The sequence below is a fragment of the Nonomuraea wenchangensis genome (assembly GCF_900111685.1).
Lineage (GTDB): Bacteria > Actinomycetota > Actinomycetes > Streptosporangiales > Streptosporangiaceae > Nonomuraea > Nonomuraea wenchangensis.
The window spans coordinates 170,090-252,516 of record NZ_FOHX01000014.1 but is presented as its reverse complement, the minus strand read 5'-3'; the positions used below and the strand labels follow the sequence as shown (position 1 = coordinate 252,516).

Genomic DNA, 82,427 nt, shown 5'->3' with positions numbered 1-82,427 from the left:
GACGTCGGGGATGCGCCACGGCTCCGAACCGTTGGCCAGGTAGCCGTCCGACAGCAGCATGACCGGGGTGCGGTACTTCAGCGCGATCCGCGCCGCCTCGATCGCCATGGTGAAGCAGTCCGACGGCGTGGCCGCCGCCAGCACCGGCACCGGCGACTCGCCGTTGCGGCCGTACATCGCCATCAGCAGGTCGGTCTGCTCGGTCTTGGTCGGCATGCCCGTGCTCGGGCCGGCCCGCTGCACGTCCACGATGATCAGCGGAAGCTCCGTGGTCACCGCCAGGCCCACGGTCTCGGCCTTGAGCGCGACGCCCGGGCCCGAGGTCGTGGTCACGCCGAGCGACCCGCCGAAGGCCGCCCCGAGCGCCGCGCCCACGCCGGCGATCTCGTCCTCGGCCTGGAACGTCCGGGTGCCGAACCGCTTGTGCTTCGACAGCTCGTGCAGGATGTCGGAGGCCGGCGTGATCGGGTACGAGCCCAGGAACAGCGGCAGCTTCGCCTGCACCGACGCCGCGATGAGCCCGTACGCCAGGGCCTGGTTGCCGGAGATGTTCCGGTAGGTGCCCGGGCGGAGCGTGGCCGGCTTGATCTCGTAGGAGACCGAGAACGACTCGGTCGTCTCGCCGTAGTTCCAGCCCGCCTGGAAAGCCACGATGTTCGCCTTGGCGATCTCCGGCTTCTTGGCGAACTTGGCCTCCAGGAACTGGATCGTCCCCTCGGTCGGCCGGTGATACAGCCACGACAGCAACCCGAGGGCGAACATGTTCTTGGCCCGCTCGGCGTCCTTCTTGGAGATGTCGTAGCCCTCAAGGGCCTTGACCGTCAGCGAGGTCAGCGGCACCGCGTGCAGCCGCCACCCGGCCAGTGAGTCGTCCTCCAGCGGGTTGCCCTCGTAGCCCACCTTGGCCAGGTTGCGCTTGGTGAACTCGTCGGTGTTCGCGATGATGTCGGCGCCCTTGGGCAGATCCCCGAGGTTCGCCTTCAACGCGGCGGGATTCATGGCGACGAGCACGTCCGGCGCGTCGCCCGGGGTCAGGATGTCGTGGTCGGCGAAGTGCAACTGGAAGCTCGACACCCCGGGAAGGGTCCCCTGCGGGGCGCGGATCTCCGCCGGGAAGTTGGGCAGCGTCGACAGGTCGTTGCCGAACTGGGCGGTCTCCGCCGTGAACCGATCACCGGTGAGCTGCATCCCATCGCCGGAGTCACCCGCGAACCGGATGATCACCCGGTCGAGTTGCTGAACCTGCTTGTTCACAGCTCCTCAAAACCTTCCGAAACACCCAGGCCCATCCGGGCCGGAGACGTCATCGCTGTCATGCCACATCCACCTCAGGAACTTCTCTAGTGACTACTTGTCCGAGCCGCGGGCCAGAGCCGCCACGACCCGCGAAGGGCTGGGCCGGCCGAGCCGCCCGGCCATCCAGTTGCTGGTGCTCACCAGCGTCTCCAGGTCGACACCGCTCTCGACGCCCAAGCCGTGCAGCATCCAGACCAGGTCTTCCGTGGCGAGGTTGCCCGTCGCGCTTTCTGCGTACGGGCAGCCGCCGAGTCCTCCGGCGGACGCGTCGAAGGTGGTGACCCCGGCGCGCAGAGCGGCGTACGCGTTGGCGAGCGCCTGACCGTAGGTGTCGTGGAAGTGCACCGCGAGACGGTCGACGGGCAGACCGGCGTCGGCGAACGCGCGCAGGAGCGCGGTGACGTGGCCGGGAGTGCCGACCCCGATCGTGTCGCCGAGGGAGAGCTGCGAGGCGCCGAGGTCGAACAGGCGCTTGCCGACGTCGACCACCCGGTCGATCGGCACGTCCCCCTCCCACGGATCGCCGAAGCACATCGACACGTAGGCGCGTACGTCCACGCCGGCCTCGCGGGCACGGGCCACGGTGGGCTCGAACATCGCGAACTGCTCGTCGAGGCCGCGGTTGAGGTTGCGCCGGGCGAACGTCTCCGTCGCGCTGCCGAAGATCGCGACGTGGCGGAGCCCTTTGTCCAGCGCCCGCTCCAGGCCGCGCTCGTTCGGGACCAGCACCGGCAGCGGCACGCGCCCGTCGTGGATCAGGTCGGCGATCTCGTCGGCCAGTTCGGCGGCGTCGGCGAGCTGGGGCACCCATCCGGGACGCACGAAGCTGGTCGCCTCCACGACGGGCAGACCGGCGGCCACCAGGCGGCGGACGAACTCGGCCTTGACCGCGACCGGCACCACCGTCTTCTCGTTCTGCAGGCCGTCCCGGGGACCCACCTCGTAGATCGTGACCCGACCCGGCAGTCCCGCCTCGGGCACCGTCTGGGGTGCGCGCATGTCAGCTCCCCTCCACCACGAACAACGGCGCACCGAGCGGCACCTGGTCGCCCGCCGCGGCGCCGACCCGGGTGACCGTGCCGGCCATCGGCGCCCTGAGGGTGAGCTCCATCTTCATGGCCTCCATCACACCCAGCACGGCGCCTTCCTCGACCGCCTGCCCTGCCTCGACCGCCACCACGAGCACGGTGCCCGGCATGGGGGCGAGGACGGTGCCGTCACCGGTGACCGCCGAGCCGCCCGTCCCGGACGCGTCCGGCCGCTCGAAGGTGAACGTGGAGCCGAGGTGGGCGACCTGTACGGCGTCCCGGTGGGTCCGGACGGTGCCCTCGCGGACCAGACCGTCGATCTCCAGGCGCAGCACCTCGCCGTCGGCCGCGACCGGGCGGACCGACCACTCCGCGCCGTCGCAGGTGACCCGGCCGGAGCGGTGCACCAGGAACAGCGTCCTGTCCCCGTCGACGCTCAGCTCCACCGGCGTCGGCGCCGCCGGTCCACCGAGCCGCCACCCGTCGGCGACGCCGAAGGGGTGGCCCGCCTGCCCGCCCGCCTGCCCGTCCGCCTGCCCGCCCGCCTGCCCGCCCCCCATGCCGGCCAGTGCCCAGGCCGCGAACACCCGGGCCGTCTCCAGCCCCGCGGGCCGGATCGCCTCCGGGTTGCGGTCCAGCCAGGCGGTGTCCACCTCGCAGTCGCGGAACGCGTCACAACCGGCAAGTCCGCGCAGGAAGCCGACGTTGGTGGTCAGGCCCAGGATCGCGGTGTCGTCCAGCGCGGCCACCAGCGCCCGGCGCGCCACCTCCCGGTCCGGTCCGTGCACGATCACCTTGCCGAGCATCGGATCGTAGAAGGTCGTCACCTCCTGACCGGACTCAAGGGCGGCGTCGACCCGCGAGCGCGCCGGCCAGCGCACCAGCTCGGCCACCCCGGCCTGCGGCAGGAAGCCGTGGAAGGCGTCCTCGGCGTACACGCGGGCCTCGAACGCGTGCCCGGTGACCGTGACGTCGTCCTGGGTGAACGGCAGCGGCTCACCGGCGGCGACGCGCAACTGCAGCTCCACCAGGTCGAGCCCGGTGACCAGCTCGGTGACCGGGTGCTCGACCTGCAGCCGGGTGTTCATCTCCAGGAAGAACACCTCCTCACCGCTGACCAGGAACTCCACGGTCCCGGCGTTGGCGTAGCCCACCTTCTTCGCCAGGGCGACGGCCGAGTCCGTCAGCACCCTGCGCACACCCGCCGAGACGGTGGGCGCGGGCGCCTCCTCGATGACCTTCTGGTGACGGCGTTGCGCCGAGCAGTCCCGCTCGAACAGGTGGACGACGTTGCCGTAGTGGTCGGCGAGTACCTGCACCTCGACGTGACGGCCGTGCTCGACGTACCGCTCGATCAGGATCGCGTCGTCGCCGAACGCGCTCGCCGCCTCCCGGCGCGCCGCCTCGACCGCGCCGGCCAGGTCGGCCGGCTCCCGCACGATCCGCATCCCCTTGCCGCCGCCACCCGCGGCCGCCTTGACCAGGACAGGGAAACGCACCTGCGACCCGGCGGCCTGGCCGGCCGTCAGCTCGACGGACGGGACGACGGGCACACCGGCGTCGATCGCGACCTGACGGGCGGCGTCCTTCCTGCCCATGAGCTCCATGACCTCGGCGGAGGGCCCGACGAAGGTCAGACCGGCCTCGGTCACGGCACGCGCGAACGCGGCCCGCTCCGAGAGGAAGCCGTACCCCGGGTGGATCGCGTCCGCGCCGGTGCGCCGCGCGGCCCCGATGACGGCGTCGATGTCGAGATAGGAGGCGGCGGCAGGCGCCGGGCCGATCCGGACGGCGGTGTCGGCGGCCCGCACATGTGGCGCCCGGCGGTCGGCGTCGGAGTACACCGCCACCGTGCGCAGGCCCATCCGGCGCGCCGCGCGGATCACGCGCAGCGCGATCTCGCCGCGGTTGGCGACGAGCAGCGTGCCGATGCTGGTCATGGTCACTTTCTCCCCTACATCCGGAAGACGCCGTACGCCGGCTCGGGGATCGGGGCGCTCGCCGCGGCGGCCAGCCCCATCCCCAGCACTCGGCGGGTGTCGACCGGGTCGATGACGCCGTCGTCCCAGAGCCTGGCGGTGGAGTGGTACGGCGACCCCTGGTGCTCGTACTGCGCCCGGATGGGGTTCTTGAACCGCTCCTCCTCCTCGGCCGGCCAGGTGCCGCCGCCGGCCTCGATCCCGTCCCGCCGGATGGTGGCCAGCACGGTGGCGGCCTGCTCCCCGCCCATCACCGAGATCCGCGCGTTCGGCCACATCCACAGGAAGCGGGGGTCGTAGGCACGGCCGCACATCGCGTAGTTGCCCGCGCCGTAGGAGCCGCCGATGACGACCGTGAACTTCGGCACCACCGCACACGCGACCGCGGTGACGAGCTTCGCGCCGTCCTTCGCGATGCCGCGGTTCTCGTACTCCTTGCCGACCATGAACCCGCTGATGTTCTGCAGGAACACCAACGGGATCCCCCGCTGGTCGGCCAGCTCGATGAAGTGCGCACCCTTCAGTGCCGATTCGGAGAACAAGATCCCGTTGTTGGCCACGATGGCCACCGGATAGCCCCAGACGCGCGCGAAACCGCACACCAGCGTGTCGCCGTACAGGGCCTTGAACTCCGTGAAACGGGAACCGTCGACGACCCGCCGGATCACCTCACGCACGTCGTACGGCTTGCGCGGATCGACCGGCACCACGTCGTACAGGCCCTCGGGATCCTCCGCCGGCTCCTCTGCCACCGTCCGCGCGAGCGACGGCGCTCCCCCGCGCTCGAAGGTGCCGACGATGCGCCGCACGATCGCCAGCGCGTGCGCGTCGTCCTCGGCCAGGTGGTCCACCACCCCGCTGGCCCGCGCGTGCACCTCGCCGCCGCCCAGGTCCTCGGCCGTCACGACCTCACCGGTGGCCGCCTTCACCAGCGGCGGGCCGCCCAGGAAGATCGTGCCCTGCTCCTTCACGATCACCGACTCGTCCGACATCGCGGGGACGTACGCGCCACCGGCCGTGCACGAGCCCATCACCGCGGCGACCTGAGGAATGCCCTCCGCCGACATGCGCGCCTGGTTGAAGAAGATCCGGCCGAAGTGCTCCCGGTCCGGGAACACCTCGTCCTGCATCGGCAGGAACGCGCCGCCGGAGTCGACCAGGTAGACGCAGGGCAGGCGGTTGGCGCGGCCGACCTCCTGCGCGCGCAGATGCTTCTTGACCGTGACCGGGTAGTAGGTGCCGCCCTTGACGGTGGCGTCGTTGGCGACGATCAGGCACTCGCGGCCGCTCACCCGCCCCACGCCGGTGACGATGCCCGCGGACGGCACCGCGTCGTCGTACATTCCCGTCGCGGCGAGCGGGCTCAGCTCAAGGAACGGGCTGCCGGGGTCGAGCAGCCGGTCGACCCGGTCGCGGGCCAACAGCTTGCCACGCGCCAGGTGCTTGCGCCTGGCCGCCTGCGACCCGCCTTCGCGGACGGCCGCCAGCCGCTCGCGCAGCTCGGCCGCCAGGCCCCTCATGCTCTCACTCACTGCTCTCGCTCCGGTCTCTGCACACGGTGGAAGGGCTCGCTATTCGACGGGAAGGCCGAGGCCGCGGGCGATGAGCATCCGCTGCACCTCGGAGGTGCCCTCACCGATCTCCAGCACCTTCGCGTCCCGGTAGAAGCGGGCCACCGGGGACTCCTCGACGAACCCGTAACCGCCGAAGACCTGGGTGGCGATCCGGGTCGCGGTGACCGCGGACTCGGTGGCGTACAGCTTCGCGACCGCGGCCGCCTGCTTGAACTCCCGCATCGGCCGGCCGGCGTCCTTGAGCGCCGCGGCACGGTAGGTCAGCACACGGGACGCCTGGAGCATGACCTCCAGGTCGGCGATCTGGAAGGCCAGCCCTTGCTTGGACCCGATCGGCACCCCGAACGTGGTGCGCTCGCCCGCGTACCGCACGGACATGTCCAGGCACGCCTGGATGCAGCCGACCGCCAGCGCGGCGATCGCGACCCGCCCGTCGTCCAGCGTGGCGAGGAACTGCGCGTAGCCGCGGCCCCGCTCGCCGAGCAGGTTCGCCTCCGGGACGCGTACGTCGTGGAAGGTGAGCGGATGGGTGTCCGAGGCGTGCCAGCCCATCTTGTTGTACGCCGGCTCCACGATGAACCCCGGGGTGCCCGACGGGATGATGATGGTGCTCAGCTCGGCCTTCCCGTTGTCACGGGTCCCGGTGCGCGCGGTCACCGTCACCAGCGAGGTGATCGACGAACCGGAGTTGGTGATGAACTGCTTCGAGCCGTTGACGACCCACTCCCCGTCGGCCGCCTCCGCCCTGGTCCGCGTCGCGCCCGCGTCCGACCCCGCACCGGGCTCGGTGAGGCCGAACCCGGCGAGCGTACGGCCCGCGACCAGGTCCGGCAGCCACGTCTTCCGCTGCTCCTCCGACCCGTAGGTGAGGATCGGGTTGATCCCCAGACCGACGGCCGCCTCGAGCGTGATCCCCATCGACTGGTCGACGCGGCCGATCTCCTCGATCGCCAGGCACAGGCCGGTGAAGTCGCCGGCCGAGTCGTCCATCCCGGCGCTGCCGCCGTACTCCTCAGGAGCGGTCAGACCGAACAACCCCAGGTCGCCCATCTTGCGCACCACGTCGACCGGGAAATGGTGCTCCTTGTCCCACCGATCCGCGTGCGGCGCGATCTCGGCCTCGGCGAACTCGCGCACACTACGCCGGAACTCCTCGTGCTCAGGGGACAGCTCGAACGACATTCATCACTCCTAGGAGGCTTCGATGGGGGGAACGCGATCGCGTCTAGGCGGGCGGCCGGGGCTGCCGGCCTCGGGAGAGCACGGCCTCGATCGCGCGCCGCGCCCGCGGTGAGGCGAAGAGCTCGGCGGAAAGATCGATCATGTCCTGACCGAGCTCGTCCAAGCGGCTCCGCAGCGGAGCGGTGAGCAGGGTCTTGGTCTCCCTGAGCCCTTGCGGATCGCCCTTGAGCACCTCGCTCACCACGGACTCGACGGCGGCGTCGAGCTCGGCCTCCGGCACCGCGCAGGTCAGCAGCCCCATGCGCGCGGCCTCGGCGCCGTCGAAGGCGCGGCCGGAAAGCAGGTGGTAGGACGCCGCCCGATCGGTCAGGCGGGGAAGCACGGTGAGGCTGATGGAGGCGGCCGCCAGCCCCAGCCGGACCTCGGTCAGCGCGTAGGAGCTCTCGGTCGACCCCACGGCGATGTCGGCCGCGGCCACCACTCCGAGACCTCCGGCGCGAACGCTGCCGTGCACCCTCGCGACGACCGGCTTGCTCATCGTGACGATCCGCCGTTGCACCTCGACGATGCCGCGGACGATCGGAGCCATCGAACCGGATCGCGCCGCCGCCAGATCCGCCCCGGAGCAGAACGACGGCCCGTTCGCCCGCAGCACGACGACCCGGATCGAGTCGTCGTCCTCGGCCTGCTCCAACAGCCTCAGCAACTCCTCCAGCAGGCCGGACGACAGGGCGTTCCGGTTGGCGACCGAGTTGAGCGTCAGAGTCGCCACCCCGCGATCGCGATCCGGGCTGGACAGCACAAGTTCAGACATTCGGGCACTCCTTGCCGTGGATCACGATCACCGCGGTGCCCTGGGCAGGCCGAGGCCCAGCGTGGCCACCGTCTCCCGCTGGATCTCGCTGACGCCCCCGCCCACGGGCAGTTTGAGCTCCATCTTGAGCGCGTAGTCGACCTCCCGCAGCACGGTGGCGGTCGCCTCGTCGGCGGGGTCGCCGTACCGCTGCACGATCTCCGCGACGCGCGCGCCGACCTCCACGAGCCGCTCGGAGTTGTACAGCTTGTTCGCCGAAGCGTCGGCGGGATTCAGCGACCCGGTTCCGGTGTCCGCCACGATCCGCCAGTTGAGCAGCTCGTTGGCGGTGACGATCGCGTCGATCTCGCTCAGCGCCCTGCGCACCTCCGGCAGGTCGATCATGTGACGCGAGCCGTCCAGCCGCGTCTCACGGGCCCAGCGCAGGAACCGGTCGAGATGGGCCTGGATCTTGCCCGCGGGTCCCACGATGAACCGCTCGGAGTTGAGCTGGTTCATGATGACCTTCCAGCCCTTGTCCTCCTCACCGATGAGGCAGCCGGCCGGCACCCGCACGTCGTCGAAGTAGGTCGCGTTCACCTGCCGGGACCGGGCCAGCACCCGGATGGGCGTCCAGCTGACGCCGGGAAGCCGGGTGTCGACCATGAGGATCGACAGGCCCCGCGTCCTCGACTGGCCGGGGTCGGTACGGCACGCCAGCCAGACGTAGTCCGCCGTGTGCACCCCGGAGGTGAACATCTTCTGGCCGTTGACCACGTACGCGTCGCCGTCCCGCCGGGCCACGGTGGCGAGGGACGCCAGGTCGGTGCCGGCGCCGGGTTCGCTGTACCCGATGGACACCTGCAGGTCGCCGGCGAGGATACGGGGGAGGAACTCCTTCTGCTGCTCGGGCGTGCCGAAGGTCTGCAGCGCCGGTCCGACCGAGTAGACGGTGACCAGCGGGTAGGGGACCTCGTGGCGGAACGCGGCGCTGACCACGATCTGGTCGGCCATGGGGCCGAGCGCCCGGCCGCCGTACTCGGTGGGCCAGCCCAGGCCGAGCCACCCGTCGCGCCCCAGCCGCCGGGACACCGCCTTGTACGCGGGACCGAACTCGTCCTCGCGCAGTTGCTCCCGCTCCCGGTCCGTCAGCACCGTCGCGAAGTAGGCGTCCGCTTCCCGCTGGAGCTCCAGCTCCTCCGCGGTCAGGTCGATGTGCACGATCGTTCCTCTCAGCTCGCCCAGGCGCGGCCGGCCGCGGCGTCGAGACAGGCCTCGGTGCCCCCGAGGATCTGGCCGATGGCGAGCCCGCCGGTGAAGTAACGGTGCAGGGGGTGGTCGAGGTCCAGCCCGGTGCCGCCGTGCAGGTGCTGACAGGTGAACAGCGCCGGCACGAGGTCGTGGCAGACGAGATAGGCCGCGGCCGACAGGCTCCGCCGCGCCTGGAGCGTCCGGCCCGTCGACAGCTGCCAGGCCGCGGCCAGGCAGCTGTTCTCCAGCGTGCGATGGGCCACGAAGACGTCCGCTATCTGCATGGTGACCGCCTGGAACTCCGCCAGCGCCCGTCCGAACTGCTTGCGGGTCCTGATGTGCCCGGCGGTCAGCGTCATGGCGCGTTCGAGCAGGCCCGAGGCGGTGGCGCAGAGCCCCAGCAGCGCGGTGAGCTCGAAATGCTCGGCCGCCTCCGCCACCCGCTCCCCTTCGCCCAGCAGGGCGTGCTCGGGCACGGTCACCGCGTCCAGGCCGACCCGCGCGGTGGGGACGTGGTCGGGCACCGGGTGCTCGGCCGGCGTCAACCCGTCGAGGCCGGCGGGCACCACGAAGATCCCGACCTCGCCGTCGCCGACGCGTGCGGGGACGAGGATCGCCTCGGCCTCCTCGCCGAACCGGACGAAATTCTTCACTCCGCTCAGGCGGAAGCCCCCGGGAATGCGCTCCGCCCGCGTCGCCGCGTCGGCCACCCGGCGCCCGCCGGGCTCGCACAGGGCCCCGGTCACCAGCGCCTGCCCCTTGGCCGCGCGGACCATCAGGTCCCGGTGCGGCTCGCCGCCGTACCTGGCCAGGCTCTGCAGGCCGAAGGCCAGCACCGGGAGAGCCGGCACCAGCCCGCCGTACACGGCCACCTGCCGCAGCACGGCGGCGAGCACAGTGTGATCGGCGTCGGCGCCGCCCAGCGTCGCGGTGAGGAACGCCTCCGGCACGCCGGCCTCCACGAGGCCCTGCCACGCGCTCCGCGAGTAGCCGTCGCTCTCGCACTCGCTGGAGGCGATGATCGTGTCCGGAAGCTCCCGGCCGAGGATCTGACCCGTCAGATCGCCGAGGGTCTCCGCCGTCTCGTCAAGCCGAAAGTCCACCGCGATCCTTCCCGAGGCGACCGGTTCGTTCTCTCATCACTCGCATGACCCGCGGCACGCTCTCAGCCCTCGAGCCGCACCGGGAAGCGGACGTAACCGAGGCCGTCCTCACCGGTGGCGGTGAAGAGGCCCCGATCCCGGGCCTGGGTGGACCCCGCCAGTTCCAGGGGGGCGGTGACCCGCATGACCGGCACGTCGGCGGCCTCCAGCAGGTCGATCACGTCCTTGGCGGCCAGGGCGCGCACCGCCTCGGCGATCCGGCCGTTGATCTCGCGCGTCCCGCGCAGCCGGTCGAGGCGGCTCTCCAGCCCGAGATCCGACACCTCCAGCCCGAGGGCGGCGACGAGGCGCTGCCAGAAGTGTTCCTCCAGGGCGGCGATGCTCACGTACTCGCCGTCGGAGGTCTCGAAGACGCCGTAGGCCGGCCTGGTGAAGACGGCCTCGCGGCACTCCCCCAGCGAGGCCCGCCGGTCGGCCTGGAGCTGGCCCAGCACCATGTTCATGCCGTGCATGAGGCAGTCGGTGATGGACACGTCCAGATGCCGGCCGAGGCCGGTCTCGTTGCGCTGGAGCAGGGCCGTGAGGGTGGCGCTGAGGGCGTACATCGAACCCAGGAGGTCGCCGATCGGCACCCCCACGCCCAGGGAGGGCGGGTCGTCGAGGCCGCCCATGAGGCTGAGCATCCCGGAGGCGGCCAGGTAGTTGAGGTCGTGGCCGGGCACCCGCGACAACGAACCGTCCTGCCCGAAACCGCTGATGGAGACGTAGACGAGGCCGGGGTGCCGGGCGGAGAGCTGGTCGAACCCCAGCCCGAGGCGCGTCATCACGCCTGGCCGGAAACCCTCCACCAGCACGTCGGCCTCCGCCACGAGAGCCTCGGCCGCCTCAAGGCCCGCCGGCCGCTTCAGGTCGAGCGCGTGGATCCGCTTGCCGTCGTTGAGTACCTGGTAGGTGCCGGGATGGGTGGTGAAGGCGCCGTCCCTGCCGGGCCGCTCGACCTTGTCCACCTCGGCGCCCAGGTCGCGCAGGCACCGGGTCAGGAAGGGGCCGGGCGCCAGCTCGGAGAAGTCGACGACCCTCAGCCCCGACAGCGGTCCCCCAGGACGGGTGCCCGCCCTCTCGTCACGTTCCATGCTCCACCTCTCCGGCATCGCCACACGGCGGATATTACGGTATTTCGCGAAAGACTTCACTATTTCGTTGATTGGCATCTGCCGGAGAGGTGTTCGGTCAGTACACCTGGGTGGTGGGCCGGATGACGACCTCGTTGAGCGCGACCTCCCGGGAACGGGTCACGACGTAGTCGATCGCGTCGGCCACGTCGTCCGCGGCCAGCCGTACGACGTCGCCCATGGCCTTCCTGCGTGCGGCCATGACCTCGGGGCGTACATGGCTGGACAGCTCGGTCTCGGTCGCGCCCGGCTCGATCACCGACACCCGTACGTAGCGGCCCGCCAGTTCCTGGCGCAGCGACTCGCTGAAGGCGCCCACGCCGGACTTGGTGAGGCCGTAGACCGCGTTGCCTGAGCGCACCGCCCGCCCCGCGATCGAGCTGACGTTGACGACGTCGGCGACGCCGCGCGGCGCGGTGCGCGCGGCCCGGACAAGATGCGGCAACGCCGCGTGGGTCAACCGCAGCAGGGCTCGGACGTTCAGATCGATCATCCGGTCCCACTCCTCGACCGGCGCGTCGGCGACCGCGCCGAGCAACATGACCCCGGCGTTGTTGACCAGGACGTCCAGCCGGCCGAGCGCGGCCACGGTGTCCTCCACCACCCGTACGGCCTGGTCGCCGTCGGTCACGTCCGCGGGCAGGACCACGCACCGGCCGCCCCGCCCGCCGATCTCGTCGCGCAGCTCGGCCAGCCGGTCGTGCCGGCGCGCCACCAGCACGGTGGTGGCTCCCGACGCGCTGAGCCGGAGCGCCGTGGCCCGTCCGATCCCGCTGCTGGCCCCCGTGACGACGGCGACCAGCCCCTCCAGTGACTCCGCCATGGCTCTCCTCGTCCGCCGATCCGTACGGGACACCCGCTACTCGAGCGACTCCCCGATGGCGGGCACACTGCGGTAGGCCACCCAGCGGCTGATCCGGCCCTCACCGTCGAACGTCCCCGCTCCCGCGAACGACGACCTGATCGGGCCGCCCTCGAACTCACGCACGATGCCCTCGATCAGGCAGCGGTCGTCGGCGACGAAGAGCGACTGGATCTCGTGGTGCCACTTGCGGGTGCCGCGCCTGCCCTTCAGCAGGGCACGCAGCGCTTCACGCCCCTTGACCTCGGCACGCTTGGGGCTGTCCGGGTCGAAGGGCGGGTGGGAGTAGAAGGCGTCGTCGGTGAAAAGGTCCGCGACGGCATCGAACTCCGAGTTCTCCAGGCCCTTGACGTAGCTGAGCACCGTCTGACGGACGGTCTCACGGTCGGGGTAGTCGGGCTCCGTCATGTCTCTCCTTCTGGTTACGGACGCGAGACACCCCGGGGGCGCCGGAGAAGCCCGCGTCGATGAAATGCGATCTCGTCCCAACCGGGCCGAGGATCAGTGCACGGCCACGTCCAGCGCCGTCAGCATCTCCACCGGGAGCGGCTGCCAGAGTTTGGAACGGTCCGGGCGGTCGACCGGAGAACCACCGGCGGAGAAGTGGCCCGACAGCCGCTCCGCGAGGTCCAGCACGGCGTCGACCATGGTGTCGCCCTGGCAGCTGATGTCGCCCACCCCCAGGCACCGGGCCGAATAGCGGCCCTCCTCCCAGGTGATGGCCACCACGACCTCCACGTACACGGACTTGTCGTCCTGCTCGCCCATGCTGATCCCCTCCTCACGCGCCGAAGGTGAGCACGGGCTTGATGACCTTGCCGCTCTCGGCGTCGGCCATGGCCTGTTCGATCCGGTCGAAGGGGTATGTCCGCACGAGCCGGTCGACGGGGAACCTCCCGTCCCGGTGCAGCCGCATCAGGGCCTGCAGGAACGGCGCGGTGCCGTCCCCCATCACGATGCCCTCGATGCGCATCGCGCCCATGATCAGCTGGACCACGGGCAGGGACACCTGCTCGCCGGCGGCCGGCGCGCCGATCAGGCCCATCGCACCGCCCCGGGCCAGCGCCGGCAGAGCGGACCGCAGCACCTTGGTGCTGGCGGTCGTCTCGACGATGACGTTCGCACCGCCACCGGTGGCGTCCTTGATGGCCGCCGTGAGGTCGTCGGTCTCCGCGCCGTTGATCGTGTCCGTCGCGCCGAGCTCCTCGGCCAGGGCCAGCCGTTCCGGCACCATGTCCACCGCGATCAGGCGTGCCGCAGGGGTCAGCGTGGCCGCCATGATCGCGGACATGCCCACCGCGCCCGCCCCCAGCACGACCACGCTCTGGTTCGGCTGCGGCTTCAGCACGTTGAGCACGGCCCCGGCCCCGGTCACCACGCCGCACCCGAAGGGGGCGAGGACGTCGTCGGCGAGGTCGCCGGGCGCCTTGAGAACGGTGCGCTCCTCGACGAGGGCGTAGGTGCTGAAAGAGGACTGCCCCAGGAACCTGGCCGCGACGGGCTCGCCGTCCATGGTCAGGACCGCCGTGCCGTCGAGCCGTCGGCCTCCCCAGCGCAGGGCGGGCACCGCGCAGAGTGCCGGATGCCCGGTCAGACAGGGCTGACACAGCCCGCAGGAGGGCGAGACGAGCAGGACCTTGTCTCCGGGGCGGACCGTGGTCACGCCGGAGCCGACCGACTCCACCACACCCGCGCCCTCATGGCCCACCACACCGGGCAGCCCGAAGGGGATCTTCCCCTGCATGATCGAGATGTCGGTGTGGCAGATGCCCGAGGCGGTGACGCGCACCAGCACCTCCGTCGCCCTCGGCTCGGCGACCTCCACCTCACGGAACCGGAGCGGCCGGCCCGCCGCCTCGCACACCGCCGCTGTTGCTTTCATCCCTGCTCCTCGTCAGTAAGCGGCAGGCGGACCGCGTCGTCGGTCACGGTCCCTGCCGGGGTCTTCGTCCGCGATGGCCGGCCGATCACCGCACGGCGGCGCCCTGGCCGGCGCTCGACGCGACGTGCGACTGCCGGGCGAGGACCGCCTCCATCCGCGAGAAGGCGATCAGGCGTACACGCGGGAACCCGGGGTGAAGGTGACGGGAACCGCCTTGGGGCCTCGGTTGATGGGGATGTTGCTGCCGATCTCGATCTCGCCGTCCAGCGCGAAGTCCGGCATGCGGGTCAGGACCTGCTCGATGGCGACGCGCATCTCGAGGCGGGCCAGGTGCTCGCCGATGCAGCGGTGGATGCCGTGCCCGAAGGCCACGTGCGGGTTGCCCGTCCGGTCGAGGTCGAACTTCTCGGGGCTCTCGAACTTCGCGGGATCCACGTTCGCCGCGCCGAAGGCGAGGCCCACGCGGTCGCCCTTGGAGATCGGCACGCCCTGCAGCTCGAAGTCCGAAGTGGCGGTCCGGCCCATCATCTGCACCGGCGACTCCAGGCGGAGGCTCTCCTCCACAGCCGCCGGGATCAGCGAGGGGTCCTCGATGAGCCGCTTCTTGACGTCCTGGTGGGCGCCCAGACGCCACAGGGAGCCGCCGATCCCGTTGACCGTCGTCTCCTGTCCGGCGATGACCAGGGTGACGGTCATCGCGACCGCGATGTCGTGCCCGATGGGCGCACCCTCGATCTCGGCCTTGGCGATGAAGGTCAGCAGGTCGGCGCGGTCCTCGCTCTGCTCCGCCGCGGTCACGATCTGGTCCACGTACCGGAACAGGGCGATGTTGGCGTTCTTCTTGCCTTCCGCGTCGTTCTCCGTCGCGGCGCGGTTGATGTCGTCGGTCAGCTTGACCATGAGCGGCCCGTCTTCGGGCACCCCGAGGATCGCGGCGATCACCGCCGGCGGCATGTAGCGGGCGATCGCGCAGAGGTCGCCCTTCCCGTTCTCGATGAAGGTGTCGATCGCCTCGTCGGCCTTGCGGCGGATGAGGTCCGTCCAGTCCGCGACCCGGTCGGGGCGCAGCTCGGGAACGAGGATCTTGCGGTAGTTGCGGTGGTGCGGCGGGTCCACCTCCACGGGGATGGGGCGGAACGTCATGCCCAGGGCGGGGATCGTCGAACCCAGCCCCGAGCACAGGCGCTCGGTGTCGTTCGCGCCCTCCCGCACCTCGGTGTATCCGAGAAGGGCCCAGTAGCCGCCCAGATCCTCACTGCGGGCGACCGGTCCTCCCTCGCGCACCGTGGCGTAGGCCTCCACGTGCCCGTGTGCGTTGTTCACCTTCGCGATGTCCAGAACAGGACACTTCTTCTCCGACATCAGAGCCCTCCGCCGCCGTCTTTGCGGTATTTCGCGTTAAGTTACGATTTATCGTGGTACGCGTCAATGGATAGAGAGGGAGCGCCCGCCGAGACGAACGCGCCTTCAGCGGTTGGCGCGCTGCGTGCTCGGCAGCGGCGAGACCACGCCGATGCCACCGTCGACCGGAATCCTGGCGCCGTTGACGTAGCCGGCCAGGTCGGACAGCAGGAAGAGCACCACCGACGCTATGTCGCCGGGCACTCCGCAACGCCCCTGCGGCACGGCCCGCTCGACCGCGCGCACCGCCTCGTCGTCGGGGTTCGGATCCCCGCCCGACTGAAGGACGCGGCCGACGACGATGGCGTTGGTCCGGACACCCTGCGGGCCGAACTCCTGGGCGCAGGCGGTCGCGAGGTGGTGGACCGCCGCCTTCGCGGTGCCGTACAGCCCGAGCCGCCTGGTGTTGGCCACCCCCGCCAACGATCCGACGAACACCACGCTGCCGCGGCCCCTGCGGGCCAGCCGCGGGATCGCCACCTGGGCGAGGAGCACGGGATGACGCAGGACTAGGTCGAACTGCCGTTGCATCGACTCCTCCGTGCCGTCGGCGAGGAGCTCGGGCATCGCGACGCCCACCACGTCCACGATGCCGTAGAGATCGTCGCCGAACAGCTCCTCCGCCCGGTCGAACACCGACCCGAGCCGAGTCCGGTCGGTGACGTCGGCGGCCATCGCCTCGCCGCCGCAGCGGGCGGCCGTGGCCTCGGCCTGGGCGCCGTCCCGGTCCACGCACAGGACCCTGCCCCCCGCCTGCGCCACGGCCTCACAGACGGCGCCTCCGATGCCCTGTCCGGTGCCGAGCACCACGACCCCGCGGCCGTCGAGCCGGAGCCGCCCGACGTAGTCGGCGACCTCGTCAGGCGAAGCCATCAGAATTCCTCGCAGTAGGGGCGGATGTCCATCTCCTGGGTCCACGCCGTGCGCGGCTGCACGAGCACCTGCCAGAACGTCTCCGCGATCTGCTCGATGTCCAGCATGCCGTCCTTCGGGCGGCGGTCCTTCGCCTGCGGAAAGGCGCTGTTGAGCCGATCTCCGTCGATGGGGCCGTGGACGATGATGTTCGCGACGTGGATGTTGCGCGGCCCGAACTCCCGCGCCAGCGCCTGGGCCACGGCCCGCTGGCCGAACTTCGCCGAGGCGTACGCGGCAAGCTTGGGCCGGGCGATCACGCCGGAGACGGAACCGGTGAACAGGATGGCTCCGCCTCCCCTGCCGACCATGCGGCGAGCCGACTCACGTCCGGTGAGGAAGGCGCCGAAGCAGTTGGTCCGCCAGACGCTCTCGAAGAACTCGGCGTCCATGTCCAGCATGCTGGAGCGCCACTGGGATCCGCCCGCGTTGTACGTGGCGACCACGAGAGGCCCGAGCTCGTCGACGGTCGCGAGCGATTCCTGGAGGCCGGCTTCCGTGCCGGCGTCACCGACCACGGCCGTCGCCCGCCCACCCCGGCTCCGGATGTCCTCGACGACCTCGGCGATCTTCTCCTTCGTACGTCCGGTGACGACGACGTGCAGACCGCCGGCGGCGAAACGCCGGGCCACGGCGGCACCCGTGCCTTGCTTCGCCCCGACTCCGACCACCCAGGCCACGCCGTCCGCGGGCGGGGCGCCACCGTTGACCGGCCATCCGCCGAAGTTCTGCGCCTCTTCTGTCGGCTGTGCCATCTGGCTGCCCCTCTCTCGTCGCGACCGTTGTGCATACGTATCGGGCCGCGCCGGCTCGGCCGTCGCGACCCGTCTCCACGTGGCCTGTTCATGATCCGCACCGGGTGAGCTCAGGCTTATGAAGGTCGGCGACCGACGAGACCGAGCCCTGCCTGCGCGCGGCGCGGACAGGAGGCGGCGGCCGTACGCGGATGCGAGCGGCTGGAGAACACGATCAGTGCTTGCACACGCATTTCCTCGAGCGTCACGTCACCCCGGCGAGGGATCCGTGTAACTTCGTGGAAATCTACGATATTTCGCAGAAGGGGCGCAAGGGGGACAGCCACGTTCACCTGCGACCCTCGGCCCCCACCGGGGCCGACGCCCGGCCGGACGCCGCCCTTGCCCCCTTCAACACTCAGCCGTAACATCGACCGAGATATCGTAATCCTGCGGACACCAGGTCGCACGCCGAGCGCGCTCGGCACCGACAGGAACCTTCGACGCGCGTCACACGGGATCACGAGACCGCGACTGACATACCGAAATACCGTAAGGTCCCCACCCGGCCATGGCGAAGGGATGTCGTGCATGGACCTGATCACGCAGAAGAGACTGCTCATGGAGGTCGGTCCTGGCACGCCGATGAACGCCTGCTTCAAGCGGTTCTGGTTGCCGATCGCGCTCTCGACCGATGTGGCCGACAACGACGGCGACCCGATGCGTGTACGCGCCCTGGGAGAGGACTTCGTGCTCTTCCGCGACAGCGAGGGGCGCCTCGGGCTGCTCGACGAACTGTGCACGCACCGCAGCGCTTCACTCTGTGGCCGGCGGCGTCGTCTGGGGGCACTTGGGCCCCCAGGACAAGGAGCCGCCCTTCCAGCGCTACCCGTTCTTCGACCTGCCCGGCGAGAACGTCGTGGTCGAACTCGTCGTCTGCTCCGCCAACTACACGCGTCTCGTCGAGGGCCTCATCGACACCACCCACACCGGTTCGCTGCACCAGGACGCCTTGCGTCAGCTGGCGGCAGGTGAGGGACCGGCGCCCAGCTTCGGCGGGACGCCGCGGGTCGCGTCCGCGGGCGTGCTGGCGCAGGACCTCGCGCCGGACATCGAGGTGCAGGAGACCGACTTCGGCTTCCGTTATGCCGCCGTGAGCCGGCACCGGCAGGTCGACGGCTCGGTGCGCCGCCGGGCGAGGGTGACGAGCTTCAAGCACCCGACGTCGATCCTCACCCAGTCCGGCCACCTTGCCCAGATGGTGTTGCCCGTGGATGACGACCGGTCGTACCTCTTCATGACCTTCTGGGATCCGACCCGGAACATCAGGGACGGAGAGGCCCGCCAGGAGATTCTCACCTACTACGGCATCGACGACATCGCCAAGAACGTCTACGGAGCCGGGCGCGAATTCCACGACCTGCCGGACCGGCCGAACAAGTCGAACAACTGGCTGCAGGACCGCGCGGCGATGAAGAACGGCAGCTTCACCGGCCTCTACCGCTTCATCCCTGAGGATTTCGCGGTGAGCGCTTCGATGGGTGGCGTCGAGCGCTTCCCCGTCGAGCATCTCGTCCCCGCCGACCTCGCCATCGCGCGCTTCCGCCGACAGATGATCGACAATGTCCAGCGGGTCCAGAAGGGCGAGGACCCCAGAGGTTTCGATCCCAAGGAACAACCGCGGCCGGCTCAATACGACGTTCCCGAGGGCGAGGACTGGCGCGATCACTACACCCGCGCCGCCGACTGACGAGAGGAGCGCGCCGCCGACGCGGCGCGCTTTCCCTAGTGGCGGAAGGCGCTTTTCTCGCTTAAGCCCTTACTGTCGGAAAAGCCCCAGTAAATCCGGTTTCAGCGGTACGATCCCGGCCGCCGAGCGAGCCTGTCAGGAGGCGCTGCCGAAGACGGTGTCCTTGACCTCGTGCAGGATCTTGAGCAGTTCGTCCTGGCTGGAGCGCACCCGATCCGTCGGTCCGATGATCCCCAGACCGACCATGTCGTCCCCGATCCGACTGGAGACCGCGAACGAACTGACGCCGACCGTGCCCTCGTCGACGGCTTGGTACCAGCCGAGTTCCCGGTGGCGGCGCACCTCGTCCTCGAGTTCCCGCGGCTCGGTCTTCGTCCGGTCCGTGAGCCTGGACAGCGCCTTCAGCCGCAGCGTCCGGCTCATGTCGTGGTCGTCGAGGCCGCCCAGCAACGCCTTTCCGATCGCGGTGCCGTGGATGGTGAAGGTGTCCCCCACCCCGAGCACATAGCGCAGGCGGTGCCGCCCCTCCGAGACCGCGAGCACCTTGATCCGGTCACCGGCGAGCACCGCGCAACAGGCCGTTTCGCCCGAGCGCTGCGCGAGCAACCCGCTCGCCTCGGTGCCGAACGCCGCGAGGGCGTCGTTCTCGGCGATCGCCTTGGCGACGGCGAGCAGGCGGCCGGTGGGGTAGAAACGCCGTGTCGTGACGGTACGGCTCACATAACCCAGTTCGTGCAGAGTGTTGAGCAGGTCGGAACTGCTGCTCTCGGGTATGTCCAGCAGCCTGGCCACTTCGGATTTGGTGAGCTCGCGCCGCTCTCGCGCGAAAATCTCGAAGAGCGCCATCGCCCGGGCAGCGGCGGGCACGGTCGTCCCGTTGGCCTCCGCGGGACCGCCGCGCGAACGCCGCCCGCGCCGCGCAGGTGGGGCGGCCTCGGCCGGCTGGACCGGTTCCACAGCCTTCGCCATCGGAATCCCTTTCCATTGGTCGCTCAAGATGCCTTGCCAGTCGGTAAAAGCCAATCGAACACCTGGCGCCACCCGGCCCGGGTGACTTGCCCGTGTCCGCGACACTCGCACGGCATCGCGCCGATCAGCCCTCGAAATGAGCGAGTCATCGGGTAGAGGTGCCGAGATCAACCGTCCACACACCCCGGATGGCCAAATCCGGATCAAGGATACCGTGGCATGGATGCCGATAACGAATTTTCGTCGAACATAGCGCCCCCGCGTTCGCTCTCGGGATGGCCGAAGCCGCCCGATTTATCCCCCGTATCACCGATACACATCCCCGTCCCCCTGCGCCGGCGCGCCTCGCACGGCAATCCACCCGCCGCGACCTGCCCGGCCGGAGCGAGACAGGGACAGCATCCTATAACGACATTTCGGCCAAACTAACGACCTGCCGGTCAGGCGTACATGGGCGAGACAGGCCATGAACCGGTGCAGATCATCCATCGCCTCCAGCTCGCGCCCGAACGCGAGGGCCCGCCCACTCCACCCCGGGCCATCCCGCCGCACATGCCGTACTTGGTCATCGGCTCTCTCCGACATATCGTCAGCAATTACGACTGGCCGCGCATGCTGGTCAGGCCGCCTCCGATGTGACCCGACTGCCGCCCAGGATGCCGGTCGGCCACGAGCAGCGGAGTCTGCACCTCACACCAGCAGGTGACCCTTGACCGGCATGCCGCGCGACGACGCCCGGCGACCGAGTCAGCGGCCTCATTCGGCCGCTGCAAGCATTGGCTAGAACAACGAAATACCGTACACTACTACAGTTATTCGCAATATGCGCCCAACTGCTGCTGCCGCTCTTCCCTCCTTCGCGTATGCGCCACACGCGCACACACAGGCGATGAGGGAGCGGTATCCGCTCCGCGCGGCCGCGCGGAGTACGCGGAGGAGGCTTGACCGCATGACAACCCGTCTCACATCGCACCCCCAAGGCCGGACCATCGCAGAAGAGGTAGTGCTGTACCTCAGCTCGGACCATCCGGACCGTGCGGACATCACCCGTGACCCCTACCCCTTCTTCGACCGTCTGCGTGCACACGCGCCGGTCTACCGGACCTCGCTGGGTCCGGTTCTCGTGACCTCCTACGCCGAGGCGCAGGCTCTGGTCCGGGACCGGCGCTGGAGCCGGGACGAGATGGACGGCAGGACCGGCATCACCCCGACCCAGCAGGTGTTCCTCGAGAGCATGGCCTTCCGGGACCCGCCCGACCATACGCGGCTGCGCGGGCTCGTCTCGCGGATCTTCACCCCCAGGTCCGTGGAGCAGAGCCGGGGTCACATCAACGAGATCGTCCAGGACCTGCTCTCCGGCCTGCGTGAGCGCGACGAGTTCGACTTCCTCGAGGATTTCGCGTACCGGGTGCCGCTGCGCCTGATCTGCCGCCTCGTAGGTGTCCCCACAGACATGGAGGAGGACTTCGCGGCCTGGGGTCAGGCGCTGTTCGGCGCTCTGGAACCCCTGCCCCAGGCTCCGGAGGTGGCCGCGGAGCGCGAGGCGATCGCGAAGGAGTGTTTCACCTTCTTCGGGGACCTCATCAAGGAACGACGGGCGAACCCGGGCGGATCCGACATCATCTCCCAGCTGATCGAGGCCAGCGACGCCGAGGACGTGGACGGCAGGCTCTCCGATCTGGAGATCATCGCCAACTGCATGCTGCTGCACAACGCGGGGTTCAGCACCACCAAGAACCTGATCGCCAACGGCATGCACCTGTTCCTCACCCATCCGGACGCCTACGACGACATGCGGGCCCATCCGGACGTGATCCCGTCCGCGGTCGAGGAGATCCTCCGCTACGAGGGGCCGCCGCGTAACAGCCTGCTGCGGATCGCGCCCGAGGACATGAAGCTCGGGGACGTGCTGATCCGCAAGGACGAGCACGTCTACGCCATCCTCTCGGCCGCGAACCGCGACCCCGAGGCGTTCACCGACCCGCACAGGTTCGACATCCGGCGGGAGGGCCCCCGCCACGTGGCCTTCGGCGGCGGCATCCACATGTGCCTGGGCGCCAGCCTCGCCCGTCTGGAGGCCCAGGTGGCGTTCGCCCATCTGGCTTCGGAGCGCAAGCTGGAGCTCGCGACCGACCAGGTCGAGTGGCTCGCGGGGTTCCTCACGCGCGGCCTCGTCTCGTTCCCGGTGCGTTGGGCATGACACAGACGGACGCGCGGGACGGCGCGACGCTGGTGACAGGAGCGGGCCGCGGCATCGGCAAGGGGATCGCGCTGGAGTTCGCCTCGCACGGTGAATCGCTCGTCGTGGCGGACGTCGATCTCGACAACGCCAAGGCGGTCGCCGCCCGGTGTCAGGACGAGTTCGGCGTACGGGCGTCCGCCGTGGCGGTGGACGTCACCCGAACGGATCAGGTCCGCGCGATGGTCCAGCTCGCGGTCTCCGAGTACGGGCGGATCCGCACGGTGGTGAACTGCGCCGGCGTGTTCCCCTTCGCACCGGCTCTGGACACCACCGACGAGACCTGGGACCTGGTCATCGGCGTCAACCTGACCGGGACGTTCCTGGTCTGCAGGGAGGCGGCCAGGAGCATGGTGGAGACCGGCGGCGGATCCATCGTCAACATCTCCTCCGGGGCCGGTTCGATGGCCAACCCGAATCTCGTCGCCTACTCGGCCAGCAAGGCCGGCGTCCTGGGCTTGAGCCGGTGCCTCGCGGCCGAGCTGGCTCCGGCGGTGCGGGTCAACGTCGTCTCTCCCGGCCCGACGCGGACGGAGGGCACCGCCAGGGCCGGGGCGCCGCTGGACACCTCCCGCATCCCGATGCGGCGAACGGGAGAGGTCGAGGAGATCGCTCAGGCGGTACGGTTCCTCGCCTCGGACGAAGCCGGCTTCATCACCGGGCAGACGCTGCACGTCAACGGCGGGAAGTTCATGCCGTGACCACTTGGGGTGGCCGAGCCGCACGTGCTCGGCCACCCCTGGGAGCGTGGTGGTCTTGTAGAGGGCAGGTCGCCGCCGGCCGCGGAACAGGAACCGGCGCGTCAGGCCCGGGACACGTAGCGGGTCTGCAGCTCGGTGAAGGTTTCGAGCCCCCAGCGGCCCTTCTCCACCCCGAGGCCGCTGTGCTTGACCCCCGTCAGCGGCTGGGAGAAGCCGAGCGTGGACTGGTGGGTGTTGACCCAGACCTGCCCGGCCTCCAACCGGTCGGCGACGGCGCCGGCGCGGTCGAGGTCGCCGCTCCACACGGAGGCGCCGAGGCCGAAGTAGCGGTGGTTGGCCTGGGCGACGGTGTCTTCGAGGTCGGTGTAGGGCACCAATGGAAGGACCGGCCCGAACTGCTCTTCGTCGACCACGCGCATCCCCGCGGCGGCGCCGGCGACGATGGTGGGCGCGTAGAAGTAGCCCGGCCGGTCCTCGGGCCGGCCGCCGGCGGCCACCGTGGCGCCCTTGGCCTTCGCGTCCTCGACGAGCGCGGCGACGAAGTCGAGTTGCGCGCGGTTCTGCAGCGGCCCCATGTTGGTGCTCTCGTCCAACCCTGACCCGAGCCGCACCGACGGTACGAGTCCGACGAGGGCATCGACGAGGGCGTCGTGCAGGTGCGCGGGGACGTAGACGCGCTTGATCGCGATGCAGACCTGACCGGAGTTGGTGAACGCGGCCCAGAAGAGCTTCGGCGCGATCGCCTCCACATCGACGTCGTCGAGCAGGATCGCCGGGTCGTTGCCGCCCAGTTCGAGGGTCACCCGCTTGAGGTCCTTGGCGGCGGACGCGGCGATCGCCTTCCCGGTGGGAATCGATCCGGTGAAGGTGACCTTCCGCGGGACCGGGTGGTCGACCAGCATGGGGCCGAGTTCGTCGGTGCCGGACACGACGTTCAGCACCCCTGCGGGGAACACCTCGCGCAGGATCTCCCCGACGCGGAGCGTGGCGAGCGGGGTGTAGGGCGACGGCTTGACCACCACGCAGTTGCCGGCCGCCAGCGCTGGACCGATCTTGAGGCCCATCATGTACGCGGGCACGTTCCACGGGGTGATCGCGACGACCGGTCCCACCGGACGTCGCAACACCTCCACCCGCTCGCTCTCGCTGTCGCTGAGGACCTCGCCGGCCACTTCGCTGCCGGCGAAGTAGCGCAGGGCGGAGATCACGCCCGTCACCAGCCCCTTGGAGAAGGCCAGCGGAGCGCCGAGCTCAAGGGTCGAGAGCCGGGCGATCTCGTCGATGGAGGCGGCGACCGCGTCGGCGCCCTGGTGCATCACCCGTGCCCGGCCGTCCGCCGTCTCGGCGGCCCACGCCGGCTGCGCCGCCGCCATCGCCGCCATGACGTCTTCGACGTGCTCCGCCTCGGCGGTGGGGGCATGCGCGGCCACCTCCCCCGTCGACGGGTCCACGATCGGGAACGAGCGCGGCGCCCGTACGGCCCGGCCCCCGATCGTCATCGTCAACTCTGCGTCCGACATCCGGCATCCTCTCTCTCGAGCCTGTCGTCATCGCGGGTGAGCAGCGCCGGAGCGGTCGCTCTCGGCGACCAGGGCCGGGATGCGCGCAGCGGCGCGCCCGGCCCCGCCCGCGTCAGTCCATCGTGATGACCGCGCGCCCCTTGACCTGGCCGTTCCTGAGCCGCTCGTAGACGGCGTCCACCTCGGCGAAGGGGTGCTTCTCCACCTCGGCTGCGATCGCTCCTGACGCCGCCAGCGCGACGACCTCGTGCAGGTCGGGAATGGACCCCATCCCGGAGCGGGTGACCGAGGTGTCGCGCTGCAGCGAGCGGTGATCGACGGTTATCGATCCGCCCGCGCCGCCGATGAGGGTGATCTCGGCCATGCTTCCGGCCGCGGCGGCACAAAAAGCACCACTGGCGTCGCTTCCGACGAAGTCCACGACGAGGTCGGCGCCACGGCCCGCGGTCAGCTCCTTCACCTCCGCCGCGGCCTGGGCCCCTGCCATGATCGCGTGGTGGGCGCCGAGCCCGCGCGCGAACTCGAGCTTGTCCTCGCTGATGTCGACGGCGACGACGGTGGCGGCCGAGGTCGCCCGCGCGATCTGGACCGCCAGGTGCCCGAGCCCCCCGACGCCGACGACCACGAGCGTCGACATCGGCGAGGCCAGCTTGTGGGCGGAGCGGCGGATCGCGTGGTACGGCGTCAGGCCGGCGTCCGCCAGCGGACCGGCCTCGAACACGTCAAGGCTCTCCGGCAGCGGAACGACGTAACGCGCGTCGGGGACGAGCTGGTAGTCGGCGAGCCCTCCGTCGCGGCCGATGCCGGCCAGGCTCGCCCCGTTGTGGCACCAGTGATCCAGTCCGCTCGCGCAGCGGACGCAACGTCCGCACCCCCACGAGATGTAGATCAGCACGGGCTGCCCGATGTCGAGCCCGGTCACGCCGTCGCCCAGCTCGGCGATCCACCCCGACACCTCGTGTCCCAGCGTGAAGGGCAGCGGGGGCGTGTAGCCGGCTTCGGCGTCCATCAGCGTGATGTCGGTGTGGCAGGCGCCGACCCCCGCGACCTTGACCAGCACCTCGCCCGGTCCGGGCCGGGGAGTGGGCACCTCGACGACCGCCGGCGGCTCGCCCGGCTCGGTCAGACGGAACGCTCTCATGCGCTCTCCCTGGTGCCCGCCGTGAAGGTCACGGGCAGGGCGGCCAGCTCCCGGCGGAACCCGGGAAGCCACTCGGCGTCGTCCGGATGCTTCAGCACGTAGTCAGGGAGCCGGCGCAGCACCTGCTCGATCACGATCTTCATTTCGAGCCGGGCGAGCGGCTCCCCGACGCAGCGGTGGATGCCGACGCCGAACGAGAGATGCGGGTTGGGCCTGCGGTCGAGGTCGACCTCGTCCGGCCGCTCGAAGACCTCCTCGTCGCGATTGCCGCAACCGAAGAGGATCCCGACCTTGTCGCCGGCTTCGAACTGGTGCCCGGCGAACTCGCAGTCCCGGGTGACTGTCCTGGCGAACATCTGCGACGGCGCTTCGAGCCGGAGAATCTCGTTGATCGCGGCGGGAATCAGCTCCGGGTCGTCGATGAGCCGCCGCCGCAGCTCCGTGTCGCGGCCCAGCATGAAGAACGTGCTCGTCAGCGACCTGATCGTGGTGGCGTGCCCGGCCTCCCCCACCAGGATCGCCATGCCCAGCACCTGGTCCGGGGCGAGCGGCGCGCCGTCCACCTCCGCCGTGACGAGCAGGCTGAGCAGGTCGTCCTGGGGGTCGGCCCGCTTGCGGTCGAGCACCTCCCGGAAGAACGACATCAGTTCACGAGCGACCGACTCGTTCTCGGCGAGCAGTTCCTCCCGGGAGGTCTGCAGCAGCTTCGGGCCGAAGCTGCGCAGCCTCTGCCACTCACCGTCCCCCAGGCCGAGGAAATGCTCGGTCATCCGCGAGGGGACGACCTCGCACAGCTCCGCCTTGAGGTCGGCCTCGCCCCGCTCGATGAAGGCGTCGACGAGCTCGGTGGTGACCTTCTCGACGTACTCCCCGAACTTCGCGACCTGCCTGGGCCGGAACAGCGGAAGCAGCAGGGCGCGCAGGGCCTTGTGCTCGGGCGGGTCCGCCTCCAGGGGGATGGCCGGGATCGGCAGTCCGAAGTGGGGGATCGTGACGCCCTGGCCGGAGGCGAACAGGTCGGGCTGCGTGAGCGCGGCCTTGATGTCCTCGTAGCGCGTCAGCATGTAGTAGCCACCGAAACGATCGCTGTGGGCCACTCTGTCCTTCGAGCGCAGGTCCGCGTAGCGCTCGTAGAGCTCGTCCTGCGTCCCCGGCTCGTTGAGGTCGAAGGTCGGCAGCCGTGTCGCGTCAGTCATCGCCGTCTCCTTGCTTTCGTGTCAGAACCCGTATCTGTGCGCCCGCTCGTCTCCGGGACGCTGGGCGGAATGACCATGTGTGATGCCTGATCGCGGGCGAGGCCGGCCGCTATCGGCGCGGAGCCCATGGGGAGACGCGCCGCCCGATCCAGGTCACCGCGGACTGCAGCGCGACCCCGATGATCGAGACGGTCACGATGCCGGCGTACATCCGGTCCGCGAGGAACACCTGCCACGAGTTCCAGATCAGGAAGCCGAGCCCTTCGCGCCCCTGCACGAACTCGATGCCGATGACGAGCAGCACCGCGGTGCCGATCGAGATGCGCAGCGAGGTGAACACCTCCGGCATCATCGCGGGCAGCGTGACATGGCGGAACGTCTGGATCCGGCTCGCGCCGAACGAGCGTGCCGGTTCCAGATAGCCCTCCGCGAGGCCGGCCACGGCGGACATCGTGGAGATCGCCACGATGAAGAAGACGCCGAACGCGACCAGGAGCACCTTCGGGGTCTCCCCCAACCCGAAGATCATCAGCAGCAGGGGCAGCACGGCGAGCTTGGGCACGGTGTAGAGCGCGCTGATGACGGGCTCAAGGGCGGTTCTCAGCTTGCGGAAGCTGCCCAGGAGGACGCCCAGGACGATCCCGACCAGCGCTCCGCCGAAGTATCCGAGCAGGAGCACCCTGAAGGTGCTGACCGCCGCCTCAAGCACCAGACCGGAGGAGACGAGGTCCACGAAGGAGACGACGATCTCACTCGGCGGAGGCCAGAAGCGCTGGTCCACCAGCCCGCTGGAGGAGATGGCCTGCCAGACGAGAAGAATGACGACAGGGGTTCCGAACCGCAGGAGATTGTCGATGAGCACGCGCCGGCGCTGGAAGCGGACCGGATCGCGCTCAGCGAGATCAGGCGTCCTGGTGACCAGCTCGGCAGGTCCGTGCTCGGCCTGCGCCGGCTGCTGCGATTGTGCCAATTCCGTCATGGTTTCCTTCTTCTGCCGTCCCGTTCAGGCGCTTGTCCGCGGATCCGTCTTCATCTCGGACCTGAGCAGGTCCCAGATCTCGCCTTCGAGCTCGGCGAACTCCGAGCTCCTGCGGATCTCCGGAGAACGCGGCCGGGCGAAGGGGACGTCGACCTCGGCGACCACACGCCCCGGCCGGGAACTCATCACGATCACCCGGTCGCCGAGCAGAATGGCCTCGTCCAGGTTGTGCGTGATGAAGATGACGGTCCTGCCGTCCTCTTGCCAGAGCTCGAGCAGCTCCGCCTGCATCACCTGGCGCAGCTGCGCGTCCAGCGCGGCGAACGGTTCGTCCATCAGCAGGATCTGCGGTTCCACCGCGAACGCGCGCGCGATGGAGACCCGCTGCTTCATCCCTCCGGACAAGGTGGCCGGGTAGGCGCCGCCGAAGTCCTTGAGTCCGAGGCGGGTCAGCCACCGGGAGACCCGCTCCTTCGAGACCGAGCCGGGCACCTTCGCGATGTCCAGGCCGAAGCGGACGTTGGCTTCCACCGTCTTCCAGGGGAAGATGCTGTAGTCCTGGAAGACCACGGAAGTGAGCGGCGCCTCTTTGCTGGTGGTGCGCAGCGACACCTCACCGTCGCTGGGGCTCAGGAGTCCCGCGATGATGCGCAGCAGGGTGGACTTGCCACAACCCGACGGGCCCACGATGCAGAGGAACTCTCCGTCACGCACATCGAGGTCGATGGGGCCCAGCGCCTTGACGGTCGCGTGGCCGGAGGCGAACACCCGCTCCACACCACGTACCGCGACTCTGTTGTCGTTCACTACTACTCCCGCTTCGCCGGTTGGACCGTGGGCAGGCCCGGAGGTCGGCGCCGGCCGTTTCACTGCAACGAACCTCTTGTGACGGTGCGGCGGGCGTCCCTTCCGACGGGGCGCCCGCCGCGTGTCCTCGTGATCAGCCGGAGCTGCGCAGGGACTCCGCGAACGAGGAGTCGTAGAGGTCCTTGTCGCTCAGATCGCTGTTGTACTGGAGCAACCCGCTGTCGATGGCCCGGTAGTAGTCCTGGTAGACGGGCGCGAGCTCGGTGTGCAGGTTGTAGTCCGCTTCGAAGGCCGACGGCTCCGCCTCACGAATGGTCTTCTCGGGGACCTTCTGGGCCTCCGCGAGCGCGGCGACGACCTCGTCGGTCTGCCGGTAGTCCTTCAGGAGGTACTTCTGCGTGCTTCTGGCCAGCGCCCGGACGAAGGCCGTTCCGGTGTCGCGGTCGTCCTTCAGCAGCCGCTGCCCGAACATGTAGAACACGCCGGCCACCGGGGAGATCGCTCCCTTGACGAACTCGCAGCAGGAGTCCTTCAGCAGGATCTCCTGGTAGGGGGCCGACGCGTAGGCGGCTCCCACCGCTCCGTTGCGCAGGGCGTTGACGGCGTCGGCGGAGCTCAGGTCCTGCCAGTTCACGTCCTTGGGCCCGATGTCGACCTTGTTGGTCTTCAGGTGTTCGAACAAGGTGGCCCACAGCCCGGGACGGTTGCCCCCGGGGCCGGCGAGGTCCGCTCCCTTGAGGTCCTGCAGGTCGAACTTGCCGTTGTCGCCGAAGATCTTCTTGTTCACCCACAGGCCCTGGTCGGTGTCCTCGGGCCGTCCACCGCCCGGGAAGACGACCCGGATGCCCTCGCCCGATCCGATGATGTTCAGCAGACCGGGGGAGATCTGCGAGGCCAGCACGTCGACGCGCTTCTGCGTCATCATGACGAGCGAGTCCTGCGCGGGGAGGAATTCGAACTCGACCTTGATGTTCTCCTTCTCGAACTCGCCGAGCCGTTCGGCGACCGCGAGCGCGGCATAGGAGCCGACCATGGCCGCGAGCGCGACCTTGACGGTCTTGCGCTCCTTGAGCGGGCTCGGCCGCAGAGCCTGCGGCAGCGTCTCGTCGCCCGCCGTGGAGAACGCGCTTACTTCCCGTTTTTCCGCGACCTCCGAATTGCCGCCGCAGCCGGTGGCGGCCATGACCAGGGCCAATCCCATTGCCAGTGACTTAAGGCCAGGGCGCATCGCTCAGCCTCCAGATTCTTTTCGCCAGGGCGTCCGTCGAGGACGACATCTGGATCTTTCGGTAATTGATCATTTGTGAACGGGGAGGACGGCTTCGCAGGGTGCCCTGTCCCGGTGAGCGGCGTCGTGGCGCGTGGCGGGCGGCATTGCGAGGTTATGGGATACTAACCTCTTTGCGGCATATCGTGTCAATAGACGAAACTTCGCCGTTATCCAAATCGGTGCCGACACGCGAGCGCACGGCAAAAACCATGGTGTCCTCGGGTGAAAGACTCCTTCATCCGCTCACTTATCACGAAGATTCGCGACAGGCAACGGTGTGGCGTGCAGTGGACGCGTCGGCGCATGACGAAAGAGCCTGCCGATACGTTCAGCATCGGCAGGCTCCCCGGGCCTCACTCCGTGATCTCGATGGCTCCCGTTGGACACTGCTCCGCGGCGTCGACCACGAGGTCGCGCAGTGTGTCGTCGACGGGCTCTGGATCCAGGACGACGAGTTCGCTGTGGTTCTCGATCGCGAACACCTCAGGAGCTATCAAGGCACAGGTGCCCGTGCAGGCGCACACGTCCTTGTCGACACTGACTCTCATGGACTGACTCTCATCTCGGGGCGCCGTTCAACGCTTGGTCTGCAGCCGGTGGTAGCCGACTTCCTCGCGCGCCGCGCGCAGGGGTCGCCCGCCGTGGACCGCCTCCCGGATCCGCTCCTCCGCGTCTCGGATCTCCTCCGCCGCCGCGATCACCTCGTCGATCCGCCCGGCCGGGACGCACAGGACGCCGTCGCCGTCACCCAGCAGCCAGTCGCCCGGCTCGACCCGGGCGCCGCCGATCGACACCGGCTCGCCGATCCCCTCGACCCGCACCCGGTCCTTTCCCGTACGCATCCAGTTGCCACGGGAGAAGACCGGGTAGGCCGTCGTGATCGAGCGGTCGACGTCGCGGCACACTCCGTCGATCACCGTGCCGGCCACCCCGTTCCGTACGGCGGTGTAGGTCAGCAGGTCACCCCAGACGGTCGCGTCGAGCCTGCCCTGGTTGTCGAGCACGACCACGTCTCCAGGACCGAGATCGTCGATGTAGTCCCCCACGGTGCCGGGGTCACGGCCGACCGGGCCGTAGCGCAGCGTCCATGCCCGCCCGACGAGGCGGAACGACCGGTCCAGTGGCATGATCCCCAGGCAGTGCCCGGCGATGCCCAGCCGATCGAGCGCGTCGCTGACGTCGGTGCAGCTCAGTGCCCGCAACGCCGTGGTGATCTGCTCGGTGGTGCTCGTCGTGGTCATCGGTTCTCCTGCAGCATCGTCTCGTAGCCCGCGCCCATCACCTCGGACACGGGCGCGCCCGCCTTCACCAGTTCGGCCATGGTCCGCTCGCGCGCCGCGATCCGCTCGGCCACGCCGACGATCTCCTCGGCCCGTTCCCCGGGGAGGAACACCACGCCGCTGCCGTCGGCGATGACGTGGTCGCCCGGCGCCACCGCGACTCCGCAGATCGTCACGGGGATGTTCCAGTCCTGCTCCACGACCCTGCCCCGCGCGGTGAGCGGGACGGCGGCCCGGGCGAAGACGGGCAGGCCCAGCTCACGGCTCTCGTCGACGTCCCGGCAGGCTCCGTCGACGACCACTCCTTCGACGCCGCGCTGCGCCGCCGCGAGAGAGAGGATGCCGCCCCAGCCCGACACGCCGGTGCGGCCTCCGTGCTCGACCACGATCACGTCACCGGGACCGGACGCCTCGACGGCGGCGGTGCCCAGGTGCCGCGGACTCGGCGGAGCCTCCCCCGCCTCGACGAGCCGCACGGTGGTGACCCGCCCCGCGATGCGATGGTTGCCCGTCAACGGCGCCAGCCCGAGAGCGACACCGGTCACGCCCAGACGGTCGAGCGCGTCGGACACCGCACACGCGTCGAGTGCCGCGAGCCTCCTTACAAGATCCTCAGCCATCGCTCTCCCTGTCCTCCATCACGAACGCCAGCGCTTCGAGCTGCACGAGCATCCCGCCCGGCAGCTCCTGGCGCAGCAGATGCCGGGCGGGCCTGGAGCCCGCGTCGGGAAACATCCGGACCCACTCCTCGTTCACGGGCGCGCGGACGTCGGCCGCGGCGAACACCGTCACGTGCACGACGTCCTCGACGGTGCCGCCACCGGCCTCGACCACCGCCCGCAGGTTCGCGAAGGCGTGGCGGACCTGCTCGCCGACGTCCGCAGGAAGCACGCCGCTCTCCCGGTCGACGCCGCGGACACCTCCGGTGGCCAGCAGCGGTCCGCGCCGCGAGGCCGCGGGGATGGGGTTCGACCCGTGTTCGAGGCCCGGCACGACGATGCTGCGTCGTCTCACGACGCGCTCCTCTCCCCCGGCAGCCGGTAGACGTCCAGCGTGGACTCCCCCGCCGCGAGCCGGGCGAAGATCTCCTGCTCCGCCGTCTCCCGCTCGTGGGCCGTCCGTACGACGCCGCCGGCCAGGCCCGCGGGCAGCACGACGACGCCGTCCCCGTCGCCCACCACCAGATCGCCGCGGCGCACGTCCACCTCGCCGATGCGGACCGGTTCGCCGACCGCGCCGGTCCCCTCGGGGTCCTTGGCCGTACCCCTGATGGAGACGGACGGCGCGAAGGTCGGGAAGCCGCGCGTCGCGAGCTGGTCGGCGTCCCGGACGCCGCCGTCGATGACCAGCCCCGCGATGCCGCGTTCCAGCGCGGCGACCGCCATGACCTCGCCCCAGTGGCCGAACTCCAGCGGGTCGCTCCCCTCGCCGAAGGCCACGACGAGGACGTCCCCGGGCTGTGCCGCGTAGATGGCGCGATGCAGCCAGAGGTTGTCACCCGGAGGGCTGAGGACGGGCAGCGCCGGGCCGGCCAGGCGCATGCCCGGCCGTACGGGCTTGACCGCCGAGGGCAGGGCGCCGATCTTCCCGGCCGCCTCGTGGAGCGTCGCGGTCGGCAGCGCGGCGGCCTCCCGCGGCAGATCGGCCGGCGGCGTCCCCGTCACAGCGACAACCTCGGGAAGACGCGCCGGGCGTTGTGCTCGTAGATCTGGCTCCGGTCCTCGTCCGTCAGGAACTCGATGCGGTCGATCGTGTACTTGAAGTCCTCGAAGGAGCGCCCCGTCTCGGGGTTGATGGCGCCGCCGCTGCCCGGCCGCTCGGTGCCGAACAGGCAGCGGTCCACACCGACGGTGCGGAAGAGCAGCTCCAGCGAGTGGCTGCTGTGCACGTCGGTGTCGAAGTACAGCTGACGCAGGGCGTCGTCGAAGGTGGTGAGGTCAGCCGGGGCCTCGGGCAGCTGCTCCCCGTTCATCCCCGCGTGTTCGAGGTCACGGAAGTACTGCGCGATGTGCTTCTTCTTGGTGGCGAGGTCCAGCCACCAGTGCGCCCGCCAGCGGCCGATCTGGTAGGGGATCGAGCCGCCACCGTGGCTGACGATGAGCTTCAGCTCGGGGAACCTCTCGAACACCTCGGAGTGCACGAGCGAGGTCACCGCCAGGCTCTCCTCGGTCGCGAAGTGCTCGTCGTAGGTCTCGCGGCCACGACAGCCGGCGCTGTGGATGAGCGCGGGCACCCGGAGCTCGACGAGCTTGGCCCACAGGGGATACCAGTACGGGTCGGACAGCCGCGGTGAGCGGCCGCCTCCCTCGTCGGGGTCGGGGTTGAGCAGCACGCCGATGAACCCGAGCTCGCCGATCGCGCGTTCGAGCTCGTCGAAGACGATCTCGATCGGCTCGCCGGACACCTGCGGCAGCCCGGCCACCCCGCGGTAGCGGGTCGGGTGCAGTGACACGGTGCGATGGATGAGGTCGTTCTGCAGCTCGATCCACAGCTTCACGTCCCTGGCGACCGGGTGCGAGTGCATGAGCACGAACGGGCGCGGGGAGATGAACTGGATGTCGGTGCCGACCTGGTCCATCAGGCGGACGCCCTTGTCCGCGGCCGCCACGAGGTCCGCGTCGTCGATGTAGCGGTCCAGGTACCACGACTTGGAATGCTGGCCGTTCGACGCCTGCAGGACCGTCCGTACGGCGAAGACCGCGGGCGGGGTGATGAGGTGCGCGTGCGCATCGATGATCATCAGGGGGACTCCTGGTTGCGGAAGCGGCGCCGCTAGGCGGGTTGCCAGACGAGGAAGGCGAGGCCGATGCCGGTGCCGGCGGGGGTGCGGTGCACCGGGATGTACTCGGAGTCGGTCACGGTCAGCCCCGTGAGCGCACCGGCGGCCATCACCCAGTTGAGGATCTCGGAGTTGCCGGAGCGCAGGCCCAGCGGCGGGAGGGCCCGCAGGGTGTCGGCGTCGCCGGCCTCCAGCGCGCGGATGACCCGCCGGTCGAGGTCCTCGTCCACGGCGAAGTGGGTCAGCCCGCCCGAGGCGACGATGCCGACCCGCTCGTCGCCCGGCAGCGCGGTCAGCACCCGGCCGATGACCTCGCCGATGTCGTAGCAGCGGCCCGGGCGGGGCACGTTCGGCGGGAAGTAGGTGTTGAGCATGATCGGCAGGATCGGGATCCGCCGGTCGCCGCACAGACGGTCGATCACGAAACCGTAGGCGTGCCCGAACCCGGCCTTGTGCGGGTCGAGCACCTCACCGGCGACGGAGACGTCCACTCCCGCCTCGATGAGCCCCTCGATCAGGCCGTCGGCCAGGCCGGCGGCGGCGGGGTGCCGATGGACGGTGTCCATCTTGTAGCCCTTGTTCGCCTCCTTGTACCAGCCCGGCAGGTTCGGGTTCAGCTCGTTCTTCGGGTGCGTCACCAGCTCGGGCCCGTTGAAGACCGCGAACGCGGGCAGATGCGCCTTGCTGAACAGCTCTTCCTGGTCGTCGCCGATGATGACGAGAGCGTCGAGTTCCGCCTCGGCGATGGCCCGGGCCACCCGGTCCAGCGCCTGCTGCGCCCGCAGTGCCTGCTTGTCGAAGTTCTCCGGCGTCGCGACGCGCGCGTGGCGTCCGCCGGTCTCCTCGGCCAGCCGGTCGTAGGAGACGACCCGGCCGTCGGCCAGGTAGAGCTCCTGCTTGCGGTAGTCGTCCTTGGCGCGCTCCGCCCACAACCCGGGCTCGATGGCCAGCAGCGGGCTGTGCGACGTGCCGATTCCGAGCACGATCTCAGCCACTTGTTCCTCCCTTGTTCGCCTGCGGCCGACGGCTCAGAGTTCCAGCACCAGCCGGGCGCTCTTGCTACCGGAGCAGCAGATCATCATGATCTCGTTGGATTCCTTCTCCTGATCGGTGAGGACCAGGTCCCGGTGATCGGGAACACCGCTGATCACGCGGGTCTCGCACGTGCCGCACACGCCTTCGGTGCACGAGTACGACACGTCCACACCGGCGCCGAGCAGCGTGTCGAGGATGGTGGCCCCTTGAGGGACCGCGAGCGTCTTCCCGCTCCGGGTCAGCTCGACCTGGAAGCCGCCCTCCGTGGCCGGCGCGTCCTTGGCGGCGAAGTACTCGACGTGGCGCCGTTCCGCCGGCACCCCGGCGGCGGCCTTCTCGAACGTGTCGAGCATCGGCAGCGGACCACAGCAGTAGACATGGGTGGCGTCGTCCACCTCGGCCAGCACGGCCTCTAGGTCGAGCAGCTCGCCGTCGTTCTCGTCGTCGACGTGGAGGCGCACCCGGTCCGGCCGGTCACCCGCCAGCCGCGTGAGCTCGTCGAGGAAGGCGGCCTGTCCACGGGTCCGCGCCGCCAGGTGCAGGGTCCAGTCCCGGCCGAGAGCGCTGAGCCGCCGCACCATGCTGAGGATCGGCGTGATGCCGACGCCGCCGGCGATGAGCAGACTGCGCTCGGCGTCCTCCGCCAGGGCGAAGTTGTTCAGCGGCGGGGATATCTCCAGCAGCCGCCCCACGTGCAGGTGGTCGTGGATCCACGACGACCCTCCGCGGCTGTTCGCGTCGCGGTTGACCGCGACCACGTAGCGGTGCGGCTCGTCCTGGTCGCCACAGAGCGAGTAGCTGCGGACGAACCCGTTGCCCAGGTGGAGGTCGATGTGCGCGCCGGCGGTGAACGGCGGAAGCGGCGCACCGTCAGGACGGCGGAGCTCGTAGGAGAAGACCGAGTCGGCTTCCCAGCGAACCGCCTGTACGCGGACCGTGAGGTTCTCACCGGACTGGGACATGACGTGCTACCTCCGGTGCACTGAGAAACACCTCGCGTCGGTCGCGGGCGGATTCGGCGATGGCCAGACAGGTCCGGACGGTCTCCCGCCCGAACTCACCGTCGTGGAACGCGGCGCGTCCGTGCACGACGGCGTCCACGAGCTCCTGCAGGACGTCCCCTCGGCCCGGCCACCACGGCCTGCCGGGGACGGGCAGCACTTCGACCCCGTCGTCGGTGTAGGCGATCACACCGTCCGGGCCGCAGCGGAGGTCGGCTCCGGCGCAGGTGACGACCAGCTCACCGAAGTGCGGCTGATGCGGCGGCGGCAGCGGCGATCGCGCGCCGTACCCGAAGTCGCTGGTGCGGGCCCGTCGCTCCTCTGCCGGGGTGAGGCCGTCCAGCCTCCGCCGCGCCGCGCCGTGAGCCCGCTTCTTCGGCGATCCGCCCTCGGCGATCCAGCCGTGCAGCTCGTCGCTGTCGAAGTGGTCGTAGCCGCTGTAGACCAGATTCGCCGTCCCCTGACCGGCGAACTCGACCAGCGCGGCGCAGGCGCCCTCGGTGGGGCGCGCCGGGTCGAGGACCGCCGCGGTCGCGCGTACCGACCGCACCGGCCGGTCGGCGATGGTGCGCGCGATGTCGATCTGATGGGGAATCTGGTTGTAGAGGATGCCGCCGCCGCGAGCACTGTCCAGCTCCTCAGGCCGGCGGGGACGGTAGAGGAAGTCGGTGTAGTTCCACATGGCGATCATGCCGAGCGGCCCGTAGGCGCCCGAGGCGACCAGGTCACGGATCATGGTGACCGCGGGATCGAAGCCGTGGGTGTGGCCGACGATCAGCACGACGCCGTTGGCGGCCGCCGCCTCGATCATGGCGTCGCAGTCGGCGACGCTGAGCGCCATGGGCTTCTCGACGATGACGTGCTTGCCCGCTTCCGCCGCGGCCACGGCGTGCGCGCGGTGCAGCTGATGCGGCGTGGCCACGTAGACCGCGTCGACGTCGGCCCGGGCCAGGACACCGTCGATGTCGGCGTGGGCCGGTGCCCCTTCCGCCTGCTCGAACCGCTGCCGCAGCTCCGGGTCGGGCTCGGCGGCGGCCGCCAGGCGGATGCCCGGGTGGGTACGCGCGGCCGCGGCCATCACGCCGCCGGCGAGGCCGAGCCCGATCAGCCCGAGGCCGAGCGTGCGCTCGTTCATGTCCGGCCCCTCACTCGACGGGGACCGGCGCGTGGACGCCGCTCGCCTGCGTCTCGGCGCCGTAGGCCGCCATGAACTCGTCGAAGCTCGCGATCGGGCTGATCCTGCTGATCGCGCGCACGCCGAACGCCTCGGGGTTGGCGACGATGGCGGGCTCAGTCCCCTTCCGCAGGGCGTCGGTGAGGTTGACCAGCATCCGCCGGGCGGCGACCACGGCCCGGTCCGAGCTCACCAGGTGCTCGGCGGAGCGGTCGATGATCCCGGGGTCGGCGCCGCCGATGCTGCGGGAGTTCTCGGCCAGCGCCCGGTCCTGGTCGTGCACGCCCCAGATGCCGGTGAAGTTCTTGGTCCGCTGCATCTCCCGGTCGAGCAGGTAGTCGTTCTCCTTGTTCGCGACCGGGAGCCACGTGTCGATCGCGTAGCCGTCCGGGAGCGTGTACCGGCCGCGTTCCATCCGCGGCGGGAACAGCGCGCCGCTCCGGTAGTAGCTGTCGAGCTCGTCCTGCGGAATGGGTTGGTCGACCCGGTAGCCGAAGGTGAAGACGGTGGTGTGGTTGTCGTCGATCGGGACCCAGGCGCGCCCGCCGCCCGCGACGAAGTCACCCGGGGCCCTCGGGATGAGGCTGAACATGGGCAGGATGAACTGCGTGACCCGCCACTGGTACTGCCCCTCGAACTCGCGCCGGGCGCCGTAGACCAGCCCGTAGTCGGTCTGACGCAGCTCGATGTGGGGCGCCGCGTCCTCGGACATCTGCGCGCCGGCCGACTTCTGCTTCGTGTTCTCCCTGTCGAAGTCACGGTGCAGCCAGCTGATGTGCGAGCTGTCGATCTCGCCCTCCAGGCCCTGCGACCAGTTGGTGCGCTGCAGCCATCGGGCGGCGAACACGTGGTCGTCGGGCACGTCGGTGTACTCGAGGTGCGGGAACGGCGGCTGGAGCTCCTTCGGCCCCATGTAGATCCACACGACACCCGCGGTCTCGTGCACGGAGTAGGCCGTGATGCCCACGTTCTTGCGGATGTCGGGGGCGCCGACCGGCACGTTCGGGGTTTCCAGGCAGTTGCCCTCCACGTCGAACTTCCAGCCGTGGTAGGCGCAGCGGAGCCCGCAGTCCTCGTTCCTTCCGAAGAACAACGGCGCGAGGCGGTGGGAGCAGTAGGCCGCCACGATGCCGACCCGGCCCCGGGTGTCACGGAAGGCGACCAGGTCCTCCCCGAGGATGCGCAGGCGTACCGGAGGGCAGTCCGGTTCGGCGATCTCCGAGGTCAGCACTGCCGGCAGCCAGAACCGGCGGAACAGCTCGCCCATCGGCGTGCCCCGGCCCACCCGTGACAGGGCCTCGTTCAAATCAGTACGCAACATGATGGTCCTCCACCAAACTCACCGGCCTGCCCCTACGTCACCGGTCGCCCGGCAACGCGTTCCTTTCGTCCTGCCGCAGCACGAGATCCCACAGCTCCTGTCCGATCGGGGACTGCTCGTCCTCGATGAGGTGCCCGAGCAGTCCCGCGCACCTGCCGACGAGGGCCAGCCCACGCGCGAGATGCAGCGGCAGGTCCATGCTCAGGACCATCGCGCCGACCGCTCCGGCGGTGTTGGCGGGCAGCCTGCGGGAGTAGACGTCACGGGTCGCGTCGTCCACGGCCAGCAGCAGCCGCCAGTAGCGGCCGAAGTAGCCGTTCCGCTCCGACACCGCGCGCAGCGCCGGGATGCGCGGGTCGCCGTCGACGTGGATGTTGTGACCCAGGCCGTACAGAGGCAGGCGCGCGGCCCGGCGCTCCTTGACGAACGTCATCGCCACCTTCGCGACCTCGTCGTCGGAGCTCTCCTCGGTGAGGTCCCGGCCCGCCTCGCGCAGCATCACGGCCGCGTTCTGCATGGCTCCGAGGAAGACGCTGCCCGCGCCGAGCAGGCCGGCCGCCACCGCGGCCTGCGGCGCCTCGGGAGCACCCAGGAACGTCAACCGCGCGGCGAGCGCGCTCGGCGTGAGGCCGTGGTCGGTGACGGTCACCAGGATGGTGTTGAGCATGTCCTTCTCGTTGCCCTGGCACCGCCGCCCGATGGTGACGAGCAGGAGCATGTCGACGAAGTCGATCTGCCCGATCAGCTCGTTCGCCAGGTCGTGGCCCCGGACCGTGATGCGGTCCGGCGTCGTCTGGCCGATCTCAGTCTTGATCACTTCGCTCCCTCCAGCGGCCCGGACGTGACCAGCACGGCGTCCAGGGCGACGACGCCCCGACCGGCGGGCAGGACCCGGACCGGGTTCAGTTCGAGCTCCTCCACCGCGCCGCCGTTCACCTCGACGAAACGGGACACTCCGACAAGCAGATCGACCAGGGCGTCCACGTCGGAGGCGGCGCCCCCGCGCACTCCACGCAGCAGGGCCGCGCAGCGCGGCTCCTCGACGAGTGCCCGCGCCTGCTCCGGCGTCAGCGGCAGCAGGCGGCGCGCGACGTCCTGGAACAGCTCCACGAGGACTCCGCCCAGGCCGAAGGTCATGACCGGACCGAACACGGGGTCCCTGGAGACTCCCACGAGCACGTCGATTCCGGCCGGGGCCATGGCCTCCACCAGCACGCCGTCGAACGGCACGTCCGGGCGCGCGGCCGTGACCGACTCACGGATCCGCTCCAGGCCGGCGCGGACCTGGCCGGCGTCGGCGAGGCCGACGGCGACACCACCGACATCGGTCTTGTGCGTGATCCGCGCGCTGACCACCTTGAGCACGACGGGGTAGCCGACGCGCTCGGCGACGGCCACGGCCTCGTCGGCGGTGCGGGCGACGCCGGAGCCGGGGACGGCCACGCCGTGACGGGCGAGCAGCTCCTTGGCCTCGGGCTCGGTGTGGGTCACGCGCTCACCGCCGGACTCCTCACCGCCGGGCGCGGCGGTGCCGATCGGGCGCCAGCCGGTGTCGAGGTTCCACCGGCCGCGCTCGATCCATCGCTGCAGCGCCTTGGTGCCGTTGCGGACGCTGCGCACCGGCACCAGCCCGCCTTCGACGAGCTCGGTGTAGCCGGCGCCGAGCCGGTCGCTCATCCACACGGTCAGGATCGGCGTTTCGGTCTCACCCTGGACGGCGGCGATCGACGCGCCGATCTGCCCGGTCAGTTCCTCGTAGTCACAGGGGAACGGGTACAGGACGACGCCCACGTCGGGGTCGTCGGCGACCGCGCGAAGGCTCTCGTGGCCGATCTCGGGCCGGGAGAGGATGTCCGACGTGGCGTCGACCGGGTTTGCCACCGCGGCGTAGTCCGGGAGGGTCTCCCCCAGCCGCGTGAGCGTCTTCTCCGAGAACTCGGCCAGTTCGAGCCCGGCACTGCCGATGGCGTCGGCGGTCATGGCGCACCCGCCGCCCGAGAAGCCGTACACCGCGACCTTCTCGCGGCCGGTGGGCCGTTTGCGGGTGAAGAGCGCGGCCGTGTCGATGAGCTCGTCCATGTCGTCGACCTCGACGATCCCCACCTGCCGGAAGACCGCGCTGTTGACCTCGGCGGCGCCGGACAGCGAACCGGTGTGGGAGGCGACGGCCCTGGCGCCGTAGTCGGACCGGCCGACCTTCAGCGCGATGACGGGCTTGCCGCGTTCGGCGGCGTACAGCGCGGCGTCGGCGAAGGCGGGACCGTTCTTGATCCCTTCCATCGTGGTCGCGATCACGCTGATGTCGTCGGCGTCGGCGTAGTAGCGGACGAAGTCGGCCACCGTCAGGTCGACCTCGTTGCCCGTGGACGCCCACAGGCCGACGCCGACGCCGCGCTCCATGGCCTGCAGGAAGCACCGGCCGATGCCGCCGCCCTGCGTGGCCAGCCCGATGGGCCCGGGACGCTGGTCGAGGTGGAAGGACGGGGAGAACATGAAGCCGATGCGCTTGTTGAGGTTGCACAGGCCCGGTGAGTTGGGGCCGTAGATGCGCATGCCGGCTTCCCTGCCGATGCGGGCCATCTCCGCCTCGGCCCGCTTGCCCTCCTCGCCCATCTCGCCGAAGCCGGAGGTGAAGACGATGGCGAAGCGGACCCCCTTCTCGGCGCACTCGTTCAGCACGGTGAGCGCCTGCGCGGCCGGCACGACCAGCAGGGCCACCTCCGGCGTCTCGGGCAACTCCAGCACGCTCGTGTGGCAGGGCAGGCCGTGGATGGTCTTCTTCGTGCGGCTGACGAGGTAGGGCCTGCCGGTGAAGTCCGAGTGGTCGAGCAGGTTGGCGACGGTACGGGCGCCGAGGCTGCCCGGCCGGTCCGACGCTCCGATGATCGCTACGGACTCGGGGTCCACGAGCCGGGACAAGTCCGATGGGCCCGGAGCCACAGTCGCCTTCTTGCTGGGTGAACCCATGCGACGCCTCGCCTCCAAATCGTGTTATTTCGTTAAATGCTACGAGATATCGTGGTCTGTGGCAATGGCGAGCAGGAGCCGCCCTCAGTCGGCCGCTCCGCCGGACTCCGGAACGCCGAGGCGGAGCCGCCAGGTCAGCTCCTCATCCGTCGCGCGCAGCCCGAACTCACACGAGCACGCCGGCCGTCCCGCCCACGTGACGGTCAGACAGTGTTCACAACTGGTCGCCAGCGGCGGAGTGGGGCCGCTCGAAGGGTCGCGGAACGGGGTGCGGTCGGTCATGGGAACTTCACCTCGACATCCAGAGCCAGGGGTGTTGGGCCGACGACGGCCCGGGATCAGACCTCGACAGGCATCCACAACCCAAGAGGAGATGATTCTCCGGCATGTCGCGATATTACACGAAATACCGTTATTAGTCTGGAGAGGTGCGACGGATTCTCGCCCCGTCTGGTCGCCCGAACGCGACAAGGGCGGTCATCGAGCCATCCGTCCCGGTCGGCAGGACGTCGCCGTCTCTCGGACAGCAGTGGCTCGATGACCGCCCACGAGTCATCCGCGGCCTGCTTCGACCGGTTCCGCCGGCGATGTCAGGTCCCGATCGCAGGTGGCCGCGGTCTCGGCTCCGCCTCTCAGCGCGACGCGCTGGGGACGGTGACCACGTGGGCCTCCGTGAAGCCCTCCAGCCCGGCCCGGTTGGCGCCACCACGGCCCACGCTGCTCTGCTTCACGCCACCCCACGGCGCCCGGCCGTCGATCCCGCCACCGCCATGGGCGTTGATCCACGTCATGCCCGCCTCGATCCGGCGAGCCAGCGCGACCGCGCGGTCCACGTCACTCGACCACACCGAACTGCCCAGGCCGAACTCGGAGTCGTTGGCCATGGCGACCGCCTCGTCCAGCGACTCGTACCCGATCACAGGAAGGACGGGCCCGAACTGCTCCTCGCGTACCACCGAGGACGCGCCGGTCACGCCGGACACGATCACGGGAAGGAGGAAGTGACCCTTTTCCGGGTCGGCGTCAAGGGTGCCGTACTCGTCCACCCGGGCACCCGCCGCCCGAGCCTCCTCGATCAGGCGTGACACCCGGGTCCGGATGGCCGCGGTGTGCAGCGGGCCCATGGTCACCTCGGGCCGGAGCCCGTCGCCGACGACGGTGGGGGCGAGCACCGCCCCCAGCCCCTCGGCCACCTCGCCGACGCGTGCCGCCGGGACGTACAGCCGCTTCAGCGCGATGCACGCCTGCCCCCCGAAGGGGAACGCGGCCGCGACCAGGCGCTGATAGATCGACGGATCGGCCAGAGCGTCGTCGAGCACGACCGCCGGGTCGTTGCCGCCGAGCTCAAGGGTGATCGTGGTGTTCGCCGGCGCCGCCTCCTGGGCCACGAGCGCGCCGACGGCCGGGCTTCCGGTGAAGTGGACGTGGCGCACCAGCGGATGTTCCACCAGCGCCTGGGCCACCTTCGTGTCGGGCGAGGAGATCAGCGACAGCACGCCGGGCGGAAGCGCGGCCGCGAGCTGCCCGAAGAGCTTCATGACCGTCAGCGGTGCGGTCACCGGCACGTGGGCGACCACCGAGTTGCCCGCCAGCAGCGCCGGGGCGACGGTGATGACGCCCATGCCGATCGGAACGTTCCACGGCGTGAGGATGCCGATCACCCCGAAGGGGTCGCGGTAGACCCGCGTGCGGTGCGTGCCCGAGTCGCCCAGGTCGTCACCCTCGGCGAGCCAGGCCAGGTGCTCCTCGAGGAACTTCACCGGGTAGTCGAGATACTTCAGCTCCCGCGTGGAGTCGGCGAGCACCTTGCCGTGCTCACGGGTGAGCAGGCGGTCGGCGTCCGTGATGTCCAGTGAGGTCACGGCACCGACGATCAGTTCGAAGCGGCGCGCCGGCGACAGCGCCGCCCACCCGCGCTGCGCGTCGCCGGCCGCACGGACGACCGCGTCCACATCTCCGGCCGCCATCCTCGGGATCGTGCCGACCACCTCATCGGTGCATGCCGGGTTGTACACGTTGACGACCCCGTCGGCCGACAGCTTCACAGGAGTGACTAGGTCTATGTTCACCGGGTTCACTTGGCTACTCCCTAACACCCGACAACTTCCACATGAGGGCCAAGCCCTGAGAACCGTTTGCGGGCTTCCGCGTCGCACGCCGCTATTTCGTCGTACCCTACGGCACACCGTGGTTCCCAGCAAGAGTGCCCGGAGAGGGACAGGCCCCTCACGGACTTCGAACATCGACCAACAGCAACGATTTTCCGCATGAATTCACGAAACTTCGCGCCGGTTCCCTCGGATCGCCTCAGAGGTCCCTGGCGATGGTCTGCTTCATGATCTCGGACGTTCCGGCGTAGATCCGCAGCACCCGGTTGGACGTGTAGACGCGCGAGATCGGCGTCTCGTCACTGAAGCCCATGGCCCCGAACAACTGCACGCAGCCGTCGACGACCCGGTTGGACATCTCGCAGAGCCAGAGCTTGCCGATCGAGCCCTCGGTGGCGGTGGCGACCCCGCTGCGGACCTTGCGCACCATCTCGTGCAGGTAAGCCCGGCCGACCTCGATCTCGCTCTTCATGGTCGCCAGCGCGAACTGGGTGTTCTGGTAGTCGAACAGGGGGCGCTGGAACACCTCACGCTGCTTGACGTAGTCAAGCGTCATCTGGAAGGCCAGCTCCGCCTGGCCGAGCGCGCGGAATCCGATCTGCAGCCGGTCGTACGCCAGCGAGCTCATCATGATCCGCATCGCGCCGCCCTCGCCGCCGAGCACGTTGGACGCGGGGACGCGGACACGGTCGAAGTGCAGCTCGGCGGTGTTCCCTGACGGGAATCCCGTCGTCTTCAGCTTGCGGCGGGTCACCCCGGCCATCGACGGGTCCACCAGGAAGAGCGTGAGGCTCCGGCCGCGCCGCTCCTTCGAGGTCTTGGCCACCACGTAGAGGATGTCGGCGATGTCACCGTTGGTGATGAAGGTCTTGTGACCTGACAGCACGTAGTCGTCGCCGTCCCGTTCGGCGAAGGCGCGCATGGCCAGCACGTCGCTGCCGGCGTCCGGTTCGGTGATGGCCATCGCCTGGATGGCCTCACCGGACAGGATCTGCGGCGCCCACTGGTGGATCAGCTCCGGCGAACCGCCGTCCAACAGGGCACCGGTGGCCATGTCGGTGCAGAACAGGCTGCCGACCGTGCCGTAGCAGTGCGACCGGGCGATCTCGTAGGACAGGATGACGTTGGCGATCGGGGTGCCGCCCGGCCCGCCGTACTCCTCGGGGATCGCGGCGCCGAGGATGCCGGCCCGGCCCGCCGCCCGCCACGCCGCGTGGCGCGACTCGCTGTCGGTCCCCAGCTCATGGAAGGCCGGCTCGATCTCCTTGTCGAGGAACGCCCGGACGGTCTGCCGGTACATCTCCTCCTCCTCGCTGAACGGCGAGTAGTAGGCCAGCTCGGATGCGACCTGCGGGCGGTCGAACAGTCCGAAGTCAGCGGTCACGGCAGAGCTCCTCACAAGTCGTCCGGATCAGGCCGGACAGTTCACGTGGTTTCATCGAACGACGCCGTCCCGCAGCAGCTCCTCGACCTCGGCCTCGGTGTAGCCGAGCTCGGCGAGGATCTGCCCGGTGTGCGCGCCGAAGCCCGGCGCACCGGGCCGGTCGTGCACCGGGATCTCGGTGCGGGAGAAGTTGACCAGCGGGCCGAGGCAACCGGTCAGCCGGCCGTACCGGTCGTCCGCACGGTCCACCAGCACGTGCGCGGCGGTCGATGCCGGGTTGTCCAGCAGCTCGGCGAGGCCGTCGGTGCGGCAGAGCTCCGCCCAGACGCCGGCCCCGGCGAGGGCGGCCAGGAGTTCCTCGCTCCTCCAGCGGGACGCCCGCTCGTCGAAGCGCGCGGCGACGGCGTCGTCCCAATCGGCGCGCGGCGGCGGTTCCTCCTCCGGGAGCAGGACGCGCCACATCGCGTTCGCGGCCTCTTCGGTGCGCGCGGCCACCGCGATCCAGCCGTCGCCGGTCCGGTAGAACCGTTCACCGGGATGGACGCCCTGCCGGGCCGCGTCCAGCGGGGGCGCTCCCCGCATGGTGCCGTCGGCCGCCCGTCGCAGGTCGGACAGCAGGAACATCCCGGCGTTCAGCAGGCTGAGCCACCGGTCGCCGACCCGGCCCGCCGTACGGCGCTCGTACAGGGACATGAGCACGGCGACCGCGCCGAGTGCCCCGCCGGCGTAGTCGAGGTAGGGCGTCCTGATCCAGAGCGGCGGCGCGGCGGGCCCGCCGGCGCGGCGCAGCAGGCCGATCAACGCCTGGATGACCATGTCGAAGCCGGGAGCGTCGGCGCGGGGACCGCTCGGCCCGAACGCCAGGCTCTGCAGCGTCACCGCGTCGGGCTTGACCGCCCGCACCGACGTGGGATCGACGCCCAGCCGCTCGGCCGCCTTCGGGCGGAAGTTGTGCATGACGACGTCCGCGCCGCTGAGCAGCCGCCTGAGCACCTCCGCACCTGCCGGCGACTTCGCGTCGACGGCGAGGGCGCGCTTGCCCACGTGCGCGGCGAGGAAGTGCCGCTGCAACCCGCGGTTCGGGTCGCCGGTGAGGGACTCGACCTTGACGACCGAGGCCCCCAGGTCGGCGAGCAGCCGGCTGGCGAAGGGGCCCGCGACGTAGGACCCGAAGTCGAGGACCGTGATGCCGGCCAGCGGCGCCCCGCCGGTCCGCTCATGGGGCCCGGCCTCGGGAACGGGAGCCGTCCCCGAGAGGCCGATCACGTTGCCGACACCGGTCGCTCCCGCCCGGTCGACCAGCAGGCGGTTCGCGGCGAGCTGCTCGTCGTCCCAGAACTCGCCGAGTTCGAGCACCGGGGCCGCGGGAAGCCCGACCTCGGCGGCGGCGGCCAGGATGTCGTCGCGGTTCATCCGGGCCACGGCCGGCGCGATCAGGGGACGGTTGCCGAAGTAGGTGTCAGGCGAGGCGCCGATGCGGGGGATGCCGCGGTCCTCGGGGTCGACCGGCTCGTCGATGCCGAGGATGCGGTACAGCTTGGCGACCGCGGCGGGAACCCCCATGACGAACTGCACGTAGGTCCCGTCGGCGCACTGGAAGGTCAGGTGCTGGACGTCCTTCGGCGTGACCTTGTGGAACTCGTCGTCGGGGCGCTCGGCCCTCATCCAGAACGGCATCATGAACATCGCCGCGCCCTGCTGCAGCGACGCCGTGACGACCTGGCCGCGCCCGGTGTCCACGCGGTCCAGCAGCGCCGCCCAGGCGCCGAGCGCGCCCAGGACGGCCTGCCCGTACGTGGGGAAGGGCACGGCGAAGTACATCGGCCGGTCGCTGTACTGCTCGGCGGCCAGCCCGGTGCGGGCCTGCACGAGCAGGTCGACGGCCGGCGCCTCCGGGGCGTACCCGTCCACGTATCCCGTCAGGTGCACGACGACGAGCCCCGGGTGCCGGGCGGCGAGTGCCTGGGCGTCCCGCCGGGTGGCGACCGCGGGATGGTCCTCGCCGCCGACCAGGCACACGTCCGCCCGCTCCAGCAGCTCGTCGAGATCGCCGGCTTCGGCCGGCACGGTCACGGACCGCCAGCCCCGGTGGGCGGGGTAGATCTCGTCGAAGACCTCGTCGCCGGGCGGGGCGACGCGGTGCACGACCGCGCCGCCGTCGGCGAGCAGGGTGCTCAGCAGCGCCGCGGCCATGCCCGTGCCGAGGTCGACGACGCGCAGGTCGTGAGCCGGCCGCGGGGTCGTCATGACGGGTCTCTCCTCGATGCTCATTCCGATGTCGCTCGCGGGCTCTCAGCGGGCCTTGAACTGCGGCGCGCGCTTCTCGGCGAAGGCTCGGCCGGCCTCGCGGAAGTCCTCGGTCAGGTCGAGCCGGGACAGCTGCATCTGCTCGTCGAGCGTGGTCGCGAGCGGGACCCACTGCTTGCGGGTGACGCGTACGGCGTCGCGGGTGGCCAGCGGCGGGGCCTTGAGCACCTCGCGGGCCAGCTCCTCGGCCGCCTTGAGGTGTTCGCCGGCGGGAACCAGCCGGTTGATCAGGCCGAGCCGGTGGAGCTCCCCGGCCTTGATCCGGCGGCCGGTGATGAGCATCTCCGAGGCCATCTTGGACGGCATGAAGGTCTTGATCTTGGCCCAGGTCCGTGAGCCGGACATGCCCGTGGTGGTCTCGCTGATGGCGAACTCGGCGTCCTCGGCCGCCACGATGAGGTCGCACTCGGCGGCCAGGTGCGCGCCGCCGCCGAGGACGTACCCGTGCACGGCCGCGATCACCGGCTTGTAGTTGGCGGTGCGGCCGAGCCACCCCTCGCCGCCGGTGCCGCGGAGGTGCTGGGCGCCGCCGACGTGGCCGTCGCGCACCGCTTCCAGGGCCTTCGCCCGCCTGGTCTCGTCATCGTCGCCGAAGGAGAACGAGCTGTGCTCCTTGACGTCGAGGCCGGCGCAGAAGGCCCTGCCCTCACCGTGGATGATCAGCACCCAGAGGTCGTCGTCGAGATCGAACTCCAGCAGCGCGGTGCGGATCTCGGACTCCAGCGTGTCGCTGAGCGCGTTGAGCCGCTCGGGCCGGTTCAGCTTCAGGTAGGCCAGGCGGCCGTCCGTGGTGAACTCGATGGTCTTGTAAGCGGTCATACCGTTTTCATCCTCAATCGTCAGATGTCATGGACAGAAGCGTCACAGGCTCAGCACGACCCGATCGCGCTCCAGGCGGGTGCGCTCGTCGTCGGAGAAGCCGGCCTCGGCGAGCACCTCACGCGTGTGCTCCCCGGACAGGGGGGCGGGGCGGAAGGCCGCCGGGTCGGGGGCCCAGTCGGAGAAGCCGATGAGCGGGCCGAAGCAGCCGGTCACCCGGCCGAACCGCCGGTCCGGGGTGCTGATGACCAGGTGGGCACGGCGGGCCGGCTCGTCCGCGAGCATCGCGGCGAGGGCGTCGCCCGCGCAGCGGGTCGCCCACACGCCCGCGGCGGCCAGCGTGCTCAGCACCTCGTCGCAGGTCCGCCCGCCGATCGCGGCGCCGAGGGCGCGGTGCTCGCCGGGACCCCAGCCCGCGCTGGGGCCGAGATCGCCGAGGCCCAGCGCGGCCGCCAGGGCCGCGCTCATCCGCTCACCGCGGGCATCGACGGCGATCCATCCGTCAGCGGCCCGGTACAGCGACCGCGCGGGATGGAAACCGCACCGGTCGGCGGCGAGCACCGCCGCGCCGGCGACCGATCCGTCCGGCCGGCGGACCAGCTCGCCGCGCAGGAACATCGCCGCGCCGAGCAGGCTCGTGTGCACGTCCACCGCCGCCCCGGTCTCGGCCCGCTCGTACAGCGCCGCGAGCAGCCCGATCGCGCCGAGCGCCCCGGTGCAGTAGTCGACGAACGGGGAGCGGTACCAGAGCGGCTCCTCGCCCTCCCCGCCCGCGCGCACCTCGTGCCCGCACAACGCCTGCATCACCATGTCGAACCCGCTGCGGTCCGCCCGCGGGCCCGTCGCGCCGTACGCGGTGGTGTGGAGATACGCCAGGTCGGGCCTGCCCTGCCGCAGCGCGGCGGCGTCCACCCCCAGGCGCTCGGCGACGCCGAGCCGGAAGTTGTGGTGCACGGCGTCGGCCGTCGTGGCCAGGCGCCGTACGAGCTCGCGGCCCTCCGTCGTCTTGATGTCGACGACGATGCTGCGTTTGCCCCGGTTCGAGGTCAGCGTGTTGCGCAGCCCCGTCAGGTTCGACAGCCCGCTCGGCGGCTCGATCTTGATCACGTCCGCGCCCAGGTCCGCCAGCAGCTTGGACGCGAACGGCCCGGCCACCCAGTTCCCCAGGTCGAGGATGCGGATCCCGGCCAGCGGCGGCGCGTCGTCACCAGGCACGCAGGACATGACGGTGCCGGAAGGCTCCTTCGCGGTTCCGGAGGCGACGGTCGTGAGGCCGACGGGGCCAGCCGGATACCGATGCCCGTCCGGGCCGGAGGCGACCAGACCGGCCGCCCGCACCTGGGGATCGTCCAGGCACTCCCCCGGCGCCAGCACCGGCTCGGCCGCGATGCCGACCGCGGCGAAGGCCTCCACGAGCTCGTCCCGGGGGAACCTGGCGATGTGGCGGCCGAGCACCTCGCGGTCGGCGAAGTAGTTCTCGGCGCCCCGGGCCAGGCTGGGAACGCCGCGGTCGTCGGGGTCGACGGGCCCCGGAATGCCGAGCACGCGATGCACCTTGGCCACCGCCTGGGGCACACCCAGCACGATCTGGACGAAGCCGCCGTCCGCGCATCGGAAGACGAGGTGTTTGACGTCACGCGGCGGGACCGCGTCGAACGCCGCGTCGGGTCGCTCGGCGGTGAGCCACAGGTGCGGCCAGAACAACGCCAGCCCCTGCTGCAGACTCACCCGCACCCGCTGTCCGCGCCCGCTGCGACGGCGCTGGTGCAGCGCGGCCCAGGCGCCGATGGTCGCGAGCAGCGCGGCGCCGTACAGCGGCGGGGCGAACGCCACCTGGGTCGGCCTGTCGCCGAACTGCTCGAAGACGAAACCGGTGCGAGCCTGCACCAGCAGGTCGGTGGCCGGGGTGGGGTCCGCCGTGCCGGGCACGTAGCCGCCGACCTCGACGACGACCAGCCGTGGATGACGGGTGGTCAGCTCCTGGACGTCCGGTTCGCCGAGGTGCGGCGCCGTACCCGCCTCGGGGTGGTCCTCACCGCCGACGAGCAGGACGTCGATCGAGTCCAGGAGGCCGGGCACGTCCGAGGGGTCGACCTCCGCCCAGTCGCGGGCCCACAAGGGCTGGGCCGGGTAGAGCTCGGCGAAGGGATCGGGTCCGGGGCGACGGACGCGGAGCACGGTCGCACCGGAATCGTGGAACAGCCGCGCCGCGGCGGCCGTCGGCAGCCCGTTGCCCGCGTCCAGGATCCGGAGCCGGGAGATGGGCAGGGGGCGTCGTGCGGCGACGGTCACACCCCGCTCCGGTCTGCCTCCGCGAAGTGGTCCTTCCACGACCTGCCTTCCTCGAGTACGAGGTAGTCCCCTCGGGGCTGCTGCGTGTAGTTCAGGCCGAGCGGCTCCTCCCCCCTGGCCACGCGCTGCGCGTTGTCGATGAGCCGGCGGCGGAATCGCGCGATCGCGAGGTCGGCGGGAACCAGGTGCTCGATCGGGAAGCGGTCCATCGGGCCCATCGACGCGGCCACCCCGAAGTCTTCGGGGATGAACCGATGCATCCCCGTGAAGCTCCCGTTCCGCATCGCCTCCCGGTCCTGGCCCCAGTTGTTCTCCTTGCGGGGCCGGCCGGGCAGGTCGTGGAACTCGCGGCCGAGTCCCCACGTGTCCATGCCGATGTCGTCGATGCCGTAGTAGGCCCGCAGCTCGTCGCGGGCCGCTCCGACGCCGATCTGCCGCGTGGGATCCCAGAAGATCATGAAAAAGTGTGACCGGTCGTTGTCGACGGGCAGCGTGATCTGCATGAGGTGGTCCGGCGGAACGAAGATCGTCGTCGGGAAGGCGTAGCTGGTGATCCGGGCCGCGCGTGACTCGGTGCCGTCCTCGTTCCTGACGGTGCGGATCGCCGCGTAACGCAGGCCGAAGTCGGCCTCCTGCACCTCGATGTCGGGCGCGAGGTTCTTGGCGAGGACGGCGCCCGTGGACGCTCGGGTCCGGCCGCCGAGCGTCGGCGCGGGACCGCTGCTGCTGTCGAGCTTCTTCAGCGCGTCCTGGTGCAGGACACCGGTGTGCGAGGAGTCGAGCAGGCCCTCGACCACGCGGGTGTAGTTCGCCGACGCGACGACGAGCTCGACGACGACGTTGTCCTCGGGGAGGTCGAAGAACGGGTGGTGCGGCAGCGGGGGCTCGGCCTCCGGTGGCCCGAAGTACCCCCACACGATGCCGCCCGCCTCGCGCACTCCGTAGGCGGGCTGGCGTACGCGCTGCTTGAACCGGTCGTCCCGGACATTGGGCGTGTCGAGGACGGTGCCGTCGACCGCGAACTTCCACCCGTGGTACAGGCACCGCAGGCCGCCCTCCTCGTTGCGGCCCAGGCACAGCGAGGCGCTCCGGTGCGTGCAGAGCTCGTCGAGGATCCCGAGACGGCCCTGGGAGTCGCGGAAGACGACGTAGTCGTTCCCGAGCACCCGGAGCCGCGTCGGATCGCCGTCCGGCTCGGCGACGTCACGCGTCAGGCATACGGGCCACCAGAACCGGCGCATCAGGTCGTGCATGGGCGATCCGGGCGAGACGTCCATGAGCAACTTCTTCTGCTCGATCGGGTTCATGGGGCCCCTTTCGCACATCCCACGCTTCCGGTATTTCGGCAAAACCTACGGCATATCGACCTACCGGACAAGAGTGGCCCACTTGATCGCGCCCGCACGGATGCCCACGTGAGCGTTGACCACAGCCACGATACTCCGTATAACTATACGAAATCTCGCAAAGAACATTCGCCCTCAGGGGTGATCCTGGCGGTGGCGTCGAGGAGGCAATGTGGACTGGACCGCGCCCGGCCAGGAAGAGGTGGCACCCGGGGTTCACCGCATCCCGCTGCCCCTGCCCGACGACGGCCTGAGGGCGGTGAACGTCTACGCCGTCACCGGCCGCCGCACCAACACCCTGATCGACGGCGGATGGAGGACCGACGCCGCCCGCGACGCCCTGGACACCGCGCTGGCCTCCCTGGGGCTGGCGGTGCGGGACTTCGACCGCTGCCTGGTGACCCACCACCACCGGGACCACTACACCATGGCGGTCGACCTGCGACGGCGCGCGGGGCTGTCGGTGTCGTTGGGCGAGGGCGAACGAGCGAGCATCGAGTCGGTGAGCCGACCTCGCCGCCCCTTCCAGGAGCAGCGGCCCCTCCTGTACGCCGGCGGGGCGGGCATCGTGGTCGAGCTCCTGGACCGGCTCAAGCCGAAGCCCGTCGACAAGCACGACTACGAAGAGCCGGACCACTGGCTCGACGACGGGCAGACGGTCCCGCTCGACGGAAGAACCCTGCGCGTACGGGCGACCCCGGGCCACACGCTCGGGCACGTCGTCTTCGTCGACGACGAGGCCCGGCTGATGTTCACCGGCGACCACGTCCTCCCGCACATCACCCCGTCCATCGGTTTCGAGGCCGTCACCCGGCGGACTCCCCTCGCGGACTACCTGTCGTCGCTGGCGCTGGTGCTCGATGAACCCGACCGGCTGCTGCTGCCCGCCCACGGCCCGGCCGGCGGGAGCGTGCACGTACGCGCGACGGAGCTGCTCGCCCACCACGAGCGCCGGCTGGCGCAGACCGAGCAGGCCGTACGGGCGGGCGCCGCGACGGGATACGAGATCGCCCGCGCGCTGCGCTGGACCCGACGGGAACGGCGGCTGGCCGAACTCGACCCGTTCAACCAGATGCTGGCGGTGACGGAGACGCTGGCTCACCTGGACGTGCTCTGCGCCCAGGGGCGCGCCCATATGCAGGACGAGAACGGCATCTGGGTCTACTCGCCCTGACCGTTGCGCCCACCACCGTCGGGGCGGAGTCCCTTTTGATATGGGACGGCGGAGATGACGAATCTGGATATAGTGCCTGTTCGTGGACCTCGTCCGGCATCTTCGCTACTTCATCGCGGTCGCCGAGGAACTCCACTTCGGTAACGCCGCGATCCGGCTCGGCATGGCCCAGCCGCCGCTCAGCCAGCGCATCAAACGCCTGGAGGAGGAGCTCGGCGCCCGCCTGTTCGACCGCTCGGCCCGCCAGGTACGCCTCACCGAGACGGGCCGGCTGCTGCTCGGCGAGGCCCGCGAGATCGTGGCCCGCGCCGACCGGCTGCACGAGCTGGCCCGGCAGGGCCGGGGGGCGGTGCTCAGGGTGGGCGTCCCGCCCGACCTGGCCGCCACGGTGATCGCGGCCCTGGTCGCCCGCTTCCGCGAGACCCATCCGGAAGTGCGGCTCGCGCCCGCCGAGATCTGGACCGCCGACCAGGTGACGGCGCTCGCCGAGGGCACGATTGACGTCGGCCTGGTCCGGCACCCGGTCTCCGCGCCCGGCCTGCGCTTCGGCGAGATCCTGGTGCAGGTCCAGGGCGTGCTGCTGCCCGACGGCGATCCGCTGACCGGGGTCGGCGAGGTGCACCTGGCCGACCTCGCCGGGCGGGAGCTGCTGATGCCGCCGAAGGAGGGCGAGCCCGGCCTGCACGCCGAGGTGCTGGCGGCCTGCCGCCGCCACGGGTACGTGCCGCCGCAGGTGCACCAGGGCGCAGGACTCGGGCTGGTGCTGGCGGGCGCGGCGGTCGCGTTCGGGCCGGAGGTGGAGGCGCCGGGGCTGGCGTGGCGGCCGCTGCTAGGCTCGCCGATCGCGTCCCGGGTCTCCACGGCCTGGCGCGGCGAGACGGCCGCGGCCGGCGATTTCTCGGCCGTCGCCGTACGGACGTTGAAGGAGTGCGCCGGAATGACCGACGAGGGCGCGGTGCCAACGCGGCGGGTCAGCCGCAGGCCGGGGATGCTCGCATGAGCGGGCCCGACTTCGAGGCGCTGTTCCGGGTGGCGGGGGTCACCGGCTGGCTGCACGCCGCCGACGTCGACACCGGGCGGGAGATCGGGCACGGGGCCGACGAGCCGCTGCCGGTGGCGTCGATGTTCAAGGTGCCGCTGCTGGTGGAGCTCTGCCGGCAGGCCGACGCCGGGCTGCTCGATCCGGCCGAGCGGGTGACGGTGCCGGCCGGCGACCGGTCGTCGGGGCCGACCGGGGTCTCGGCGATGCTCGACGACGTGACGATGTCGCTGCGTGACCTGGCCTACCTGATGATCGCGGTGAGCGACAACGCCTCGGCCGACGAGCTGCTGCGGCGGGTCGGCCGGGAGGCGGTCAACGCCACGCTGGAGGCGTACGGGCTGAGCGTGACGCGGGTGCGGCGGAGCAGCAGGGAGATCGACCGGAGCATGGCGGCCGACACCGGGCACGGGTGGCCGTACATGGATCCGGACGAGGTGTCCCGGATGCGGGCGTTCGACCCCTCATGGGGCAATGCGGGCAGCCCGCGGGAGCTGACCCGGCTGTTCGGGCTGATCTGGCGCGACGAGATCGCCTCGGCGGCGTCCTGCGCGTGGATGCGCGGCGTGCTCAACGCGCAGGTGTGGCCGCACCGGCTGGCCTCCGGCTTCCCGTACGACGACGTGGCCGTCAGCGGCAAGACCGGCACGCTGCCCACGCTGCGCACCGAGTCCGGCGTGGTCGAGTACCCCGACGGCGGCCGGTACGCGGTCGCGGTCTTCACCCGCTCCTTCTCCACCGCGCTCAACCAGCCACGTGCGGACGCGGTGATCGGCACCGCCGCCCGTATGGCGGTGGACCACCTAAGGCGGTAGCTAGTTATGTGGGGGGTAGAGGTAGGACTCTCCATGGAACGGGCGACAGGATGGGGCACATGGTTGTTGAGGGCGAGCTTCTCTGGGAGCCGGGCGAAGAGGTGGTCGCGCGGGCGAGGCTGACCCGCTACCTGGAGTGGCTGGGCAGGACGGGCGAGGACTACGAGAGCGTGTGGCGCTGGTCGGTCGAGGACCCGGCCGCGTTCTGGACCTCGATCTGGGACTACTTCGAGGTGGTCGGCGAGCGCGGCGACGGGCCGGTGCTGTCCGGCGCGATGCCCGCCGCCCGCTGGTTCGAGGGCGCCACGCTCAACTACGCCGAGAACGCGCTGCGCCGCGACGACGGCACCGCCGTCATCTTCGTCTCCGAGGACGGCGCCCGCCAGGAGCTGACCTTCGCCGAGCTGCGCGAGGAGGTGGCGCGGGTGCGGGCCGGGCTGGTCCGGCTGGGCGTGCGGCGGGGCGACCGGGTGGCCGGCTACCTGCCGAACATCCCGCAGGCCCTCATCGCCTTCCTCGCCACCGCCTCGCTCGGGGCGATCTGGTCGGCCGGCTCCCCCGACTTCGGGGTGCCGAGCGTGGTCGACCGGTTCAAGCAGATCGAGCCCAAGGTGCTCATCGCGGTCGACGGCTACCACTACAACGGCAAGAGCTTCGACCGCTCGGCCGCGGTCAACGAGATCGCCGCCGCGCTGCCCTCGCTGCGGGCCACCGTCTGGATCCCCTACCTGGCCGCCGCCGGCGACGGCCGGGCGCCGCAGCGGGCCGAGCCCACGCCCCCGCACACCCTTGAGCTGCCGCACGGCGAGGTGATCGGCTGGGAGGGGCTGCGGGCGGAGAGCGCGCCGCTGGAGTTCGAGCGGGTGCCGTTCGACCATCCCCTGTGGATCCTCTACTCCAGCGGCACGACCGGGCTGCCCAAGCCGATCGTGCACGGCCACGGCGGCATCGTCCTGGAGCACCTGAAGTCGCTCTCCTTCCACCAGGACCTGGGCGAGGGCGAGGTGTTCTTCTGGTACACCACCACGGGCTGGATGATGTGGAACTACCTCGTCGGCGCCCTGCTGGTGGGGGCCACGGCCGTCCTGTACGACGGCGCGGCCACCCATCCCTCCCCCGCCGCGCTGTGGCGGATCGCCGCCTCCGAGGGGGTGACCTACTTCGGCACCGGGGCGCCGTACATCATGGCCTCGCTCAAGGCCGGGATCGAGCCCGAGGGGCTGGAGCGGCTGCGCGGGGTGGGCTCCACGGGCTCGCCGCTGCCGCCCGAGGGGTTCGCGTGGGTGGCCGGCGCGCTGCCGGGGGTGCCGGTCGGGTCGTTCTCCGGCGGCACGGACGTGTGCACCGGCTTCGTCGGGGCGACCCTGCTGCACCCGATCCGGGCGGGCATCATCCCGTGCCGGTCGCTGGGGGCGAAGGTGGAGGCGTACGACCCGGCGGGCAAGCCGGTGGTGGGCGAGGTGGGCGAGCTGGTGATCACGCAGCCCATGCCGTCGATGCCGGTGATGTTCTGGAACGACCCCGCCGGCGAGCGCTACACCGAGAGCTACTTCGACGTCTACCCCGGCGTGTGGCGGCACGGCGACTGGATCAAGGTCAACGAGGACGGGAGCTGCGTCATCTACGGCCGCTCCGACTCCACGCTCAACCGCGGCGGCGTACGGATGGGGACCAGCGAGTTCTACCGGGTGGTCGAGCGGTTCGAGGAGGTCGCCGACAGCCTGGTGATCGACACGGGACAGCTCGGCCAGGAGGGCCGGCTGCTGCTGTACGTGACGCTCGCCGAGAACGCCGAGCTGACCCCGGAGCTGGAGCGGGCGCTCTGCGGCGCGCTGCGTCAGGAGCTGTCGCCGCGCCACGTGCCGAACGAGATCCGGGTCGTCCCCGGCATCCCGCGCACGCTGTCGGGCAAGAAGCTGGAGGTGCCGGTGCGCAAGATCCTGCTGGGCACCCCGGTGGAGCGGGCGGCCAACCTGGACGCGATGGCGAACCCGGAGGTGCTGCGGCACTTCCAGCCCTGATCTGCTCTCGTTGATCCACTATTGACGCGCCGCCATCCGCTGAAATACCGTCCTGGCACCGCTTAAAACGATTTTTCGCCGGGATGGCGGCATGGAAGACACACCCGTCCTGTCCCTCTTACAGGTGAGCAAGGCGTTCGGCGCGGTCCGCGCCGTACGCGAGGTGTCGCTGGAACTGCGCGCCGGCGAGGCCCACGCCCTCGCCGGCGAGAACGGCGCGGGCAAGTCCACGCTGGTGAAGATCCTGTCCGGCGTGCACCGCCCCGACTCGGGGCGCATCCTGCTCGACGGGCAACCGGTGGAGTTCGCCGGCCCCGCCGACGCGCAGCGGGCCGGCGTCGCGGTCATCTACCAGGAGCCGACGCTCTTCCCCGACCTGTCGGTCATGGAGAACATCTTCATGGGCCGCCAGCCGCGCGCCCGCCTCGGGCTCGACCGGCGGGCCATGCGCGCCGCCACCGCCGAGCTGTTCGGCCGCCTCGGCGTGCACCTCGACCCCGACCGGCCGGCCCGCGGCCTGTCCATCGCCGACCAGCAGCTCGTCGAGATCGCCAAGGCCCTGTCCAGGCAGGCCAGGGTGCTGGTCATGGACGAGCCGACCGCCGCGCTGTCCGGCCAGGAGGTCGCCCGGCTGTTCGGCGTGGCGGGGACGCTGCGCGAGCAGGGCGTCGCGCTGCTGTTCATCTCGCACCGGCTGGAGGAGATCTTCGAGCTGTGCCAGCGGGTGACCACCCTCAGGGACGGCGCGCTCGTCGCGACCGACCCGATCGGCGACCTCACCCCCGACGCCCTCGTACGCCGCATGGTCGGCCGCGAGCTGGAAGCTCTGTTCCCCAAGCAGGACACCACGGCCGGCGAGGTCGCGCTCAGCGTGCGCCGGCTCACCCGCGAAGGCGTCTTCACCGACGTGTCCTTCGAGGTGCGGCGGGGCGAGATCGTCGCGCTCGCCGGGCTGGTCGGGGCCGGGCGCAGCGAGGTCGCCCGCGCCGTGTTCGGCATCGACCGCTGGGACGCCGGCGCCGTCGAGGTGGACGGCAGGCGGCTGCGCCCGGCCCGTCCGACGGCGGCCATGGCGGCCGGGCTGGCGCTGGTGCCGGAGGACCGCCGCCAGCAGGGCCTGGTCATGGACCTGTCCATCGAGCGCAACATCGGCCTGGCCGGGCTGACCGCGCTCCGCAGGGGGCCGCTGATCTCGCGCCTCGCCGAACGGGAACGGGCCAGGGACTGGGCGGTACGGCTGCGGCTGAAGTTCGCCCGGCTGGGCGACCCGGTGAACGTGCTGTCCGGCGGCAACCAGCAGAAGGTGGTGCTGGCCAAGTGGCTGGCCCGCCGGCCGTCGGTGCTCATCGTGGACGAGCCCACGCGCGGCATCGACGTCGGCACCAAGGCCGAGGTGCACCGGCTGCTGTCGGAGCTGGCCGCGAGCGGGGTTGCGGTGCTGATGATCTCCTCGGAGCTGCCCGAGGTGCTCGGCATGGCCGACCGGGTGCTCGTCATGCACGAGGGGCGGCTGGTCGCCGAGCTGGACCGGGCGGAGGCGTCCGAGGAGAGCGTCATGGCCGCCGCGACAGGAAGGGGCCGCCCGTGACCAGCGCGGCGAGCAGCGTGACGAGCGCGGGCCGGGGCGGCGGGCGGCGGCTCGTGGACCGGGTGGCACGGGTGCGCGAGCTCGGCATCGTGGTCGCGCTCGGCGCGCTGTTCGCCGTCACCGGCGCGGCGAACCCGAGCTTCCTCAGCTACGGCAGCCTCCGCGACATCCTGCTCAACTCGGCCATCGTCGCGCTGCTCGCCGTCGGCCAGACCCTCGTCGTCATCACCAGGAACGTGGACCTCTCGGTCAGCTCGGTCGTGGGCCTGTCGGCGTTCGGCGGCGCGCTGATCCTCGCCGACCACCCCGGCGTGCCGGTCCCGCTCGTCATCGCCGGCTGCGTGGCGCTCGGCGCGGCCTGCGGCGCGGTCAACGGGCTGCTCGTCGGCGCGGCCCGGGTGCCCGCCCTGGTGGCCACCCTCGGCACCCTGTACGCCTTCCGCGGCGTCGACTACGCCTGGGCCGGCGGCCGCCAGGTCAACGCCGCCGACATGCCGGAGGGCTTCCTCGCCCTCGGCACCCGCTCGGTCCTCGGCGTCCCGCTGCCCGCGCTGGTCGCCCTGGCCGTGCTGCTCACCGTCGGCTGGATGCTGCGCAACCTGCGCTCCGGCCGCGAGCTGTACGCCATCGGCTCCAGCCCCGAGGCGGCGGTGCTGGCCGGCATCCGGGTACGCCGCCGCGTCCTCACCGCGTTCGTCGCCAACGGCGCGCTCGCCGGGCTGGCCGGCGTGATGTGGGCGGCCCGCTTCGGCACCGTGGACGCCACCGTCGCCACCGGCAAGGAGCTCGACGTCATCGCCGCCGTCGTGGTCGGCGGCGTGGCCATCTTCGGCGGCAGCGGCACCGTCTACGGGGCCGCGCTCGGCGCCGTCCTGCTCGCCTCCATCACCAGCGCGCTCGCCGTGCTCCGGGTGGACGCGCTGGCCCAGACCGCGATCAACGGCGCCCTGCTGCTCGCCGCCATCGTCCTCGACCGCCTGCTCGCGCTGCGCGTGGCCGCCGCACTGCGCCGCCGGAGGTCGCCATGAACGCCGCCGGAGGCTGCAGTGAACACTGACGTGCTGCGCCGCTGGGAGACGTTGATCGCCGTGCTGCTGGCCGGGGTCGCGGTGTGGGCCTCGCTCGGCGTGGACGGCTTCGCGGGCGACTCCAACGTCTCGTTCCTGCTGCTCGACACCACCGAGATCGCGCTCATGGCGCTGACCATGACGCTGGTGATCGTGGCGGCCGAGATCGACCTGTCCGTGGCCTCCACGCTCGGCCTGTCCTGCGCGGTGCTCGGCGCGCTTTGGAACGCCGGGCTGCCGATCGAGGCCATCATGCCGATCTGCCTGCTGGTGGGCGCGGCGTGCGGGGCGGTCAACGGGCTGCTCGTCACCCGGCTCGGGCTGCCCTCGCTGGCGGTCACGATCGGCACGTTCGCGCTGTTCCGCGGGCTGGCGTACGTGATTCTGGGCGACCAGGCGGTGGCCGACCTGCCGCCCGCCTACACGGGCCTCGCCACGTCCTCGATCGGGCCGGTGCCGCTCGCGACCGTGCTGGTCGCGGTGCTGGCCGTGGTGGCGGCGCTGGTGCTGCACGCGACCGGGCTCGGCCGGTCGATCGTGGCGATCGGCGCGAACGTCGAGGCCGCGTACTTCTCCGGCATCCGGGTCAAGCGCATCAAGCTCTGGCTGTTCGTGGCCTCCGGGGTCATGGCGTCGCTGGCGTCCCTCGTCTACACCTTCCGCTACGCCAGCGCCCGCGCCGACAACGGCATGGGCCTGGAGCTCGCGGTGGTGGCCGCCGTGCTGCTCGGCGGGGTGTCGATCTTCGGGGGGAAGGGCACGCTGCCCGGCGTCCTGATGGCGGTGCTGCTGCTCGGCGTCGTACGCAACGCGCTGATCCTCGCCGACGTGGCCAACGAGGTGCTCAACTTCGTGACGGGCCTGCTGCTCGTCGCCTCCGTGCTGGCGCCGAACCTGGGGGCGGCCCGGCGACGGCGCACACCATCACCAGTGGAAGGGAAGTCCGTTTCATGACAACGCGCACCCCTTGGCGTCCCGTGGCGCTCCTCGCCGGGCTCGTGCTGCTGACCAGCGCGTGCGGCGGCACCACCAAGAGCGATGTCCAGCAGCAGCAGTCGTCCGCCCCCGCCGGGTCCGCGTCGTCCGCCGCCTCGTCCGCGGCGGCCGACCCGAACGCCCCGCTCAAGCAGGGGCTGAAGATCGCCTTCCTGCCGAAGCAGGTCAACAACCCGTACTTCACGATCGCCGACAAGGGCGGCGTGGACGCGGCCGGGGAGTTCGGCGGCGAGGGCAAGGAGGTCGGCCCGTCCGACGCGAGCGCGTCCTCGCAGGTGTCCTACATCAACACGCTGATCCAGCAGAAGCAGGACGCCATCGTGATCTCCGCCAACGACCCCAACGCCGTCGTGCCCGCGCTCAAGCAGGCCAGGGCCGCCGGGATCAAGGTCGTCAGCTACGACTCCGACACCGCGCCCGAGGGCCGCGACATCTTCGTCAACCAGGCGAGCGCCGAGGACCTGGGGCGTACGGAGGTGCAGCTCCTCGCCAAGCAGCTCGGCAACAAGGGCAAGATCGCGATCCTGTCCGCCACGCCGAACGCGACGAACCAGAACACCTGGATCGAGTTCATGAAGGACGAGCTGAGCAAGCCCGAGTACAAGGACATGGAGCTGGTCAAGGTCGCCTACGGCAACGACGACGACCAGAAGTCCTTCACCGAGACGCAGGGCCTGCTGCGCTCGTACCCGGACCTCGCGGGCATCATCTCGCCGACGACCGTGGGCATCGCGGCGGCGGCCCGGTATCTGTCGGACTCGCCGTACAAGGGGAAGGTGAAGCTGACCGGGCTCGGCACGCCGAACCAGCTTCGCAAGTTCGTGAAGGACGGCACGATCGAGGCGTTCGAGCTGTGGAACCCGGCCGACCTCGGCTATCTCGCCTCGTACGCCGCCGCCGCGCTAGCCTCCGGGCAGACCACCGGCGCTGAGGGCGAGACGTTCAAGGCGGGCAAGCTCGGCACGTACACCGTCGGGGCCAAGGGCGAGGTGCTGCTCGGCAAGCCGACCGTGTTCGACAAGTCCAACATCGACGACTTCGACTTCTGAGGCGTCACGGCTGCCGGTTGCGCGGTACGACCAGGCCCGTCTCGTACGCGGCGACGACCGCCTGCGTCCGGTCGCGCAGCCCCAGCTTGTTCAGCACCCGGCTCACGTGCGTCTTGACCGTCTCCTCGGTCACCACGAGCCGGGCGGCGATCTCGGGGTTGGACAGACCCTCGGCGACCAGCCGCAGGACCTGCGTCTCGCGCGGGGTGAGCGTGCCCAGCGCCGCCACGGGCGCGCCGGGGCGCGGGCCCATGCGGGCGAACTCGCCGATCAGGCGGCGGGTGACGGCCGGGGCCAGCAGCGCCTCGCCGGCCGCGACCACGCGCACCGCGTCGAACAGGCGCTCGGCGGTCACGTCCTTCAGCAGGAAGCCGCTGGCGCCGGCGCGCAGGGCGTCGTAGACGTACTCGTCGAGGTCGAACGTGGTCAGGATGAGCACCCGCGGCCCGCCGGGGCCGGCCAGCTCCCTGGTCGCCTCGATGCCGCCCATTCCGGGCATGCGTACGTCCATGAGCACGACGTCCGGCTTCACCTCGCGGCAGATCCGCACCGCCTCCAGCCCGTCGGCGGCCCGGCCGGCCACCTCGAAGTCGGGCTGGGTGTCCAGCAGCTCGCCGAACCCGGTCCGTACGACCAGGTGGTCGTCGGCGATGACGACCCTGATCGGCCCGCTCACGCCGCGCTCTCCCTGCCCGGCAGGACGGCCTGCACGAGGAAGCCGCCGCCGGGCGCGGGGCCGGTGACCAGCTCGCCGCCCACGGCCGCGGCGCGCTCGCGCATGCCGGCCAGCCCGTGTCCGCCCTGCCCGTCGAGCGGCCCGGGGCCGTTGTCCCTGATCGACAGCTCCAGGCCGGCGCCGGTGTAGTGCAGCTCCACGTCCACGGCCGCGCCGGGCGCGTGCCGCCGCGCGTTGGTGAGCGCCTCCTGCACGATCCGGTACGCCGCCAGCTCCACCCCAGGGTCCAGCTCGGCCGGGGTGCCGCGGAGGATGAGCCGGGTGGCCGCGCCCGACGCCTCGCGGGAGCCGTCGAGCAGCTCGTTCAGCTCGTGCAGGCGCAGGCCGGGCTGGGGACGCCAGGACGCCTCGGTGCCGTCGTCCTCGCGCAGCACGCCGAGTAGCCTGCGCATCTCGGTGAGCGCCTGCCGGGCGGTGTCGCCGATGGCCAGCAGCCGCTCGGCCCCCGCCTGCGGCATCCCGGGGACGGCCAGCCTGGCGGTCTCGGCCTGGACCGCGACCAGGGAGATGTGGTGGGCGACGACGTCGTGCAGCTCGCGCGCGATGCGCGCCCGCTCGCCCCGGGCGGTGTGCTCCAGCAGGTCGCCGGCCGCCTGCCGCCGGGCGGCGGTGTGCGCCCCGGCCGCGGCGCGGGCCGCCCGCGCGACGCCGCCGAGCGCGGCGGCCGGGGCCAGGCAGGCCAGCGGCAGGACGAGCTCCCCCACCGGGAGCGCCGGGAGCAGCGCCAACAGCGGGAACGGGGCCGCGAGCGCGAGCGCGGGGCCGGGCCGCCCCTGCCGTCCGGCCCGGTAGAGCGCGATCACCTGGGCCGCCGCCCCGGCGAAGGTCAGCGTGTGGAACGCCCCCACCGACAGCACGGCCGCCGCGCCGCCCACGGCCGCCGCGATCATCGGCTGCCCCGCGAGGAGCGGGAGCGGCAGGGTGGTGGCGAGCGCGAGCAACGGAAGAACCAGCAGGTGAAGCCGCCGGTCCGCCGGATGCCCGCCGTACGGCACCGGCCCGCCGGTCGCGTGCTCTGCGGGCGAGGCCGGGACGCTGACCGACCAGCCGCCGGAGATCGGCTGGGCGGCGAGCACTTCCACCACCGCGACCAGGGCCAGCAGAAGCCCGAGCACGACCAGCGCGCGGCGCCGGCGGCCCGCGTCGCCGTCCGCCGGCCACGCCCCCCGCAGAACGCCCAAACCCTGCCCGATAGCCACGAATCCCATTGTCACCGCCGCACCGTACCCCTCGCATCCCTCACACGAGGGACCTCATGTAGCCCCCGAAGATCGCTCACGCGCGTGACGACCGCGCCCCGGCCCGCTGCCTAGCTTCATAGGCGTGGAAGCAACCATCGAAGTCTCCGGCCTGCGCAAGCGGTACGGCTCGAAACAGGCCCTGGACGGGATGACCTTCACCGTCCGCCCCGGCCACGTCACGGGCTTCGTCGGCCCGAACGGCGCGGGCAAGTCCACCACCATGCGCGTGGTGCTCGGCCTGGACGCCCCCGACGAGGGCCACGCCCTGGTGGGCGGGCGCCCGTACGCGAGCCTGCGCACCCCGCTCCGGCACGTCGGCGCGCTGCTGGACGCCGCCGCCCTCCAGCCGGGCCGCACCGGCCGCCACCACCTCCTCTGGCTCGCCCACTCCCAGGGCCTCGGCGCCCGCCGGGTGGACGAGGTCCTGGAGCTGACCGGGCTCGGCCCGGCGGCCCACCGCCGGGCGGGCGGCTACTCGCTCGGCATGCGCCAGCGGCTCGGCGTCGCCGCCGCGATGCTCGGCGACCCGCCGGTGCTGCTGCTGGACGAGCCGTTCAACGGCCTCGACCCCGAGGGCATCGTGTGGATGCGCGGCTTCCTGCGCGCGCTCGCCGCCGAGGGGCGGGCGGTGCTGGTCTCCAGCCATCTGATGAGCGAGCTGGAGGACACCGCCGGGCACCTCGTGGTGGCGGGACGGGGGCGGGTGCTGGCGGACACGAGCGTGGCCGACCTCATCGCCCGCGCCTCCGGCGGCCGGGTGCGCCTGCGTACGACGGCCCGCGAGGCGGCCATGCGGGCCCTCGCCGAGGCCGGGGCCACGGTGACCGTGCAGGACCGGGAGACGCTCACCGTGGACGGGCTGGCCGCCGAGCAGGTCGTACGGCTGCTGACGGCCCGCGAGGTGCCGTTCGCGGAGGTGGCCGCGCACCGGGCCACGCTGGAGGCGGCGTACCTGGACCTGACCAGGGACGCCGTCGAGTACCGAGGGGCGGCCCGATGACCGCGACCGCCCCCTACCGCTCGCCGCTCGGCACGGCGGGGCGCGACGGGTTCGCGCGGCTCGTCCACGCCGAGTGGACCAAGTTCCGGACCGCCCCGGGCGGGCCCGCGGGGCTGGTGCTCGCGGCGCTGCTCGTCGTCGGGCTCGGCCTGCTGTCGGCGGCCGGCAGCCACGCCTCCTGCTCGAAGGGGCCGGTCGAGGTACCCTGCCCGGTCCCGCCGCGCGGCCCCGGCGGCGAGGCCGTCGAGGACCATTTCTTCTTCGCCCACCAGCCGCTGCGCGGCGACGGCTCGATCACCGTGCGGGTGAGCGCGATGTCCGGCCGGATCCGCCTCCCCGACGCCGTCCCCGGCGTGCGGAACGTCGCCACGGCCATGACCCCGTGGGCCAGGGCCGGCCTCATGATCAAGGCGAGCACCCGGCAGGGCGCCTCCTACGCCGCCGTCATGGTCACCGCCGAGCACGGCGTCCGCATGCAGCACGACTTCACCGAGGACGTCGCCGGGCTGCCGGGCAAGGTCACCCCGTCCACCCCCCGCTGGCTGCGCCTGACGCGGACGGGCGACACGGTGACCGGCGAGGAGTCGGCCGACGGCGTCCGGTGGACGAAGGTCGCCGCCGTCCGCCTGCCGGGGCTGCCGGCGCAGGCCCGCGTCGGACTGTTCGCCGCCTCCCCCGGCGACGTGCGGGTCACCGGCAACGCCGTCGGCGGGTCCACCGTCACCTCCCGTTTCTCCGAGGTCACCGCCGTCATGGACCGGCTCGACGTGCGCGGCGCGGGCACCGGCGGGGCGTTCGCCCTCGACGACATCGGCGTCTCGTACGAGCTCGACGGCTCGCCGCACCACCCGGGCGGGTTCCGGGAGTCCGGCGGCACGTACACGATCACCGGGGTGGGCGACATCGCCCCCCTGACCGTGGGGAGCACCGTCGAGAACACCCTGGCGGGCGCGATGTTCGCGCTGGTTGCCGTGATCGTCGTGGGCGTGCTGTCCGTGACCGCCGAGTACCGGCGCGGGCTCGTCCGTACGACGCTGCTGGCGAGCCCGCGGCGCGGACGGGTGCTCGTGGCCAAGGCCGTGGTGGTCCTGGCGGCGACCTTCGCCGGGTCGCTCGCCGCCACCGCGGTCACGCTGCCGCTCGCCAAGCGTGTCCTCGCGGGCAACGGCGTCCACCTCCTGCCGGTCTCCGCGCTGACCGAGCTGCGGGTGGTCGCAGGTGTGGCGGGCGTGCTGGCGGTGAGCGCCGTGCTCGCCCTCGCGTTCGGCGCGCTGCTGCGGCGCGGCGCGGCGGCGGTCATCGCGGCCGTCGCGGCGGTCCTGGTGCCGTACGTGCTCGCGACCACGTCCGTGCTGCCCGAGCCGGTCGCGGACTGGCTGCTGCGGGTGACGCCCGCAGCGGGCTTCGCCGTCCAGCAGAGCATCCCCGAGTACCCGCAGGTGGTCGGCCACCACGCGCCCGCGGGCGGCTTCTACCCGCTGCCGCCCTGGGCCGGCTTCGCCGTGCTGTGCGGGTACGCGGCCCTCGTCCTCGCCCTCGCCGTACGCCGCCTGAACAGGGAGGACGCGTGAGGCGGGCGACGCTCGCGGAGTGGACGAAGCTCCGCACCGTGCCGGGCGCCTCCGGGCTGCTGGCCGGGACGGTCGTGCTGACCGTCGCCCTGGGGGCGCTGGCGGCCACGGTCGTCCGCTGCGAGGCGGCCGGCTGCGGCCCCGACGCCACCCGGCTGGCCCTGACCGGCGTGCAGCTCGGCCAGGCCCTGGTCGCCCTGCTGGCCGTGACGGCGGTCTGCGGCGAGTACGGCAGCGGCATGATCCGCACCAGCCTCGCCGCGGTGCCGCGCAGGGGCGCGCTGCTGGCCGCCAAGGCCGCCGTCGTCACCGGCCCCGCGCTGGCCGCGGGAGCCGTCGCGGTGCTCGGGTCGGTGCTGGCCGGGCGGCTGCTCCTGCCGGGCAGCGGCTTCACCCCGGAGCACGGCTACCCGCCTCTGTCGCTGCTCGACGGCCCCACCCTGCGCGCCGCCGCCGGGTCGGTGCTCTACTTCGGGCTGATCGCGCTGCTCGGCGTCGGGATCGCGGTCGCCGTACGCGACCCGGCCGCCGCCGCAGGGGTCGTGCTCGGCCTGCTCTACCTGTTTCCGCTGGCGGTGCGCCTGGTCGCCGACGAGGACGTCCAGCGGTTGCTCTGGGCGGTGTCCCCCACGAACGCGGGCCTCGCCGTCCAGGCCACCACGGACGCCGCCGCGCTGCCGCTCACACCGTGGGCCGGTCTCGGCGTCCTCGCCGCCTGGGCCGCCGCCGCCCTCGCCCTGGGCGCCCTGGTGCTGCACCGCCGCGACGCCTGACGCGCGAGAACGGGCGTCAGCCGGCGGCCGACTCCACTCGGCCCACCAGCTTGCGGTGCTCGGCGGAGCGCAGCACGTCGTCCGCGCGGCTCACGGAGGCCGTCGGCGCCTCGGTCAGGTAGCCCTTGGCCTGCTTGAGCTTGAGCAGCCGGGTGACCGACTGGTCGAGGCGCCGCTCGCCGATGCGGCCCGACTTCACCGCCGCCAGCACCGCCTGGTAGGACTTCGGCAGGTCGTTGGGCATGAGCAGCAGGTCGGCCCCGGCCAGCACGGCGCGCACCGCGATCTCGCCGTCGTCGTACTTCTGGCGCACCCCGGCCATGTTGAGCGCGTCGGTCGAGATCACGCCGTCGTAGCCGAGCTTCTGCCGCAGCAGCCCGGTCAGGATCGGCTTGGACAGCGTCGCCGGGTCGCCCGACGGGTCCAGCTTGGGGAAGACGATGTGGGCGCTCATGACGGCGTCCACCCCGGCCCCGATCGCGGCCTTGAACGGCGGCGCGTCGACGCGCTCCCACTCGGCCCTGGTGTGCTTGATCACCGGCAGCCCGGTGTGGCTGTCCACCCTGGTGTCGCCGTGGCCGGGGAAGTGCTTGGCGGTGGCCGCCACGTCCGCGTCGGCGAAGCCCTTCACCGACGCCGCCACCATCTTCGCCACCCGCTGCGGGTCCTTGCCGAACGCCCGCGACCCGATGACCGGGTTGCGCGGATCGATGTTGACGTCGGCCACCGGCGCGAAGTCGAGGTTGACGCCGAGCGCCCGCAGCTCCTTGCCGGTCGCCGCGGCGACCTTGCGCGCCAGCGCCGGGTCCCCGGTCGCGCCGATCACGGACGCTCCGGGGAAGTCGGTCATGAGCGCCGACATGCGCGAGACCAGGCCGTTCTCCTGGTCGGTGCCGATGAGCAGCGGGACCTCCTCCGAGGCCCGCTGCAGGCCGTTGGTCAGGCCGACGACCTGGGAGACGCTCTTGACGTTGTGCGGGAAGAGGATCACGCCGCCCAGGTGGTAGCGGGCGATCACCTTGGCCGGGGTCGCGGCGCCGTAGCGGGCCTGGTTCTCGCCCGAGGTGGAGGTGGCCGTGGTGCCGTAGAGGACCGGCATGAAGAGCTGGCCGACCTTCTCCTCGACGCTGAGCCGGGCCAGGGCCCGGGCGACCGGGTCGGGCTGCGACGCGGACGGGCTCGCGCTCGCGCTCGCGGTCGGGCTCGGGGCGGGCGGGGCGGCCTTGCCTCCCGTCGGGGTCGCGCCCGCCGTGCCGGCGCCGCCGGCGCACGCGGTGAGCGCGATCACGAGCAGGCCCGTCGTACCGATCCGTCGTCGTCGCAGCATGACTCCAAAGGTATCCAGAATCTAGACACCAAGACGCCCGAGCGCGGGCAGGTAGGCCCGGGCCGCGGCCCGCGCCTCCGCCGCCGTGACCGCGTCCCGCGCGGCGTCGGCGGCCAGCCGGCACTCGTCGAGGGTGTGCGCGGCCAGCGCGGCCCGTACGGCGGGCAGCGCCCCGGCCCCCATCGACAGCGTCGTGGCGCCGAGCCCGACGAGCACGCAGGCCATCGCGGGATCGGCGGCCGACTCGCCGCAGATCCCGCACGCCTTGCCCGCCTCCCGGGCGGCCGTCGCGGTCAGCGCGACCAGGTCGAGCAGCGCGGGCTGCCACGGGTCCTGCAGCGCGCTCACCGCGCCGAGCTGGCGGTCGGCGGCGAAGGTGTACTGGGACAGGTCGTTGGTGCCGATCGAGACGAAGTCCACCGAGCTCAGCAGGTCGCCGGCGCGCAGTGCGGCCGACGGGACCTCGACCATCACGCCGGCCTGCGCGACCCCGCGCGAGCGGCACGCGCGCACGAACCACTCGGCCTCCTCGGCGGTCGCCACCATCGGCGCCATCACCATGAGGTCGCCGGCCACGGCGAGCGCGTCGAGCTGCGCCTCCATCACCTCGGGGAAGCGGCGGAACAGGCGCACCCCGCGCTCGCCCAGCGCCGGGTTCGGCTCCGACGGGACCGGCAGGAACGCCAGCGCCTTGTCCGCGCCCGCGTCGAGGGTGCGCACGATGACCTTGCCGCCGGGGAACGCCCGCGCCGCCTGCTGGTAGGCCGGCAGCTGCTCCTCGACCCCGGGCGGCTCGGTACGGTTCAGGAACAGGAACTCGGTCCGGTAGAGCCCGACGCCCTCGGCGCCCGCGGCGACGGCGGCGTCCAGTTCGGCGGGGCCGCCCACGTTCGCGAGCAGCGGCACCGGATGGCCGTCGGCGGTCCGGCCCGGCCCCTCGGCCTGCGCGTACGCGGCCCGGCGCACGGCGTCCGCGCTGACCGCCTCGGCGACGTCGGACTCGGCCGGTTCGACGCGTACCTCGCCCGAGGTGCCGTCGGCCAGCACGCGCGCCCCCGGCGTGATGCCGGTCGCGCCCGGGCAGGCGACGACGGCGGGCACGCCGAGCGCCCTCGCCAGGATCGCGGTGTGGCTGGTGGGGCCGCCCTCCTCGGTGACGAAGGCGGCCACGTGCTCGCGCACCAGCAGCGCGGTGTCGGCCGGCGCGAGATCGCGGGCGACCAGCACGTACGGCTCCGCCGGCGCGCCATGGAGCCCCGGCATCGCGATGCCGTACAGCGCCGCGATCACCCGGTCCCTGACGTCGTCGAGGTCGGCGGCCCGCTCGCCGAGGTAGCCGCCGGACCCGGCGAGCACCTCCCGGTAGCGGGCGAACGCCTCGTAGACGGCTCTGGGGGCGGCGAGGCCGCGGTCGATGAGCGAGCGCACCCGCACGACCAGGCCGGGGTCCTCGGTCATCAGCGCCTGGGCCTTGAGGATCTCCTCGGCCTCGCCGCCCGCCCGGTGGCCGCGCGCCTCCAGCTCGCCCGCGACCTGCGTGAGCGCGACGACCGCGCGCTCCTTCTCCTGCTCCGCCTCGCCTGTGTACGTTGCGCCCTCGGGGGGTTCGGGCACCGAGACGGAGAGCACATAAGCGGGGCCGTGCCCGAAGCCCGGGCTGACCCCCACCCCCCGCAGGTTCATGGCGTGCCGGCGATCTCGGCCAGTTCGTCGAGGACGTCTTCCGAGCCCTCGCCCTCCGCGCTGATCACCACGGTCTCGCCCTGGCGGACGTCCAGCGCCATGATGGCGAGGATGCTCTTGCCGCTGACCGGGGGCTTCGCACTGTGCATCTTCGCCACCGTGATGTCCATGGGGGCCTTCATGGCCCGTTGGACGAACGTCGCCGCGGGACGGGCGTGCAACCCCACCTCCGCCGCCACGGTGACCTTGCGCTCACCCATCGACTCCTCCTTCTGCCGGTCCGGACCAGTCGCCGGACGCGCGTGCGATGAACCCGCCGACCGGGGGGCGAAATCGGGGGCCGTGCCTATTGTGTCGCTTTCCCGGCAGCCGCGGTCCCAAAGGTCAGTCCCATCGGAAGAGCTCATCCCCCACATGCACTGCCCCCTCGGCGACGCCCGTCACCGCCCCGTCGGTCGCGTCCAGCGCCACCACCGGGCAGACCGGCGATCGGCCGCCCGCCTCGACGGCCGCCGGGTCCCAGGCGACGACCGGCTGCCCCGCGCTCACCCGGTCGCCCTCCGCGGCCAGCAGCCGGAAGCCCCGGCCTTTGAGCTGGACCGTGTCGATGCCCAGGTGCACCAGCACGCCCTTGCCGTCGTCCCCGACGATGACGTACGCGTGCGGATGCAGTTTCATGATTTTTCCCGCTATGGGGGCCACGGCCTTGCCGGGCCCCCGTAGCGGGTCGATGGCCGTTCCCGGACCGACCAGGCCCGCGGAGAACACCGGGTCGGGCACGGCTGCCAACCCCACGGCCGCCCCCTCGACCGGGGCGAGAACAGTCGTCATGGTCCTCGCCCTTAGCCGATGATGTCCTCGATGTCGCTGGCTATCGTGTCCGCCTCCGGCCCGACGACGACCTGGACCACGTTGCCCGCGGCCATGACGCCGTGCGCGCCCGCCGCCCGCAGCGCGGCCTGGTCCACCTTCGTCGCGTCGTGCACCTCTGTCCGCAACCGGGTGATGCAGGGCTCGATCTCGATGATGTTGTCGGCCCCGCCGAGCCCGGCGATGATCGCGTTCACATCCGCCGCCATCCGGCCTCCCTAGCTCCTGCCGACCAGGCTAGATCAGTCCGTCTGGGTGACCTTGTTCAGACCGCGCGGCGAGTCGGGATCGATGCCGAGCCGCCGCGCCAGCGCCTCGGTGAGGAGCTGCCCCGGGACGATGAGGCCCATCGGGGCCACCCACTCGGGCAGGTCGGGACCGTTGAGCGCGGCCGTGCCGGCCCGCGCCAGCCCCTCGCCGCCACCGATCGTGTACGCCGCCGCCCCCGCGGCCACCACCCGCTCGGCCAGCGCCACCGTGCCGGGCAGCGTCGGGCTGTTCTCGGCGGCGACCAGCAGCGCCGGGGTGTCGGCGTCGACCACGGCGATGGGGCCGTGCAGCAGGTCGGCGTAGGACAGGCCCATGGCGTGCAGGTAGCAGGCCTCCTTGAGCTTGAGCGCGGTCTCCAGCGCGGTCGAGAACGCGAGGCCGCGGCCGGAGACGACCACGCCCGGCTTGTCCTGCAGCCCCTCGACCACGGCGTCCAGGTCGCCGGGCTCGTCGAGCAGTTTCTCCACCGCGTCGGGGACCCGCCGCAGGTCGTCCTGGTCCACGTCCGCGCCGAGGCCCAGCGCCAGCACGGCGAGCGCGGCGAGCTGAGTCGTGTACGTCTTGGTCGCCGGGACCGCCTTCTCCTCCCCCGCCTCGGTGCACAGCGCCACGTCGGCGGCCTGCGCGAGCGGGCTGTCCGCGCCGCCGTTGGTGACGCCGACGGTCGCCGCCCCGCAGTCCTTGGCCCAGGCCAGCGTCTCCACGATCTCCTCGGTGCGTCCCGACTGGGAGATGGCCACGGCCAGCACGCCGTCGAGGTCCAGCTTGCGCCGGTAGGTGGTGGCGATCGACGGCGCGGCCAGGGCGGAGAGCCGGCCGGCGTGCGCCTCGACCAGGTAGCGGCCGTAAACTGCTGCGTTGTCGGAGGTGCCACGCGCGATGAACAGCAGCTGGCGGGTGCGTTCGCCCACCGCTCTCACCTCGCCGATCCTGGGGAGCAGGGAGTCCAGTGTGGCCCGCAGCGCGGCCGGCTGCTCGGCGATCTCGCTGCGCATCTTCGTGGTCATCGGTGGGCTCATCCTTCAAGTGGTACGGGATCGGGCTTGACCGCGTTTTGCGACCTGTGGTCTAGTCCGGACTAGACCAGTACGAACCATAGCCCATCACATGAAACGAGGGGAGGATCCCGTGGCCCACATCGACCCGGACAGCCCGGTGCCCAAGTACTTCCAGCTCCGCGAGATCCTGCTGGACCTCATCGACAGCAACGAGCTCAGCATCGGCGCGGCCATCCCGTCCGAGCGCGAGCTGTGCCAGCGTTTCGGCCTGTCCAGGATGACCGTCCGGCAGGCCGTCGACCATCTCGTCTCCGAGGGCCGGCTGCACCGGGTGCCCGGCAAGGGCACGTTCGTGGCCCGGCCGAAGATCGAGCTGGCGCTGCAGCTCACCTCGTTCAGCGACGACATGCGGGCCCGCGGCATGGTGCCGGGCTCGCGCGACCTCGACCGGCGCGTGGTGCGCGCCAGCGCCCACCTGGCCAAGGAGCTGGGCATCCAGCCGGGCGAGGAGGTGCACTTCATCGAGCGCCTGCGCACCGCCGACGGCGAGCCGCTGTCCATCGAGCGGGCGCACATCCCGGTCAAGCTCGCCCCCGGCCTGGCCGAGCACGACCTGTCGGACAAGTCGCTCTACGAGCTGCTGGAGAGCCGCTACGGCCTGGTCATGGACGCCGGCGAGCTCACCATCGACGGCGGCATCGCCGACCCGAGCGACGCCGACCTGCTGAAGCTGCCGCGCGGCGGGGCCGTGCTGCTGCTCCAGCGCCGGTCGTTCTCCGGCGGCGTCTGCGCGGAGCTGGGCGTGTCCACCTACCGCGCCGACCGCTACCAGCTCCGCACCATGCTCGAGATGCCCGTACGACGGGGCTGAAGCCCCCCGAGCTCCCCAAACTGCCGGAAGCCCGGTGCTCCCACCCCCGGAGGAACGCCCGGTGAACGAGACCGCCGCCGCCCGGCCCTCACCGTTCGCGCGCGTCATGTCCGTGCTGCAGCGGATGGGCCGCTCGCTGATGCTGCCCATCGCCGCCCTGCCCGCCGCCGCCCTGCTGCTGCGCTTCGGCCAGCCCGACATGCTCGGCTCGAACGGCCCCGAGCCCGGCGGCCTCGCCGACGTCGCCGGCCTGTCCTGGATGAGCGCGGTCGCCGAGGTGCTGGCCGCGGCCGGCGGCGCGCTCTTCGAGAACCTGCCGCTGCTGTTCGCCGTGGGCGTCGCGATCGGCTTCGCGCGCAAGTCCGACGGCTCCACCGCGCTCGCCGCCGTGGTCGGCTACCTGGTCTTCGACCGGGTCACCAAGGTCATGTTCTTCGGCTCCGACATCAGGGACACCGTCTCGATCAAGGAGCTCCAGGCGCAGGGCGGCGTACGGGAGATCATCAACTACGGCATGCAGAACCCCACGAGGGTGCTCGGCGGCGTCGTGATCGGCCTGGTCGCGGCGCTGCTCTGGCAGCGTTTCCACCGGATCAAGCTGCCCACCTGGCTGGCGTTCTTCGGCGGGCGGCGCTTCGTCCCGATCATCACCTCCATCGTGGCGCTGCTCATCGGGGTGCTCTTCGGCTGGCTGTGGCCGGTCATCGGCGAGTGGTTCCGGCACGCCGGCGAGGCGCTGACCGCGCTCGGCCCGGTCGGCACCGGCATCTACGGCGTCGTCAACCGCCTGCTCATCCCCCTCGGCCTGCACCACTTCGTCAACTCCGTGGTCTGGTACGTCGTCCCGCAGTGCGAGGTCGGCGGCCATGTCCTGGTCGGCGACTGGAACTGCTACTTCGGCGGCGCCCCGCAGTCCGGGCAGTTCATGGCCGGCTTCTTCCCGGTCATGATGTTCGCGCTGCCCGCCGCCGCGCTCGCCATGTGGCGGGCCGCCCCCAAGCACCGGCGGGCCACGGTGGGCGGCATCATGCTGTCGGCGGCGCTGGCGTCGTTCGTCACCGGCATCACCGAGCCGATCGAGTTCGCCTTCATCTTCGTGGCGCCGCTCCTGCTCGTGGTGCACGCGCTGCTCACCGGCCTGGCGATGGCGCTGACCACGCTCATCGGCGGGCAGCTCGGCTTCGGCTTCTCCGCCGGCCTGCTCGACATGCTGCTCAACGCCAGCAAGTCCAACACCCAGAACGTGCCCGGCATCCTCCTGCTGGGCGTGGTCTACGGCGTGGTCTACTACGCCGTGTTCACGTTCCTGATCCGCAGGCTCGACATCATGACGCCGGGCCGGGAACCCGAGCCGGACGTCGATTCCGGCGAGACGTGAAACGCGGCTAGGGCCCGTTTTCTGCTGATGCCGGAGTGGTAGGAACACCCCGATCCCCCGCAGACCGACCAGCGAGCGGGGGTGGCGATGACGGCCGTCGACTCCGGCAAGCGCCTCTTCGGCCCCGTCCTCGCCGTGCTGCAGCGCATCGGCCGCTCGCTCATGCTGCCCATCGCCGTCCTGCCCGCCGCCGGCCTGCTCTTCCGCTTCGGCCAGGACGACCTGCTCGGCGCCGTACCCGGTCTGGGGCCGCTCGCGCGGGTCCTCGCCGCCGCCGGCGGCGCCCTGTTCGAGAACCTGCCGATGCTGTTCGCCGTGGGCGTCGCCATCGGCTTCGCCCGCAAGTCCGACGGCTCCACCGCCCTCGCCGCCCTGGTCGGCTACCTGGTCTTCGACCGTGTCACCAGGACGCTGTTCTTCGACGCGGGCGAGGGCGCCGTGTACGACGAGGTCCTGCTCGTCCTCCGGGACGGCACCCGTACGATCAACGCCGGCGCGCAGAATCCGACCGGCGTCCTCGGCGGCATCGTCATCGGCCTCACCGCCGCCCTGCTCTGGCAGCGTTTCCACCGGATCAAGCTGCCCGCCTGGCTGGCCTTCTTCGGCGGCCGGCGCTCGGTCCCCATCATCACCGCCGTCGCCGCGCTGCTGCTCGGCGTCGTCTTCGGCCTGCTGTGGCGGCCGGTCGGCGACTGGCTGGCCGGGGCCGGCGACTGGCTGTCGGTCCACGGCGCCGCCGGAGCGGGCATCTACGGCGTCGCCAACCGCCTGCTCATCCCCGTGGGCCTGCACCACTTCCTCAACACGATCGTCTGGTTCACGCTGCCGGACTGCCGGGCCGGCGTGCACGGCGCGACCAGGAACGCCGCGGGCGACCTCAACTGCTACTTCGCCGGCGAGCAGGGCGCGGGCATCTTCATGACCGGTTTCTTCCCCGTCATGATGTTCGGGCTGCTCGGGGCGGCCGTCGCCATGTGGCGCGCGGCCCCGCCGGACCGCCGCCCGGCGGTCGGCGGCATCCTGCTGTCGGCCGGGCTCACGTCCTTCGTCACCGGGATCACCGAGCCGCTGGAGTTCGCGTTCATCTTCGTCGCGCCCGTGCTGTTCGCCGTGCACGCGCTGCTCACGGGCGTGTCGATGGCGCTCATGGCCGAGCTGGGGGCGCGGCTGGGGTTCACGTTCTCCGGCGGCGCGATCGACCTGCTCCTCAACGCCGGCAAGGCGAACACGCACCGCCTCGGGCTCATCCTCGGGTTCGGGGTCGCGTACTTCGTCCTCTATTACGCCATCTTCGCCGTGCTCATCCGCGCCCTGAACCTGCCCACTCCGGGCCGCGAGGTTACGGCCGACCCCTAGCCCCGGCCGTTCCGCCCGGAACCGGGCACCCGCCGCGCCAGCTTCCGGCGCCCTTCCCCGGCAAACCAGGACATTGACCGGCACGGACCGGAGAAGCTGGTGCGGCGTGTACAACCAGGCCGGACCGAAAACTCCTGAAGGCGTTTCCCCGCGAGAAGGAGGACCCGTGTCGGCAGCCCCCCGCACCCGCATCCCGTACACCGACGGCGCCCTGGCCCTCAGCCCCATGATCTGGGGGCCACCCGGCGCCACCCCCGACGAACGCCGCCTGCGCCACCTCGGCCAGGCCCTCGCCGAGGTGCTGGCCGGTTGCCGCGCCCCCGAGACGCTGGCCGACCGGCTCACCGGCCGCGCCCACCGGCACCTCGTCACGACCGGCCTGCTCTTCCGGACCGGCCGCACCCCGTTCGTCCGCCGCGTCCACGTGACGGAGCCGCGCGAGGGTGTCATCGAGATGTGCGTGATCGTACGCTGCGGCGAACGCGACCGCGTCCTCGCCGTCCGCCTCGAACGCCACGGCATCCACTGGCTCTGCACCGACGTCGAAGCCGCCTGACCCACCCCGGGGGCCGAGGCCCTCAGAACGCGCGGAAGGACCCCCGCCCGTCGGGGCGGAGGTCCTTCCGTCACAGCATTACGGCATCAGCACGCGACTCAGGCGGCGTTCCTGGGGTCGCCGTGGCACCGCTTGTACTTCTTGCCGGACCCGCACGGGCACGGCGCGTTGCGCTCCACGTTGCCGTACGCGGCCCGCTCCGCCGGAGTGGTGCGCACCCGGGTGTGCTCGACCTCGCCCTGCTCGCCGGGCGCGGAGTATTCCAGCTCGGCAGGCCGCTCGGGGCCGCGCAGCCCGCGCGCGATGATCGAGCGGGTCTCGGCGAGGACCGCGTCCTCTTCCTCCACGATCGGGTTCTCCTGGACCTCGACCTCGAGGTTGAACAGGAAGCCCACGGAGTCCTCCTTGATGCCCTCAAGCATCGCGGCGAACATCTCGAACCCTTCGCGCTGGTATTCGATCTGTGGGTCCTTCTGCGCGTAGGCCCGCATGCCGATGCCCTCGCGCAGGTAGTCCATCTCGTAGAGGTGCTCGCGCCACTTGCGGTCGAGAACGGACAGGATGACCCGCCGCTCAAGGTCGCGCATGGTCTCGGAGCCGATCTCCTCCTCGCGCCTGGCGTACGCCTCCTTGGCGTTGGCCTTGACCTTCTCGCTGATCAGCTCGGCGGTCAGCTCCTCACGGCCGCCCGCCTCCTCGACGAGGTCGGCCGCGGTAATCGTGATCGGGAAGAGCTCGCTGAACGCCTTCCACAGCTTGTCAAGGTCCCACTCCTCGGCGAAGCCCTCGGACGTGGCGCCCTGGACGTAGCCCTCGATGACCTCGCCGACGAAGCCCTGCACCTGGTCGTGCAGGTCGGCGCCCTCCAGCACGCGCCGGCGCTCGGAGTAGATGACCTTGCGCTGGCGGTTCATCACCTCGTCGTACTTCAGAACTTCCTTGCGGATCTCGAAGTTCTGCTGCTCGACCTGGTGCTGGGCGGAGGCGATGGCCTTGGAGACGATGCCGGACTCGATCGGCTGGTCGTCGGGGATGTTGAGCCGGGTCATGATGACCTCGACCCGCGCCGAGTTGAACAGGCGCATCAGGTCGTCGCCGAGCGAGAGGTAGAAGCGCGACTCACCGGGGTCGCCCTGACGGCCGGAACGTCCGCGGAGCTGGTTGTCGATGCGGCGCGACTCGTGGCGCTCGGTGCCCAGCACGTAGAGGCCGCCGAGCTCGGTGACCTCGTCGTGCTCGGCCTTGACCGCGGCCCGGGCCTTCTCCAGCGCCTCGGGGTAGGCCTTGTCGTATTCCTCCGGCGTCTCGACCGGGTCGAGGCCGCGCTGGCGCAGCTCCTGGTCGGCGCGGAACTCGGAGTTGCCGCCGAGCATGATGTCGGTGCCTCGACCGGCCATGTTGGTGGCGACGGTGACGGCGCCCTTGCGGCCCGCCTCGGCGATGATCGCGGCCTCACGCTCGTGGTTCTTCGCGTTGAGCACCTCGTGCGGCACGCCGCGGCGCCTGAGCGCCTTGGACAGCCGCTCGGACTTCTCCACCGACGTGGTGCCGACCAGGACCGGCTGGCCGCGCTCGTAGCGCTCCTTGATGTCCTCGACCACCGCGTTGAACTTGGAGTCCTCGTTCTTGTAGACCACGTCGGCCTGGTCCTTGCGGATCATCGGCCGGTTGGTCGGGATGGGGACGACGCCCAGTTTGTAGGTCTGGTGGAACTCGTTGGCCTCGGTCGCGGCCGTGCCGGTCATGCCGGCCAGCTTCTCGTAGAGGCGGAAGTAGTTCTGGAGGGTGACCGTGGCGAGCGTCTGGTTCTCGTCCTTGATCTTGACACCCTCTTTGGCCTCGATGGCCTGGTGCATGCCCTCGTTGTAGCGGCGGCCGTGCAGGACGCGGCCGGTGAACTCGTCGACGATCAGGACCTCGCCCTCGGAGACGATGTAGTCCTTGTCGCGCTTGAACAGCTCCTTGGCCTTCAGCGCGTTGTTGAGGAAGCCGACGAGGTGGGTGTGCTCGGGCTTGTAGAGGTTGTCGATGCCGAGCCAGTCCTCGACCTTCTCGACGCCGGCCTCGAGGATGCCGACCGTGCGCTTCTTCTCGTCGACGATGTAGTCGCCGGTGCTCTCCTCGCCCGGGTTCTTCGCCTCGACACCCCTGCGCAGGCGGGGCACGATCTTGGCGAACTCTTGGTACCACTTGCCGGACTGCTCGCCGGGGCCGGAGATGATCAGCGGGGTCCTGGCCTCGTCGATGAGGATGGAGTCGACCTCGTCCACGATCGCGTAGTTGTGGCCGCGCTGGGCGCACTCCTCCAGGGACCACGCCATGTTGTCGCGGAGGTAGTCGAAGCCGAACTCGTTGTTCGTGCCGTACGTGATGTCCGCTTCGTACTGCTTGCGGCGCTCGTCGGGCTGCTGCCCTGAGACGATGCAGCCGACCTCCAGCCCGAGGAAGCGGTGGATCCGGCCGATCGTCTCGGCGTCACGCCGGGCCAGATAGTCGTTGACCGTGACGACGTGGACGCCTTTGCCGGACAGCGCGTTGAGATAGGAGGGCAGAGCACAGGTCAGGGTCTTGCCCTCACCGGTCTTCATCTCGGAGATGTTGCCCAGGTGGAGGTTGGCTCCACCCATGATCTGCACGTCGTAGGGGCGCTGGCCGAGCACGCGGCGCGCCGCCTCGCGTACCGTGGCGAACGCCTCGGGAAGCAGATCGTCGAGAGTTTCGCCGTCCGCGTAGCGCTGTTTGAATTCGTCCGTCAGCGCACGCAACTCCGCGTCGGACAGGCTCGTGAAGTCGTCCTCGATGGAGTTGACCTGGTCTGCGATCCGCTTGAGCTTGCGCAGGGTCTTGCCTTCGCCGGCACGCAGGATCTTGTCGAGAATGGCTGCCACTTTATGTAAAGCTCCTCGCAGGTCTACCCCGGCGGCGCCGCCAGGAGGAGAGGCCGAGACAAACTTCCCCGAGTGCCATCGTAGGCGCTTCCGCAACCAGACACAGCCACCGTGCCGACGAGGGCGCAGGACCGGTCTGGGAGAATGGGGGTAAGGCAGAGGGTATGCCGGTTGACCGCCGGCCCGCATGTATAGCGGCATAACCGGCAAAGGAAGGATTAAGCATGGTTGAGGGGAAGAAGTCGGAGCAAACGGAGGATCTCGGCAGTCACGGCGGACGGGCGTCATCGTGGCTGGCGGTGACGGTCATGCTGGCCGGGACCATCGTCGCCGGCTTCGGGCTGACCGTCGCCAGCTGGACGCTGGTGTGGATCGGCGCGGGGGTGTTCGTCGTGGGCGGCATTCTCGCCCTCGTCTTCGACATCTTCACCGACGTGGTGATCGACGCGCCGCGTGTGGGCATGCGGGCCGAGGATCACCGCTGACGTCGGCGGACGAAGACCGTCGCCACCGCGATCTGCGAGGCGGGCCCCTGACAGGTGGCCCGCCTTTCTTTTTGCCCAGCCCCTTCCCCTTCTTCCTGCCTGCTCCAAATCTTCCCCAGGTGATGCTTTTCCGCCGCTCGTCGGCGTGTCGGCGAACGCCCCACCATTCCTTGATCACTTCCCCGCCCCGGGCCGCCCGGCCCACGGCAGGCGGATTTGTCGGTGCCCGCCGCTAGATTGCACGCATGCACCGCCCTGACGACGCGCACCCGCTCCCCCTGGAAGACGCCGCCCCCAGCGACCCCGTCCCCGGAGACGACGTCCAGGATGTCGCCCTTATGAGCGCCGACGCAGCCGATGACAGGCACCCCCTCGTCACGGGAGCAGCCCAGCCCGCCAGCACCCTGGCGACGCCGGACCCCGACGTGTCGGTGGCCGGTGGCGGGGGTGTGGGCGGTGGCGCTGTGGATCTCACGCTCGACGAGGCGCGGCGGCTCATCCTGCGGGCCCAGGGGCTGCTCGGCGCCGACGCGCGCAAGGGCGGGGTGCACGCCATGCTGCGCAGGCTGGGCGCCGTGCAGCTCGACACCATCTCGGTCCTGGCCCGCTCCCACGAGCTGGTCGCCTACGCCCGCCTGGGCGCGGTGAGCAGACCGGAGGTGGAGCGGGCCTACTGGCACGACCCGGCGCGGAGCTTCGAGTACTGGTGCCACGCGGCCTGCATCCTGCCCGTCGAGCACTGGCCCCTCTACTCCTTCCGCCGCCGCGCCTTCCGCGAGCGCAGGTTCCGCTGGCACGAGGTCCCCGACAACGTCGACAAGCTGCTCGACCAGGTGCGCGACTCGGGCCCGCTGATGACCTCCGACGTCGGCGGCGCCAAGAACGGCGGCCCGTGGTGGGACTGGTCCGACTCCAAGATCGGCCTGGAGTGGCTGCTGGACATCGGCGAGCTGGTCTGCACCCGCCGCGTCGGCTGGCGCCGCGTCTACGACCTGGCCGAGCGCACGATCCCCGCCGACCTGCTCGCCCAGGACCTGACGGACGAGGAGTGCATCACGCGGCTGGCCGGCATCGCCGGGCGCTCACTGGGCGTGGCCAACCGCACCGACCTGATCGACTTCCTCCGCCTGAAGGGCCGTTTCGCGGCGATCCTGGACGAGGCCCTGCTCAGCGGGGCGGCCGGGCTGACGCCGGTGACGGTCGCGGGCTGGCCGGGCAAGAAGGGCCAGGCCAACGCGTGGGCCGATCCCGCCTTGCTGGCGAGCGAGCCGCGGGGCCGGCACCGCACCACGCTGGTCTCGCCGTTCGACTCGCTCATCTGGCACCGTGGCCGCACCGAGCGGATCTTCGGCTTCACCTACACGCTGGAGCTGTACGTCCCCAAGCACAAGCGGGTGCACGGCTACTTCACGATGCCGGTGCTGGCCGGGGGCCGGCTGATCGGCCGGGTCGATCCGGCCCGCGAGGGCACGACCCTGGTGGCCAGGCAGGTGCACCTGGAGCCCGGCCTGTCACCCGCCAAGTGGGCCGGCGCGGTGGCGGACGCCCTGTGGTCGGCCGCCGAGTGGGTGGGCTGCGACAGCGTACGCGTCGAACGCGCAGACCCGCCGGAGCTCGTCACCATGCTGAACGCCCCGAGATAGCCAGGAGCCCGAGATAGCCAGGAGCCCGAGACAGCCCGGAGCCCGAGACAGCCCGGGAGGGAGGGCCCCTGGCGGTGCGGACGCGGCCGGGACGGCGCGGACGCGGGCCGGGGCCTCTGCTAGGGCCGGGGGGCTCTGCTAGGTGATCTCCAGCATGCGTTCGCGCACCGCGTAGACCACGGCCTCCATGCGGGAGTGCAGTTGCAGCTTGTCGAGGATGTTGCGGACGTGGTTCTTCACGGTGTTCTCGGAGATGAACAGCTGCTTGGCGATCTCGCGGTTGTTCATGCCCTTGGCGACCAGCCGCAGGACCTCCATCTCGCGGTCGGTCAGCCGGGGGACGGGCAACTGGGGCGGGCGCTCGGCCTCCTTGCGGCTCATGTTGGCGAACTCGCTGATGAGTTTGGCCGCCATCGCCGGGTTGATTAAGGACTGGCCCTCGTGCACGCCCCGCACCGCGGCGGGCACGTCGTTGATCTGCACGTCCTTGAGGAGGTAGCCGGTGGCCCCCGCCTTGATGGCCTCGAAGAGGTCCTCCTCCTCGTCGCTCACCGTCAGCATGATGATGCGGGTGCTCGGGACCGACGCCTTGATGCCCTTCGTGGCCTCGATCCCGTCCTGCCGCGGCATGCGTACGTCCATGAGCGCGACGTCGGGCATGAGGCGGTCGGCCAGCTCGACCGCCTCCTGCCCGTCACTCGCCTCACCGACCACCTCGATGTCGGGTTCAGCCGCCAGCGCCAGAGCCAGACTGCGCCTGATCAGCTCGTGGTCGTCGACGATCAGCACGCGAATGGGCTCGCTAGCTGACGCGCGGGCCTCGTCGGACTCGCTCACGAGGCCTCCTTGATCCGCCTCGCGCCCGCGCTTCCCTCGCTTCGCTCGCTCGGCTGAACCTGACTGAGCTCGCTCACGTCTCCTCCTCGTCGGGGGGCCAGAGCCGTAACCGCCATGATGGCACGTGTGCCGCGGTCCTCGGGTGGTCGAGAAGATCTTTTTCAGTAAGCGATCAGGGCTCTACGAGCCGCAACACGCCGTAGTTGTACCCGCGTCTGTTGTAGACGACGCTCGGCTGGCCGCTCTCCTTGTCACGGAAGAGGTAGAAGTCGTGGCCGACCAGCTCCATCTCGAGCAGCGCCTGGTCGATGGTCATCGGCTCGGCCCGGTGGAACTTCTCCCTGACGATGAGCGGCCCCTCGCCGTCCATCTCGATCGGGACGATGTCCTCGTCGGTCCTGTCTTCGTAGGTGACGTCGACGTAGTCGTCTTCGGCGTGCCCGAGCGGCTCGCTCTCGCCGGCCGGGGACTTCGCGACCGGCTCCTGGGGCGGCAGGCCGGCGACGTCGGGAAGGGTCGCGGTGATCTCCGCGACGGAGGGCGGGCAGTGGTTGCCGTGGTGGACCTTGCGCCGGTCGGCGAGCCGCCTGAGACGGCCTTCCAGCTTGTCGAGCGCCAGGTCGAGGGCGGCGAACCGGTCG

73 protein-coding genes and 1 pseudogene (1 of these 74 cut by a window edge) are annotated in these 82,427 nt (G+C 71.2%); 21 read left to right on the top strand and 53 right to left on the bottom strand.

Annotated features, from left to right (window positions below):
- The 16 genes from BMW85_RS34575 to BMW85_RS34500 all read right to left on the bottom strand — a co-directional run.
- Positions 1 to 1,254 (bottom strand): 2-oxoacid:acceptor oxidoreductase family protein (locus BMW85_RS34575; protein ID WP_091090055.1); only part of this gene is annotated, 1,254 nt, incomplete at its 3' end.
- A 93-nt stretch (positions 1,255 to 1,347) separates the two neighbouring features.
- Positions 1,348 to 2,295, bottom strand: a complete 948-nt coding sequence (locus BMW85_RS34570; protein WP_091090052.1) for a hydroxymethylglutaryl-CoA lyase — start codon at positions 2,293 to 2,295, stop codon at positions 1,348 to 1,350.
- Position 2,296: 1 nt separating this feature from the next.
- On the bottom strand, positions 2,297 to 4,264 hold the full coding sequence (locus tag BMW85_RS34565; RefSeq protein WP_091090050.1) for an ATP-binding protein: 1,968 nt from the start codon (positions 4,262 to 4,264) through the stop codon (positions 2,297 to 2,299).
- A gap of 14 nt (positions 4,265 to 4,278) precedes the next feature.
- Positions 4,279 to 5,823 carry a carboxyl transferase domain-containing protein gene (locus BMW85_RS34560; protein ID WP_091090047.1) on the bottom strand — a complete coding sequence of 515 codons (1,545 nt, stop codon included), beginning with the start codon at positions 5,821 to 5,823 and terminating at the stop codon, positions 4,279 to 4,281.
- A gap of 51 nt (positions 5,824 to 5,874) precedes the next feature.
- The gene (locus BMW85_RS34555) at positions 5,875 to 7,059 is read right to left on the bottom strand and encodes an acyl-CoA dehydrogenase family protein (protein ID WP_091090045.1); all 1,185 of its coding nucleotides are present in this window, start codon (positions 7,057 to 7,059) and stop codon (positions 5,875 to 5,877) included.
- Positions 7,060 to 7,102: 43 nt separating this feature from the next.
- Positions 7,103 to 7,873, bottom strand: coding sequence for an enoyl-CoA hydratase-related protein (locus tag BMW85_RS34550; RefSeq protein ID WP_091090043.1), 771 nt, complete (start codon positions 7,871 to 7,873; stop codon positions 7,103 to 7,105).
- A gap of 27 nt (positions 7,874 to 7,900) precedes the next feature.
- Positions 7,901 to 9,073, bottom strand: coding sequence for an acyl-CoA dehydrogenase family protein (locus tag BMW85_RS34545; RefSeq protein ID WP_091090041.1), 1,173 nt, complete (start codon positions 9,071 to 9,073; stop codon positions 7,901 to 7,903).
- An 11-nt stretch (positions 9,074 to 9,084) separates the two neighbouring features.
- Entirely contained in the window at positions 9,085 to 10,206 is a 1,122-nt protein-coding gene (locus BMW85_RS34540; protein WP_091090038.1) for an acyl-CoA dehydrogenase family protein, read from the bottom strand.
- Positions 10,207 to 10,268: 62 nt separating this feature from the next.
- On the bottom strand, positions 10,269 to 11,339 hold the full coding sequence (locus BMW85_RS34535; protein WP_091090035.1) for a CaiB/BaiF CoA transferase family protein: 1,071 nt from the start codon (positions 11,337 to 11,339) through the stop codon (positions 10,269 to 10,271).
- Positions 11,340 to 11,436: 97 nt separating this feature from the next.
- On the bottom strand, positions 11,437 to 12,201 hold the full coding sequence (locus tag BMW85_RS34530; RefSeq protein ID WP_091090033.1) for an SDR family NAD(P)-dependent oxidoreductase: 765 nt from the start codon (positions 12,199 to 12,201) through the stop codon (positions 11,437 to 11,439).
- A gap of 36 nt (positions 12,202 to 12,237) precedes the next feature.
- Entirely contained in the window at positions 12,238 to 12,648 is a 411-nt protein-coding gene (locus tag BMW85_RS34525) for a nuclear transport factor 2 family protein (protein ID WP_091090031.1), read from the bottom strand.
- Between the two features lie 93 nt (positions 12,649 to 12,741).
- Positions 12,742 to 13,008 (bottom strand): hypothetical protein, encoded by a 267-nt coding sequence (locus BMW85_RS34520; RefSeq protein ID WP_091090028.1) that lies wholly within the window; start codon positions 13,006 to 13,008, stop codon positions 12,742 to 12,744.
- Between the two features lie 13 nt (positions 13,009 to 13,021).
- Complete coding sequence (locus BMW85_RS34515; protein ID WP_091090026.1) at positions 13,022 to 14,122, bottom strand: NAD(P)-dependent alcohol dehydrogenase; 1,101 nt, start codon at positions 14,120 to 14,122, stop codon at positions 13,022 to 13,024.
- A 168-nt stretch (positions 14,123 to 14,290) separates the two neighbouring features.
- Positions 14,291 to 15,484, bottom strand: a complete 1,194-nt coding sequence (locus BMW85_RS34510; RefSeq protein WP_091090024.1) for a cytochrome P450 — start codon at positions 15,482 to 15,484, stop codon at positions 14,291 to 14,293.
- A 105-nt stretch (positions 15,485 to 15,589) separates the two neighbouring features.
- Positions 15,590 to 16,396: an SDR family NAD(P)-dependent oxidoreductase gene (locus BMW85_RS34505; protein WP_091090022.1), complete on the bottom strand. Its 807-nt coding sequence runs from the start codon at positions 16,394 to 16,396 to the stop codon at positions 15,590 to 15,592.
- Positions 16,396 to 17,190 carry an SDR family NAD(P)-dependent oxidoreductase gene (locus BMW85_RS34500; RefSeq protein WP_091090020.1) on the bottom strand — a complete coding sequence of 265 codons (795 nt, stop codon included), beginning with the start codon at positions 17,188 to 17,190 and terminating at the stop codon, positions 16,396 to 16,398. The genes BMW85_RS34505 and BMW85_RS34500 overlap by 1 nt, the downstream gene beginning before the upstream one ends.
- 561 nt (positions 17,191 to 17,751) lie before the next feature.
- Between BMW85_RS34500 and BMW85_RS52665 the strand changes: the two are divergent.
- Both BMW85_RS52665 and BMW85_RS34485 read left to right on the top strand, forming a co-directional pair.
- Positions 17,752 to 17,979, top strand: a pseudogene (locus BMW85_RS52665) (Rieske 2Fe-2S domain-containing protein); the annotation flags it as partial.
- 13 nt (positions 17,980 to 17,992) lie between these two features.
- Positions 17,993 to 18,919: a hypothetical protein gene (locus BMW85_RS34485; RefSeq protein WP_245775234.1), complete on the top strand. Its 927-nt coding sequence runs from the start codon at positions 17,993 to 17,995 to the stop codon at positions 18,917 to 18,919.
- 135 nt (positions 18,920 to 19,054) lie between these two features.
- Here the strand turns inward: BMW85_RS34485 and BMW85_RS34480 are convergent, their stop codons facing one another.
- Complete coding sequence (locus BMW85_RS34480) at positions 19,055 to 19,942, bottom strand: IclR family transcriptional regulator (RefSeq protein ID WP_218156060.1); 888 nt, start codon at positions 19,940 to 19,942, stop codon at positions 19,055 to 19,057.
- Positions 19,943 to 20,891: 949 nt separating this feature from the next.
- Between BMW85_RS34480 and BMW85_RS34475 the strand changes: the two genes are divergently transcribed.
- Positions 20,892 to 22,088 carry a cytochrome P450 gene (locus tag BMW85_RS34475; protein ID WP_177241032.1) on the top strand — a complete coding sequence of 399 codons (1,197 nt, stop codon included), beginning with the start codon at positions 20,892 to 20,894 and terminating at the stop codon, positions 22,086 to 22,088.
- Positions 22,085 to 22,828, top strand: coding sequence for an SDR family NAD(P)-dependent oxidoreductase (locus tag BMW85_RS34470; protein ID WP_091090007.1), 744 nt, complete (start codon positions 22,085 to 22,087; stop codon positions 22,826 to 22,828). Before BMW85_RS34475 ends, BMW85_RS34470 begins: the two co-directional genes overlap by 4 nt.
- Positions 22,829 to 22,929: 101 nt before the next feature.
- On the opposite strand, the gene BMW85_RS34465 is transcribed toward BMW85_RS34470, so the two are convergent.
- The 25 genes from BMW85_RS34465 to BMW85_RS34345 form a co-directional block, all read right to left on the bottom strand.
- Entirely contained in the window at positions 22,930 to 24,348 is a 1,419-nt protein-coding gene (locus BMW85_RS34465) for an aldehyde dehydrogenase family protein (protein ID WP_091090004.1), read from the bottom strand.
- 112 nt (positions 24,349 to 24,460) lie between these two features.
- The gene (locus BMW85_RS34460; RefSeq protein WP_091090002.1) at positions 24,461 to 25,489 is read right to left on the bottom strand and encodes an alcohol dehydrogenase catalytic domain-containing protein; all 1,029 of its coding nucleotides are present in this window, start codon (positions 25,487 to 25,489) and stop codon (positions 24,461 to 24,463) included.
- The gene (locus BMW85_RS34455; RefSeq protein ID WP_091090000.1) at positions 25,486 to 26,685 is read right to left on the bottom strand and encodes a cytochrome P450; all 1,200 of its coding nucleotides are present in this window, start codon (positions 26,683 to 26,685) and stop codon (positions 25,486 to 25,488) included. The genes BMW85_RS34460 and BMW85_RS34455 overlap by 4 nt, the downstream gene beginning before the upstream one ends.
- A gap of 109 nt (positions 26,686 to 26,794) precedes the next feature.
- Positions 26,795 to 27,664: an ABC transporter permease gene (locus BMW85_RS34450; protein ID WP_091089997.1), complete on the bottom strand. Its 870-nt coding sequence runs from the start codon at positions 27,662 to 27,664 to the stop codon at positions 26,795 to 26,797.
- Between the two features lie 24 nt (positions 27,665 to 27,688).
- Positions 27,689 to 28,471: an ABC transporter ATP-binding protein gene (locus BMW85_RS34445; RefSeq protein ID WP_091089995.1), complete on the bottom strand. Its 783-nt coding sequence runs from the start codon at positions 28,469 to 28,471 to the stop codon at positions 27,689 to 27,691.
- A gap of 133 nt (positions 28,472 to 28,604) precedes the next feature.
- Positions 28,605 to 29,672, bottom strand: a complete 1,068-nt coding sequence (locus BMW85_RS34440; RefSeq protein WP_091089992.1) for an ABC transporter substrate-binding protein — start codon at positions 29,670 to 29,672, stop codon at positions 28,605 to 28,607.
- Between the two features lie 422 nt (positions 29,673 to 30,094).
- On the bottom strand, positions 30,095 to 30,289 hold the full coding sequence (locus tag BMW85_RS34435; protein ID WP_091089989.1) for a ferredoxin: 195 nt from the start codon (positions 30,287 to 30,289) through the stop codon (positions 30,095 to 30,097).
- A gap of 27 nt (positions 30,290 to 30,316) precedes the next feature.
- Positions 30,317 to 30,982: an RraA family protein gene (locus BMW85_RS34430; RefSeq protein WP_091089987.1), complete on the bottom strand. Its 666-nt coding sequence runs from the start codon at positions 30,980 to 30,982 to the stop codon at positions 30,317 to 30,319.
- Positions 30,979 to 31,641 (bottom strand): RraA family protein, encoded by a 663-nt coding sequence (locus BMW85_RS34425; protein ID WP_091089984.1) that lies wholly within the window; start codon positions 31,639 to 31,641, stop codon positions 30,979 to 30,981. The genes BMW85_RS34430 and BMW85_RS34425 overlap by 4 nt, the downstream gene beginning before the upstream one ends.
- Positions 31,634 to 32,035, bottom strand: a complete 402-nt coding sequence (locus BMW85_RS34420) for a RidA family protein (RefSeq protein WP_091089982.1) — start codon at positions 32,033 to 32,035, stop codon at positions 31,634 to 31,636. The genes BMW85_RS34425 and BMW85_RS34420 overlap by 8 nt, the downstream gene beginning before the upstream one ends.
- A complete protein-coding gene (locus tag BMW85_RS34415; RefSeq protein ID WP_218156059.1) occupies positions 32,032 to 32,685 on the bottom strand; it encodes an RraA family protein in 654 nt (217 codons plus the stop codon). Before BMW85_RS34415 ends, BMW85_RS34420 begins: the two co-directional genes overlap by 4 nt.
- Positions 32,682 to 33,761 (bottom strand): amidohydrolase family protein, encoded by a 1,080-nt coding sequence (locus BMW85_RS34410; protein ID WP_091089980.1) that lies wholly within the window; start codon positions 33,759 to 33,761, stop codon positions 32,682 to 32,684. Before BMW85_RS34410 ends, BMW85_RS34415 begins: the two co-directional genes overlap by 4 nt.
- Positions 33,762 to 33,793: 32 nt before the next feature.
- Positions 33,794 to 34,795, bottom strand: a complete 1,002-nt coding sequence (locus BMW85_RS34405) for a DODA-type extradiol aromatic ring-opening family dioxygenase (protein ID WP_091089977.1) — start codon at positions 34,793 to 34,795, stop codon at positions 33,794 to 33,796.
- Positions 34,796 to 34,828: 33 nt separating this feature from the next.
- Entirely contained in the window at positions 34,829 to 35,797 is a 969-nt protein-coding gene (locus tag BMW85_RS34400; protein ID WP_091089974.1) for a PDR/VanB family oxidoreductase, read from the bottom strand.
- Positions 35,781 to 36,971, bottom strand: a complete 1,191-nt coding sequence (locus BMW85_RS34395; protein WP_091089973.1) for a Gfo/Idh/MocA family protein — start codon at positions 36,969 to 36,971, stop codon at positions 35,781 to 35,783. The genes BMW85_RS34400 and BMW85_RS34395 overlap by 17 nt, the downstream gene beginning before the upstream one ends.
- A 10-nt stretch (positions 36,972 to 36,981) precedes the next feature.
- Entirely contained in the window at positions 36,982 to 38,331 is a 1,350-nt protein-coding gene (locus tag BMW85_RS34390; RefSeq protein WP_091089970.1) for a Rieske 2Fe-2S domain-containing protein, read from the bottom strand.
- Between the two features lie 37 nt (positions 38,332 to 38,368).
- Positions 38,369 to 39,148: a citryl-CoA lyase gene (locus tag BMW85_RS34385; RefSeq protein WP_091089968.1), complete on the bottom strand. Its 780-nt coding sequence runs from the start codon at positions 39,146 to 39,148 to the stop codon at positions 38,369 to 38,371.
- A complete protein-coding gene (locus tag BMW85_RS34380) occupies positions 39,145 to 41,271 on the bottom strand; it encodes an acetate--CoA ligase family protein (RefSeq protein WP_218156058.1) in 2,127 nt (708 codons plus the stop codon). Before BMW85_RS34380 ends, BMW85_RS34385 begins: the two co-directional genes overlap by 4 nt.
- Positions 41,272 to 41,382: 111 nt before the next feature.
- Positions 41,383 to 41,580 (bottom strand): hypothetical protein, encoded by a 198-nt coding sequence (locus tag BMW85_RS48780; protein WP_143082505.1) that lies wholly within the window; start codon positions 41,578 to 41,580, stop codon positions 41,383 to 41,385.
- A gap of 350 nt (positions 41,581 to 41,930) precedes the next feature.
- Complete coding sequence (locus BMW85_RS34375) at positions 41,931 to 43,367, bottom strand: aldehyde dehydrogenase family protein (RefSeq protein ID WP_177241031.1); 1,437 nt, start codon at positions 43,365 to 43,367, stop codon at positions 41,931 to 41,933.
- Between the two features lie 238 nt (positions 43,368 to 43,605).
- Entirely contained in the window at positions 43,606 to 44,790 is a 1,185-nt protein-coding gene (locus BMW85_RS34370; protein WP_091089961.1) for an acyl-CoA dehydrogenase family protein, read from the bottom strand.
- Between the two features lie 51 nt (positions 44,791 to 44,841).
- Positions 44,842 to 47,037: a CaiB/BaiF CoA-transferase family protein gene (locus tag BMW85_RS34365; protein WP_177241030.1), complete on the bottom strand. Its 2,196-nt coding sequence runs from the start codon at positions 47,035 to 47,037 to the stop codon at positions 44,842 to 44,844.
- Between the two features lie 45 nt (positions 47,038 to 47,082).
- Positions 47,083 to 47,916 (bottom strand): enoyl-CoA hydratase/isomerase family protein, encoded by an 834-nt coding sequence (locus BMW85_RS34360; protein ID WP_091089957.1) that lies wholly within the window; start codon positions 47,914 to 47,916, stop codon positions 47,083 to 47,085.
- Positions 47,917 to 47,958: 42 nt separating this feature from the next.
- Entirely contained in the window at positions 47,959 to 50,208 is a 2,250-nt protein-coding gene (locus BMW85_RS48775) for a CoA transferase (RefSeq protein WP_177241029.1), read from the bottom strand.
- Entirely contained in the window at positions 50,205 to 51,515 is a 1,311-nt protein-coding gene (locus tag BMW85_RS34345; RefSeq protein ID WP_177241028.1) for a Rieske 2Fe-2S domain-containing protein, read from the bottom strand. The genes BMW85_RS48775 and BMW85_RS34345 overlap by 4 nt, the downstream gene beginning before the upstream one ends.
- 211 nt (positions 51,516 to 51,726) lie before the next feature.
- On the opposite strand from BMW85_RS34345, the gene BMW85_RS34340 reads away from it, so the two are divergent.
- The 8 genes from BMW85_RS34340 (at position 51,727) to rhaS (ending at position 61,303) form a co-directional block, all read left to right on the top strand.
- The gene (locus BMW85_RS34340) at positions 51,727 to 52,728 is read left to right on the top strand and encodes an MBL fold metallo-hydrolase (protein ID WP_091089952.1); all 1,002 of its coding nucleotides are present in this window, start codon (positions 51,727 to 51,729) and stop codon (positions 52,726 to 52,728) included.
- 82 nt (positions 52,729 to 52,810) lie between these two features.
- Positions 52,811 to 53,728 (top strand): LysR family transcriptional regulator, encoded by a 918-nt coding sequence (locus tag BMW85_RS34335; RefSeq protein WP_091089951.1) that lies wholly within the window; start codon positions 52,811 to 52,813, stop codon positions 53,726 to 53,728.
- The gene (locus tag BMW85_RS34330) at positions 53,725 to 54,582 is read left to right on the top strand and encodes a serine hydrolase (RefSeq protein ID WP_091089948.1); all 858 of its coding nucleotides are present in this window, start codon (positions 53,725 to 53,727) and stop codon (positions 54,580 to 54,582) included. Before BMW85_RS34335 ends, BMW85_RS34330 begins: the two co-directional genes overlap by 4 nt.
- A 59-nt stretch (positions 54,583 to 54,641) precedes the next feature.
- Complete coding sequence (locus tag BMW85_RS34325; protein ID WP_091089946.1) at positions 54,642 to 56,603, top strand: acetoacetate--CoA ligase; 1,962 nt, start codon at positions 54,642 to 54,644, stop codon at positions 56,601 to 56,603.
- A 91-nt stretch (positions 56,604 to 56,694) separates the two neighbouring features.
- Positions 56,695 to 58,191, top strand: a complete 1,497-nt coding sequence (locus BMW85_RS34320) for a sugar ABC transporter ATP-binding protein (protein WP_091089943.1) — start codon at positions 56,695 to 56,697, stop codon at positions 58,189 to 58,191.
- Positions 58,188 to 59,219, top strand: a complete 1,032-nt coding sequence (locus tag BMW85_RS34315; RefSeq protein WP_091089940.1) for an ABC transporter permease — start codon at positions 58,188 to 58,190, stop codon at positions 59,217 to 59,219. Before BMW85_RS34320 ends, BMW85_RS34315 begins: the two co-directional genes overlap by 4 nt.
- An 18-nt stretch (positions 59,220 to 59,237) precedes the next feature.
- Positions 59,238 to 60,212 carry an ABC transporter permease gene (locus BMW85_RS34310; protein ID WP_091089937.1) on the top strand — a complete coding sequence of 325 codons (975 nt, stop codon included), beginning with the start codon at positions 59,238 to 59,240 and terminating at the stop codon, positions 60,210 to 60,212.
- Positions 60,209 to 61,303, top strand: coding sequence for a rhamnose ABC transporter substrate-binding protein (gene rhaS, locus BMW85_RS34305; protein ID WP_091089936.1), 1,095 nt, complete (start codon positions 60,209 to 60,211; stop codon positions 61,301 to 61,303). Before BMW85_RS34310 ends, rhaS begins: the two co-directional genes overlap by 4 nt.
- A gap of 4 nt (positions 61,304 to 61,307) precedes the next feature.
- Here the strand turns inward: rhaS and BMW85_RS34300 are convergent, their stop codons facing one another.
- Positions 61,308 to 61,979, bottom strand: a complete 672-nt coding sequence (locus BMW85_RS34300; protein ID WP_091089933.1) for a response regulator — start codon at positions 61,977 to 61,979, stop codon at positions 61,308 to 61,310.
- A complete protein-coding gene (locus tag BMW85_RS34295; protein WP_218156057.1) occupies positions 61,976 to 63,238 on the bottom strand; it encodes a sensor histidine kinase in 1,263 nt (420 codons plus the stop codon). Before BMW85_RS34295 ends, BMW85_RS34300 begins: the two co-directional genes overlap by 4 nt.
- Before the next feature lie 124 nt (positions 63,239 to 63,362).
- On the opposite strand from BMW85_RS34295, the gene BMW85_RS34290 reads away from it, so the two are divergent.
- Genes BMW85_RS34290 through BMW85_RS34280 form a run of 3 tightly spaced genes read left to right on the top strand, consistent with a single transcriptional unit; the run spans position 63,363 to position 66,624 of the window.
- A complete protein-coding gene (locus BMW85_RS34290; protein ID WP_091089930.1) occupies positions 63,363 to 64,280 on the top strand; it encodes an ATP-binding cassette domain-containing protein in 918 nt (305 codons plus the stop codon).
- A complete protein-coding gene (locus BMW85_RS34285; RefSeq protein ID WP_091089928.1) occupies positions 64,277 to 65,851 on the top strand; it encodes an ABC transporter permease subunit in 1,575 nt (524 codons plus the stop codon). The genes BMW85_RS34290 and BMW85_RS34285 overlap by 4 nt, the downstream gene beginning before the upstream one ends.
- Positions 65,848 to 66,624 carry an ABC transporter permease subunit gene (locus BMW85_RS34280; RefSeq protein ID WP_091089925.1) on the top strand — a complete coding sequence of 259 codons (777 nt, stop codon included), beginning with the start codon at positions 65,848 to 65,850 and terminating at the stop codon, positions 66,622 to 66,624. Before BMW85_RS34285 ends, BMW85_RS34280 begins: the two co-directional genes overlap by 4 nt.
- A gap of 16 nt (positions 66,625 to 66,640) precedes the next feature.
- Here BMW85_RS34280 and nagZ read toward each other — a convergent pair whose 3' ends face one another.
- The 6 genes from nagZ to BMW85_RS34250 all read right to left on the bottom strand — a co-directional run bounded on the left by nagZ (position 66,641) and on the right by BMW85_RS34250 (position 71,781).
- Positions 66,641 to 67,951: a beta-N-acetylhexosaminidase gene (nagZ, locus tag BMW85_RS34275; protein WP_245775233.1), complete on the bottom strand. Its 1,311-nt coding sequence runs from the start codon at positions 67,949 to 67,951 to the stop codon at positions 66,641 to 66,643.
- A 21-nt stretch (positions 67,952 to 67,972) separates the two neighbouring features.
- On the bottom strand, positions 67,973 to 69,634 hold the full coding sequence (gene ptsP / locus BMW85_RS34270) for a phosphoenolpyruvate--protein phosphotransferase (protein ID WP_177241027.1): 1,662 nt from the start codon (positions 69,632 to 69,634) through the stop codon (positions 67,973 to 67,975).
- The gene (locus BMW85_RS34265; RefSeq protein WP_091089920.1) at positions 69,631 to 69,894 is read right to left on the bottom strand and encodes an HPr family phosphocarrier protein; all 264 of its coding nucleotides are present in this window, start codon (positions 69,892 to 69,894) and stop codon (positions 69,631 to 69,633) included. The genes ptsP and BMW85_RS34265 overlap by 4 nt, the downstream gene beginning before the upstream one ends.
- 124 nt (positions 69,895 to 70,018) lie before the next feature.
- Positions 70,019 to 70,465 (bottom strand): PTS sugar transporter subunit IIA, encoded by a 447-nt coding sequence (locus BMW85_RS34260; RefSeq protein ID WP_091089917.1) that lies wholly within the window; start codon positions 70,463 to 70,465, stop codon positions 70,019 to 70,021.
- Positions 70,466 to 70,476: 11 nt separating this feature from the next.
- Positions 70,477 to 70,713 carry a PTS sugar transporter subunit IIB gene (locus BMW85_RS34255; protein ID WP_020541384.1) on the bottom strand — a complete coding sequence of 79 codons (237 nt, stop codon included), beginning with the start codon at positions 70,711 to 70,713 and terminating at the stop codon, positions 70,477 to 70,479.
- A 33-nt stretch (positions 70,714 to 70,746) separates the two neighbouring features.
- A complete protein-coding gene (locus BMW85_RS34250) occupies positions 70,747 to 71,781 on the bottom strand; it encodes an SIS domain-containing protein (protein WP_091089915.1) in 1,035 nt (344 codons plus the stop codon).
- A gap of 121 nt (positions 71,782 to 71,902) precedes the next feature.
- Here BMW85_RS34250 and BMW85_RS34245 point away from each other — a divergent pair, with 121 nt between their 5' ends.
- The 4 genes from BMW85_RS34245 (at position 71,903) to BMW85_RS34230 (ending at position 75,933) form a co-directional block, all read left to right on the top strand.
- On the top strand, positions 71,903 to 72,643 hold the full coding sequence (locus tag BMW85_RS34245; protein ID WP_245775232.1) for a GntR family transcriptional regulator: 741 nt from the start codon (positions 71,903 to 71,905) through the stop codon (positions 72,641 to 72,643).
- A gap of 61 nt (positions 72,644 to 72,704) precedes the next feature.
- Entirely contained in the window at positions 72,705 to 74,021 is a 1,317-nt protein-coding gene (locus BMW85_RS34240) for a PTS transporter subunit EIIC (protein WP_091089911.1), read from the top strand.
- 87 nt (positions 74,022 to 74,108) lie between these two features.
- Positions 74,109 to 75,377, top strand: a complete 1,269-nt coding sequence (locus BMW85_RS34235; protein ID WP_245775231.1) for a PTS transporter subunit EIIC — start codon at positions 74,109 to 74,111, stop codon at positions 75,375 to 75,377.
- A 166-nt stretch (positions 75,378 to 75,543) separates the two neighbouring features.
- Positions 75,544 to 75,933, top strand: coding sequence for an Rv3235 family protein (locus BMW85_RS34230; RefSeq protein WP_091089907.1), 390 nt, complete (start codon positions 75,544 to 75,546; stop codon positions 75,931 to 75,933).
- Positions 75,934 to 76,031: 98 nt separating this feature from the next.
- On the opposite strand, the gene secA is transcribed toward BMW85_RS34230, so the two are convergent.
- Positions 76,032 to 78,821 carry a preprotein translocase subunit SecA gene (gene secA, locus BMW85_RS34225; protein WP_091089905.1) on the bottom strand — a complete coding sequence of 930 codons (2,790 nt, stop codon included), beginning with the start codon at positions 78,819 to 78,821 and terminating at the stop codon, positions 76,032 to 76,034.
- 224 nt (positions 78,822 to 79,045) lie between these two features.
- Here secA and BMW85_RS34220 point away from each other — a divergent pair, with 224 nt between their 5' ends.
- Positions 79,046 to 79,306: an HGxxPAAW family protein gene (locus tag BMW85_RS34220; RefSeq protein WP_091089903.1), complete on the top strand. Its 261-nt coding sequence runs from the start codon at positions 79,046 to 79,048 to the stop codon at positions 79,304 to 79,306.
- A 245-nt stretch (positions 79,307 to 79,551) separates the two neighbouring features.
- Positions 79,552 to 80,949: a winged helix-turn-helix domain-containing protein gene (locus tag BMW85_RS34215; RefSeq protein WP_245775230.1), complete on the top strand. Its 1,398-nt coding sequence runs from the start codon at positions 79,552 to 79,554 to the stop codon at positions 80,947 to 80,949.
- A 138-nt stretch (positions 80,950 to 81,087) separates the two neighbouring features.
- Here BMW85_RS34215 and BMW85_RS34210 read toward each other — a convergent pair whose 3' ends face one another.
- Both BMW85_RS34210 and hpf read right to left on the bottom strand, forming a co-directional pair.
- Complete coding sequence (locus BMW85_RS34210; protein WP_020541374.1) at positions 81,088 to 81,786, bottom strand: response regulator; 699 nt, start codon at positions 81,784 to 81,786, stop codon at positions 81,088 to 81,090.
- 172 nt (positions 81,787 to 81,958) lie between these two features.
- On the bottom strand, positions 81,959 to 82,427 hold the 3' portion of the coding sequence (hpf, locus tag BMW85_RS34205; protein ID WP_091089900.1) for a ribosome hibernation-promoting factor, HPF/YfiA family. Its footprint extends 221 nt past the window's final position; the window shows 469 of its 690 coding nt (coding positions 222-690); its start codon lies beyond the right edge, outside the window; its stop codon occupies positions 81,959 to 81,961.

Excerpts from the sequence above, each read along its gene's own strand:
- BMW85_RS34510 (WP_091090024.1), bottom strand. The coding sequence starts at position 15,484 with ATGTCGGAGAAGAAGTGTCCTGTTCTGGACATCGCGAAGGTGAACAAC.
- BMW85_RS34560 (WP_091090047.1), bottom strand. The coding sequence starts at position 5,823 with ATGAGGGGCCTGGCGGCCGAGCTGCGCGAGCGGCTGGCGGCCGTCCGC.
- BMW85_RS34435 (WP_091089989.1), bottom strand. The coding sequence starts at position 30,289 with ATGAGAGTCAGTGTCGACAAGGACGTGTGCGCCTGCACGGGCACCTGT.
- BMW85_RS34450 (WP_091089997.1), bottom strand. The coding sequence starts at position 27,664 with ATGACGGAATTGGCACAATCGCAGCAGCCGGCGCAGGCCGAGCACGGA.
- BMW85_RS34565 (WP_091090050.1), bottom strand. The coding sequence starts at position 4,264 with ATGACCAGCATCGGCACGCTGCTCGTCGCCAACCGCGGCGAGATCGCG.
- BMW85_RS34320 (WP_091089943.1), top strand. The coding sequence starts at position 56,695 with ATGGAAGACACACCCGTCCTGTCCCTCTTACAGGTGAGCAAGGCGTTC.
- BMW85_RS34400 (WP_091089974.1), bottom strand. The coding sequence starts at position 35,797 with ATGTCCCAGTCCGGTGAGAACCTCACGGTCCGCGTACAGGCGGTTCGC.
- BMW85_RS34535 (WP_091090035.1), bottom strand. The coding sequence starts at position 11,339 with ATGGAACGTGACGAGAGGGCGGGCACCCGTCCTGGGGGACCGCTGTCG.
- BMW85_RS34505 (WP_091090022.1), bottom strand. The coding sequence starts at position 16,396 with ATGGCTTCGCCTGACGAGGTCGCCGACTACGTCGGGCGGCTCCGGCTC.
- BMW85_RS34465 (WP_091090004.1), bottom strand. The coding sequence starts at position 24,348 with ATGTCGGACGCAGAGTTGACGATGACGATCGGGGGCCGGGCCGTACGG.
- BMW85_RS34285 (WP_091089928.1), top strand. The coding sequence starts at position 64,277 with ATGACCGCGACCGCCCCCTACCGCTCGCCGCTCGGCACGGCGGGGCGC.
- BMW85_RS34455 (WP_091090000.1), bottom strand. The coding sequence starts at position 26,685 with ATGACTGACGCGACACGGCTGCCGACCTTCGACCTCAACGAGCCGGGG.
- BMW85_RS34255 (WP_020541384.1), bottom strand. The coding sequence starts at position 70,713 with ATGGCGGCGGATGTGAACGCGATCATCGCCGGGCTCGGCGGGGCCGAC.
- BMW85_RS34265 (WP_091089920.1), bottom strand. The coding sequence starts at position 69,894 with ATGGGTGAGCGCAAGGTCACCGTGGCGGCGGAGGTGGGGTTGCACGCC.
- ptsP (WP_177241027.1), bottom strand. The coding sequence starts at position 69,634 with ATGAACCTGCGGGGGGTGGGGGTCAGCCCGGGCTTCGGGCACGGCCCC.
- BMW85_RS34440 (WP_091089992.1), bottom strand. The coding sequence starts at position 29,672 with ATGGGATTGGCCCTGGTCATGGCCGCCACCGGCTGCGGCGGCAATTCG.
- BMW85_RS34555 (WP_091090045.1), bottom strand. The coding sequence starts at position 7,059 with ATGTCGTTCGAGCTGTCCCCTGAGCACGAGGAGTTCCGGCGTAGTGTG.
- BMW85_RS34235 (WP_245775231.1), top strand. The coding sequence starts at position 74,109 with ATGACGGCCGTCGACTCCGGCAAGCGCCTCTTCGGCCCCGTCCTCGCC.
- BMW85_RS34500 (WP_091090020.1), bottom strand. The coding sequence starts at position 17,190 with ATGGCACAGCCGACAGAAGAGGCGCAGAACTTCGGCGGATGGCCGGTC.
- BMW85_RS34215 (WP_245775230.1), top strand. The coding sequence starts at position 79,552 with ATGCACCGCCCTGACGACGCGCACCCGCTCCCCCTGGAAGACGCCGCC.
- BMW85_RS34395 (WP_091089973.1), bottom strand. The coding sequence starts at position 36,971 with ATGAACGAGCGCACGCTCGGCCTCGGGCTGATCGGGCTCGGCCTCGCC.
- BMW85_RS34390 (WP_091089970.1), bottom strand. The coding sequence starts at position 38,331 with ATGTTGCGTACTGATTTGAACGAGGCCCTGTCACGGGTGGGCCGGGGC.
- BMW85_RS34520 (WP_091090028.1), bottom strand. The coding sequence starts at position 13,008 with ATGGGCGAGCAGGACGACAAGTCCGTGTACGTGGAGGTCGTGGTGGCC.
- BMW85_RS34345 (WP_177241028.1), bottom strand. The coding sequence starts at position 51,515 with ATGAACCCGATCGAGCAGAAGAAGTTGCTCATGGACGTCTCGCCCGGA.
- BMW85_RS34550 (WP_091090043.1), bottom strand. The coding sequence starts at position 7,873 with ATGTCTGAACTTGTGCTGTCCAGCCCGGATCGCGATCGCGGGGTGGCG.
- BMW85_RS34325 (WP_091089946.1), top strand. The coding sequence starts at position 54,642 with ATGGTTGTTGAGGGCGAGCTTCTCTGGGAGCCGGGCGAAGAGGTGGTC.
- BMW85_RS34570 (WP_091090052.1), bottom strand. The coding sequence starts at position 2,295 with ATGCGCGCACCCCAGACGGTGCCCGAGGCGGGACTGCCGGGTCGGGTC.
- BMW85_RS34360 (WP_091089957.1), bottom strand. The coding sequence starts at position 47,916 with ATGACCGCTTACAAGACCATCGAGTTCACCACGGACGGCCGCCTGGCC.
- BMW85_RS34425 (WP_091089984.1), bottom strand. The coding sequence starts at position 31,641 with ATGGCTGAGGATCTTGTAAGGAGGCTCGCGGCACTCGACGCGTGTGCG.
- BMW85_RS34470 (WP_091090007.1), top strand. The coding sequence starts at position 22,085 with ATGACACAGACGGACGCGCGGGACGGCGCGACGCTGGTGACAGGAGCG.
- BMW85_RS34525 (WP_091090031.1), bottom strand. The coding sequence starts at position 12,648 with ATGACGGAGCCCGACTACCCCGACCGTGAGACCGTCCGTCAGACGGTG.
- nagZ (WP_245775233.1), bottom strand. The coding sequence starts at position 67,951 with ATGCTGCGACGACGACGGATCGGTACGACGGGCCTGCTCGTGATCGCG.
- BMW85_RS34260 (WP_091089917.1), bottom strand. The coding sequence starts at position 70,465 with ATGACGACTGTTCTCGCCCCGGTCGAGGGGGCGGCCGTGGGGTTGGCA.
- BMW85_RS34365 (WP_177241030.1), bottom strand. The coding sequence starts at position 47,037 with ATGACGACCCCGCGGCCGGCTCACGACCTGCGCGTCGTCGACCTCGGC.
- BMW85_RS34250 (WP_091089915.1), bottom strand. The coding sequence starts at position 71,781 with ATGACCACGAAGATGCGCAGCGAGATCGCCGAGCAGCCGGCCGCGCTG.
- BMW85_RS48780 (WP_143082505.1), bottom strand. The coding sequence starts at position 41,580 with ATGACCGACCGCACCCCGTTCCGCGACCCTTCGAGCGGCCCCACTCCG.
- BMW85_RS34220 (WP_091089903.1), top strand. The coding sequence starts at position 79,046 with ATGGTTGAGGGGAAGAAGTCGGAGCAAACGGAGGATCTCGGCAGTCAC.
- BMW85_RS34460 (WP_091090002.1), bottom strand. The coding sequence starts at position 25,489 with ATGAGAGCGTTCCGTCTGACCGAGCCGGGCGAGCCGCCGGCGGTCGTC.
- BMW85_RS34530 (WP_091090033.1), bottom strand. The coding sequence starts at position 12,201 with ATGGCGGAGTCACTGGAGGGGCTGGTCGCCGTCGTCACGGGGGCCAGC.
- BMW85_RS34515 (WP_091090026.1), bottom strand. The coding sequence starts at position 14,122 with ATGAAAGCAACAGCGGCGGTGTGCGAGGCGGCGGGCCGGCCGCTCCGG.
- BMW85_RS34430 (WP_091089987.1), bottom strand. The coding sequence starts at position 30,982 with ATGACCACGACGAGCACCACCGAGCAGATCACCACGGCGTTGCGGGCA.
- BMW85_RS34410 (WP_091089980.1), bottom strand. The coding sequence starts at position 33,761 with ATGATCATCGATGCGCACGCGCACCTCATCACCCCGCCCGCGGTCTTC.
- BMW85_RS34330 (WP_091089948.1), top strand. The coding sequence starts at position 53,725 with ATGAGCGGGCCCGACTTCGAGGCGCTGTTCCGGGTGGCGGGGGTCACC.
- rhaS (WP_091089936.1), top strand. The coding sequence starts at position 60,209 with ATGACAACGCGCACCCCTTGGCGTCCCGTGGCGCTCCTCGCCGGGCTC.